The sequence below is a fragment of the Streptomyces purpurascens genome, from assembly GCF_045040895.1.
Taxonomy (GTDB): domain Bacteria; phylum Actinomycetota; class Actinomycetes; order Streptomycetales; family Streptomycetaceae; genus Streptomyces; species Streptomyces purpurascens.
The window spans coordinates 8,936,883-9,052,225 of record NZ_CP108341.1; the positions used below are offsets into that span (position 1 = coordinate 8,936,883).

71 protein-coding genes and 2 pseudogenes (2 of these 73 cut by a window edge) are annotated in these 115,343 nt (G+C 70.5%); 41 read left to right on the forward strand and 32 right to left on the reverse strand.

All coding sequences use genetic code 11. From position 1 onward, the window contains the following. The 13 genes from OHU35_RS40555 to OHU35_RS40615 all read left to right on the forward strand — a co-directional run. Nucleotides 1-324, forward strand: the 3' portion of a protein-coding gene (locus OHU35_RS40555; RefSeq protein ID WP_359891695.1) for a DUF6086 family protein. It extends 120 nt beyond the left edge of the window; 324 of the gene's 444 nt are visible here — the last part of the coding sequence; the start codon falls outside the window, past its left edge; the stop codon is at nucleotides 322-324. A gap of 352 nt (nucleotides 325-676) precedes the next feature. Further along, nucleotides 677-8,167, forward strand: a complete 7,491-nt coding sequence (locus OHU35_RS40560; protein ID WP_189727431.1) for a non-ribosomal peptide synthetase/type I polyketide synthase — start codon at nucleotides 677-679, stop codon at nucleotides 8,165-8,167. Nucleotides 8,168-8,172: 5 nt separating this feature from the next. Continuing rightward, entirely contained in the window at nucleotides 8,173-9,420 is a 1,248-nt protein-coding gene (locus OHU35_RS40565; RefSeq protein WP_189727430.1) for an MFS transporter, read from the forward strand. Then, a complete protein-coding gene (locus OHU35_RS40570) occupies nucleotides 9,417-12,920 on the forward strand; it encodes a non-ribosomal peptide synthetase (protein ID WP_189727429.1) in 3,504 nt (1,167 codons plus the stop codon). The genes OHU35_RS40565 and OHU35_RS40570 overlap by 4 nt, the downstream gene beginning before the upstream one ends. Further along, entirely contained in the window at nucleotides 12,913-15,624 is a 2,712-nt protein-coding gene (locus tag OHU35_RS40575) for a type I polyketide synthase (protein ID WP_189727428.1), read from the forward strand. The genes OHU35_RS40570 and OHU35_RS40575 overlap by 8 nt, the downstream gene beginning before the upstream one ends. Then, the gene (locus tag OHU35_RS40580) at nucleotides 15,621-17,711 is read left to right on the forward strand and encodes an amino acid adenylation domain-containing protein (protein WP_189727427.1); all 2,091 of its coding nucleotides are present in this window, start codon (nucleotides 15,621-15,623) and stop codon (nucleotides 17,709-17,711) included. The genes OHU35_RS40575 and OHU35_RS40580 overlap by 4 nt, the downstream gene beginning before the upstream one ends. Next, complete coding sequence (locus OHU35_RS40585; RefSeq protein WP_189727426.1) at nucleotides 17,708-18,490, forward strand: thioesterase II family protein; 783 nt, start codon at nucleotides 17,708-17,710, stop codon at nucleotides 18,488-18,490. Before OHU35_RS40580 ends, OHU35_RS40585 begins: the two co-directional genes overlap by 4 nt. A gap of 16 nt (nucleotides 18,491-18,506) precedes the next feature. After that, complete coding sequence (locus tag OHU35_RS40590; protein ID WP_189727425.1) at nucleotides 18,507-22,220, forward strand: non-ribosomal peptide synthetase; 3,714 nt, start codon at nucleotides 18,507-18,509, stop codon at nucleotides 22,218-22,220. Nucleotides 22,221-22,281: 61 nt separating this feature from the next. Then, nucleotides 22,282-23,487, forward strand: a complete 1,206-nt coding sequence (locus OHU35_RS40595; RefSeq protein ID WP_189727424.1) for an acyl-CoA/acyl-ACP dehydrogenase — start codon at nucleotides 22,282-22,284, stop codon at nucleotides 23,485-23,487. Between the two features lie 90 nt (nucleotides 23,488-23,577). Then, the gene (locus OHU35_RS40600; RefSeq protein WP_405508982.1) at nucleotides 23,578-24,666 is read left to right on the forward strand and encodes a serine hydrolase domain-containing protein; all 1,089 of its coding nucleotides are present in this window, start codon (nucleotides 23,578-23,580) and stop codon (nucleotides 24,664-24,666) included. Nucleotides 24,667-24,840: 174 nt separating this feature from the next. Further along, nucleotides 24,841-25,608 carry a bifunctional 2-polyprenyl-6-hydroxyphenol methylase/3-demethylubiquinol 3-O-methyltransferase UbiG gene (locus tag OHU35_RS40605; protein ID WP_189727423.1) on the forward strand — a complete coding sequence of 256 codons (768 nt, stop codon included), beginning with the start codon at nucleotides 24,841-24,843 and terminating at the stop codon, nucleotides 25,606-25,608. Nucleotides 25,609-25,644: 36 nt separating this feature from the next. Next, nucleotides 25,645-25,998: an antibiotic biosynthesis monooxygenase gene (locus OHU35_RS40610; RefSeq protein WP_189727422.1), complete on the forward strand. Its 354-nt coding sequence runs from the start codon at nucleotides 25,645-25,647 to the stop codon at nucleotides 25,996-25,998. A gap of 158 nt (nucleotides 25,999-26,156) precedes the next feature. Next, nucleotides 26,157-26,330 (forward strand): CsbD family protein, encoded by a 174-nt coding sequence (locus tag OHU35_RS40615; protein WP_184586600.1) that lies wholly within the window; start codon nucleotides 26,157-26,159, stop codon nucleotides 26,328-26,330. Nucleotides 26,331-26,363: 33 nt separating this feature from the next. On the opposite strand, the gene OHU35_RS40620 is transcribed toward OHU35_RS40615, so the two are convergent. The 5 genes from OHU35_RS40620 to OHU35_RS40640 all read right to left on the reverse strand — a co-directional run bounded on the left by OHU35_RS40620 (nucleotide 26,364) and on the right by OHU35_RS40640 (nucleotide 30,249). Continuing rightward, nucleotides 26,364-26,849: a S26 family signal peptidase gene (locus OHU35_RS40620; RefSeq protein WP_189727421.1), complete on the reverse strand. Its 486-nt coding sequence runs from the start codon at nucleotides 26,847-26,849 to the stop codon at nucleotides 26,364-26,366. Next, nucleotides 26,849-28,756, reverse strand: coding sequence for an ABC transporter ATP-binding protein (locus OHU35_RS40625; RefSeq protein ID WP_189727420.1), 1,908 nt, complete (start codon nucleotides 28,754-28,756; stop codon nucleotides 26,849-26,851). Before OHU35_RS40625 ends, OHU35_RS40620 begins: the two co-directional genes overlap by 1 nt. Further along, nucleotides 28,753-29,376, reverse strand: coding sequence for a hypothetical protein (locus OHU35_RS40630; protein ID WP_189727419.1), 624 nt, complete (start codon nucleotides 29,374-29,376; stop codon nucleotides 28,753-28,755). The genes OHU35_RS40625 and OHU35_RS40630 overlap by 4 nt, the downstream gene beginning before the upstream one ends. Nucleotides 29,377-29,385: 9 nt before the next feature. Beyond that, on the reverse strand, nucleotides 29,386-29,949 hold the full coding sequence (locus OHU35_RS40635; RefSeq protein WP_189727418.1) for a MauE/DoxX family redox-associated membrane protein: 564 nt from the start codon (nucleotides 29,947-29,949) through the stop codon (nucleotides 29,386-29,388). Between the two features lie 108 nt (nucleotides 29,950-30,057). Next, nucleotides 30,058-30,249: a hypothetical protein gene (locus OHU35_RS40640; protein WP_189727417.1), complete on the reverse strand. Its 192-nt coding sequence runs from the start codon at nucleotides 30,247-30,249 to the stop codon at nucleotides 30,058-30,060. A gap of 292 nt (nucleotides 30,250-30,541) precedes the next feature. Here OHU35_RS40640 and OHU35_RS40645 point away from each other — a divergent pair, with 292 nt between their 5' ends. Continuing rightward, nucleotides 30,542-31,735 carry an XRE family transcriptional regulator gene (locus OHU35_RS40645; RefSeq protein ID WP_189727416.1) on the forward strand — a complete coding sequence of 398 codons (1,194 nt, stop codon included), beginning with the start codon at nucleotides 30,542-30,544 and terminating at the stop codon, nucleotides 31,733-31,735. Nucleotides 31,736-31,744: 9 nt separating this feature from the next. On the opposite strand, the gene OHU35_RS40650 is transcribed toward OHU35_RS40645, so the two are convergent. From OHU35_RS40650 to OHU35_RS40665, 4 genes are read right to left on the reverse strand one after another with little or no spacing between them, the layout of a single operon-like run. Continuing rightward, entirely contained in the window at nucleotides 31,745-32,758 is a 1,014-nt protein-coding gene (locus OHU35_RS40650; protein ID WP_189727415.1) for an ABC transporter ATP-binding protein, read from the reverse strand. Next, nucleotides 32,751-34,796: a dipeptide/oligopeptide/nickel ABC transporter permease/ATP-binding protein gene (locus tag OHU35_RS40655; protein ID WP_229873188.1), complete on the reverse strand. Its 2,046-nt coding sequence runs from the start codon at nucleotides 34,794-34,796 to the stop codon at nucleotides 32,751-32,753. Before OHU35_RS40655 ends, OHU35_RS40650 begins: the two co-directional genes overlap by 8 nt. Nucleotides 34,797-34,810: 14 nt before the next feature. Next, on the reverse strand, nucleotides 34,811-35,737 hold the full coding sequence (locus OHU35_RS40660; protein WP_189727414.1) for an ABC transporter permease: 927 nt from the start codon (nucleotides 35,735-35,737) through the stop codon (nucleotides 34,811-34,813). A gap of 13 nt (nucleotides 35,738-35,750) precedes the next feature. Beyond that, the gene (locus OHU35_RS40665) at nucleotides 35,751-37,292 is read right to left on the reverse strand and encodes an ABC transporter substrate-binding protein (RefSeq protein ID WP_189727413.1); all 1,542 of its coding nucleotides are present in this window, start codon (nucleotides 37,290-37,292) and stop codon (nucleotides 35,751-35,753) included. 217 nt (nucleotides 37,293-37,509) lie between these two features. On the opposite strand from OHU35_RS40665, the gene OHU35_RS40670 reads away from it, so the two are divergent. Beyond that, nucleotides 37,510-40,671 (forward strand): RICIN domain-containing protein, encoded by a 3,162-nt coding sequence (locus tag OHU35_RS40670; RefSeq protein ID WP_189727412.1) that lies wholly within the window; start codon nucleotides 37,510-37,512, stop codon nucleotides 40,669-40,671. Between the two features lie 54 nt (nucleotides 40,672-40,725). Here the strand turns inward: OHU35_RS40670 and OHU35_RS40675 are convergent, their stop codons facing one another. Then, nucleotides 40,726-42,171 carry a glyceraldehyde-3-phosphate dehydrogenase gene (locus tag OHU35_RS40675; RefSeq protein WP_189727411.1) on the reverse strand — a complete coding sequence of 482 codons (1,446 nt, stop codon included), beginning with the start codon at nucleotides 42,169-42,171 and terminating at the stop codon, nucleotides 40,726-40,728. Nucleotides 42,172-42,317: 146 nt separating this feature from the next. Here OHU35_RS40675 and OHU35_RS40680 point away from each other — a divergent pair, with 146 nt between their 5' ends. Beyond that, nucleotides 42,318-43,202, forward strand: a complete 885-nt coding sequence (locus tag OHU35_RS40680) for a hypothetical protein (RefSeq protein WP_405508989.1) — start codon at nucleotides 42,318-42,320, stop codon at nucleotides 43,200-43,202. 13 nt (nucleotides 43,203-43,215) lie between these two features. Here OHU35_RS40680 and OHU35_RS40685 read toward each other — a convergent pair whose 3' ends face one another. Both OHU35_RS40685 and OHU35_RS40690 read right to left on the reverse strand, forming a co-directional pair. Then, nucleotides 43,216-45,309 carry a 3-hydroxybutyrate oligomer hydrolase family protein gene (locus tag OHU35_RS40685; protein ID WP_405508991.1) on the reverse strand — a complete coding sequence of 698 codons (2,094 nt, stop codon included), beginning with the start codon at nucleotides 45,307-45,309 and terminating at the stop codon, nucleotides 43,216-43,218. A 12-nt stretch (nucleotides 45,310-45,321) separates the two neighbouring features. Continuing rightward, nucleotides 45,322-46,659: a CitMHS family transporter gene (locus OHU35_RS40690; RefSeq protein WP_405508992.1), complete on the reverse strand. Its 1,338-nt coding sequence runs from the start codon at nucleotides 46,657-46,659 to the stop codon at nucleotides 45,322-45,324. A 165-nt stretch (nucleotides 46,660-46,824) separates the two neighbouring features. Between OHU35_RS40690 and OHU35_RS40695 the strand changes: the two genes are divergently transcribed. The 6 genes from OHU35_RS40695 (at nucleotide 46,825) to OHU35_RS40720 (ending at nucleotide 53,823) form a co-directional block, all read left to right on the forward strand. Beyond that, nucleotides 46,825-47,748 carry a LysR family transcriptional regulator gene (locus tag OHU35_RS40695; RefSeq protein WP_189727407.1) on the forward strand — a complete coding sequence of 308 codons (924 nt, stop codon included), beginning with the start codon at nucleotides 46,825-46,827 and terminating at the stop codon, nucleotides 47,746-47,748. Between the two features lie 119 nt (nucleotides 47,749-47,867). Then, nucleotides 47,868-49,088: a CaiB/BaiF CoA transferase family protein gene (locus OHU35_RS40700; protein WP_405508994.1), complete on the forward strand. Its 1,221-nt coding sequence runs from the start codon at nucleotides 47,868-47,870 to the stop codon at nucleotides 49,086-49,088. Beyond that, nucleotides 49,078-50,007: an HpcH/HpaI aldolase/citrate lyase family protein gene (locus tag OHU35_RS40705; RefSeq protein WP_405508995.1), complete on the forward strand. Its 930-nt coding sequence runs from the start codon at nucleotides 49,078-49,080 to the stop codon at nucleotides 50,005-50,007. Before OHU35_RS40700 ends, OHU35_RS40705 begins: the two co-directional genes overlap by 11 nt. Nucleotides 50,008-50,159: 152 nt before the next feature. Further along, nucleotides 50,160-50,597 (forward strand): Fur family transcriptional regulator, encoded by a 438-nt coding sequence (locus tag OHU35_RS40710; RefSeq protein ID WP_189727404.1) that lies wholly within the window; start codon nucleotides 50,160-50,162, stop codon nucleotides 50,595-50,597. A 51-nt stretch (nucleotides 50,598-50,648) separates the two neighbouring features. Then, complete coding sequence (katG, locus tag OHU35_RS40715) at nucleotides 50,649-52,874, forward strand: catalase/peroxidase HPI (protein WP_189727403.1); 2,226 nt, start codon at nucleotides 50,649-50,651, stop codon at nucleotides 52,872-52,874. Nucleotides 52,875-53,049: 175 nt separating this feature from the next. Beyond that, nucleotides 53,050-53,823, forward strand: a complete 774-nt coding sequence (locus OHU35_RS40720; protein WP_405508998.1) for a carbonic anhydrase — start codon at nucleotides 53,050-53,052, stop codon at nucleotides 53,821-53,823. A gap of 46 nt (nucleotides 53,824-53,869) precedes the next feature. Here OHU35_RS40720 and OHU35_RS40725 read toward each other — a convergent pair whose 3' ends face one another. Together OHU35_RS40725 and OHU35_RS40730 are read right to left on the reverse strand one after the other, a co-directional pair. Then, complete coding sequence (locus OHU35_RS40725) at nucleotides 53,870-55,267, reverse strand: Tat pathway signal sequence domain protein (RefSeq protein ID WP_405509000.1); 1,398 nt, start codon at nucleotides 55,265-55,267, stop codon at nucleotides 53,870-53,872. Nucleotides 55,268-55,382: 115 nt separating this feature from the next. Next, the gene (locus OHU35_RS40730) at nucleotides 55,383-57,101 is read right to left on the reverse strand and encodes a VanW family protein (protein ID WP_405509002.1); all 1,719 of its coding nucleotides are present in this window, start codon (nucleotides 57,099-57,101) and stop codon (nucleotides 55,383-55,385) included. Nucleotides 57,102-57,320: 219 nt separating this feature from the next. On the opposite strand from OHU35_RS40730, the gene OHU35_RS40735 reads away from it, so the two are divergent. The 3 genes from OHU35_RS40735 (at nucleotide 57,321) to OHU35_RS40745 (ending at nucleotide 60,239) form a co-directional block, all read left to right on the forward strand. Continuing rightward, nucleotides 57,321-58,583 (forward strand): glycosyltransferase family 4 protein, encoded by a 1,263-nt coding sequence (locus OHU35_RS40735; RefSeq protein WP_405509003.1) that lies wholly within the window; start codon nucleotides 57,321-57,323, stop codon nucleotides 58,581-58,583. Continuing rightward, nucleotides 58,583-59,392 (forward strand): transferase, encoded by an 810-nt coding sequence (locus tag OHU35_RS40740; protein ID WP_405509423.1) that lies wholly within the window; start codon nucleotides 58,583-58,585, stop codon nucleotides 59,390-59,392. Before OHU35_RS40735 ends, OHU35_RS40740 begins: the two co-directional genes overlap by 1 nt. Before the next feature lie 187 nt (nucleotides 59,393-59,579). Beyond that, nucleotides 59,580-60,239: a YceI family protein gene (locus tag OHU35_RS40745; protein ID WP_189727398.1), complete on the forward strand. Its 660-nt coding sequence runs from the start codon at nucleotides 59,580-59,582 to the stop codon at nucleotides 60,237-60,239. A gap of 140 nt (nucleotides 60,240-60,379) precedes the next feature. On the opposite strand, the gene OHU35_RS40750 is transcribed toward OHU35_RS40745, so the two are convergent. The 3 genes from OHU35_RS40750 to OHU35_RS40760 form a co-directional block, all read right to left on the reverse strand. Then, nucleotides 60,380-61,390, reverse strand: coding sequence for an MASE1 domain-containing protein (locus OHU35_RS40750; protein ID WP_405509005.1), 1,011 nt, complete (start codon nucleotides 61,388-61,390; stop codon nucleotides 60,380-60,382). A gap of 50 nt (nucleotides 61,391-61,440) precedes the next feature. Beyond that, on the reverse strand, nucleotides 61,441-62,271 hold the full coding sequence (locus tag OHU35_RS40755; RefSeq protein WP_189727396.1) for a PP2C family protein-serine/threonine phosphatase: 831 nt from the start codon (nucleotides 62,269-62,271) through the stop codon (nucleotides 61,441-61,443). A 104-nt stretch (nucleotides 62,272-62,375) separates the two neighbouring features. After that, nucleotides 62,376-63,197 (reverse strand): DUF817 domain-containing protein, encoded by an 822-nt coding sequence (locus OHU35_RS40760; protein ID WP_405509008.1) that lies wholly within the window; start codon nucleotides 63,195-63,197, stop codon nucleotides 62,376-62,378. Between the two features lie 103 nt (nucleotides 63,198-63,300). On the opposite strand from OHU35_RS40760, the gene OHU35_RS40765 reads away from it, so the two are divergent. Next, nucleotides 63,301-63,906: a DUF998 domain-containing protein gene (locus tag OHU35_RS40765; protein ID WP_189727394.1), complete on the forward strand. Its 606-nt coding sequence runs from the start codon at nucleotides 63,301-63,303 to the stop codon at nucleotides 63,904-63,906. 52 nt (nucleotides 63,907-63,958) lie between these two features. Here OHU35_RS40765 and OHU35_RS40770 read toward each other — a convergent pair whose 3' ends face one another. Next, entirely contained in the window at nucleotides 63,959-64,495 is a 537-nt protein-coding gene (locus OHU35_RS40770) for a cupin domain-containing protein (RefSeq protein WP_405509010.1), read from the reverse strand. A gap of 117 nt (nucleotides 64,496-64,612) precedes the next feature. Between OHU35_RS40770 and OHU35_RS40775 the strand changes: the two genes are divergently transcribed. After that, complete coding sequence (locus tag OHU35_RS40775) at nucleotides 64,613-65,254, forward strand: pyridoxal-phosphate dependent enzyme (RefSeq protein WP_405509011.1); 642 nt, start codon at nucleotides 64,613-64,615, stop codon at nucleotides 65,252-65,254. Nucleotides 65,255-65,334: 80 nt separating this feature from the next. Here OHU35_RS40775 and OHU35_RS40780 read toward each other — a convergent pair whose 3' ends face one another. Further along, complete coding sequence (locus tag OHU35_RS40780) at nucleotides 65,335-65,943, reverse strand: pyridoxamine 5'-phosphate oxidase family protein (RefSeq protein ID WP_229873187.1); 609 nt, start codon at nucleotides 65,941-65,943, stop codon at nucleotides 65,335-65,337. A gap of 337 nt (nucleotides 65,944-66,280) precedes the next feature. Here OHU35_RS40780 and OHU35_RS40785 point away from each other — a divergent pair, with 337 nt between their 5' ends. Beyond that, nucleotides 66,281-66,631 (forward strand): transglycosylase family protein, encoded by a 351-nt coding sequence (locus tag OHU35_RS40785; protein ID WP_189727390.1) that lies wholly within the window; start codon nucleotides 66,281-66,283, stop codon nucleotides 66,629-66,631. 43 nt (nucleotides 66,632-66,674) lie between these two features. On the opposite strand, the gene OHU35_RS40790 is transcribed toward OHU35_RS40785, so the two are convergent. Together OHU35_RS40790 and OHU35_RS40795 are read right to left on the reverse strand one after the other, a co-directional pair. Beyond that, nucleotides 66,675-67,211, reverse strand: coding sequence for a GNAT family N-acetyltransferase (locus OHU35_RS40790; RefSeq protein ID WP_405509013.1), 537 nt, complete (start codon nucleotides 67,209-67,211; stop codon nucleotides 66,675-66,677). A 60-nt stretch (nucleotides 67,212-67,271) separates the two neighbouring features. Next, nucleotides 67,272-69,131: a SpoIIE family protein phosphatase gene (locus tag OHU35_RS40795; RefSeq protein ID WP_405509014.1), complete on the reverse strand. Its 1,860-nt coding sequence runs from the start codon at nucleotides 69,129-69,131 to the stop codon at nucleotides 67,272-67,274. Nucleotides 69,132-69,448: 317 nt separating this feature from the next. On the opposite strand from OHU35_RS40795, the gene OHU35_RS40800 reads away from it, so the two are divergent. From OHU35_RS40800 to OHU35_RS40820, 5 genes and pseudogenes are all read left to right on the forward strand, one after another. Next, nucleotides 69,449-73,624, forward strand: a complete 4,176-nt coding sequence (locus OHU35_RS40800; protein ID WP_405509016.1) for a HAMP domain-containing protein — start codon at nucleotides 69,449-69,451, stop codon at nucleotides 73,622-73,624. After that, nucleotides 73,621-74,214, forward strand: a complete 594-nt coding sequence (locus tag OHU35_RS40805) for a two-component system response regulator (protein WP_189727386.1) — start codon at nucleotides 73,621-73,623, stop codon at nucleotides 74,212-74,214. Before OHU35_RS40800 ends, OHU35_RS40805 begins: the two co-directional genes overlap by 4 nt. A gap of 20 nt (nucleotides 74,215-74,234) precedes the next feature. Continuing rightward, nucleotides 74,235-74,624: pseudogene (locus tag OHU35_RS40810) on the forward strand (transcriptional regulator); the annotation flags it as partial. A gap of 34 nt (nucleotides 74,625-74,658) precedes the next feature. Further along, nucleotides 74,659-75,114 carry a telomere-protecting terminal protein Tpg gene (gene tpg, locus OHU35_RS40815; RefSeq protein ID WP_405509018.1) on the forward strand — a complete coding sequence of 152 codons (456 nt, stop codon included), beginning with the start codon at nucleotides 74,659-74,661 and terminating at the stop codon, nucleotides 75,112-75,114. A gap of 37 nt (nucleotides 75,115-75,151) precedes the next feature. Beyond that, a complete protein-coding gene (locus OHU35_RS40820) occupies nucleotides 75,152-75,907 on the forward strand; it encodes a VOC family protein (RefSeq protein ID WP_405509020.1) in 756 nt (251 codons plus the stop codon). A 122-nt stretch (nucleotides 75,908-76,029) separates the two neighbouring features. Here OHU35_RS40820 and OHU35_RS40825 read toward each other — a convergent pair whose 3' ends face one another. Then, the gene (locus OHU35_RS40825; protein ID WP_405509022.1) at nucleotides 76,030-77,202 is read right to left on the reverse strand and encodes an epoxide hydrolase family protein; all 1,173 of its coding nucleotides are present in this window, start codon (nucleotides 77,200-77,202) and stop codon (nucleotides 76,030-76,032) included. Nucleotides 77,203-77,305: 103 nt separating this feature from the next. Here OHU35_RS40825 and OHU35_RS40830 point away from each other — a divergent pair, with 103 nt between their 5' ends. Next, nucleotides 77,306-77,881: a CGNR zinc finger domain-containing protein gene (locus OHU35_RS40830; RefSeq protein ID WP_405509024.1), complete on the forward strand. Its 576-nt coding sequence runs from the start codon at nucleotides 77,306-77,308 to the stop codon at nucleotides 77,879-77,881. Between the two features lie 29 nt (nucleotides 77,882-77,910). Here OHU35_RS40830 and OHU35_RS40835 read toward each other — a convergent pair whose 3' ends face one another. The 6 genes from OHU35_RS40835 to OHU35_RS40860 form a co-directional block, all read right to left on the reverse strand. Then, the gene (locus tag OHU35_RS40835) at nucleotides 77,911-78,321 is read right to left on the reverse strand and encodes a DUF6924 domain-containing protein (protein WP_405509026.1); all 411 of its coding nucleotides are present in this window, start codon (nucleotides 78,319-78,321) and stop codon (nucleotides 77,911-77,913) included. Nucleotides 78,322-78,483: 162 nt separating this feature from the next. Then, nucleotides 78,484-79,605 carry an FAD-dependent oxidoreductase gene (locus OHU35_RS40840; protein ID WP_405509028.1) on the reverse strand — a complete coding sequence of 374 codons (1,122 nt, stop codon included), beginning with the start codon at nucleotides 79,603-79,605 and terminating at the stop codon, nucleotides 78,484-78,486. Between the two features lie 317 nt (nucleotides 79,606-79,922). After that, nucleotides 79,923-80,156, reverse strand: coding sequence for an MbtH family protein (locus OHU35_RS40845; protein ID WP_359891588.1), 234 nt, complete (start codon nucleotides 80,154-80,156; stop codon nucleotides 79,923-79,925). Between the two features lie 54 nt (nucleotides 80,157-80,210). After that, nucleotides 80,211-89,138: an amino acid adenylation domain-containing protein gene (locus tag OHU35_RS40850; RefSeq protein ID WP_405509030.1), complete on the reverse strand. Its 8,928-nt coding sequence runs from the start codon at nucleotides 89,136-89,138 to the stop codon at nucleotides 80,211-80,213. Further along, the gene (locus OHU35_RS40855; protein WP_405509032.1) at nucleotides 89,135-105,013 is read right to left on the reverse strand and encodes an amino acid adenylation domain-containing protein; all 15,879 of its coding nucleotides are present in this window, start codon (nucleotides 105,011-105,013) and stop codon (nucleotides 89,135-89,137) included. Before OHU35_RS40855 ends, OHU35_RS40850 begins: the two co-directional genes overlap by 4 nt. A gap of 751 nt (nucleotides 105,014-105,764) precedes the next feature. Continuing rightward, the gene (locus OHU35_RS40860; protein ID WP_405509034.1) at nucleotides 105,765-106,628 is read right to left on the reverse strand and encodes an NAD-dependent epimerase/dehydratase family protein; all 864 of its coding nucleotides are present in this window, start codon (nucleotides 106,626-106,628) and stop codon (nucleotides 105,765-105,767) included. 541 nt (nucleotides 106,629-107,169) lie between these two features. Here OHU35_RS40860 and OHU35_RS40865 point away from each other — a divergent pair. After that, a complete protein-coding gene (locus OHU35_RS40865; protein WP_405509036.1) occupies nucleotides 107,170-107,889 on the forward strand; it encodes a restriction endonuclease in 720 nt (239 codons plus the stop codon). A 238-nt stretch (nucleotides 107,890-108,127) separates the two neighbouring features. On the opposite strand, the gene OHU35_RS40870 is transcribed toward OHU35_RS40865, so the two are convergent. Further along, entirely contained in the window at nucleotides 108,128-108,919 is a 792-nt protein-coding gene (locus tag OHU35_RS40870; protein ID WP_189730146.1) for a phytanoyl-CoA dioxygenase family protein, read from the reverse strand. A 140-nt stretch (nucleotides 108,920-109,059) separates the two neighbouring features. Here OHU35_RS40870 and OHU35_RS40875 point away from each other — a divergent pair. After that, a pseudogene (locus OHU35_RS40875) lies at nucleotides 109,060-109,181 on the forward strand (HNH endonuclease); the annotation flags it as partial. 148 nt (nucleotides 109,182-109,329) lie between these two features. Here the strand turns inward: OHU35_RS40875 and OHU35_RS40880 are convergent. Next, nucleotides 109,330-110,196 carry an alpha/beta fold hydrolase gene (locus OHU35_RS40880; RefSeq protein WP_405509039.1) on the reverse strand — a complete coding sequence of 289 codons (867 nt, stop codon included), beginning with the start codon at nucleotides 110,194-110,196 and terminating at the stop codon, nucleotides 109,330-109,332. 106 nt (nucleotides 110,197-110,302) lie between these two features. Between OHU35_RS40880 and OHU35_RS40885 the strand changes: the two genes are divergently transcribed. Together OHU35_RS40885 and OHU35_RS40890 are read left to right on the forward strand one after the other, a co-directional pair. Next, nucleotides 110,303-110,782 (forward strand): CGNR zinc finger domain-containing protein, encoded by a 480-nt coding sequence (locus tag OHU35_RS40885; protein WP_359895848.1) that lies wholly within the window; start codon nucleotides 110,303-110,305, stop codon nucleotides 110,780-110,782. A 596-nt stretch (nucleotides 110,783-111,378) separates the two neighbouring features. Then, nucleotides 111,379-111,915 (forward strand): HIT family protein, encoded by a 537-nt coding sequence (locus tag OHU35_RS40890; RefSeq protein ID WP_405509040.1) that lies wholly within the window; start codon nucleotides 111,379-111,381, stop codon nucleotides 111,913-111,915. Here OHU35_RS40890 and OHU35_RS40895 read toward each other — a convergent pair. Continuing rightward, nucleotides 111,850-112,410, reverse strand: a complete 561-nt coding sequence (locus OHU35_RS40895; protein WP_189730141.1) for a TetR/AcrR family transcriptional regulator — start codon at nucleotides 112,408-112,410, stop codon at nucleotides 111,850-111,852. The two genes, OHU35_RS40890 and OHU35_RS40895, sit on opposite strands and share 66 nt — an antisense overlap. A gap of 95 nt (nucleotides 112,411-112,505) precedes the next feature. Between OHU35_RS40895 and OHU35_RS40900 the strand changes: the two genes are divergently transcribed. Both OHU35_RS40900 and OHU35_RS40905 read left to right on the forward strand, forming a co-directional pair. Next, nucleotides 112,506-113,249 carry an SDR family oxidoreductase gene (locus OHU35_RS40900; RefSeq protein ID WP_405509042.1) on the forward strand — a complete coding sequence of 248 codons (744 nt, stop codon included), beginning with the start codon at nucleotides 112,506-112,508 and terminating at the stop codon, nucleotides 113,247-113,249. A 133-nt stretch (nucleotides 113,250-113,382) separates the two neighbouring features. Continuing rightward, nucleotides 113,383-113,874, forward strand: a complete 492-nt coding sequence (locus tag OHU35_RS40905) for a DUF2975 domain-containing protein (RefSeq protein ID WP_189730137.1) — start codon at nucleotides 113,383-113,385, stop codon at nucleotides 113,872-113,874. Between the two features lie 191 nt (nucleotides 113,875-114,065). Here the strand turns inward: OHU35_RS40905 and OHU35_RS40910 are convergent, their stop codons facing one another. Next, complete coding sequence (locus OHU35_RS40910) at nucleotides 114,066-114,278, reverse strand: hypothetical protein (protein WP_359895844.1); 213 nt, start codon at nucleotides 114,276-114,278, stop codon at nucleotides 114,066-114,068. A 447-nt stretch (nucleotides 114,279-114,725) separates the two neighbouring features. Here OHU35_RS40910 and OHU35_RS40915 point away from each other — a divergent pair, with 447 nt between their 5' ends. Continuing rightward, nucleotides 114,726-115,343, forward strand: partial view of a DUF475 domain-containing protein gene (locus OHU35_RS40915; RefSeq protein WP_405509044.1) — the 5' portion only. Its footprint extends 477 nt past the window's final position; only the first 618 of its 1,095 coding nucleotides appear in the window; its start codon is at nucleotides 114,726-114,728; its stop codon lies beyond the right edge, outside the window.

Genomic DNA, 115,343 nt, shown 5'->3' on the forward strand with positions numbered 1-115,343 from the left:
GGTCACAAACATTGGGGCGACCCGGACACACTCGAGGTCGATCCGGCCGTGTACGCGGAGTTCGCGCGCGGCTTGGTCGCCTGGCACTGCCGGACGGGACACTCCGTGATCCTCGCACTCTCCGAGGGGTTCGTGGCGACGGCGGTCGCGCTTGCGCGGCGTGCCGGAATCGAGGTGGAGACACCGAGTCCAGGGCTCGGCCATATGTCTGGTGGTGTCCAGCCCGACGTGCAGGTTCCCTGCAACCCTCGGACCGCGTCAGCCGCTGTCTTCACCGCGTTGGACACCCGGGCGCGGGAGATGGACCGCTGGATGTCCCGCTGAGACGGTGTGTCCAGGGTCACCCCTCGCCGACCCGACAACCTGGACCGGCTCGCAGCCGCCTTCACGGGCTGCCCATGGTCGCTGCAGTACGTGAGAAGTGACGCCTCCTCAGTGGTCGCCTGCCTCGGGCTCGCCATCAACTCGTTTACTGCCTGCGGCACTGCGCCCACCACTGCCAGGACACCTCGCCCGTGCCCACCCGAGATGTGAAAGCTGGTGCTGGAGTGACCTGTGATGCGTGTCATATCGAACGTGGGTGCAGATTGCATCGAGTCGGGGCACGTAGCTTGCAGGCAACGACGATCTTGAGTCCACGGGGGACATGATGACCGCGTCAGCCAGTACGGGACCGATGACGTTCGCCCAGGAGCGGCTGTATGTCAGCAGTGAGGCGGAGGGGCATGACGTCTACCTGGTGACCGTGGCGATGCTCATCGACGGTGACCTCGACGTCGAGGCACTGCGCCGGGCCGTCCAGGAGGTGACGGCTCGTCATGACTCGCTGCGGGCCACCTTCGTCTTCGAGGGCGGTGCGCTGGTCCAGCGGATCCCGGACCGATCGGCCGGGCCTTCGTGGACGGTCACCGAGGCCGATCCGGCCGCCGAGCGGTCGGATGCGGTGCGGGAGTTGGCCGGTCGGCTGAGCGCGCCGCCGTTCGATCTGGCGGCCGGTCCGCTGGTCCGTTGGGGGCTGACCCGGATCGGCCCGGGGGAGTTCGGGCTGGTCATGGTGGCCCATCACATCGTGTGCGACGGCTGGTCGCTGGGTGTGATCTTCCGCGACCTCGAGACCGCGTACGCGGCACGCGTGACGAACCGTGGAGAGCGGCTCTTCGACGCCGAGGCACCCAGTCCGCTCGTCTGGGCGGAGCGCGAGCGCGCGTTATGGGCGGAGGGTGACGCCTCGTCGGCCGATCTCGACTTCTGGCGCGGTCACCTGGCCGGGATGAGACCTCTGGCCCTGCCGACCGACCTGCCGCGCCCGGCGGTTCCCAGCGGTGCCGGCGGATCCCTGCTGGTGCCCCTCGACGAGGAGTTGGTCACCCGGCTGCGCGACACCGCACAGCGGGCGGGCGCCACCGTCTTCATGGCCTTCGCCGCGATCTACGCGACCGTCCTGGGCCGGTACGCCGGCCAGGACGACGTGGTGATCAGCAGCCCCGTCGCGGGCCGGAACTCCGAGGAGGAGCAGTCCCTCGTCGGATGCCAGATCAACATGGTCCCGCTGCGCCTGGACGTCTCCGGCCGTCCGGGCTTCACCGACCTGCTGCGCCGGACCCGAAGCGCCGTACTCCCGGCCATGGCACGGCAGAACGTGCCCGTCGATGTGCTGGTCCGGGAACTGGGCCTGCGCGGGGCCGCCGGACGATCGCCGCTCATGCAGTGCTCGCTGGCCGTACAGAACTTCGACGCGGCACTGCCGGAGCTCGCCGGAGTGACGGTCACCGAAGTCGAGGTGCACAGCGACAGGGCGAAGTGGGACGTGGCCCTGACCGTCGATCTCTCGGGTGAGTACCCCTCCCTGCGGCTCGAGTACGACGCCGACATCCTGCTCGCGCCCAGTGCCGAGACCCTGGTGCGCCACCTGCTGTCGGCACTGCGGCACGCGGTGGAGTCGCCCGACGAGCCGCCCCGGATGGTGGACGCCGAGGAGGCCGACTACCTCACCCTCGGGGTGAACCCGACGCCGGCCGCGGCCGAGACCGAGAGCGTGCTCGCCCGGTTCCGGCGAGCACGCACGGCCCACCCCGACCACCCGGCGGTGACCGACGGGACGACCACGCTGACCTACGCGGAACTCGACGGCCACGCCGACCGGGTGTGCCGAGAGCTGCGCAGCGCCGGAGTGGCACCGGGCGCGCGGGTGGGCGTCTGCGGACAGCGGAGCCCCTGGAGCGTGGTCGCGATGCTGGCCGCGTGGAAGGCCGGGGCGACGTACGTACCGCTGGACCCCGCAGGCCCGAGCGAGCGCCTGCGGTCGATCACGGCGCGAGCGGGGATCGGCCTGGTCCTGGCCGACCGGGCGAGTCGACCGGTGCTCCAGGAGTGGCTGCCCGCTCTGGACTGCCTCGTGGTGGATACGCGGGAACACCTCGCAGCTCCCGCAGTTCCCGCAGCCCCTGCCGACGTCGTCGACACCCCGCCACTCGAGGACAGCGCCCCCGAACAGACCGCGTACGTCATCTTCACCTCCGGCTCGACCGGGGAGCCCAAGGGCGTCGAGGTGCCGCACTCCTGCCTCTCCCAGCTCTTCGCCGACCGGCCCGCCGGGCTGGAGACGGACCGGACGGATGTGTGGCTGTGCACGCACTCGTTCGCCTTCGACTTCTCGGTCTGGGAGATCTGGGGTCCGCTGACCACCGGCGGCACCTGCGCCATCGCGGGGAACGACCAGGTGCGCGACCCGGCGGCGCTTGCCGCACTGGTCGCCGAGCGCGGGGTGACGGTCCTCAGCCAGACGCCCGGCTCGCTCTACCGCCTGGCCCCGGAACTGACCGCCGCGGCCCGGCCGGACGAATCGCAACTGCGCTACATCGTGCTCGGCGGCGAGGCACTCGACTGGGACCGGCTGGCCCTGCTGCTCGGTGACAGCGGCCTCGACGCCACCGTGGTCAACATGTACGGGATCACCGAGGGGACCGTCCACGTCACCGCTCGGCCGGTCCATACCTCCGCACTCGACTCGGTGCGGACGAACTCGATCGGTGTTCCGCTCCCGCAGGCCCGCTGCTACGTGCTCGACGAGTACGGCGAGCCCGCCGGACTCGACGTGCCGGGCGAGCTCTGCATCGGAGGCGGGCACGTCGCCCGCGGCTACCTGAACGACACCGCGCAGACCGCGGAACGCTTCGCTCCCGACCCGTTCCACGCCGGCGCAACGATCTACCGCACCGGCGACCTCGCCCGCTGGCGCACCGGCGGCGAGCTCGAGTATCTGGGACGCGACGACGACCAACTGAAGGTGCGGGGCCACCGCGTGGAACCCGCGGAGGTCGAACGGGCCGTGCTGCGGCTGCCCGGACGGCGCCGCCCCTCGGCCTGCGCCGTCCTCGCCCATGACGACACCCTGGTCGCCTTCGTGGTCGTCGACGGGCCCTTGCCGGAGACCGAACTGCGCGACCACCTGCGGTCGGTGCTCCCGCCCTACCTCCGGCCGAGCCGCTTCGTCCAGCTCGACGGTATTCCGCTGACACAGAACGGGAAGGCGGACCGTGCCCGCATGCTCGGCCTGCTGTCCCGAGAGCGGCCGATCGACGAGCAGCCGATCGACGAGCAGCAGACCGACGAGCGGACAGCCGTGTCCGGGGGCGTTCCGGTTGCCTCCCAGGGGCGGGACCTCGCGGACCTCACGCGGACCGTGCTGGCGACCTGGCAGACGGTGCTCGAACAGTCCGGCATCGGGCTGGACGACAACTTCTTCGACGTGGGCGGACACAGTTTCGCCCTGCTGAAGGTCCACGAGGCACTGGGCAGGGCCGGTCTGGAGATCAGCGTCACCGATCTCTTCCACCACACCACCGTCCGAGCCTGCGCCCGGTTCCTGCACGGGAGATACGGCACCTCCCCGGCGGACGGGACAGAGCCGCTGCCGGCGGTCCGGTCCTCCGGTCGCCGGCGCCCCGTCGACGGGCGCATCGCCGTGGTCGGCATGGCGGCGCGGCTGCCCGGCACCGGCGAGGATCTGGACGCGTTCTGGCGGATGGTGGTGGCCGGTGAGCACGCCGCCGCCCGCTTCGGCGAGGAAGAGCTGCGCGCCGCGGGTGTGCCGCGGAGCAGCCGCGACGCCGCGGGCTATGTCCCGGTGCGAGCCGCTCTCGACGATGTCCGGGGATTCGACCGGAAGTTGTTCGGCTACTCGCCGCTGGAGGCGTCCCTGCTCGACCCGCAGCAGCGGATCCTGCTGGAGTGCGCCTGGCGCGCGCTGGAGGACGCCGGGTACGCCCCTGCGGGGCCTGAGGAGAACCGCACCGGTGTCTTCACCGGAATCGGCGGCAACGCCTATCTCCAGGAGGTGCTCGCCAACCCGAAGATCTCGCAGAACGCCGGGCCCCTCCAGGTGGTCATCGCCACCGACAAGGACTTCGCGTCCACCCGCATCTCCTACAAGCTCAACCTCCAGGGGCCGAGCATCACGGTCCAGACCGCGTGCTCGACGTCCCTGGTCGCCACGCACATGGCGGTGCAGAGCCTGCTGGCGTACGAAAGCGACCTCGCCCTCGCGGGCGGCTGCTCGCTCGCGCCGCCCTCCCGGCACGGCTACGTCCACGAGCCCGGCGGCATCTTCTCCTCGGACGGTCTGTGCCGGCCGTTCGACGAGCACGCCGAGGGCACCATCCCCGGTGACGGGGCGGGCGTCGTCGTACTGAAGCGGCTGGAGGACGCACTCGCCGACGGGGACGTCGTCCACGGCGTCATCCTCGGGTCCGCCGTCAACAACGACGGTGCCCGCAAGGTCGGTTACACCGCGCCCGGCCCGTCCGCCCAGGCCGGGGTCATCCGCGCCGCCCTCGAGGTGGCGGGGGTCCCGGCGGAGTCGATCGGCCTGGTGGAGGCGCACGGCACCGCCACCAGACTCGGCGACCCGGTGGAGGTCTCGGCTCTGCGCGAGGTCTTCCTCGACGAGGCGCGGGACGCGGAAAGCGCTCCGCTGTACGTCAGCGCCGTGAAGTCGAACACCGGTCATCTCGACGCCGCTGCCGGAGTGGTGGGCCTGATCAAGGCCGTACTCGCCGTACGCCACGGCACGGTGCCCCCGATCGCGAACTTCACCCGCCCCGCCGAACGGCTCGCCTCGGAGGGAACCGCACTGCGTTTCCCCGCCACGCCGCTGCCATGGCCACAGGGGCCTACGCCCCGGCGCGCGGGGATCAGCTCCTTCGGCATCGGCGGGACCAACGCCCATGTCATCGTGGAGGAACCGTCCGCCAAGGCCGCCGACAACGCCAAGTCCGCCTCGGCTCCGGCCTCCTCCACCCCCGAGCTTCTGACGCTCTCGGCCGCCGACGAGGCCGCCCTGGGCCGGGCCGTCCACCGCCTGGCCGACCATCTGGAAGCGAACCCAAGCCTCTCCCTCGCCGATGTGGCGTACACCCTCCGCGTCGGCCGGGCCCGCCTCCCCTGGCGTGCGGCGGTCGTCGCCCCGGACACCGCTCGGGCACCGGCCCTGCTGCGCCGGGCGACACTCGGCCAGGCCGGCGTCAGCGCCGGATCGGGCGCGGTGCTGATGTTCCCCGGCCAGGGCACCCAGCGACCGGGGATGGGGCGTGCCCGCTACGACGCCGACCCGGTCTACCGCTCCTGCGTCGACGAGGGACTTGAGGCCGTCGACCCCGCTCTCCGGCAGGAGGTCGCGGACACGCTGCTCGTCCGGGCGGACTCCGCGCGCGCCGACGCGCCGGACGGCTCCATGAGCACGCTGCTCGCCCAGCCCTGCCTCTTCCTGGACCAGGTCGCCACGGCACGGAGCCTGACCGCCCGGGGAGTCGAGCCGCGGGCGCTCGTCGGACACAGCCTCGGCGAACTGTCCGCGGCCTGCGTCGGCGGAGTCCTCACCCTCGCGGACGGGATGACCGCGGTGACAGCGCGGGCACGGCTGATGGAGGCCGCGCCGCCGGGTGCCATGGCGGCCGTCGTCGCACCGGCCGAGGACGTGGCGGAGCTGCTGGCCGAGGGCACGGCCCTCGGCGTCGGCGGACCCAGCGAGGAGACGGCCGGTCCGGTCATCGCGGCCCACAACGGACCGCACTCGACGGTCGTCTCCGGCCCGGCCGAGAGCGTGACCGCCTTCACGGACCGCTGCCGGGCGGCCGGACTGACCACCGTACGGCTGCGCACCTCGCGCGCGTTCCACTCGCCGAGCATGGCCGCCGCCGCGGCCGACTTCGCCGGCGTGATGGCCGGACTCGGCCTCAACGCCCCCCGGACACCGCTGTTCTCGGGCGCGACGGGACGCCGGCTCGGCGACTCCGAGGCCGTCGACCCGCGGTTCTGGGCCTCGCAGATCCGCCTGCCCGTGCGCTTCTCCGACGCGGTCCGCGCCCTCTCGGACGACCTCTCGCCCGCCGTCTGGTGGGAAACGGGAGCGGGCTCCACGCTGCAGGGGCTCGTGAGCGACATCCTGCGGGACCGCAAGCCGCTGCTCGCCGGGTTCGACCGGCCACGGCACGGCGGGTCCCTCGCCTCGGGGCTGGAAGCCGTCGGGGAGCTGTGGCGCCGGGGGCTCGGCGAGCTGTGGCGGGACGAGGGCGAGAGCGTCCGGAGGGTGTCGCTCCCGACGTACTCCTTCACCCGGGAGCGGTGCTGGATCGAGCCGGAGGCCACCGTGCCCGCCCCGCGCGAGTCACACGTTTCGCAGGACATAGAGATCGACGAACCAAGCGACGTGAAGGAAGTGGAGGCGGCCGTGAGCGACGTGACGGGGGACACCGACTCGGTGCTGAGCGCCCTGTGGTGCGAGGTGCTGGGCGTCGATGCGGTGAGCCCCGAGGACGACTTCTTCGACCAGGGAGGGCACTCGCTCGCCGCGCTGCGGCTGAGCGCCCGCATACGCGATGCCCTGGGGCTGGAGATCAGCCTGGACTCGTTCTTCGACGAGTCGACCTTCGGCGGGCTGGCCGGGGTCGTGCGGGAACGGCTGGGTTCACCGGCACCGACCGCACCGCCGCGCGCGCAGACCCCGGCGGCACCTGTCACGGTCACACCGGCGCCGGTGACTGCCGCACCGGTGCCCGTGCCGACGGAGCACCGCCCGGCGGCCCCGGCCGGCGACCTCACCACCAGCGTCTACTTCTTCTCCTCCGCACAGGGCGAGCTCGGATCCGACTACGACCTGATCCTGGCCGCAGCCCGCGAGGCGGACGCGCTCGGCTACGAGGCGATCTGGACGCCGGAGCGGCACTTCCACGAGTTCGGGGCGCAGTACCCCAACCCGGCGGTGCTGAGCGCGGCGCTGGCGACGGCCACCGAGCGCATCCACATCCGGGCGGGCAGCGTCATCCCCGCGCTGCACAACCCCCTGCGCCTGATCGAGGACTGGCGGATCGTCGACCGGATCTCGGGCGGCCGGATCGGGGTGTCCTTCGCCCCCGGCTTCCACCCCAGCGACTACGTGCTGGCCCCCGACCGGTTCGCGGGCCGCCGCGACACCTTCGAGGACGACGTCCGCCGGATCCGCACGCTCTGGTCCGACGGCGTCGCACCGGACGCCGTCGACGGCACGGGCGGCAGGATCCAGGTGTCCCTGTACCCGAGGCCCGTCCAGCCGGTCCTGCCGACCTGGCTGACCGCGACCTCGAACGACGAGAGCTTCCGCCGGGCCGGCACGCTGGGCGTCAACCTCCTCACCGCCCTGCTGGAGCTGAAGACCGACGAACTCGCCGACAAGATCCGGATCTATCGCAAGGCGCGCGAGGAAGCCGGGCACGACCCCGAGACCGGCCGCGTCACCCTGATGGTCCACTGCTACGTGGGCGAGTCGGAGGACATGGTGGAAGAGGTCTGCCACGACCCCTTCCTGCGCTATCTGCGCAGTCACACCCAGCTGCTCGGCACGCTCACCGCCGCCCTGCCGGAGGAACGGATCGACCTGGACCGGGCCAGCCCGAGGGACGTCGACGCCATTCTGCGGCGCGCCTACCGGAAGTTCCGCGGCGAGCGGGCCCTGCTGGGCGATCCGGCCACGGTGCGGCAGCGGTGCGAGCTCCTGCGGGAGGCCGGAGTGAACGAGATCGGCGCCCTGGTCGACTTCGGCCTGACACAGCGCCAGGTACTGGGCAGCCTGCGGCGGCTGGCCAGGCTCCGGGACGACATGGCGGGAACCGGCACCGCGACAGCCACCCGATGAGCGGCATGTTCAGAAGGTTCCTGACCGCCACCGCCGTCTCGGACACCGCCAACGGCGTCTTCGCCGTGGCGGCGACGATCACGGCGGCCGCGGCGTCGCACTCGGCGATGGCGGTGGCCGCGGTCACGGTCGCGGCGACTCTCCCCTGGCTGATCGTCGCGGTGCCGGCCGGTGTCCTGGTGGACCGGATCGGGGCGGTCCGCGCGGTCACCCTCGCCAACCTCGGACGCTGCGTGGCCATGTTCGGCCTCGCGGGGCTGATCTGGGCCGACGTGGCGCTCGCGGTCACCGTCCCGGTGCTGGTCTTCGTGGTCTCCTGCCTCCAGACCGTGGTCGACACCGCGGCCGAGGTCGTGACGGCGAACGCGGTCGACGACGCGCGCCGCACCCGGGCGAACGGACTGCTGGCCGTGTCGACCCGGCTCTTCTACCAGTTCCTGGGACCCGCCCTGGCGGGCGTGCTGGTCGACGTCGACCATGTGCTGCCCAGCGTGCTGTCCGGCGCGGCGTGCCTGGCCGCCGCGCTGGTCGCCGCCCAGCTGCCGCGCACCGAAGCCGGAGTGCGGTCGGACTCGGGCGAAGGCTCCACCGGTTTCTGGGACGGGGCGAGGATCGTCTTCTCGCAGCCGATCCTCGCGACCATCGTCGCCGTGGGCGGTCTGACGACGATCGCCAACAGCATCTTCTTCACCCTCCTCGTGGTGTACGCGATCTCGCCGGGCCCCCTCGGACTGTCCGCCTCGCAGTACGGCTTTCTCGTCGGCGCCATCGGGGTGGGCGCGGCCGTCGGCGCCCTGATGACCCACCGGGTGGAGCGGTGGCTGGGCCGGAGCACGACCCTCACCCTCACCCGGGTGGGCTGGGCGCTGGTCTTCGCGGGCCCGCTGTTCGCCGAGGGATTCCCGCTGACAGCCGTCATGACGGTCGGCAGCGCGCTCGGCGGCATGTGGTCGGTCGAGTCGATGTCCGTACGGCAACTCACCGTCAGCCGGGCGGACCTGGGCCGCGTCAGCGGTGCCTCGCGGATGCTGACCTATGGGATGACACCGGTCGGTTCGGCGATCGGCGGCACCGTCGCGCTCGCCGTCGACGCCCAGGTCCTCTTCGCCGTGTCCACCGCCCTGACCCTGCTGACCATCATCCCGATCCGGGCCTACCTGTCCGATCGGGCGATCGAGGCGGCGACCCGAAGGCCCGAACCCGACGCCGAGAAGGTGCCGGTGTCCGACAGCGAGGGGGACAACACCCAGTGAGCACCGACGCATCGCGTCCCGCGCCGACGACCGAGGCCTGGGAGCCGCTGCTCGACGAGGCGCTGCGCCATGCCACACGTCCTCCCGGCACCTGGGCCGACGCCACCTTCGGCGAGCTGGGCGGCTCCTCGCTCCAGGCGTACCACCTGGTGGCGCTCGGCGAGCGGCGGCTCGGCCGGGCACTGGACCTGAAGCTGCTGCTGAGCGGCGCCCGGCTGGGCGACGTACTCGCCGACGCGCGGCCGGTGGCCGACCGGCCCGTCTCGGTGCCACCCCCCGGTGACCGGCCGTTGCTGCCCGGTCAGTCGCAGATGCTGACGGCTCATCTGGCGGGACGCGACGCGACGTACCGGCTGATGTTCTCCGTGGTGGCCCAGGACCTCGACACCGCGCGGGTCACCGCCGCGCTGCGGGCGTTGGCCGCACGGCACGAGTCCCTGCGGACACGGTTCGTCGCCGACGGCGACGTGTTCGCCCGGCGGGTCCTTCCGCAGTGGCGGGTCCCGCTGCGCGAGGTGGAGCTCCCGCCGGGCGTCGACAGCCTCGCCGAGCGGATGGAGGCGCTGGTCGGCCCGGCCGCCGGAAGGTTCCTGCGGCCCTTCGAACAACCGCCCTGGTGCGCGTTCATCGGCCGCTCCGCCGGTGTCGGTGACGTCCTCACCCTGGTGTTCCACCACGCGATCGTCGACGGATGGAGCATCGGCGTCCTGCTGCGCGAGTTCTCGGAGTGCTACGGCAAGGGCCGGATCGAGGACCCGAACCCCCCTGTACCGGACTCCTCGCTGTCCCGGTACCAGGCCAGGGCGGAATCGGGCCGACTCGCCGAAGACCTCGGCAGGGTCGCCGAACGGCTGGCCGGAGCGCCGAGCGACCTCCGGCTCCCTTGGGCGGCCGGGGGAGAGGACGGGCCGTTCGACCCGGACGGCAGCCGTCTGCCCTTCGTACTGCCGCCCGATGTGCGGGACGCCGTCGAGGCCGTGGCGCGGCGGGCCGGTGTACGCCGCCCGGTCGTCCTGCTGGCGGCCTGGGCCCTGGTGCTGGGGCGCCGGGCAGGCGTCGACGACCTCGTCCTCGGGATGCCCACGAGCGGGCGTTTCCGCGCGGACCAGTTCGACGCGGTCGGTCTGCTGACCCGGGTGGCACCGGTCCGGCTCCGGCTGGAGCCGGAGCTCACGGTGGACGGGTACCTCGCCCGGGCGGCCGCCGACTACGACGCCGCGATACGGGACTCGGAGGCCCCGTACGAGGACATCGTGCGCCACCTCGACGCGCGCCCGGTCCGCGGCTCCAACGCGCTGACCCCGTTCGCGTTCGCCGCGCACGACGAACTCGTCCCGGCCACCCTCGACCTCGCCGGAACACCGGCCGAGGTGGTCGAAGGGCACTGCCGTGGCGCGGTGTTCGACGCGATCCTCTACCACCGGCGCTGGGGAAGCGAACCGGCCCTCGCCCTGGAGTACTCGCACTCCCGGGTCGGACCGCAGACCGCCACCGCGCTGGCCGGCGCGCTGCTCGCGACACTGCTCGAGTTCGAGCGGACCCCGGACGCACCGCTCAGCGGGCTCACCGGACTGTCGGCCGTCGAACGAGCCCGGATCGCCACGCCGGCGCATTCCACCCCCGACACGGCGGACGGGCCCGAAGGCCTGTGGGAGCGCTTCGTGTCGACCGCCGGGAGGAGTCCCGATGCCGTCGCCGTCACCGATCCCGCCGACGGCCACACGCTGACCTACCGCCGGCTCGAACAGGCCGCCACGCGTTACGCGTCCGTCCTGCACGACGCGGGTGTCCGAGCCGGGGACCGGGTGATCATCCAGGTCGACCGCTCGGCCGCGGAGGTCGTCGCCGTACTGGCGGTCCTGCGGACGGGGGCCTGCTACGTCCCCGTGCCGCAGCAGCTGGCCGGCACCTGGCGCGACGAGGTGCTCCGCGTCACCGGGGCCACGGTGGCCGTGGCCTCCGCCGACCACTGCCGGGACTGGCCGCGGCACATGCGGCTGGTGGCACCGTGGTCCCCCGACCCGGCTCCGTACGAGGAGACCGGGGCGCTCGCGGAACCGCACCCGCGCGCCGGGGACAGCCCGGCCTACATCTCGTTCACCTCCGGGACCACGGGTACGCCCAAGGGAGTCGAGATACCTGACCGCGCGGTGATCCGCCTGGCCGCGGACACCGGCCTGCTGCGCCCGGCGGACGACGAGGACCCCGGTCGCCGACGCTCGATGCTGCGCATGGCACCCCTGGCCTTCGACGCCTCGACCCTGGAGCTCTTCCACCCGCTTCTCAACGGGGACCGGATCGCGATCCTGCCACCGGGCCCCGCCTCGCCCCGGGCGATCCGCGCCTTCCTGCGGGACGAGGAGATCACCCACGCCTGGCTGACCTCGGGGATCTTCCGTCTGGTGGCCCAGTACGACGCCGCCTCGCTCGGCTCGCTGCGCCAGCTGCTGACCGGCGGGGACGTGGTCTCACCGGACCATGTCCGGGCCGTCCTGGAGGCCTCGCCCGGACTGTGGGTCACCAACGGGTACGGCCCGACGGAGAACACGACGTTCACCACCGTCCACCATGTGACCTCGGCGGACGAGGTCGGCGACGCCGTTCCGATCGGCCGGCCCATCGAAGGCACCGGAGTTCTCGTGCTCGACGAGACGGGCCGTCCGGTCCCGCCCGGGGTCGACGGCGAGCTGTACGCCACCGGCCTGGGCCTGGCCCACGGCTATGCCGGGGACGCCGAGCGCACCGCTTCGGCCTTCGTCACCGTGCCCTGGCTCGCCGGCGAACGCGCCTACGCCACCGGGGACATCGTCCGCTGGAACGAGGCCGGAGAGCTGCTGTTCCGGGGCCGCCGCGACCGGCAGATCAAGGTCCGCGGCCATCGGGTCGAGCTCGCCGCGATCGAGTCGCACATCAGATCCTGGCCGGGTGTCGTCGACGCGGACGTGAGCGCCGTCGGCGACGACCGCACCGACCGGGCCGTCCTCGCCTCGGTCGTCGGCCCGGAGCGGTCCGCCCTGCGGCGGCTCGTGCCCTCGCTGACGGACACCTTCCCGTCGTACGCGCTGCCCGGCCTGTGGTGCCTCGTGCCGTCCCTGCCCCTGAGCCGCAACGGCAAGGTGGACACCGACGCGCTGGCGGCCCGGGCGCTGACGACCGAGCACTTCCTGGCCGAGAGCCCCGCACCGGCCGCCCCCACGGCACCGGCCGCACCCGTGCCGGGCGAGGCCCCGGCGGAACCCGCCCCGCCCTCCCCGGCGCCGTCCGAGGACGCCGTCGTGGAGCAGGTCGCCGATGTCTGGCGGCACCTTCTCGGCGGCGACGACTTCCACTACGACGAGGCGTTCTTCGACGCGGGCGGCGACTCCATGCAACTGACCGAGATGCGCAACGCGCTGCGCAAGCGATTCCCGGGAGTCCGGATCACCTCGGTCGACATCTACCGGGCCCCGACGGTCAACAAGTTGGCGGCCCGCATCAGGGAGGGCATGCGCGGTGCGTGAAGCGGAGACGGAGACGGAACCGATCGCCGTCATCGGCGTGTACGCCCGTACCCCGGGCGCGGGCGACGATCTCGACGCCTTCTGGCACATGGTGGCCGAGGGCCGGGAGGCGGTGACCGCCCTGTCCGACGCCGAGCCGGTGGCGGAAGGGGCGACGACCGCCCCGGCCGTCGGCAGCCGGTCCGACCGGGTCGCCCGGCGCGGAGTCCTCGCGGACATCGGGCAGTTCGATGCCGAAGCCTTCGGCATGCCCCCGCGGGAGGCCGAACTGACCGACCCTCAGCACCGGCTGCTGCTGGAGGCCGCGTGGGTGCTTCTGGAGCGGGCCGGGCACGGCACCGGCGGCGGGCGCGACGGCCGCGCCGGCAGTCGGGTCGGCGTCTTCGCCGGCGCGGGCCTGAACTACTACCTGCTGCGCCACATCCTCACCGATCCCTCGATCGAGCAGGCGGAGGGGCTGCTGCCCCTCGTCCTGGCGAACGACCGGGACCACCTCGCCGCCAAGATCGCCTATCGGCTCGGCCTGACCGGCCCGGCGATGACCGTGCAGACCGCCTGCTCGACCTCTCTGGTCGCCGTGCACCAGGGCGTCCGGGCGCTGCGCGGCCGGGATGCCGACCTCGTGCTGGCCGGCGGGGTGAGTGTCGAACTGCCGCAGGACGAGGGCTACTCGGTCACCTCGGGCAGCGTGCTCTCCCACAGAGGCCGCTGCCGCCCGTTCCAGACCGGCCGGGACGGCTCCGTACCGGGCAACGGTCTCGGCCTGGTCGCCCTGCGGCGGCTCGGAGACGCGCTCGCCGACAACGACACCGTCCTGGCCGTGATCCGCGGCTCGGCGGTGAACAACGACGGCGGCGACAAGGCCGGATACACCGCTCCGGGATTCGCGGGCCAGGTAGATGTGTTGCGCACGGCCTACCGGGACGCCGGAGTCGACCCCGCGACGGTCGGATACCTGGAGGGACACGGCACCGGCACCGAGGTCGGCGACGACATCGAACTCGCCGCACTCGCCGAGGTGTTCACCCGCGACGGGGAGGACGAACCGCTCCCGCTCGGCTCGGTCAAGGCCAACATCGGGAATCCGGGCGCGGCCGCCGGGGTGATCGGCCTGATCAAGACGGTGCTGGCCCTGCGCCACGGCGTCCTCCCGCCCCTGGTGGGCGCCGGTGACGATGCCGCCGCGGACGACCTGCCGGACGGCTTCGTGCTGGACCCTGCCGCCCGGCCGTGGGCCACGGAGCCGGGCGTGCCGAGACGGGCCGGGGTCAGCTCGTACGGCATGGGCGGAACCAACAGCCATGTCGTGGTCGAGGAGTACCGGCCCTCCCGGCCCGGGCCCGAGGAGGACCTGGCGGCGGCGCTGATCCCGCTCTCGGCGAGGGGAGAGGAGGGAGTGCTGCGCTATCGGGACGCCCTGGCGGCCCACGTGGCCGCCCGTCCCGGCCGGGTCGGCGATGCCGCCCGCACCTTCACCTCCGGCCGGCGCCGCTTCCCCGTACGCCTCGGCGCGGTGCTCACCCCGGACGGCCTGGCCCGCGAGTCCCTCCAGGACGCGCCCCGCCGGGCACCGAGGAAGACACCCCCGATCGTGTGGGCCTTCGGCGGCCAGGAGGCCGGCGTGCGCGGCGTACTGGCGGGTCTGTACCCCCGTTACGCCGTGGTGCGCGATCGGGTGGAGCAGGTCCTCGCCCACCTGGGCGAGGAGGACGGAACGAGGATCCGCGCCGTCCTGCTGGACGAGACCGACCGGGCGGCGCCCTCCGCCGAACTGGACCAAGTCGGCTTGTACATCACTCAGTTGGCCATGGCCGACCTCCTGGCCTTCCTCGGCGTCGCACCCGCCGCCGTACTGGGCCACGGCATCGGGGAGTACACCGCGGCCTGTCTCGCCGGCGAGTTCCCGGCGGTCGCGGGCGCCGACCTGCTGGCGAAGCCCGTCCCGGAGGGTGCCGAGAGTCTCGCCCTCAAGCCGCCGGCCCTGCCCGTCGTCTCCGCGTGCACCGGCCGGGCAGTGGATCAGCGGAAGGGCCGCGACCCCGGCTTCTGGGCCGCCGGGCCGCCGCGACCCGTGCGCTTCCCGGACGCCGCCCGCACGCTCACCGACATGGTGAAGGGCGCACTGGTCGTCGAGATCGGGCCCGGCCGGTCGCTGAGCGACCTGTTCCGCCCGCACGTCCGGGACGACGGCCTGTACGACGTGCTGCCGATGCTGCCCGCCACAGGCCTGGTGTCCTTCCTCACCCAGCTCGGCCGGCTGTGGTCGGCGGGGGCCCGGGTCGACCTGGAACGGGCCAACGGGGCCGACGGCTACTGCCGGGTGCCCCTGCCCACCTACCCGTTCGACCGGAGGCTGCACTGGATCGACGCACCCCGCCCCGGGGCGCCCGCCCCGGCCGCCCGGCAGAGCGGGAACGGCAGCCTCGCGTCGACCGAGGCGGAGGCGGAGGCCGGGACGCTGTCCCTGGTGCTCCGCGCCTGGGAGGAGACGCTCGGCCTCAGGGACATCGAGCCCGATGCCGACCTGTACATGCTCGGCGGGGATTCCTTCACCCTGGTCCGGCTGGCCGTCCGGCTCTCGCGGAGCTGCGGCCTGGAGATCCCGGCGAGGAATCTGCTCGGCGTCGACCTGACGCCCCGCGCCATGGCCGACCTGATCGACGAGATGACCAACGGGACGCAGGGGGAAGCGAGTCGACCGTGACGCAGCACGAAGTGATCGAAGCACAGCGCGTCACGGTGGAGGCCCCCGACCGGGCCTCGGCCGCCCTGGCGGCCGCCGTCGTGGCGGCGCGGGTCTGCCACACCGGGCACGTCACTGTCGAGGTCGGATCGGACACCTCCGGCGAGGGGACGAGCGTGCCCCTGGCGGACGGCGGACACCAGGCGGTGACCCGGCTCGCCGAGGCGATCGGCGAGCGGTGCCGACGGGGCACGGTCCGGCTCGACGTGCACTGTGACAGCTGCCGCGAGGGCGCGGCAGACCACCGGCCCTGCCGACTCGAACTGCCGGACAGCGGGAAGGACGGGCTGCCGACAGTCGTTCACGGGTGCGGTGGGACCTTCACCCGATGGGCGCCCGAGCGGACAAGGACCCTGCTGGAGCGGCTCGTTGCCACTCCCGAGGCCGGTCTCGACCATCTGGTGGTCGCCGGCGCGGAGGAGCGCCGGATGCTCCTGTCCCTCGGGGGAGCGCGGGTGGCCCGCCCGCCGTCCTCGCTGCACGATCTGATCGTGCGGACGGCCGAGCTCCACCCCTCACGGGTGGCCGTCACCGCCGGGGACGAGTCGCTGACCTACACGGAACTCCTCGTCCAGGCACGCGCGTTCGCGGACCGGCTCCGGGCCGAGGGCGTCCGTCGGGGCGACGTGATCGGAGTGAGCACCTGGCGCTCCGTGGAACTCCCCGGAGTACTGCTGGGCATCCTGCTGGCCGGCGGGGCGTATCTGCCGCTCAGCCCCGAGGCACCGCCCGCCCGGCTCCGGACCATGATCGAAACGGCCGGGGCGCGGATCGTCGTATGCGCCGAAGAAGCCGCGGGAAAGGTGCGGCAGGCCGCGCCGGACGTGACCTCGCTGACCCTGTCCGGCGTACGGCTGTCAGGGCCGCCCTCCGCCGGGCCGGTCCCCCGAGCGGCAGGTGAGCTCCGGGCCCGCTCGGACGACCCGGCGTACGTCCTGTTCACCTCCGGCTCGACCGGGCGCCCCAAGGGCGTCGTCGTTCCGCACGGCGCCATCGTCAACCGCCTGCTGTGGATGCAGGACCACCTCCGCCTCGACGGATCGGACATCGTCCTCCAGAAGACCCCGTTCGACTTCGACGTGTCCGTGTGGGAGTTCTTCTGGCCGCTGCTCGTCGGGGCCCGCCTCGCGATGGCCCCGCCGCTCGCGCACCTCGACCCGGAGGAGATGGCCGAGACCCTCATCCGGGAGGAGGTCACGGTCGCCCACTTCGTGCCCTGCGTCCTGGAGCAGTTCCTGCGGGAGCCGCGGGCCGGGGAGTGCACCCGGCTGCGCCGGGTGGTCTGTAGCGGTGAGGTGCTCCCGCCCGCGCTGGCGAACCGGGCGGCCTCGATGCTGGGGGCCGGTGTCCACAACCTCTACGGACCCACCGAGGCCGCGGTCGACGTGACAGCCTGGGACTGCCGCACACCCGAGCCGGGCCCCGCCGTGCCGATCGGTGGGCCGATCGACAACGTCAGCGCCTACGTGCTCACGCCGAACGGTGAACCCGCGCCCTTCGGAGCGGTCGGCGAACTCCATCTGGCCGGGGCCTGCCTCGCCTCGGGGTACGCCGGTGCTCCGGATCTCACCCGCGAGCGGTTCGTTCCCGACCCCTTCGCGACCGGGCCGGGCGCACGGATGTACCGCACGGGCGACCTCGTCCGGTGGTCCACCGCGGTGTCGTCCGCCGACGGCCGCGCGGTCCTCGACTACCACGGACGGATGGACCAGCAGATCAAGATCCACGGGGTGCGCATCGAGGCGGGGGAGGTCGAGCACGTGCTCGACCAGCACCCGAAAGTGCGGGCGAGCGCGGTCGTGAAGACCGAGGGACCCGGCGGGGACCGGCTGGTCGCCTGTCTCGTCGTCGACCCCGCCGACCCGCCAGGCCGGGCGGAGCTGCGCCGTCACGCGCTGGACCGTCTCACGCCCGCCATGGTCCCGACCCGGTTCACCGTCCTCGACCGCTTTCCGATGACCGCCAGCGGCAAGATCGACCGGTCGAGGCTGCGCGAGCTCGGTCGGCAGGGCGGCTCCGAGCCACAGCAGGAGGCGTTCCCGGCATGAACTCCGTTCTCTTCCCACTCGACCCCGGCCGCCGGCAGCAGGAGCCACCGTCCGGACTCCCGCTCGTGGTCGTGCCGCACGCGGGCGGGACCGCGCACGCCTTCCGCGGCTGGACGACACCGGCCCGGACCCGGGGGCTCGAGGTGTTCGGCACCCGCACGGTGACGCCCGCCGCGGGCTCCCCGGCTCCGAGTGTCCGGGACCGGGCCCACAGACTGGCCCAGTCCCTGGCCGAACTCGGTGAGCCCTTCGTCCTGGTGGGCCACAGCCTCGGCGGACTCATCGCCGCGGAGGCGGTCCTGCACCTGGAGCGGCACCATCCCCACGCGGTCCCGGCGCTGCTCGTCGTCTGCGCCACCAACCCGCCCCAGCTGCACCGACCGATGCCCGTGCCGAACGGAACCGAGGCGGAGGCGGTGGACTTCCTCCGCGGGGCGGGCGGCACACCGGCGGCCGTGCTCGAAGACCGCGGCATGCGTGAACTGGCCGTCGCGATGCTCCTGGGCGACCTCGCGTCGCTGCGCGGCTTCGCATGGGACGGCCGTCGTCTCACCACCCCCACCGCCGTGTACGCGGGCCGCACCGACCCGCTCGCCCCGCCCGAGTCGCTCGCCCGCTGGACGGGCGCCGCCGAGTCGGTGACGACCCGGGACTTCGACAGCGGTCACTTCTTCCCGCACGACCGGACGGCGGAGGTGCTCGACGCGATCCGGCTCGATCTCGCCGGCCGCGACGCACCCCGGGGCATCGGTCGCCCCCACCACGCCCACCGGCCCTGACCTCTGGAGCTCCGCCATGTCCCGCATCGAGACGCCGCTGTCCTTCGGCCAGCAGCGCATCTGGTTCGTCGAGCAGGTCGCGCCCGGGAACGTCGCCTACATCAACCCCGATGTCAGGATTCTGCGCGGTGCGCTCGTCGTCGACGCGCTCGGCACCGCCGTCCGGACGGTCGTCGAGCGGCACGACGCCCTGCGCACCAGGATCACCCCCGCGACCGGCGGTCAGGAGCCCATGCAGTGGGTCGATCCGCAGGCCGGACAGCCGCTGGAAGTGGTGGAGATGTCCGCCGCGGATCTGTCCACCGACGCCCTGCGGCCGGACATCGAGGCCTTCGTACGGGAAGCCGCCGGACGGCCCTTCGACCTGGCGTCCGAGTCGCCGATGCGCACCTACCTGCTGCGCTGGAGCCCCACGCTGCACGCGCTGGTCGTGATCGGGCACCACATCGCGCTGGACGGCTGGTCCCTGACCAACGTCATCGAGGAGATCGCCCTCTTCTACAACCGCGAAGTCGGCGCCACGGACCAGAAGCCCCGGGAAGTGACGGTCCAGTACCCCGAGTTCGCCGCATGGCAGCGGGAGCACCTCGACGAGGACCGGATCCGGGAGGAGACCGAGTTCTGGCGCGGCTACCTGGAGGGAGCCCCCGCCGAGATCGAGCTGCCCTGGGACCGCCCGCGTCCCGAACGCCGCGACATGACCGGCTCCATGATCAACATCATGCTGCCCGACGAGATCCACGACGCGGCCCGGCAGCTCGCCTCCACGGCACGCTGCACCCTGTACATGGTGCTCGCGGCGGCGCTGTCCGTGGTGCTCACCAGGTACTCCGACCAGCGGGACGTCGTGCTGGGCACGCCGGTCGCCGGAAGGACCCGGACGGAGTTCGAGTCCACCGTCGGACTCTTCCTGAACCTCATCTCGGTCCGGGTCCAGGTCGACGACGAGGCCTCCTTCTTGGACCTGCTCAAGTCCACCCGCAGCTCCAGCCTGAAGGCGATACAGCACCAGGAACTCCCGTTCGACCAGGTCCTCCAGGGCCTGTCGGTGCAGCGGCAGGACAACGTCTCGCCGGTCTTCCAGGTCTCGCTGTCCGTCGCCAACCTGCCCGACCTGCCCTTCGAGCTGGCCGGTCTTGAGCCCACCGAGCACATCTGGGTCGAGCTGAGCGGGGCGCGGTACGACCTGACGACCACCTTCGTGCCCGAGGCCGGCGGCCTGCGCCTGCGGCTCCAGTACGACACGGCCCGCTTCGACGAGAGCACCCTGCGCACCCTGGTCTCCCACATCGGCCAGGTCCTGCTGCAGGCCGCCGGTACACCGTCGGTGCGGGTGGCGGATCTCGACCTCGCCTCCGAGGAGGAGAAGAACCGGGTGGGCGAGTTCTCCGGGCTGGGCAGCGTCGAAGCCGCGTCCCGGCCCGTGCCGGACGTCCTCACCCGGTTCGGTCGGGCAGTGCGGGCCTCGCCCGACCGGCTTGCGGCACGATCCGCGGACGACACCCTGACCTTCCGCCAACTGGACCGGGAGGCCGACACGTTCGCCGACGCACTGGCCGCCGAGGGCATCGGCCGCGGCGATGTGGTCGCGGTCCGTCTGCCGCGCGACCTCGACTTCCTGGCCACCGTGCTCGGCGTGTGGAAGCTGGGTGCGGTCTTCCTCCCGCTCGACGCCGCACACCCCGCCCAGCGGATCGCCTTCATCCTCGACAACGCGAACGCCCGGCTGGTGGTGACCGACGAGGACACGGATGCGATGGAGGGGGTCCGCACGGTGAGCCCGGCCGGCCTGCGGGGGCGTACCGCCGAGCGGGCCGCCCGCCCGGAGGCCGAGGCCGAGATGACCGCGTACATCATGTACACCTCGGGTTCCACAGGTGATCCGAAGGGCGTGGCCGTCGCCCGCACCGCGCTCTCCGCCTTCTGCGCGGCAGCGGTCGACCTCCTCGGGTTCACCTCCGACGACGTCTCGCTGAGCCTGACCACCACGTCGTTCGACATCTCCCTGCTGGAGTACCTGGTTCCGCTGCTGGCCGGCGCGTCGGTCCACCTGCTCCCGGAGGGAGCCACCGACCCGGCGGCGGTCGGGCGGGCACTGGCGACGAATCCACCGGTGACGTACGTCGGCGGCACTCCCACTGTGTGGAAGTCCCTGCGCGAGGCGGGAGTCGAGGTAGCGGCCGGTACCAAGCTGATGCTCGGCGGTGAACCGCTGCCCGGCGAGTTCGCCGCCTATCTGGACGGGCGCGGGCTCGCGTACTGGAATTTCTACGGACCGACCGAGGCCACGGTCTACTGCACCGTCCAGAGCTCCGACGGGGGCGGGAAGGCCCACGCCGCTCCGGTCGAGACGACCTCCTGCGTCGGCGCCCCCTTCGGCCTCAACCGTGCCTACGTCCTGGACGCGTCCTACCGTCCCTGCCCGGTCAACGTACCCGGCGAGATCTTCCTGGCCGGCCCTCAGGTCGCCCAAGGCTATGTCGGGCAGCCGGAGCTCACCGCCAGCCGCTTCCCGCTCGACCGGATCGCGGCCGACGGGTACCGCCGCTATCGCACCGGGGACGCGGGGCGCTGGGACGCCCAGGGGCGGCTGCGCTTCCTGGGGCGGCTCGACACCCAGGTCAAGGTACGCGGCTTCCGGGTCGAGCTGGAGGAGATCGAGAAGCGGCTTGCGGAGTGCCCCGGCGTCGCCGACGCGGTGGTCGGCGTCGACCCGGAGACCGCCGACCGGCTGATCGCCGGCATCATCCCCGAGGGCGACGCCCTGCCCGAGGCGGCCGAACTGCGCGAGCGGCTCTCCCGGACGCTGCCCCCGTACATGATCCCGTCCCTCTACGTCAGGCTGGACGCGCTGCCGATGTCGGCCGCCGGCAAGCTCGACCGCCGCGGCCTGGCCGACACCACCCAGCCGGCGCCGGTGGCCGACCAGGACGGCGGCTCGCCCCACGAGCAGCTGATCCGTGGCGTGTTCCGGGACCTGCTGGGGCGCGACGACATCGGACGCGACTCCAACTTCTTCGAGCTGGGCGGGCATTCGCTGCTCGCGGTGCAGATGGTGCTGCGCTTCCAGGACATGTTCGGCGTCACCCTGGAGACGGCCGAGGTCTTCCGCTTCCCGACCCCGCGGACCTTCGCCGAGCGGCTCGGGCGCCCGGAGTTCGTTCCGGAGCCTTCCGTCCCGCTGCGGGCCGCGGGCGGCGAGCCGACGGTGATCTGCCTCCCGCCGGTCAGCGGCACGGCGTGGAGCTTCGTCCAGCTGTTGCCGTATCTCCCGAAGCACATGCCCGTCCACGGTGTCCTGTCGCCGGTCCTCGAGGCGGACGGGCGATCCGCCGATCCGGCCGCCGTACTGGACGAGTTCGTCTCGGCGGTGGAGGACATCGACGTGCTGGGACCGATCGTGCTGGTCGGCTGGTCCATCGGCGCGGCGCTGGCACCCGGCGTCGCGGCCGAACTCCAGGAACGCGGCCACCAGATCGAGCACGTGGTGATGTTCGACGCCGCCGACGTCGACCTCGCCGGGCCGCCGCCCCGGGTGTCCTGCGGTCTCACGCACTTCCTGGCCGCGGACCGCACCTCGGTCCTCGACGGGCGGTACTGGGAGAGCCTCTTCGAGGGCGAGACGGACACGATCGCGACCGCCGCACCGCACCTGCGCATGCTCGACCCCGACAAGCTGGCGGAATCCGGGCCGCGGCTGCGGAAGAAGCTCATGGAATTCGGTGGCTGAGCCGGCCGGGCCGAAGGCCCGTCGGCGAGCCGCTGAACAGCACCCACGTACGGAAGAGGCCATGACCGAAGACCTGGAAGGCATGAACCACACCGACAACGGGGACGGTCCGACCCTGCGCGAACGGGTCGCCGCAGCCGTGGAGGTGGCCCGCGCCCACGCCGTGGACGTGGACTCCGCGGGCCGCTTCCCGGCCGAGGCCGTCGCCGCGCTGAAGCGGCACCGGCTGCTCGCCCCCGAGCCCGTCCCCGGCCAGGGACTGTGGACCGCGCCGCAGACCGTCGCGGTGGCCCACGCGCTCGGCCAGGCATGCGCCTCCACCGCCATGATCTGGGCCATGCACCAGGGTCAGATCCAGGCGGTCGCCCGCCAGCCCAAGACCAGTACGCCGGTCCAGGAGTTCATCGACTCCGCGTGGGAGACCCAGCCACTGGTGGCAAGCCTGATGTCGGAAACCGGAGCCGCGAGCCCCCGCGAGAGCCGAGCCCACTGCCGTGAGGACCCGGACGGCAGCGGCGCCATCGTCATCGACAAGAACGTGTCGGTCTCCTCCTACCTCCAACAGGCCGACGCCGGACTGCTGGTGGCCAGGCGCTCGGCCGACGACGCGGTCACCGAGGGGGCCTTGGTGCTGGTGCACCGCGACGAACTGGTCATCTCCCCATGGCGCGACTGGCAGGCGCTCGGCATGCGGGGCACGGGCAGCGGCGGCGGCCGGGTACGGGCCCGGACGCATCGGGACCGGATCCTGGAGGAGTCGTTCAGCGAGGCCTCGGCCCGCGTCATCATGCCCCTGTCGAACCTGGGCTGGGCCGCGTGCTGGCTCGGCATCGCCGAGTCCGCGTTCGCCACCGCACAGGACGCCTTCCGGCGCCAGCAGAGCCGGACCGCACCCGACGTCCTCACGGCCAGGACGATGCGGCTGGGACGGGCGTCGGACACCATCGACGAACTCACCGAGCAGATCCACTCCCTCGCCGGCCAGTACGAGGAACTGCGGGGGACCGCGAGCGACACCATGGTGCGCCGCTCGAACGCGCTGCGCCTGACGGCCGCCGCCCGGGCCAACGAGAGCGTGCTGGACTCCTTCCAGGTCATCGGGGTGGACGCCTACCGGGAGCCGTCGGCGAGCAAATGGAGCCTGAGCCGCCAGATACGCGATGTGCTCTCCGCCCGGGTCATGATCAGCGAGGACCGGATCCGCCTCGGCAGCGGCCAACTCGCCCAGCTCCCGCGCAGAAGCAGCCTGCAGGACGCGATCGGCTGACCCGGGCGGGAACCGGACCGCTCGCTCGACATGCTGGGCGGCCGAACAGAGGACACAGGTGCCGACAGGCGGCGGAGGATGGGCGTGGACGTGGACGCGGTGACATCGCGATACGACGGAGAGGTCCTGGAGAACGGCGACCGGACCCAGGACCCTTGGGAGGGAGTGGACGCGGCGGCACTCGCGCGGGCCGTGCGCGCGCAGGCGGCGCGACCGGTGGCGGGCATCGACGACATGGCGTCGTATCTCGCCGCCCAGGTGTCCGACGCGTCGCACCGCGAGGTCATCGGCCCGCTCCTCGACGGGCAGGGAGCCGGCGGTGTCGTGGTCCGGGCGGGCACGGTCCTCGCCTCGTGGGGCGACCCCACGCGCGCCGAGATGGCCTTCAGCGCCACGAAGAGCGTGCTGTCGCTGGTGGCGGGCATCGCCCACGACGACGGGGCGCTGCGCCTGGACGAGCCGGTGTCGAAGACCGTGGACCTGCCCGAGTTCGACACCCCCCACGGGCGGGCGATCACCTGGCGCCACCTGCTGGACCAGACCAGCCAGTGGGAGGGTGAGTTGTGGTCCAAGCCGACCTGGGTGGACGCACAGAGCACCCGCGAGGGGACCGAGTCGGCTGGCGGACCTCCCGGCGCCGGCTGGGCCTACAACGACGTGCGTGTCAACCTGACCGCCCTGGCGCTCACGGTCCTGCTCCGCCGCCCCCTGCCTGATGTGCTGCGCGAGCGCGTCATGGCCCTGACCGGTGCCTCCGACGGCTGGTCCTGGCACGGCTACGACCACGCGGTGATCGCCCTCGACGGCGCCGAGGTGCCGGTGGTCTCCGGCGGCGCGCACTGGGGCGGCGGACTGTGGATCAGCGCCCTGGACCTGGCCCGCATCGGCCGGCTCTGCCTGCGGGACGGGCGGTGGGGCGGGCGTCAGGTCGTGTCGCGCCGCTGGATCGAGGAGCTGTGGACGCCCTGCCCGGTGAAGCCCGAGTACGGCCTGTCCTGGTGGCTCAACGACCACGGCACGGTATGGCCCCGGGCCCCGCGCACAGGCCGCTGCGCCCGCGGCAACGGCGGCAACCACCTGCTGTGGGTGGACCCGGCACGCGACCTGGTGATCGCCTCACGCTGGGGGAGCGAGGTGGAGCGGCTCCTGGCCGAGGTGTCGTCGGCGGTGCGGCCCTGAGCGCCTCAGCCGGGCAGACGGCCCGGGTGAGTCTCCGTGGCCGGGCGGGCTGACCTGGAACGGATCGCGCGGGAGCACGCCCTCCTCGACCAGTCGGGTCAGCCGCGCGGCGAGGAACTCGTCGATGTTACGTTCGCTCAGGGAATGTGACCCTGAGCGCCGAGGGAGCCTGCCATGCGCACCGCCCCGCACATCGCACTCGACGCGGCCGGACCCGCTGCCGTCGACGGCCGCCACATCCGGGCCCTGACCTTCCAGTCCGTACGGATGGAGTACCTGGGGCGCGTACTCGGGGAGCTGAGCCTCGCGGCGGCCGGCAGCCGGGCGCTCGTCGTCGGCAGCGGGCGCGGCCTGCTGGCCCGCGGCCTCGCCCGGCTCGGATTCGAGGCGGTCGCCGCCGATCCGTCCCCCGCCGCGACGGCCCTGGCCCTGGACGCGGACGACGGGCTGGGCGTCACCTACCTGACGACGCCCGCGGAGCAACTCGACGTCCCCGACGACTCCTTCGACCTCGTGTACTGCGCCGACACCCTCGAGATCACCGAACGGCCGGACGTCGTCCTCAGGGAGGCGGCGCGCGTGCTGCGCCCCGGCGCGGCCTTCGTCTACGACACGGTGAACCGCACCGCCGTGTCCCGCCTCGTCTACCTCGGTGCCTTCCAGGCCTTCCCGGGAACACGGATCATGCCCCGGGGCCGATACGCCGCGCACCGGCTGCGCCGCCCGGTGGAGCTTGCCGAGTCCCTCGACCGGGCGGGGCTGTCCGCGAGGGACGTCTCGGCGTTCAAGCCGCGCGACGCACGCGACCTGGTGCGCGCGACGTACGGGCGCAGGCGTGGCACGCTGACCGACGATCAGCTGCCGGAGCTCGTCGACATGGTGCTCGAGCCGGAGGGCAGCCCGGTGGTGACGTATCTGGGGTACGCGATTCGCCGGGCATGAGCCCTGCCCCCGGTGAGGCTGCCTTACAGTGACGCCATGAGCAGTCACTCCGGAGCGCCTGTCGCGCCCGTCGAGGCCTTTGAACCCCCCTATTACGTGGCTGTCTTCACTACGGTGCGAACTCAGGACCAGAGCGGCTACAGCGAGACCGCGGCACGCATGGAAGACCTGGTGAAGGGCGTCCCCGGGTTCCTGGGGATGGACCACGCGCAGACTCCTGGCGGGCTGGGCATCACCGTCGGGTACTTCCGCGACGCCGACGCCCTCACGGAGTGGCGGAACAACGCCGAGCACCGCGCGGCGCAGAAGCGCGGGCAAGCCGAGTGGTATCAGAGCTACACGCTGCATGTGGCGAAAGTGGAGCGGAGCCACGGGTTCACACGGGCGTAGGTCCCGCAGAGCCCGGCCGTCGACGCGCGTGATGACTCTGGGTGACACATCCTTACCGTTCGGGCCGATCAGTACGCCGTAGGGCACGTTTGGCCGTCCCTCCCGAGGTCACTCGGCAGGTGACCCCGAAGTCGGACCCGACTTGGAGTGAGCGAATCGTGGCTGGAGAGCAGAAGTCAAAGGCGAAGGCCGAGCAGGCCAAGGGAAAGGCCAAGGAGACGATCGGCCGTGCGGTGGGTAACGAGCGGCTGACGGCCGAGGGCCGGGCGGAGCAGTCCAAGGGAGACGCCCGGCAGGCCAAGGAGAAGACCAAGGACGTCTTCAAACACTGAGCCCGTGGGGGCCCTGCTGCGGCAGGGCCCCTTTCACGTGCCCGTCGGGAGCCCCGCGGTGCTCGTGTCACCGCGGCGGACCCGGCAGACGATCACGGCCGTGAGCCGCTCGTAGGGAATCGGCCCGGCATGCCGTGAATCCCAGCTGGTCGCGCGATGGTCGCCCAGGACGTAGACGTGCCCGGCGGGCACTCTCTCCGCCCCCGGAACCGCTTGGCCCGGAAGAGCCGCGACCCGCTTGATCATGCACGTGGGTGATGCGGAGTAGGCGGTGCGCGGGCCGGGGGCCGGCTTCAGCCTGATCGCCACCACCGTTCCGCGTCGTACCACCCGCATCAGGGACATGACGTGCACCAGGCGCACCGGCAGCCTGGCGGCCAGCAGCCGGTCCCCGTCCGCGAAGGCCGGACGCATACTGCCCCCGCTGACATCGAGCAGTACGCAGCACCTGCGCAGGACGAGGGCGAGCACCCCGACCGTCAGGACCACTGCCGCCGGACCCGCCAAGCTCATCGGCATCACGAGCACGCCCCCTCCGCCTCGGCCGGCTCGTCCCGGTAGCCGCTGGACTGAAGTGTGAACAACCGGTGGTAGGTGCCGCCGCGGGCGAGGAGCCGCCGGTGGTCGCCGAGTTCACGGACCTGCCCGTCCTCCAGGACGGCGATGACGTCGGCGTCCTTGACCGCGCCGAGCCGGTGGGAGATCAGCACGCTGGTCCGCCCGGCACGGCGTTCGCGCAGCCGGGCGTGGATCTCGTACTCGGCCGCCGGGTCGAGGCCCGAACTGGGCTCGTCCAGGATCAGCAGATCCGCGTCCGTACGCAGGAACGACCGGGCCAGGCCCATCCGTTGCCACTGTCCGCCGGACAACTGGACCCCGCTCCCGCTGCCGTCGCCCTCACCGGAGCGGAAGGTCCGGCTCAGCATGGTCGCGTAGCCGCCCGGCAGCCGGGCGAGATCCTCGTGCATGCCGGCCAGCCGCGCCGCCTCCTCGCAGCGCCGGGGTGCCTCGAGCGCGGTCAGCTCGCTGATGGCGATGTTCTCCCGGGCGGTGAGGTCGTAGCGCATCGGGTCCTGGAACGTGGCGGCGACGCGTGCGCGCAGTTCGGCCGCCGGGATGTCGCGCAGGTCGGTGCCGTCCCACAGGATGCGTCCGCGTGTGGGGTCGTAGAACCGGCACAGGAGCTTGACCAGTGTGGACTTTCCGGAGCCGTTGACGCCCGCCAGGGCGAGTGCCGTGCCGCGTTCGATACGCAGGTCCACGCCCCGCAGCACCCAGGGCAGTTCGTCCTCGTAGCGGAACCAGACGTCCTGGATCTCGATCGCCTCGCGCAGCGGGCCCGCCGGGCGGGGCCGGTGCGGAGCGGGCAGGTCGGGGCCGAGCCGGACGATGGTGACGTAGTGGTCGAACATCACCAGCGAGTGGTGCGCCTGGCCCAGTTCACCGGCCAGTCCGCCGATGCCGCTCTGCACGGCGGGGATCGCGGCCAGCAGCATGGAGACGTCGCCGACGGTCATCGCCCCGCGCGAGGCGGCCCCGACCGCCCACAGCAGACCGGCCCCGGCGAGGACGGCGGCGGCGGTCTGGAGCGCAGACTGGATGCGCAGTTCACTGCGGTCCATCCGTTCCCGCAGGACGTCGGCGGCACGGCGCTCGCTCATCATCCGGCCCCGCAGGAAGCCCCCGGCACCGTAGAGCCGGATCTCCTTGGCGGCTTCGACGCTGGTGAGCAGGGTCGCGTAGAAGATCTCCCGGCGCTCGGAAGGGCTGATGTCCCAGAACGTGCGTGCGCGTCTGCGGCTGAGTGTGATCTCCGCCCAGAGCACCGGAATGCCGGAGAGGGACACCACGGCGGCCAGGAACGGGTCGAGGACCGCGAGGGACCCGACGAACCCGGCCAGCAGCACGGCGCTGCGGGTCAGACCGGCCGCCCCTTCGACCACCTGGGACGGGGCGAGTCCCCCCGCCTGCTGAGCCAGCCGCAACTGGTCCAGGAACTCGGGGTGTTCGAACCGGCGCAGCCCGGTGAAGGTGTCGACGGCCGCGTGCAGGTCCTCGTGGGCGCGCAGGCTGGTCGCGCGCATCATCCGGGCGCGCAGATAGCCGGTGAGCTGAGGGGCTACGGCGGCCACCGTGCTGATGGCGGCCAGGGCGGCCGCCGGAGCGGCGATTCCGGCGGTGGACGTTCCCGACGCTCCCGAGGTGAGCGTGTCGAGGATGTCCTTGACCAGCCAGGTGGCCGCGACGGGCGCGGCGGCCGACACCAGGGTCACGGCGAGATGGCTCGCCAGCACCCACGGGGACGAGCGGAACGCGAGCCGGAGCGCCAGGCCCAGGGCACGGCCCAGGTCCCGGGCGCCGGGAGTGGCGGGAGCACGGCCAGGGCGGTCCGGCGTACGGGCGGCGCCGGCGGGTGTGCCGCTCATGCCGACCCGACCGGCGAGGCGGTGAGCGCCGCATTTCCCACGGCCAGCACGGTGGGCGCCGTTCCGCCAGCGGCCGCGACGGCGAACTGGGAGGGAAAGGCCGTGACGCCGAAGGCCGCGGTGCAGGGGCCGTCGGGTTCCTCCACCAGCACCCGTGTGACGGGCGCGAGTTGGCGTGCCATGGTCTCGGCCTCCGCCGTCTCGTCCGGCGTGGCACCGGGCGACACGACGACGGCGATCACCTGGCGACGACCACCCATCGTCCTGGCCTCCTCGACAAAGGCGGGCAGCTTGTTGCGGCACGGCAGGCAGCCGGTGGTGAAGAACGCCACCAGGGCCCCGTCGGCGATGTCCCGCTCGGTGAGCGGGGCGCCCTCCGCGCAGCGCGTGGCGAAGGAACCCACGGTCGCCCCCACGGGGATGCCGCCCGAGTCGGCCCCCATGGTGCTGTGGGGCCGGTCGCGGAGTCTGCGGAGGACGGCGAGGGTCAGCAACAGATCCCAGGTGCACAGGGCGGCGACAGCCACGAGGGCGACGGCCAGGTAGACCATGGTGGGCCTCTCCGGATAGGCGGAGCAGAAGACGACTTGGTGACTTGGCGACTTGGTGACTTGGCGCATCACGGTGGATCAGACGGCCTCGTGCGGGCGGGCGGCGGGTACAGGGACCTGATGCGTGGGACGCAACAACGCGACCACTTCGTCCCCGGTCACCACGACCACGGCACACACGGCGCCGATCAGCCAGGCCGCGAACCAGCCCTGCCAGGACAGGGATCCGGCGCCCGGTACCCCTGGCACGGCCAACGCGACGGCGGCGAGCAGCAGGGCGTTGCGGACGAGTTGGGCCGGTCCCGGGGCGTGATCGCCGGACGCCCCGAAGCAGCGGCACGCGACCGCGGTGCCGTCTTGCAGGGCGCGGGCGACGGCGTACGTGAAGCCGGTCAGCAGGACCGCTGCCACCCACAGCCCCGCGCTGCCCCACCCCGGCACGAGGAGCAACAGCACGGTCGCGCCCTCGAGGGCGATGATCCCGGCCGCCACCCAGACCGCCCGGAGGCGGGACACGCGCCCCAGTGCCACGACGGCGTCCGTGAACCCCGCGAACGACGCCCGGCCGCGCGCCTTGCTCACACAGGCGATCGCGAAGACCAGCGCGAGCAGGGCCTGGCATGTCATCGAAAGGAAGGTCACGGATGCTCCTCGTGAGGAAAAACCGGAGATCAGAGATCAGAGAACGGAGAACGGCGGCCGGGCCCCGCCCCCCCACCGGAGGCCCGGCCGCCTGGAACAGGGCCGTCCTTACGACGTGCAGCCGCACCGCACGAACTCGCGGCGGTTCAGATCGCACGACCAGACGCGCTGCGTGTACTGGTTGTGGGAAGAACAGGGCTGGTTGCGGATGCAGCGGTACCACCACTCGCACGCCCCGGCGGTCTCCCGCGGCAGCAGGCGGTCCAGCATCCGGTCGGCGAGAGTACGAATCGACTTCATCGGGCGATGTCCTTTCGTCGGGTGGTCCCCGTGACGCACGGGGCGGTTGATTCGGCCGGTCGGCCTCGGACGGGCTCGACCGGCAGGGCACCCAGCCTGGGCGGACGAGCATTCCGGGCACCAGGGACTTCGGCTGTCCCGGACGCGGCCGGCGCTGTCCGGGCTGCTCGCGGCCCTGTCCGGGTCCTGTCCGGCACCGCCGCGGCGGTGTCCGGAACACGAGAGTGACGGGACGGGGATTGGCAGAATTCCGGATTGTCCGTTGCCAGAGGCACGACGAGGATGGCCGGACATGGGGAGACAGCGTCCGTTGCCGCACGAGGCGCGCAGCGCCGCGGAGTTCGTGGCCTGCTTGCGATGGCTCAAGGAACAGGCCGGCCTGACCTACCGGCAGTTGGAAGCGAACGCGGAACGGCGCGGTGACGTGCTCGCGCGCAGCACCGTGGCCGACGCACTGCGCCGGGACTCGCTGCCGCGAGCCGAGGTGGTCGTCGCGTTCGTCCGCGCGTGCGGAGGAAACGAGGATCCCGCCGTCTGGCTGGAGGCCAGGGACCGGCTGGCCGCCGCCGAGCCGCCGGAAGCGGACGACGGGGCCACGCTCGTGGACGGCGGGTCGGCGCCCGCTCACAACGGGCAGACACCCTTGGACGACAGGTCGACACCCGCGCACGACGGACAGACCCCCGGGCACGACAGCTCGACGCACGCGGGCGATCACCCGGCACACGCCGCCGATGCCCCAACGCCCGGTCCGACACCCGCCTCGACCGCGGAGCACCCCACCGGGCCCCCAGCCGTGCGCCCGGTCGCCGACCCCGTCGCGGGCCGGGTCAAGAACCGACGAGTCCTGGCCGCGTGCGCCGTCGCCGCGCTCCTGCTCGCCGCCGTCGGAGCCTGGGCGCTGCTGCCCGGCGAGACGAGCGACCAGGGCACGGGAACACACGCGGCGGGTGCCGGACCACGCCTGGATCCCTCCTCGGTCCCCTCCTCGACCACCGACGTCAAAGGCCCGCCGCCGGGACCATCCCGGATCCGCCCGGCCCTGGCCCCCAAGCTGTGCGTCACCGAAGGCCACGACCGCAAGGGGCGCTACCGGAGCCAGGTCGCCGTCCAGCGCCCCTGTGCCGACGCCACACCGCCTGACCTGTCACTGGTGTCGGTCGGCAACACAGGCTCGTACTACATCCAATGGCGCCACCCGGTGTACAGCGACGGCTGTCTCACCGCGCTGGGCACCGGCCATGTCGTCGAGGGACTGCTCGAACCCTGGCCCTGGGAGAGCTGCTCGGCGGACCGCACCAGCCAGCACTTCTTCTTCGACCCCGCCGGAGGCTCCGAGGCCGACGGCTATCGGATCCACGTGGTGCAGAACGGGATGTGCCTCGGCATCAACGGCGCCGACGACCGGGCGGTGGGCGCCGAGATCGCCCAGCAGCGCTGCACGGGGGCACGGGACCAGGAGTTCCTGGTGGACGACATCGAATGACACCACCCGTCAAGCCGTGACCGCGGACGTCCCCTCGGGTGTCTCCTCCAGCGGGAAGTGGCATGCCGCACCGTGGAGCGGCGCACCGGGCGGAGGTTCGGGTACGGCTTCGGCGCACAGGTCCCGCGCCCGAGGACACCGGGTCCGGAACCGGCAACCCGACGGCGGGTCGGCAGGAGACGGGATCTCGCCGGTGAGCACGATGCGTTGCCGCCGGCGCCCGCCGCCGGCCACAGGGGAAGGGGCCGCCGACAGCAGCGCCTCCGTGTACGGGTGGCGCGGCCGCTCGTAGACCTCCTCCGTCGGGCCCGTCTCCACGATCCTGCCGAGGTACATCACGGCGACCCGGTCGGCGAGGTGCCGCACCACGGACAGGTCGTGGGAGATGAACACGTACGACAGCCCCAGCTCGTCCCGCAGGTCGCACAGGAGGTTGAGCACCTGCGCCTGTACCGACAGGTCCAGCGCGGAGACGGGTTCGTCGCAGACGATCACTTCGGGCTCCAGCGCCAGGGCCCGGGCGATGCCGATCCGCTGCCGCTGTCCTCCTGAGAACTCGTGCGGGTGGCGGGCCGCGTCCGACGCGCGCAGGCCGACCATCTCCAGCAGTTCGGCGACGCGCGCCGCCCGCCGCGCAGGGGGGACCAGGTCGCGATGGGTCAGCCAGGGCTCCCCGATGAGATCCGCCGCGCTGAGGCGGGGGTTGAGCGAACCGAACGGGTCCTGGAAGACCATCTGCACCTTCCGCCGCCAGGCGAGCAGTTCAGCGCCCGACAACGCGAACGGGTCGACGCCCTCGTACCGCACGGTGCCCGCGTCGGGACGCTCCAGCAGCAGGAGGATCCTGGCCAGCGTGGACTTGCCGCAGCCGGACTCGCCGACGAGGCCGAGGGTCTCCCCGCGCCCGAGGGCCAGGTCCACCCCGTCAATCGCCCGCAGCCGGGTGCCGCCGCGCACGGTCCGCCGGACGGTGAAGCTCTTGGCCAGGCCGGCGGCCTCCAGCAGGGTCCCGCGTTCAGGCATCGGCCAGTTCCTTCCCGAAGTGGCAGGCGGCGGCCCGGCCGGCTCCGGTGCCGGTCAGCGCCGGACGGTGGGTCACGCACCGCTCCCGGGCCAGGGGACAGCGCGTACGGAAGGCACAGCCGGCCGGCACCGCGGCCGGGTCCGGCGGGCTCCCGGGAATCGACGTCAGGCGGGAGCCCCGGTGCTGCTCGGCCGGCACCGACTCCAACAGGCCCCGGGTGTACGGGTGATGGGGCCGGCCGAACACCTCGGCCACCGGCCCGGTCTCCACCACCGTCCCCGCGTACATGACGGCGACCCGGTCCGCGTGCTCGGCGGCGAGCCCGAGGTCGTGCGTGATGAGGACGAGCGCCGTCCGCTGTTCGCCGCGCAACTCGCCGAGCAGGTCCATGATCTGCGCCTGCACGGTGACGTCCAGGGCCGTCGTGGGCTCGTCGGCGATGAGGACCTTGGGCCGCAGGGCGACCGCCGTCGCGATGAGCAGGCGCTGCCGCATGCCTCCCGAGAACTGGTGCGGATAGGCGTCCGCCCGGGAGCGGGCCTCCGGGATGCCCACGCGTTCCATCAGCTCCACCGCCCTGGCCCGCGCCGCGCGCCGGGACATGCCCTCGTGGATGCGGAACGGCTCGGCCAGCTGCGCTCCGACCGTGTGGACGGGGTTGAGCGCGCTCAGCGCGTCCTGGAAGACCATGGCCAGACCCGGGCCGGCCAGCCGGCGCCTGGCCCGCGCTCCGAGCCCGAGCAGATCCTGTCCTTCGAGCCGTACCTGCCCGCCCACCACCTGCGCGACCGGGTCGAGCAGACCGGCGACGGCGTGTGCCGTCATGCTCTTGCCGCAGCCCGACTCGCCCAGCAGCGCCAGCGTCTCGCCCGACCGCACGGCGAAGCTCACGCCGCGGACGACGGGAACCGGCCCGGCCGGAGTGTGCACGTCGACGGACAGGTCGTCCACGACCAGGACGCCGCCCGGAGACAAGCCCTCGGTGCGGTCGCTGTCCACCGGGGCGGCGGTGCCCGTGGACGGGTCGGCGGGCACCGCACCGCTCACGCTCGCCGTACGGTCGCCGACACCGGCCGCGTTCCCCGCCACCGGACCTTTGCCGTCCCCGCCCGCCGCACGCGGCCCCCGGGCACGCCGCCCGAGCCCCTGCCGCCACCGCTGACCCGGGTCGGTCGTCAGCCGGGCCCAGGAGGCCAGAACGGTCGCCGACACGGTCGTGACGACGATCGCGAGCCCCGGAAAGAGCGCGATCCACCACGCACTCTGCAACTCCTGCCGTCCCTGGGCGACCATCAACCCCCAGCTCACGTCCGGTGGTTGAATGCCGATGCCCAGAAAGCTCAGCGAGGACTCGGCCAGCATCACGAAGCAGAAGTCGAGCGCGGCCACGGTGAGCAGCGTGGGCAGCACGCTCGGCGCGACATGGCGCCGGATGGCCGCCCAGCTGCCGGTGCCGAACGTCCGGGCCGCGTCCATGAACAGCCGGCTGCGCAACTCCGCGGCCTCGGCCCGGGCGGTGCGCAGATACACGGGGATCCGGGCGACGGCCAGCACCAGCACGATGCTCGCGGCACTCGGCGAGAACACGTACAGCACGACCACGGCCAGCAGCAGCGACGGGAAACTGAGGATCACATCGGCCACTCGCAGCGACACGCTCTCGCGCCAGCCGCCGTGATAGCCCGCCCACATGCCCCACACCGAGCCGATCACCAGCGAGCACAGCACGGCGGGCACCGCCACCGCCAGGGTCGTCCCGGCCGCGGCCAGCAGCCGCGCGGCGACGGGCCGGCCGAGGGAGTCGCTGCCGAGGACGAAGGCCCAGCCGTGGTCGAGACTGAAGGGAGGCCGGCCCGGGTCACGCAGGTTCTGACGGGTCGCCAGGTCCCCGGCCAGGAGCGGCCCCAGTACGGCACTCAGCGCGACCAGGAGCAGGAGCAGGGCCGCCGCGCAGGCGAACCGGTCCCGGAGCAGCAGGGCGAACCACCGCCGCCGTACGGTCGTGCCGTCCGTCTGGGATGCGGTTTTCTGAAGCATGTCCCGTCCTTGGCTCATGCCGCCGCCCGCTGCCGTACCCGCGGGTCGAGGAGCGCGTGGCAGAGGTCGACCAGGATGTTGAGGGCGAAGATCGCCAGCGCGGTCAGGAGCACGGCCGCCTGAAGCACCGCGAAGTCTCGCTGCAGCACCGAGTCGATCATGAGCTTGCCGATACCGGGCCAGCCGAAGATCGTCTCGACGACGACCGCCCCGTTGACCAGCCCCACGGCCAGGTCCCCCGCGACGGTCAGCGCCGGTGCGGCGGCGTTGCGCAGGGCGTGCCCGAAGACCACCCGGAGTTCGGAGGCCCCCTTGCCGCGCGCCACCTTCACATACGGGGCGGACAGCGCCGAGACCATGGCGCCCCGCACGACCTGGACCAGCACACCGAACGGACGGATGAGCAGCGTGGCCACGGGCAGCACCCACGCCGCCGCGCCGCTCGTGCCGGAGGTGGGCAGCCAGCCCAGGGTGACCGCGAAGACCAGCACGCCCATGATGGCGATCCAGAAGTCGGGGACGCTGGCGGCCGTGGAGGACAGGAAGCTCGCGATCCGGTCGGTCGCCGAGTTCGGGCGGTAGGCCGCAAGACTGCCGATGACCACCGCGCCCAGGACGGCGAGCAGCATGGTCCAGCCGGCCAGCTGGAGCGTCGCGGGGAAGGCCCGCAGGACGGCCTCGCCCGCCGGCTGGGCGGTGCGCAGCGACTCACCGAAGTCGAGGTGGGCGACCTGGGCGAGATAGTCGCCGAACTGGGTGATCAGCGGGTCGTCCAGGCCGTTGCGGGCGGCGAACTCGGCCCGCATCTCGGGCGTCGCGCTCAGCGGCAGATACAGGTTGGCGGGGTCTCCGGTGAGGCGGGCCAGGAAGAAGACTCCGAGGACCACCACGAGCAGCGGGACGACACTGGAGACCGCGCGGCGGCGCAGCAAGGTCAGCACGTGATGTCCTCCCTCAGTCCGCGCGGCGCATGTCGGCGAGCCGCATCTCGTCGTTGGTGGCCGAGTCGGGCCGGTAGCGGACCTTGGGGGAGAGGGCCAGCAGTCCGGTCATGTTGGCCATGACGGCGTCCCGGACGACCTTGTCGTTCTGATGGGTGAACGCCTCCGCGAACGCCTTCTGCCGTTTCCCGCCCGAGGCGAGCTGCGCCTCCTCGATGAGCGTGTCGAGCGCGTCGGTGCCGTAGCTGCTCTGAGCGCCCTCGCTGCCGTAGATCTGTCCCATCGTGAAAGCGGCGTCGCCCGCCTGGTTGCCGTGCTGGGCCTGGAGCAGGGTGGGGCCGGTGTCGCCGGCGGGGAAGGGACGCAGCAGGTACTCCAGCCAGGCGTTGACGTCGAGCATCTTGATCTTGACCTTCAGCCCGGCCTTGATCAGCCCGTCCTGGACGACCTCCATCGCCTCGGCGGCCTTCGGGTAGATGCCGTTGCGGCCGATGAGGGTGATGGTGGTGCCGGTGCGGACTCCGTCGGCGCGGGCCTCGGCGACGAGTCCTCGGGCCCGTTCCGGGTCGTACGGCCATGGCCTGATGCGCGGGTTGTAGCCGGTGACGCCCTTCGACACCAGCTGCCCGCTGGGCCGGCCGGCGAAGACCGCGGTGACCAGCCCCTCCCGGTCGATCGCGTAGTTGACGGCCTGTCGGATCCGGAGGTCGTCCAAGGGCGGCTTCGTGGCGTCCATCCGCAGGTACGACACCTCGTTGGTGGCGAACTCGACCGCGCGGTCACCGGCCCCGTCCTCGGGGGCGAGCCCGATCGCGACGTCCGCCTCGTCGTTCGTCACCATGGCCGCGCGCACACTGCCCTCGGCGCGCCAGACGTAGGTGGCAGCGGCGAACTCGGGAGCCTTGCCCCAGTAGCCGGGGAAGCGTTTCAGCCGCAGGTGACGGCCCTGGTTCCACTCGTCGATCCGGTAGGGCCCCGTGCCGACCGGCTCGCGCACCCGGGAGTCGGGGTCGGTACTCGTCGGCACGATCTCGACGAAGGAGAGGCGCAGCGGCAGGATCGGGTCGGGCTTCGCCGTGGTGACCCGGAGCGTGGTGTCGTCGACGGGCGTGGCGGTGAGCTCGCTGTCCGTGAAGATGTAGCCGTCGACGTTGCAGTCGATGCCGGAGTCCGTGGCGCGCTCGAGGGAGAACGCGGCGGCGGCCGCCGTGAAGGGTGTCCCGTCGTGGAAGGTGACACCCTCGCGGAGGGTGAAGGTCCACGAAGTGGCCGAATCCCGGGTCCACTTGGTGGCGAGGGCGGGTTCCAGGCGTCCGGTGGACGGTTCGCGCTCGGTGAGCGCCTCCGTGATGTTGGCCCGGGTGACCCGGCCCGTCGCGGTCAGCGAGGCGTCACAGGGTTCGAGGGTCGGCGGTTCCTCGGGCAGGACGATGCGCAGGGTGTCCGGACCGCCGCCGATGGGGTCGGCACCGGCCACCGAGCAGCCGGAGACGGCGAGCAGGGCGGCGAGGGAGGCGACGATCGGACGACTGCGGGTGGTGCATAAACCGGTCACTGCGCCTCCGTGCTCGCTCACGTACACAACAGAGAACGTCGTTTAGATATGTGGACGGTAGGTGGATGGTCATTATTGGGGTGGCGAGGCGGAACGCGTCAAGGGGTGTGCGTCGGTTCCCAACTCGCCCCACCTCTTGACGTGTTGATTGCCGTCCTAAAACATTCGGGAAACTCGATTGGTTCTGCGCGGTTCTGTTCACTCCCGAAGGGATTCCATGTCCAGCAGACATCGCCTCGCCCCGGCCTTGGCGGTCGCCGTCCCCCTCGTCCTCGCCGCGGGACTCGTGACCGCGCATCCTGCCGCTGCCGCCGAACCGCCCGGCAGCGCGGTCACGGTACGGATCGACCCGTCCTACCGACAGCAGGAGTTCGAAGGGTGGGGGACGAGCCTCGTCTGGTTCGCCAACATCACGGGCCGCTACCCGGAACCCATCCGCCGGAAGCTCGCCGACATGCTGTTCGGCGAGGACGGCCTCCGTCTCAACATCGCGCGCTACAACATCGGCGGTGGCAACGCGCCCGACGTCCGCAAGGACTACATGAAGACCGGCGCGACGATGGACGGCTTCTGGAAGGCCCCGGCGGGCACCACCAGGGAGGACACCGACTGGTGGAACCCCGACGACCCCGACCACTGGGACTGGTCCGCCGACCCGGGGCAGCGCTGGTGGGTGGACCGGGTCAAGAGCAAGGTGACCAAGTGGGAGGCCTTCAGCAACTCGCCGCCCTGGTTCCAGACCGTCAGCGGCTATGTCTCGGGAGGCTTCGACGCCAACACCGACCAGATACGACCGGACCGCGTCGACGACTTCGCCACCTACCTGGTCAAGGTGACGGAGCAACTGGAGAAGAAACACCGCATCACGTTCGACACCCTCGCCCCGCTCAACGAGCCCAACACCAACTACTGGGGCACCCAGATCGGCCCCGACGGACAGCCCACCGGCGGCCGCCAGGAGGGCGCGCACGCCGGCCCGGAACTCCAGCAGAAGGTCGTACTGGCCGTGCGCCGCGCCCTCGACAAGGCGAAGACCCGCGCCACCGTCTCCGCCATGGACGAGACCAACCCGAGCACCTTCGTCCGCAACTGGAACGCCTACGACGGCTCCGCGCGTGCCGCCGTCGATCAGCTCAACGTGCACACCTACGGCACCGGCATGCGCACCAGCGCCCGCGACAGCGCCAAGGCCGCCGACCGGCCGTTCTGGATGAGCGAGGTGGAGGGCACCTGGGGGACCGGCACCGACTTCACCGGCATGGAGCCGGGGCTCGGCATCGCCACCCGGGTCGTCGAGGACATCCGTGAACTGGAGCCGTCCGCCTGGGTGTTGTGGCAGCCCGTGGAGGACTCCATCCCCCAGGCGCAGGCGGGCAAGAACTGGGGCAGCATCCACATCCCGTTCAACTGCACGGCGAAAGACACCCTGGAGAGCTGTCCGATCCGGGCCAACACCAAGTTCCACACCCTGCGCAACTTCACCCACCACATCCGCCCCGGCGACCACTTCGTGAAGGCCGACGACCCCTCCAGCGTCGCAGCCGTCCGCAAGTCCGGCCGCGGAGCGACCGTCGTGCACGTCAACAGCGGAACGGCCCCGCGCGCCGTGACCCTGGACCTCTCGCGCTTCGGGCGCGTCGCCCCCGGCGCCCAGGTGACCCCCGTCGTGACCAGCGCCGACGGCGCCCTCGTCCGCGGCACACCGGTCAAGGTGAACGGCGCCTCCGCCACGGTGACCGTGCCCGCGAAGTCGGTCACGTCCCTCCTCGTCGACGGTGTGTCGGGCACCGCCGAGGACGCCGCGCTCGTCCAGCCCGGCCACGTCTACCGCCTCCAGGGAGCCCAGAGCGGCAAGTCCCTGGCCCCGTCCGCCGAAGGCGACGGCGTCGTCGTCCGTACGGCCGACCCGGCCGCCACGTCCCAGCTGTGGTCCGTGAAGCAGCTGACCAGGGGCGACGGCAACCGTGAGCGCTACGCCCTCGTCAACGCCGCCACGGGCACGCGCCTCGCCGTGCGCGACAACGAGGCGGTACTGGAAGAGGGCGACACCCCGGCCGCGCAGTGGATCATGTCGACCACCGGGGACGGCACCTGGACCTTCGTCAACGCCGCCACGGGCCGTCTGCTCGACGTCGTCGGCCAGTCGACAACGGACGGCGCCCGCGTATCGGCCTTCCTCCCGACCTCCAACGCCAACCAGCGGTGGGCCGTCACCGACGAGACGGTGCTCCGTACCCAGCAGGCCAAGGCGTTCACCGTCCCCGGCCGCACGCCCGAACTGCCCGGGACCGTGACACCCGTCTACCGGGACGGCGCCCGGGGATCGCTCCCCGTGCAATGGACGCTGCCCTCCGAGTCACGGTGGGGCAAGGCCGGAACCGTCCGGGTGAAGGGCCGGGCCACCGACGCGCTCGGCCGGACCGTCCGGGCCGAAGCGCTCGTCACCGTGGACACCATCGCCTCGACACATCCGGCCCGCGCCAAGACCTACACCGGCGGTCGCCCCGACCTGCCCACCACGGTCACCGGCGTCGGACGCCACGGCGGAACGGCCGACCTCCCGGTCATCTGGGACGCCGCACCCGACGGCGCGTTCGACGACGCCGGGGTGGTGACCCTGCGCGGCACCGCCCAGGTCCCCGGCGGAACGACGGCAGCGGCGGCCGTACGCGTCCAGGTCACCGCACCCCGGGAGACGAACACCGCGCTCGACGAGGGTGTGACGGCCGCCGCGACGTACACCGAGAGCGGCTACTCCGCCGCGGGCCTGCACAACGGGAACACGTCCGAGAAGGCCTGGTCGAACTGGAGATCAGGCACGAAGAACCCGTCCGACACCATCACCTTCACCCTGCCCGAGGCGCGCGATCTGACCCGGGTCGTGACCCACTTCCACCGCGACGGAGCCAACCTCAGCTTCGCGGAGTCCCTCAAGGTGCAGACGCGCGGGGCCGACGGCACCTGGGCCGACGCGAGCGACGAGGTCGCAGTAGGCACCGAGGGCACACCTGTGGTCGACGTCCCGGTGCGCGCCACCAGCCCGGTGACCGGGGTCCGCGTGGCCATGACGGCACGCCCGGGCGGCTACATCACCCTCGGAGAGATCGAGCTGCGCGCCAAGGCGCCCGGGACCTCCTCGGACGCCGGGGCCGCCTCGATCGAGGTCGACGGTGTGCCGGTCGGCGGCTTCGACCCGGACCGGACGAGCTACCGCGTGACCTCCGACCGCCCGGACCGGGCGAGGATCACCGCCACGTCCCGCGACCCGTACGCGACCGTGACCGTCCGCAAGGGGGCAGAACGCGAAGCCGTCGTGACCGTGAGCAGCGAGAACGGCTCGCAGACCCGGCAGTACCGGATCGAGCTGACCCGCTCCTGACGCACGAGAACGCGGGGCGTGCCGGCCTGGCACGCCCCGCGTCGTCGGCCGGGATCAGACCGCCGGAGCCGGGTACGTCGGGTACTCCACGCCGGACACGTGCTGCACGACACGGATGACCTGGCACGAGTAGCCGAACTCGTTGTCGTACCAGAGGTAGAGGATCGCGTTGTCGCCCTCGACCTTGGTGGCGCCGGCGTCGACGATTGAGGCGTGGCGCGAGCCGATGAAGTCGCTGGAGACCGCGTCCGGGGCGCTGATGAAGTCGATCTGACGCTTCAGCGGCGAGGTCAGGGAGACGTCACGGAGGTAGTCGAGAACCTCCTGGCGGGTGGTCTCGCGCGCGAGCTGCAGATTGAGGATCGCGATGGAGACGTCCGGCACCGGCACCCGGATGGAGCTGCCGGTGATCTTCGCTTTCAGGTCGGGCAGCGCCTTGGAGACGGCGGAGGCGGCACCGGTCTCGGTGATGACCATGTTGAGCGGCGCGGAGCGGCCCCGGCGCTCGGACTTGTGGTAGTTGTCCAGCAGGTTCTGGTCGTTGGTGAACGAGTGGACGGTCTCCACGTGGCCCCGCTGGACCCCGAACTCGTCGTCCATCGCCTTCAGCGGCGGCACCAGCGCGTTCGTGGTGCACGACGCGCAGGACAGGATCTGCTCGTCCGGCTTGATCGTGTCGTGATTGACGCCGTGCACGATGTTCGGGACGTCGCCCTTGCCGGGCGCGGTCAGCACGACCTTGTCGACCCCGGGACGCAGGTGCTGCGACAGGCCCTCGCGGTCGCGCCACTTGCCGGTGTTGTCGATGAGGATGGCGTCCTTGATGCCGTACGCCGTGTAGTCGACCTCGGACGGGTCGTTCGCGTAGATGACCTTGATCTCGTTGCCGTTGGCGACGATCGTGCTGTTCGCCTCGTCGACGGTGATCGTGCCCTGGAACTGGCCGTGGATCGAGTCGCGGCGCAGCAGCGAGGCGCGCTTGACGATGTCCTGGTCACCCCCGCCGCGGACGACGATGGCCCGCAGTCGCAGACCGTTGCCCGAGCCGGACTTCTCGATGAGCAGCCGGGCCACGAGCCGGCCGATGCGGCCGAAGCCGTAGAGGACGACGTCACGCCCCTCGCGGCGCTCGATCTTGTTGGCCCCGGTGGCACCGGCGACGGCCTCGGCGGTGAACTCCGCGATCGACAGACCGCGGTCGTCCTCGCGGTACGTCGCGGCGAGCATGCCGATGTCGATCTGCGACGGACCGAGGTCGAGGGCGGCGAGAGTCTGCAGGAACGGCAGCGTCTCGGTGACGGAGAGCTCCGCACCGGCGATCTGCCGGGCGAACCGGTGGGTCTTGAGGATGCTGACCACCGACTTGTTCACCAGGGAGCGGCTGTGCAGCAGGATCGTCACGTCCCGCTCCCGGTGCAGCTTCCCGATGATCGGGATCATCGACTCCGCGATCTCCTCGCGGTTCTTCCAGTTGGTGAACGAGTCGTCGTTGACAGTCACAGATCCATCTTTCGAGCTAGGCGGCGCTCATATGTTAAACCGTCGATTTCCCAATCATGAACGGGGTGCCTCCGGAACCTCCCGCGAGCCCCGGATGGCGTGGCCTGAGACGATCGAAACGGAGCTTCCAGGCGAAAGGGACGCTCATGGAGTACGACGCCGTGGCCGACGAGCTGTACGCCCTGCGGCCGGAGGAGTTCACCGCGGCCCGCGCCTCGGCCGTCGCCGCCGCCCGTACCGCCGGTGACCGGGACCTCGCCGAGCGGATCGGCGCGCTGCGCAAGCCCAGCCTCGCGGCCTGGGTCGGCAACCTCCTGGTCCGGGCCCTCCCCGGCGAGGTCGAGCCCCTGCTCCGCCTGGGGGAGGGACTGCGGCAGGCCCACCACGACCTGGACGGCACACAGCTGCGCGAGCTGAGCAGGCAGCAGCACGCGGTCGTCCGTGCCCTGTCCGCTCAGGCCCGGCAGGTCGCCGCGGAGGCCGGCCATTCGATCGGCGACGGCACGCAGCGCGAGGTCGAGAACACCCTGCACGCCGTCCTCGCCGACCCCGAGGCCGCCCAGGCCTGGGCGAGCGGCCGGCTGGTCAAACCGCTGAGTGCCGCCGTCGGCTTTCCGGCAGTCGGGGAGCGTGCCGTCGCAGGGGGTCCCCAGGGGCAGAGTCGCCCACCCGCCGCGGCTGCCCCTTCCAGCCCGGACCGGAAGGCCGACGGGCAGCAGCGGAAGCGGGTGACCCAGGCCCGGCGCGACGCCGAGGCCGCCGAGCGGGAGCTGCGGGCGCTGCAGGACGAGGCGGCGGCCGCCGGCCGGTCAGCGGAGGAGGCGAAACAGCAGGTGGACCGCCTCGAGCGGCGGGTGGGAGAGCTCACCGAGGAACTGGAACGCATCAGGGGCGAGCACCAGCAGGCCCGCTTTGCCCAGCGGACCGCCCGGGAACAGGCGCGTACGGCCGACCGCCGCGTCCGCGAAGCGGAGCGCAAGGCCGCTACGGCCGCCGCCCAGCTCGAACGCCTGACCTCGGCGAACACCTGACAGATTGCCGTGCTCAGCCGGGCACCTGGACCGTGTCGGACCGCACGCTGATGCGATCCCCGGGCGCGGGCGACGGCGCGATGGGCGGCACATGGGCTCGGGTGAGAGCGGGCGCGTGGCCGGGTTCGCCGCCGCGGGGCACGGTCCGTACGACCTGGCTGGGCGGCAGAGGACGGTCCTCGGTGAGCCGGGCCCACATCAGGTCGAGTGCCTGCTGGAAGTAGTAGCCGAGCGGCACATAGCGGTTGTCGTAGCCGGGCGCGGTGCTGTCGCTGTGATGGGCGTGCGTGACCTCGATGTAGGACAGCGAGCTCCTGCCGTGCTCGGTACGGGAGTTGAGCCCGAGGTAGGGCCGGGAGCTGTGGTTGACCGGGACCCGGGTGTCGTCGCGGCCGTGCACGACGAGGGCGGGTTTGCCGTGCAGGTTCCCGTCGCGCCGGGTGGCGTCGAGCCCCTGGGCCACCCGCCGGGCCCACATCCGCTCCTCGGAGGTCTCGGCCCTGTCGGGGAACGCCAGCCGGTAGGCGCACAGTTCGCCGTCGAGGTTGTAGTCGAGTGCGCCGTCCGGCCCGATGGACCGCCGGTCGGCGACCGGCCCGCCGAGCGAGCCGTCGTCGATCAGCGTGCCGGGGGAGGGCGCCCGCCCGCCGCTGGTCGCGAAGGCGGCGGCGAGCTGGGAACGGGTGTAGGGGGCGGGGCGGCCGGAGGCGTCGGTGGCCGCCCAGCTGTAGTCGCACAGCGCGTCGGTCACCGACGCGCGGGCGAAGCCCATCTCGTACGAGATGGGCGTCTGCGGGTCGTAGTGCGAGGCCTGCAAGTACCCGGACCGGGCCTGGAACCCGGCCCGGACCAGTGCCTTCCGCGCCAGCACGGGCAGCCCGCGCAGCCCGGCGCGTGCGGCGTCACGCCGCGGGATCAGCCGCGGGTCGTCACCCACCAGGTCGGAACAGCGGCGCCGTGCCGCCTCCGGATCGAAGGAGGTGTAGCCCGGTGCCGAGGGCTCGGCGAGCACCGCGCACGGCTGGAGCAGCGAGGCCAGGGACGCGTACCGCACCAGCGGCAGCCCGGCGCTCGTCACCCGCTGCCCGCCCTGTTCGACGGCGAGGCCGCGCAGCGGGGCGAGGTTCAGCTGCGGCTCCGAGGCCACCACCGCGTCGATCAGGCCCGACCGGTCCTCTTCCCCGGCGGCGACGGCGGCCCCACCGCCGTTGGAGACGCCCGCCGTGATCACCGTCGTGGTCGCGGGCGTGTACCCGGCAACGGGTGCGCCCTTCCGCCAGTCGCGGTTGAGCAGGGCGAGGGCGAGTTCGACCGAGCGGAGCACGTCGCGTCCCCAGCCTGCCTGGGGGTTCTGCCGGGAGTGGGCCTGCTTGAAGGCGACCCGGTAGGGGTGGCGCGCGTCGTACCGCCGGCGGGCGGTGTCGTCGAGTCCGCTGTCGAAGGCCGCGCCGGGGCCGGTCCGCGCGCGGGAGCCGACGGTGCCGTCGGTGGCCATGACGGTGTCGGAGCGCAGGTCGTGGAAGCCCGGGCCCATGCCCTTGTCGGTGAGGGCGACCGCACAGCGGTGGTGCAGTCCCCAGGCCCCGGCGCCGCCGACGGCGTTGTACACGTTCGCCAGCCCGGTCGCCGGCGCGGCCACGACACAGGGGCGTGCCCGGTCGAGGTCCGCCGGGACCTGGACGACGAAGGTGACGCCGCGCGCGCCCGTGCCTGCGGTGACGGTGTACTCGGTGCCGGCGATCCTCCCGTCACCGGGCACTGGTCGGCCGTCGGCGCCGATGTTCGGCCCGTACAGCCGCCCCAGCCCGCCCGCGTCGCTCCCGGAGAGCCCCGCCGCGGCCCACACGGCCCACCGCCGTAGCTCGGCCGGCGTGGGACGGCCGGGGTCGGCCACCGCCGGGGGAGTGGCACGGCGCAGACCCGAGAACCCCAGCCCGGCGGTGAGCAGGTCGTCCTCGTCGCCGTCGTAGGAACGCGAGGTGACGGAACCGACGAAGGACGGCAGCGTGCTGTCGGGGACCGCCCGGGCGGTGGACGCCGGCAGGGCGGAGGCGGCGAGGGACACGGCGAACAGCAGCGGGACGAACCGCGCGGTGCGGGCAGGCATGCTGAGCCTCCGTCAGAGGGAGAGGGCGCCGGTGACGAGGGCGCCGGCGGTCATCACGAGCGTGGTGGCGAAGGCCCAGCGGAAGATGAAGCGCTGGTGCTCGCCGAGCTGGACGCCGCTCATGCCGACCAGAATGAAAGTGGAGGCGGTGAGCGGGCTGAGGGGGAAACCCGTCGTCATCTGGCCGAGGATCGCGGCCCGGGCGACCTCCGCCGGGTCGGTGCCGAAGCCGTGCGCCGTCTCGGCGAGGACGGGCAGGACACCGAAGTAGTACGCGTCCGGGGTGAAGACCAGACTCAGCGGCATGCCCGTGACGGCCACCAGCACCGGAAGATGACCGCCCAGGGAGTCCGGGATCACGGACACGAGCGCCTCGGCCATCTCGTCGATCATCCCGGTCCCGGTCAGGACTCCGGTGAGCACACCGGCCGCGAAGATCATCGTGGTGACGAGGACGACGTTCTTCGCGTGCTTGTCGAGCAGCGCCTGCTGCTGTTCCCACGTGGGGTGGTTGACCAGGAGGGCCACCGCGAACCCGAGGACGAACAGCACCGGCAGCGGCATGACCTCCAGGATCAGGGAGACGACGAGGGCGACGGTCAGCAGCAGGTTGAAGACGGTCAGCCAGAGCCGCGGAGGTTCCGTCACCCGGACGGCGCCGGGGCCGGCGCCGGGCGCGGTGGCGGTCGTGGGAACCGGCTCGTCGGCGACGGCCTCCTGGCCCGGCACAGCGATGGTGCCCAGGCGCTGCCGCTCCCGGCGGCCGATCAGCCAGGCCGCCACCAGGACCCACGCGATGCCGAGGCCCATCGCGGGCAGCACAGGCGTGAAGACGTCCGAACTCTCCAGCTTCAGCGCCGCCATGGCACGCACCGTCGGCCCGCCCCAGGGAACCATGTTCATCACGCCGGCACCCAGACAGACGACCCCGGACAGCACCAGCGGACTCATGCCCAGCTTCCGGTAGACGGGCAGCAGCGCCGAGACGGTGATGAGGAACGTCGAAGCCCCGTCGCCGTCCAGGGCCACGCACAGCGTCAGGACGGCCGTGGCGACGGTGATGCGCAGCGGATCGCCCTGCGCCGTCCGCAGCAGACCGCGGATCAGCGGATCGAACAGGCCCGCGTCCACCATGAGGCTGAAGTAGAGAACGGCGAAAGCGATCATGATGCCGGTGGGTGCCACCTTCGACAGCCCGTCGAGCACCATCCCGCCCAGCTCGCCCGCGAAGCCGCCCGCCAACGCCGCCAGCACCGGGAGCACCACCAGCGCGACCAGGACCGAGACGCGTCTGGTCATGGTGAGCAACAGGAACAGGGCGATCGTGGCGAAGCCCAGGGCTGCCTGCATGGTGACGCTCGCTTTCTCGGTGGCGGTCCCCGGCGGCGGAGAGCGGGGCGTACGGGGATAGCCGAGAGTGTCCGAGCGCCGGAAGATCCATGTCCAGCATCAAACCGGGATCTGTTCATGCGATCCGCGCATCAATCGGCCCGCACTGACGTACGCTTCCCGGCCATGGAAGCCACCTTGCGGCAGCTCTCGGCGTACGCGGCCGTCGCCCGGGAGACGAGTTTCACCGCGGCCGCCGCCCGGTTGGGCGTCTCGCAGTCGTCCCTCAGCCGCGCGGTCGCCGACCTGGAACGGCAGGTCGGCGCGCAACTCCTCGAACGCGACACCCGCAATGTGCAGTTGACCGCCGCCGGTGCGGAGGCGCTGCGCATCGCCGAGCAGATCCTGAGCGCCCACCGGGCCGGGATGAAGGAACTGGACCGCTTCCTGCTCGGCGAGTCCGGCACCGTCGCCGTCGCCACCCTGCCCTCCGTCGCCGCGGTGCTGCTCCCGCAGGTCATCTCCGGCTTCCGGCAGGACCGGCCGCGCGTGGCCGTACGCCTGCTGGACGGTCTGGAACGCGCGGTGCTGAACCGGGTCCTGTCCGGCGACGCGGACTTCGCGATCACCACGGTCGGGGTGCCCCCGGAGCGGCTGGAACACCGCCCCCTGGTCCGGGACCGCTTCGTCGCCGTCCTGCGCGAGGACCACCCGCTCGCCGAGCGCGACGAGGTCGGCTGGGCGGACCTGGCCCGCGAACCGTTCCTGGCCGTCGGGCGCGACTCGAGCGTGCGCCGGCTGACCGATGCCGCGTTCGGCCAGGTCGACGCGCACGCCGTACCCGCGGCGGAGGCCGGCAGTGTCGCCACCGTGGGCGGCCTCGTGGCCGCCGGCCTCGGCGTGAGCGCGCTGCCCGCCCTGGTCCTGCCCCTGTTGGGCACCGGGCCCTTCGTCTTCCGGCCGCTCGTCCACCCCGTGGTCGACCGGCGCCTCGACATCGCCCTGCGTGCACGGCGGACCCTCCCGTGCGTCACCGAGCGCTTCCTGGAGACGCTCGAGGACTTCCGGGCCAAGGGCAGGGAACTGCCGCCCGGGGTGTCCTGGGCCTGAGCCGTCCCGGAGGCCATTCATGCGATTTCCGCATTGATTGATGGCGTTCTTTTGCTGGACAGGCATTTCTGCGTCTCGGCAGTCTGAAGAACCAGCAGCTGAGCCGAGGGGACGCATCCGTGTCGGACAAGGACAAGCCGAACGCCACCGGGCAGGGGCAGTTGCGCGGGCTGAAGGTGGTCGAGTTCGCCCATGTGGTGGCCGGCCCGCTCGCGGGCTCGATGCTCGCCGACCAGGGCGCGGACGTCGTGCACGTCGAACCCCCGGGCGCCGGCGACGCCGCCCGGGCGATGGGGCCCCGGCGCGACGGCGTTCCCCTGTGGTTCAAGGTCGCCGGTCGCAACAAGCGCTCCGTCACCCTCGACCTGCACCACGAGGCGGCCCGTGCGGTCGCTCACCGCCTCGTCGCCTGGGCGGACGTCGTCATCGTCACCCTGCGCGCCGGGCGGCTGCGCAGCTGGGGCCTCGACTGGGAGGCCGTGCACCGGATCAACCCCCAGGCGGTCCTGCTGCAGATCTCCGGCTTCGGCGCCACCTCCAGCCAGGCCGACGCCCCCGGCTTCGGCAAGATGGGCGAGGCGCGCAGCGGCGTCGTCCACCTGACCGGTTCCCCCGACGGCCCGCCCGTCCACACCGGCTTCTCGCACGGCGACGCCGTGACCGGCCTGATGGGCGCCTACGCCGTTCTCGCCGCCCTCCACCGGCGCGACCACGACCCCGACTTCGACGGCGAGTGGATCGACCTCGCCCTGTTCGAGCCCCTCTTCCGGCTCGTCGAGTGGCAGGTCATCGTCCACGACCAGCTGGGCACGGTGCCGCAGCGCTCCGGCAACCAGCTGGCGGTCGCCCCCGCCGCCGTGATCAACACCTACCGCTCCCGCGACGCGCAGTGGATCACGGTGACCTCCGCGACCCTGCGCTCGGTGCGCAACGTGGCCCGGCTGCTGGGCCTGCCGGAGGAGGAGTTCGCCACGTCGGAGCAACAGCACGCACGACGCGGGGAGTTGGACGACGGTCTGCGGGCCTGGGTGGCGGAGCGCTCCGAGGCCGAGTGCCTGGAGGCGTTCGCCCGCGCCGAGGTCGTGGCCTCCCGGGTGTTCGACGCGGCCGACATCGCCGCCGACCCCGTCTACGCCGAGCGCGAGGACATCGTCACCGTCGCCGACCCCGACCTCGGCGAAGTACGCATGCAGGCGGTCATCCCGCACTTCCGGCAACACCCCGGCCGCATCTGGCGCACCGGCCCCGCACTCGGCCAGGACAACGACCTCGTGTACCGGGACTGGCTCGGACTGAGCGACGAGGAACTCGCGGCCCTGGAGAAGAACGATGCCGTCTGACGCCGGGACACCCACTAGCGGCGAGGCGCGCGCCACGGCCCACCTGCGCTCCCTACTCTTCGTCCCCGGCCACCGCACCGACTGGCTCCCCAAGGCCCGAGCCGCCGGCGCCGACGCCGTCATCCTCGACCTTGAGGACGCGGTACCCGCGCCCGACAAGCCGCTCGCCCGCGGCCGGGTCACCGAGGCGCTGGCGGAGGCCGCCGCGGAACCGGCAGGGGCCATGCCCCTGTTCGTCCGTATCAACCCGCTCGACGACTGGACCGCCGCCGACGAACTGCGTGCCGTCGTACGCCCCGGAACGGCCGGGATCGTCTTGCCGAAAGTTCACACCGCCGCCGACGTGCGGCTCGCCGACCGCCTGATCACCTGGTGCGAACAGGAACAGGGCCTGCCCGTCGGCGCGACGGCCCTCGTCCCCCTGCTGGAGTCGGCCCGCGCCCTCCACGACGCCTACGACATCGCCGCCGCGGCCCCCCGGGTCGCCCACGCCGGCGCGCTGACCGCACCCGGCGGCGACGTGGAGCGCGCGGTCGGCTACCGCTGGAGCCCCCAGGGCACCGAGACAGTGGCGCTGCGCTCCCGCGTGCTGCTCGACGTCCGCGCCGCCGGAGCGCCGTACCCGGTGACCGGACTGTGGACGCACATCGCGGACCTGACGGGCCTGCGCGCCTTCGCCGAGCAGAACCGCGCCCTCGGCTACGACGGCATGATGGCCATCCATCCGACCCACATCCCCGTTATCAACGAGGTCTTCGCCCCCACCCCCGAAGAACTCGACCGCTGTGCCCGCCTCGTCGCCGCCGTGGAGTCGGCCCAGCGCACCGGCACCGGCGCGCTCTCCTTCGAGGGCCAGATGGTCGACGAGGCCATGGCGGCGACGGCACGAGCGGTGCTGACACGCCACGGACACGGCTGACACCCGCCGGCGGCACCCCACGGCACAATCACTGTGACGGAGTTCACAAACCTGCGATGAGGCCCGCCACACAAGGCCTCACGAAGACGACACCAAAATTGAACCGTTCGTTTTCTTGAACCGCTCGTGTTTGTGCCGTTAGGTTGTCCGGCATGACCGCATCCCGGAACCCGACCACCGCCGAAGAGCTCCGCGGTGCCGGCCTGCGGGTGACGGCCGCCCGCGTCGCGCTGCTCGAGACCGTGCGGGACGGTGACCACCTCGGCGCCGAGGCCATCGCCTCCGAGGTCCGCGGCCGTGTGGGCCACATCTCCGTCCAAGCCGTGTACGAGGGACTCCACGCACTCACCGGGGCAGGACTCATACGCCGCCTCGACCCGCCGAACAGCCCGGCCCTCTACGAGGGACGGGTCGGCGACAACCACCACCACCTCGTCTGCCGGTCGTGCGGGGCCGTCGCCGACGTCGACTGCGCGGTCGGCCACGCTCCCTGTCTGACCGCGTCCGACGACCGCGGCTTCGCCGTCGACGAGGCCGAGGTCATCTACTGGGGCCTGTGCCCCGCCTGTTCCACCGCACGCAGTTCCTGAGCAATGTGATCCACCCGAGCACTGTGATCCACCCCCTCCGGAAGGATTTCCATGACTGAGAACCACGACGCGATCGTCACCGAACCGAAGTCGGAGGAGACGGGAGGCGGCTGCCCGGTCGCGCACGGCCGCGCCCTGCACCCGACCCAGGGTGGCGGCAACCGCCAGTGGTGGCCCGAGCGGCTCAACCTGAAGATCCTTGCCAAGAACCCCGAGGTGGCCAATCCTCTCGGTGGGGACTTCGACTACGCCGAGGCCTTCAAGAACCTCGATCTCGACGCCGTCAAACAGGACATCGCCGAGGTGCTGACCACCTCGCAGGACTGGTGGCCCGCCGACTTCGGCAACTACGGCCCGCTGATGATCCGTATGGCCTGGCACAGCGCCGGCACCTACCGCATTCATGACGGCCGCGGCGGCGCCGGCGCCGGCCAGCAGCGCTTCGCCCCGCTCAACAGCTGGCCGGACAACGGCAACCTCGACAAGGCCCGCCGTCTGCTGTGGCCGGTCAAGAAGAAGTACGGCCAGTCCATCTCCTGGGCCGACCTCCTGATCCTCACCGGCAACGTCGCCCTGGAGCAGATGGGCTTCGAGACCTTCGGCTTCGCCGGTGGCCGCGCCGACGTCTGGGAGGCCGAGGAGGACGTCTACTGGGGTCCCGAGACCACCTGGCTCGACGACAAGCGCTACACCGGCGACCGCGAGCTGGAGAACCCGCTCGGCGCCGTCCAGATGGGCCTCATCTACGTCAACCCGGAGGGCCCGAACGGCAACCCGGACCCGATCGCCGCGGCCCGCGACATCCGTGAGACGTTCGGCCGCATGGCGATGAACGACGAGGAGACCGTCGCCCTGATCGCCGGTGGCCACACCTTCGGCAAGACCCACGGTGCCGGCCCCGCCGACAACGTCGGCGCCGACCCCGAGGCCGCCTCCATGGAGGAGCAGGGCCTGGGCTGGAGGAGCACCTACGGCACGGGCAAGGGCGGGGACGCCATCACCTCCGGCCTCGAGGTCACCTGGACCACGACCCCGACCCAGTGGAGCAACGGCTTCTTCAAGAACCTCTTCGAGTTCGAGTACGAGCTCGAGCAGAGCCCGGCCGGTGCCAACCAGTGGGTCGCCAAGGACGCCCCGGAGATCGTCCCGGACGCGCACGACTCGTCGAAGAAGCACCGCCCGAAGATGCTCACCACCGACCTGTCGCTGCGTTTCGACCCGATCTACGAGCCCATCTCCCGCCGGTTCTACGAGAACCCGCAGGAGTTCGCGGACGCCTTCGCCCGCGCCTGGTTCAAGCTGACCCACCGTGACATGGGCCCGAAGTCCCTGTACCTCGGCCCGGAGGTCCCGGAGGAGACCCTGATCTGGCAGGACCCGCTGCCCGAGGCCGAGGGCGAGACCATCGGCGCCGAGGACATCGAGACGCTGAAGACCAAGCTCCTCGAGTCGGGCCTGTCCGTCTCGCAGCTGGTGTCCACCGCCTGGGCCTCGGCGTCCACCTTCCGCGGCAGCGACAAGCGCGGCGGCGCCAACGGCGCCCGCATCCGCCTGCAGCCGCAGCGCGGCTGGGAGGTCAACGAGCCCGACGAGCTCGCGCAGGTCCTGCGCGTCCTGGAAGGCATCCAGGCGGAGTTCAACTCCGGCGCCGGTGCCAAGAAGGTCTCCCTCGCCGACCTGATCGTCCTCGGTGGCTCCGCCGCCGTCGAGAAGGCCGCCAAGGAAGCCGGCTTCCAGGTGCAGGTTCCCTTCACCGCGGGCCGTGTGGACGCGACGGAGGAGCACACCGACGCCGAGTCCTTCGAGGCGCTCGAGCCGGCCGCCGACGGATTCCGCAACTACCACGGCAAGGGCAACCGCCTGCCGGCCGAGTTCCTGCTGCTCGACAGGGCGAACCTGCTCACCCTGAGCGCGCCCGAGACGACCGTCCTGGTCGGCGGCCTGCGTGTCCTGGGCGCCAACTACCAGCAGTCCCCGCTCGGTGCCTTCACCAAGACGCCCGGTTCGCTGACCAACGACTTCTTCGTCAACCTGCTCGACCTGGGCACCACGTGGAAGTCGACGTCCGAGGACCAGACCACGTTCGAGGGCCGCGACGCCGACACCGGCGAGGTCAAGTGGGCCGGCACCCGCGCCGACCTGGTCTTCGGCTCGAACTCCGAGCTGCGCGCGCTCGCCGAGGTCTACGCGAGCGACGACGCGAAGGAGAAGTTCGTGAACGACTTCGTCGCCGCGTGGGTCAAGGTCATGAACCTGGACCGGTTCGACCTGGTCTGATCACCTCCGCCTGACAGGACGTCCGGTCCCGGCCCGCAAGGGCCGGGACCGGACGTCCTGCTTTTCTCTGAGGGACCGTCAAGAACCGTTCAAGGTAAGAACATCACTTACCCAACTCTCACCATGAATCGGCAAGGATCGCTGCCGGCCCCGAACTCGGGCATACGTTCTGGCCGTGAACACAGATTCCGCTGCCCACAGAGGCGCCGGCCGTGAAGCGCACCCCTTCGCCGGTCCACGGCCGACCACCGGTGGCACCGTCCGCCGCACTCTCCTGCGCACCGCGCTGACCGGGGCCGCAGCCCTCGGCGCGGGCCTCGGCGCCGCCCGGCCGGCCACCGCCGCCCCCACCCGAGGTTCACGGCCCGGCACCCCGGCCGAGGCCCTCAAAGAGCTGGCCGCGGGCAACCGTCGCTGGCGTGCCTACCGCGAACGCCACCCGCACGAAACCCCCGCCATCCGGCGCACGTTGGCCACAGCTCAGCACCCCTTCGCGGTCGTGCTCGGCTGTATCGACTCCCGCGTCCCCCCGGAGCTGGTCTTCGACCAGGGGCTGGGGGACCTGATGACCGTCCGCACCGCCGGTGAGGTCCTGGACGAGGCCGTGCTCGGCAGCGTCGCCTACGGCGTTCTGGAACTCGGCATACCGCTGGTCGTCGTGCTCGGGCACCAGTCGTGCGGCGCCGTGCGTGCCGCCGTCGAGGCCGAGCGGTCCGGGAGCCACCTGCCCGCGCACATCCAGTACCTGGCCGACCAGATAAGTCCGGCCATAGACCACAGCAAGGAAGGCGACGCCCGCATCGACGCGACCGTCGACGCCCATGTCAGGCTCGTACGCTCCAAGCTGGAAGCGGAGCCCGACCTCGCCGCCAAGATATCCACCGGCAAGCTGGCGATCGTGGGAGCCCGCTACGAGCTGACCGACCAGACCGTCCACCACGTCAGTTGAGAAACTGCCCGGTCCGCCGCACGCGTCGGCGGACCGGGCAGCCCTGTCACGCCTCCAGCGGATTGGAGCGCGCCGCCGCCAGCAGGTACCAGGCGGTCGCCCCGGTGTGCCGGTAGGGGTAGTAGCCGAAGCCGAACCCGGTGTCCAGCGGACTGCTCGCGGACACCACCCCACAGCGCTCGGGAAGCGCCCTGCCGCCGACGGTCTGACCGCCGCCCAGCAGATCCTGGGCCTGCTCGATCGAGGCGATCAGACGCCGGGCCCGTGCCTCGTCACCACGGTCCCGCCGGTCCCGCAGGGCGAGCGCGAGGTGGGCAGTCCCCTCGAACCACACCCCGTTGCGGTCGGGCCTGGGCTGGCCCTCGGCGATCGGCGCGTCCTCGTTCGCCACGAGGCTCGCCGAACTGAAGGTGACTCCCTCGTACGACTGCCCCGCGGGCACCGCGCTGTTCCTGCGCCCGGCATGGTCCAGGACCGTCAGCTCGGCCGCGGCCCAGTCCAGCGAACGCGAGTGGCCACGGCCACCGGAGCCGAGCGCGAGATGGGTCCAGGTCTGTGTGTCCTCCGGAATCGGGGACTTGTTGACGGTCACACCGTCGTTCGTGCCGGTGTAGAAGAAGCCCCCGGACGGCTCCCACATCCTCTTCACGAACGCCTCGGCCCGCCCGCGCCGCTCCAGCCACGCCCGGTCCCCGGTGAGCCGGGCGAGCCGGCCGAAGAGACACGCCAGGTCCGTGTTGTGCTCGGTCGAGGTGAACGGCAGCTTCTGGTTCGCCCCGTCCACCCCGAACTTGTAGCCGCCCAGGGGCTCGTCGGTCCGGCCGGTGCGCTCGATCCACTCGCCGATCCGTACGGCACCGGCGAGGAAGCGGCGCGCTCGGGTACGGCGGGCGAGCGCGCTCAGCGCGATCCCCGCCCAGGCCATGTCGCCCACCGCCGTGCCGGTGAAGCCGAACTGTGTGCCGACGTTGGCGGTGCCGTCCGCCCGTACGAAGCCGTCCGGCTGCAGCGAACCGTCGTAGAAGGTGTACGGCCCGACGTTGTAGGCCTGCCGGAGCCTGCCGTCGTCGTACGCCGGGTCGTGCGACTGGGCGTACAGGAGGGCGTCACCCAACGCCGTGGCCCTGGTGAGAGCGCCCGCGGTGCGGGCCGCGAGGTGGGCCAGGATCGCCAGGGCGTTGTCGTAGGTGAACGCGGTGCTGAACAGGCCGGCCTGGTCGGTGTAGCTCTGGGTCAGGCGGATGGCGCCGTGGTCGGGATAGGCGTCCATGGCCGCGGCGAGGAAGGCCCGTCCCCGAGCCGGGGCCGATCCCCGGCCGGCGACCGCCGAACCGGCCGCCATGGCCTGCCCGGTGCCGGCCGCGGCAAGCCCCGCGGCGCTGATGCCGAGTCCGGCACCGATGAGCGAACGCCGGCTGAACGCCGGGCCTTGTCTGCCAGTCATGGATCTCCCTTGAGAGCGCTCTCAGCACTGCGCGCTCATTCTGCTGACGCCCTGAGGACGGGTCAACGCCCCGGCAGGAAAGGAGAGTTCCACGAGAAGTCGAACGGCGGGTGGTTCACTCGCACACGATCTCGTCACGCGGCGTGTAGTGCGTGCGGTACGGCTCCCGCTTCACTTCCCTGCCGTCGTTGTAGAAGACGCGCTCCACGGTGACGTCGAAGCCTTCGAGCGGCGTCTGCGGCACGCACTCCTTGTCGTCGCTCGTCTCCTTCGCCGGCTTCTTCACCTCGGTGCGCGGACCCTTGACCGACTTGATCTCGTCGTACTTGCGGGTGCCGAGGAAGGAGACGGTCACGGACGTGTCCGTGGACTCGGCCTGGATGTAGATCGCCTTGCCGGAGTCGTTGGTGAACCTCAGGTCCAGGCTGCCCCAGGCGACCGTGGCCTCGCGGCCCTCCGGGTAGCGCTCGATGTAGAAGGAGTGCGCGCCGTGCTCCACGGGCTTGACCCCGGCGAAGAACAGCGCGTTGTACATGGTCGTCGCGACGGCCGAGACGCCGCCGCCGGCCGCCTTGGTGAACTTGTCGTCGAGGATGATGATGCCCTCGACGAAACCGTTCGCCTCGGTGCGCTCGCCGACGGTCCGGTTGAAGCTCCACGTCTCGTTCGGCTTGACGAGGGAGCCGTTGATGAGTTCCACCGCCCGGCCGATGTTCTTCGTGCGGTACTCGGCCGGTTCGAAGTGGACGGTGAAGGAGGACATCTTCTCCGTCAGCCCCAGCTCCGGGGCGTTCCCCCGGGTGACCTCCGGCTGGATCTCGCGTACGGCCACCTCGCCGTCGCGGCCGGAGCCCGATCGCGTGAGCAGCGGCAGCACCGCCTTGCCCAGCGCCTTGTCGGTGACCTCCTGGCCCACCCTGGCGTCCTCGGCGACCACGACCTTGTCGCCGTCCGACCCCAGCCTGGCGTTCTCGGCGGTGGTGGTGACGTCGTCCAGCGGGCCGGCCACTGCGGGGTCGGTGCGCAGCCCCTTGGCGTCGAGCTCCGGTCTCAGCCTGCCGCCGCCGTCCGGCCGCATGGCCAGATGCTCGCCCAGCGCGTCCTGGCCGACCGTGAACCGCTTGCCGCCCGCGGTGAGCGTGACGGGCGCCGACACGGCCGGCTCCGCGAACGTACGCACCGCCCGCCTGACCTCGTCGGCGGTGACCTTCGGCCGGGTCTCACGGGCCGGCAGTGACGTGACCGCGTCGGCGTCCCCGCGCAGGAAGGACGCGCGCAGGGGACCGACCGCGGCGTTCACGTCCAGCGCGTACCCCGTGCGCGCCGCGACCTCCTCGACCCGTCCGCCGTCGAAGGAGACGGCACCGTCACGGACCTTCTGGTCGAGCCCCTTCGCCAGCTGCCCGAGGGCCGCCCGGGCCTTGTCCTCGTCGAGGCGTACGACCGGCTCGATCACGCCGCCCGAACGGAAGAAGCCGCCGAACACGCTGAACGGATCGGCACCGGTACGTGCCGCCCGGTCGACGGTCTCCGGGATGTCGAAGGAGAGCCCGGCGCGCCGCGGATCGACCGAGCCCGTGCGCTCCCCGACCTTCACGGGAAGTTCCCGCGAGCCGTCCGCGCCCAGGTGCCGCTCCAGCTTCCGCACCGCCTCGGCACGGCTCAGCCCCCCGATATCCACCCCGCGCACGGTCGTCCCGGTGTCGATCTCCCCGCCCGCGAGCATCAGCCCGGCCAGATACAGACCGCCGACCCCCACGGCCAGCGCGCCGCCGGCCAGGGCGAAGGGCGGGAGGGACGTGATGCGCGGAAGGGAGGCTATTCGGGGGCGCATGGGTCTCCTGAAGATCGATACGAGGGTGCACCCGATGACGCGACGCTGCTGCGGGCAAACACATCAAGCTATCCACAACCGGGCGGCAAACCGGTATGGCCCAGACCACTTATGTCCGAGATCACGTCAGAACCGGCGGGAACGCCCGCCCTGCCCCCTCACGGCCACAGAGTGGTAACGACGAACAACGGTCCGGTCGTTGACGCGGTCTAGGCCACCATGAAGATCTCTTTCCTGATCCACAACGCCTACGGAATCGGAGGCACGATCACCACCACGTTCAACCTGGCCGGGGCGCTCGCCGAGCGGCACGACGTCGAGATCGTCTCCGCGTTACGCCACCGCGAGCACCCCAATCTCACCCCGCACCCCCGGGTGCGGCTGCGGTCGCTGGTGGACCTGCGCAAGGAAGCGGACCATCCGCTGCACCGGAGACCGGCGCGGGTGTACCCGCCCGCCGAGTACCGCCACCAGCAGTACAGCGAGCTGACCGACCAGCGGATCGGCGAGCACCTCGAGTCGCTCGACGCCGACGTCGTCATCGGCACCCGCCCGGGCCTCAACGTGCACATCGCACGCCAGGCCCCGCAGCACGTCCTGCGCGTCGGCCAGGAGCACCTCACCCTGGACAACCACTCGCCGCGGCTGCGCACCGCGCTGCGCCGCGCCTACCGCCGCCTCGACGTCGTCACCACCGTCACGGAAGCGGACGCCGCCGCCTACCGGCGCAAGATGTGGCTGCCCGGCGTCCATGTGGAGGCCCTCCCGAACAGCGTTCCCGACCCCGCGCTGCCTCCCGCCGACGGCACCGCCAAGATCGTGATCGCCGCCGGCCGGCTGGTGCGGGTCAAGCGCTACGACCTCCTCATCGAGGCGTTCGCCCAGGTCGCCGCCGCGTTCCCGGACTGGCAGCTGCGCATCTACGGCAAGGGCGAGGAACAGCCCAGGCTGCGGCAGCTCATCGAACGCCTTGGCCTGTGGAACAACGTGTTCCTGATGGGGGCCGCCACCCCCATGGAGGCCGAATGGGCCAAGGCCTCGATCGCCGCGGCCACGTCCGACTTCGAGCCGTTCGGCATGACGATCGTCGAGGCGATGCGCTGCGGACTGCCCGTCGTCAGCACCGACTGCCCCTACGGCCCCGGCGAGATCATCAAGGACGGAGCCGACGGCCGGCTGGTGCCGGTCGGAGACCCCGACGCCCTCGCCTCGGCCCTGCTGGAACTCGTCGGCGACGACGAGCGCCGCCGCCGCATGGGCCGCACCGCCCTGGAGAACGCCCACCGCTTCGCCCCGGGCCCCGTCGTCGCACAGGCCGAACGCATCATCGACGAGGCCGTGACGGCCAGAGACACAGGCCGGCGGAGCATCGGGCAGGCCCGCCGGACGGACAGTCCGCTGACGGGACGGGGCCATGCCGCCCGCGACCTCGCCCACACCGCGGCCTACGGCGCCCTGCGCGCGATACGGAAGGGACGATGATGAGCAAGCACCACGACACCCCCCAGCGCACCGACTGCGCCATCGACACGGACGGCCGGATCACCTTCCGTCTTCCCCCGACCCCGGCCGCCCGCCCCCAGCTGCTCCTGGCGCTGCGCCCCAAGAAGGGCCGGCCCGAGACGACCCGCCACCACCTCGAGCTGGAACCCGACCCGGCCGACGGCAAGTGGCGCGCCGTGCTGGAACCGCACCATGCCCTCGACGAAGGCCGCTGGGACCTGTACCTGCTGCCGGAACCGGGCGCCGAACGACAGCGGCTGCGCCCCGGCCTGCGGGACCTGCGCGCCCTCGTGGACGGACACCTCCGCGACCGGCCCTCGCCGGTCGCCGTCCGGATCCCGTACGTCACGAAGGACGGCTTCCTCGCCCTGCGGGCATGGCTGCGCACCGCCCACGCCGAGGCCCGCAGGCTCGACGTCACCGACCGGGCCATCACGGTCGAGGCCCGCCTGCACGGCGCCCGGCTCCACGAGGACGCCACCGTGCGGCTGCGCCTGCGCGGCAGCGACACCGTACGGAGCCTCCGCCCCCGGATCGACGAGGACGGCAGGGGATTCTCCTTCACCGCCGGCCGGAAGGACCTGGCGGTCGACGGCGGGGGAGCCGGCCGGTTCTGGGACGCCTTCGTCCGGCCCACCGCCGACGCGCGGCCGATCAGGATCGGCCGGCTCCTCGACGACGTGGCGGACCGCAAGCACGTCTTTGTCTACCCGGCCATCACCGCGGACGGAACAGCCGCGCGTCCTTACTACACCGTCGACAACGACCTCGCGATCGAGATGACGTAAGCCGAATACCGACATGCCCGAAATGAAAATCCATGGAGTTTCGGGTGGTTATTTCGTCAAAGCGCCGCGACAGGCGTGTGTGGGTTTTGTGCAAAGCGGCGGCAAAAAGGTCACGCGCTCGTTCTCAACAGCCGCAAAAGGGAAGGGGACTTGCGGCAATAACCAAACTCAAGTACCTAGATGAATCATGAACCTGTTCAACCGCGTCGTGTCGTCCCGCCGGCAGGCGCCGCCCGTCCCCCCGCAGCGTCCGGCCGGCGCACCGGCATCGACTGCCGTGCTGCCGGACCCCCACCTGACGAACCTCACCGGTGAATGGGTTGTCGACCCCGCGCACAGCAGGATCGGCTTCTCCGTCCGGCACGCCATGGTGACCACCGTGCGCGGCTGTTTCCTGGAGTACGAAAGCCGGCTCTACTTCGACGCGCGTGACCCCGCCCGATCGCGGGCCGACATCACTCTGTTCACCTCCAGCGTCGACACCGGGGTGGAACAACGCGACGCCCATCTGGTCGGCCGTGACTTCCTGGACGCCGCGACCTATCCGCGTATGCGCTTCACCAGCACCGGCGTGGAACAGGCGGGGGCCGACCTCTTCCGCATGTCGGGCGAGCTCACCATCAAAGGCGTCTCACGCCCCGTCGTACTGGATCTGACCTACATCGGACACGTCACCGACCCCTTCGGATACGAAAGGGCCGGATTCGACGGCACCACCACCATCAACCGCTCCGACTGGGGGCTGACCTACAACAGCAGGCTGGCCGAGGGCGGTGCGATGGTGAGCGAGAAGGTGCGCCTGCAGCTCGACATCGCCGCCATCCGCATGGCCCCGTCGGCCGGCTGACCACTCCGGGCGCGGCCGTACGGCTCACGACACGGCGTCGGCCCGGGCCACGACCCGGAACGTGGCCGGGCCGAGCGTGAGGGCCCCGTCGCTCAGCGGCACGCACCGCACGCTGCGCGCCGGGGTCGATCGTCACGTCCTCACTCGTCCTTCCTCCGCGCGAGCCCGTCCTCCTCCGGAGGGCCCCGGCCGTCCGCCGACTCGCCCGCGGTGAGGTGCTCCAGGACCTCGACCAGTTCCTGGCACGCGCGCTCCACGGAACGCCGGGTGTGGATCTGCTCGGTGATCACGGCCGACAGGATGAGCGCCGTGAGGGCCATCGCCCCGTTGAAGGCCTGCAGCTTGAGCATCACCTCCACGCGGCTGAGCCCGTCGAACGGCCCGGCCCGGTCGGTCGCCGCCACCGTGACCATGATCGAGGCGAAGAGAGCGCACAGCATGCTGCCCGCCAGCTGGAAACGCAGAGCCGCCCAGATCAGCAGGGGATAGACGAGGAACAGCAGACTGAGCCAGCTGTGCGCGGCCAGCGGAACGACACAGCAGGCGATCAGCGCCAGGCCCGAGGCCTCCTTCCAGCGCGTCAGACGCAGGGGCGGGCGGATGCGGGCCAGCAGGAGCAGCACCGGGGTGACGATCAGCACCCCCATCGCGTCACCCACCCACCAGGCCAGCCACACGGCCCAGAAACTGGGTCCGTCGAGCTTGTCCGTGACGATCAGGAGGCCGGCGCCCACGGTCGAGCTGATCAGCATGGCGGTGAACGCCCCCAGGAACACCAGGGCGAGACCGTCCCGCAACCGCGCGAGATCGTTCCGGAATCCGGCCCGGCGCAGCAGCAGGTACCCGACGACGGGTGCCGCCGTGTTGCCCGCCAGGACGCCGAGCGCCGAGGGCGTGAGGGAGGTGATGGACAGGATGACGAAGAAGGCACCCAGGGCGATCCCCGGCCAGCAGCGCAGCCCGAAGATCAGCAGGAAGGCCACCGAGACGCCGGTGGGGGGCCAGATGGGTGTGACGACCGCGCCCTCGACGACCAGCTCCCGCAGCAGGCCCAGCTTGCCCGACACGTAATAGCAGGCGGCGACGGCCAGCGTCTGCAGAGCGAGGACGACCGGCGTACGCAGATCCTGGCTACCCACCACAGCAGCCATCAGACACCGAGGCCGTCGCGTCGGCGAGGTGAGAGCGGGGCCCTGCGGCCCTATGGCTGAGCGTCCGGCCCGTCGAGGCCGACCACCAGGACGGCGGCGTCGTCGTCGTGCCCCACACGCTCGGCGCCCTTGATCACGGCGGCCGCGAGCGCGTCCACGTCCATGCCCGCCACCGCCGCGATGCCGGCGAGCCGCGTCACCTGGTCCAGCCCCTCCTCGAGCCGCATCGACGGTCCCTCCACGACACCGTCCGTGAGCAGCACGAACACACCGCCCGTGGTGAGCTCGTACCGGGTCACCGGATACGGCGTCCCCGCCTGGACGCCGAGAGGCGGCCCGCCCTCGTCCGCGGTGAGGCCGGACTTCCCGTCGGCCGTGGCCCAGATGCAGGGCAGATGTCCCGCCCGCGCGCTCTCCAGCACCCCGGCGCACGGATCGAGCCGCATGAAGGTGCAGGTGGCGAACAGGTCCGAGCCGAGGGACAGCAGTAGATCGTTGGTCCGGGCCAGGACCTCGCCAGGCTCGCTGGTGACGGAGGCCAGGGCCCGCAGCGCGGCCCGCACCTGCCCCATGAAGGCGGCCGCCTCGATGTTGTGGCCCTGGACGTCACCGATGGACAGACCGATACGGCCGTCGCCCAGCGTGAAGGCGTCGTACCAGTCGCCGCCCACGTTGAGGCCCTGGCACGCGGGCGCGTACCGCACGGCCAGATGTAGCCGCCGGGCGACGGGCAGATCCCGCGGGAGCATGTCGCTCTGCAGCGCGAGGGCCAGCTCGACGCGGGAACGCTGCATCTCGGCCTGCGCTCGCGCCTGGGCCGTCAGATCCCCGAGCCTGGTCAGCAGCTCGTCGCCGTCGTCCGTGGTGCCGGTGCGGGACATTGATCACTCCGGCGAGGGTGGTCACGGTCGGTGACAACCCTCGGTGGAAAATCACTTAAAATACGTCCATAGGATGATACTCAGTCCAGGGCTCCGGCGACGACTCACGCTCCCCGCGCTCGCTCACCGCCCCGACCGGCCACCCCGGAGTCCGCACGCCGGCCGACCGCCGCGAGGACGAAGGTCACGCTGATCAGCAACGCCCACGCGCCGAACTTTCCCAGCCCCACGGGCTCCCATCCGTGCTGCTGATACGGATAGCGCCACGCGCCGACCAGGGTGGCCAGATTCTCCGCCACCCACAGGAAGAACCCGATCAGGACGAACGACACGGCCAGCGGCATCCGCCGACGCACGCCCCGCACCGTGAAGTGCACCGACGTCCCCATGGTGACGGCCACGAGCAGCCCGGCCAGCACCCACCGCACGTCGGGCAGCCAGTGATGGCTGAAGAAGTTGACGTAGATGGCCGCCGCCACGGCAGCGGTCGCACGCGGCCGATAGCGCACGATCTCCAGGTCGAACAGATGCCAGGCACGGCAGATGTAGCTGCCGACAGCCGCGTAGAGAAACCCGCCGTACAGCGGTACACCGGCGAACTTCAGCACAGCGGGCTCCGGGTAGCTCCAGGAGCCGAGCGACACCTTCACCAGCTCGAACGCCAGACCGATGACATGGCAGACCGCTATGACGGCGACGTCCCGCCCGTTCTCCCAGCCGCGCATCCAGAACACCAGCGTGAGCAGCACGCCGTAGACCACCAGCAAGTCGTAGCGCGCCACAGGGAGCTCGGGCAGCAGCGTGGACACGGCCACGCCGCACAGCAGGGCGATGGCGAACGCGCAGGCCCGCGTCTGTGTCCACGCGAAGTCGAGCAGCTGACGCACCGGTGCGGCCCAGGGGCCGGCGAAGCTTGAAGGGATCATGGTGCCCTTTAGGACGGCACCGCGCGACGACCGGTTGCGGTGCGAACCTCCCCACCCGCCACTCGCTGGGCGAGGAGCCGAAGATCCGCTTTACGGTGTTCTGGTGCGCTCTGTTCCGAAATGGGTACTGATGTCGTCCGGCTGCGCGCCCGTAGTGTTGATCATGGGCTGGGCGGTGTCGGCATCCCTGCAAGGTCCCTCCTACGACCCCGCCGTCCAGACGATCAGCGTCCTCGCTGCTCCCGGCGGCTCGAGCTACTGGGTGATGACGGCCGCCTTCATCACCCTGGGCATCTGCCACCTGCTCACCGCGTGGGGGCTGCGCCCGGCCGCGCCCGCGGGACGCGCGGCCCTGGCGGCCGGGGGAGTGGCGGCCTTGGCGGTGGCCCTGTTCCCGTCGCCGAGCAGCGGCGGCTCCCTCCCCCACGGTTCGGTCGCCGTCGTCGGCTTCGTCGTCCTCGCGGTCTGGCCCGTCCTGGCCGCCAGAAGGGGCCACGCCGTGCCATGGGCCCTCCGGCCCTTTCCCTCCCTGGGGGCGACCGCCGTGATGGCGCTGGGCGCGGCATGGTTCCTGGCCGAACTCCACCAGCAGGGCGCACCTGGCGCAGCTGAGCGTGCGGTGACGACGATCCAGTCGGTCTGGCCTTTCACGGTCGTCCTGTCCTGCTTCTCCTTTCCCCGCTCCGCGCGCGACGAGTACCGAGGCTGACCCCTCAGTCCCCGCACGCCTCCAGGTAGGGCGTCGGCGGCCGCTTCCCGTCTCAGCTGCGCGCGGCGAGTGCCTCGCGCCACGCCGGGCTGTCGACGTAGTGGTTGTCGAACCGCTCCGAGGAGTCCTTGATCTCCTGCGGGTCGGCCTCGCCGCGCATCACCCGGCCGAGGAGCCGCAGATAGTCGAAGCGGCCGGCGCCCGGGGTGAAGACGAACAGGACGTCGGCCGTCCTGCCGGGCGCCGCGGCGAAGGCGTGCGGGGTGTGCGGAGGCACGAGGAGGAAGTCGCCCGCCTCCAGGACGGTGATCTCCTCGCCCACCAGCACCTGAAGCGCTCCGTCGATCACGAAGAACATCTCGGACGCCTTGGTGTGCAGATGGGCGGGAGCTCCGACCGCGCCTTCGGCGAACGTCGACCGGTAGCTGGTGAGCCGCCCGCCGGTGTGGCCGGAGTCCGCGAGAAGGGTCATGACACTGCTGGGGTCACGGGTCGTCTCGGCGTCGGCGGCGCGGGTGAGGACCGGGCCGAAGTCCGCGTTCTGCGTGGTCTGCGTCGTCTGCGTGGTCTCGTTCGTCTTCGTCGTCATGACTACGACTCTATGGAGCCGATCGACCGGCTGCCGGGTGCATTTCAAGGCCATAATCATGGGTCAATTTGCCCTGGCACCCCCTCCTTCGTCGAGGCCGCAATAGGCTGCCGCGTCGTGCGGAAGACGCGCCTCGACAGCTCTCGGATCCGGGCGGCTCGCCGGGTGATCGACCCGGTGTTCCTCGACACCCCGCTGTACCGCTGCGAGGCCCTGGAACCCGATCTCGGGTGCACGGTGAGCATCACGCTCGAAACGGCGAACCCGGTCCGCAGTTTCAAGGCCTGGTCCGGTCGCGGCCGGGCGGCGGTCATCGCGCGCCACGACGGCATCCGGCTGGTCGAAGACAGCCTGGACCTCGAGACCTGCGAGGGCGCGGCGACCGTCGGCCTGGAACCGGTGGACACCGTGCCGTCGTTCGACGCCGTCCTGATCGCCCTCGGCGGCGGGGCACTGGCCACCGGTGTGGGCCAGGTGGTGAAGGCCCTGGCTCCCGGAGTCGAGGTGATCTGCGTCCAGCCGCTCGGCGCACCGGCGATGACACACTCGTGGCGCGGCCGGCGCGTCGCCGGTATGCGCATGCTCCTCGACCACGCCGGCCTCGTCGTCGAACCGTCGGCCGCGCTCGGCATCGCGGCGATCCTCAAGGACCGTGACCGCTTCGCCGGACGGCACGTGGTCACCATCGTGTGCGGCGGCAACGTCGACGTAGACGCCTATCACCGCTGGGTCGGCGCGGCTCCCACCCACAGGTCCTGACTCATCGCTCCGCGTGGCGGGGGAGAGGAGGCGGTGGGCGCCCGCCGTTCAGCGGTATCCGGGCGAAGGCCGGCCGGCGCTCAGCGGGAGGCCAGCCCCCGCTCCTGGGCCGCCGCCCCGAAGTAGTCGCCACCCTTGCGCTTGACGTCGTCGGTGCCCCAGGCCCGCTCGCCCTCGGGGGCGGAACCGTCCGCTCTGTCGGCGTTCTGCCGGAGCGGCGCTCTGACCAGCCTCGGTATGTGCTTCGAGCAGTGGATGTACGCCTCCTCGACCTCGACCTCCACCCACACGTGGGGACGGCGGCCGGGTACCGGATCAACCGGCAGGTCCGGATACCTCTGGCGCATCGTGTCGTCGGCGACCAGCCGCGCCCGGCCGTTGACATGCAGGCCGATACGGTCCTGGGCGAAGTCGATCATCAGCAGGCCGACGTGCGGGTTCTCCCGGATGTTGCCGAGCGAGGCCATGACGCCGTTCCCGCGGTACTCCGGGTATGCCAGGGCCCCTTCATGGAGCACCTGGAGAAAGCCGGGCGGGCCGGCCCGGAAGGTGCTGTCGCACTCGCCGTGGCGGTCCGCGGTCGCGAGGAAGAACATCTCCTGGCGGGCCACGAACTCCCGCATGCGTGGGTTGAGCCGGTCCAGCACCTGCTCGTCGTAGAACCGGTCGGCGCGGCCGACGGTGCCCAACTCACGTTGGATCTGGTGCTCGCCCCGACTTCCGGGCCGGTCTGCCCGCTCATCGTGGTGCAACGGTCCTCCTGACGGGGATCTCGGGTGTTCACCTGGGCGCAAGTGACTGATTCAGCCACCTGGCAGGCCGAAAAGCACCACCGGCCATGCACGAGAGAGTAGAGCACGACGAATCTCAGTCCCTCGGTGATCCGGCTCCGCGCCGAAGGCTTCGACCGGGCCCCCGGAAACCCTCACCAAATGCTTCTTTTGGCGTAGGAGTTCTTGTTCCCAGTTCGCTACTTATGTGACGAGATGCCACGGTCTGCATATGGTTTCGTCACAGAACGCTGAAATGATCAGAACGCGCGACTGTCGCCGCCGCAGGGCGAGTCCGGCCTTCGTGCTCTTCGCGGCGGCCGTGATACTCGGCGTTGCCACCAGCGCGGAGGCCCTGCCGTCCGCCCGGTTCGGGCCCGACTGGGACGCCATCGCCGCGTGCGAGTCCGGCGGGAACTGGAAGGCGAACACCGGCAACGGCCACTACGGCGGCCTGCAGTTCACCCAGTCCAGCTGGGTAGCCGCCGGAGGACGGAAGTTCGCCCCGCGCGCCGACCTGGCCACCCGCAAAGAGCAGATCACGGTGGCCAGGCGTTTGGCCGCGTTGCAGGGAATGTCCGCATGGTCCTGCGCGCGAGTGAAGTAGCCGGATTCACCGCCGATTTCTGAGTCACTCAGGACGTGGCTCGTCACATCGGGAGCGAGAGCAGGCGCACTGGCCCCGAAGGCCAGTACGCGTTGTCGCCCAGCGCGGTCACCATGGTCCGCAACGGCATGGACACCAGGCGGTTCTCGGGCTGTTCGACAAGTACGTCGTCATCGAGCGGGTTCCACCCGAGGCGCTGGTACAGCGGCACGAGGGCAGGTCTGCAGAACAGGAGCGCGTGCTGAGGCCCCATCGTGCGGGCGTGATCAAGTGCCGCTCGGACCACGAGCCGAGCCAACCCTCGGCCTTGCATGTCGGGTGCGACGGCCACTCCGCCGACGCCCAGCACTTCCGTCTCGACGTCGCCCATGGCGACGGGCAGCCGTAACAGGCCCGCGTGCGCCACAAGCCGGTCGCCGTGCCTGATGCCGAAGTGTTCCTTCTTGGGCAGCCAGGTCAGACCGGTGGCGGCAACACCGAAGGGGTCATCGCCGTCGCCGAGGATCTCGTCCTGCTCCGCCTTCGTGTAGTGGGGGAGCCGTACCACCGCTGGTGCCACAGGGAATTGCTCGTCGGACATCCCCACATGATGATCTCTTCCGCGAGGGCGGGCCAAGCAACTGCCCAGCCACTCGGCGAGTCAGTACCCACCGTGAGGGTCGCTGGTGGTGATGGTTCCCGCGCTCCTGAGTACCGGCACTGCTTCGAGCACGAGTATGGCGAGGTCGTCGTCGATGGGCTGGGTGCTGAAGTCGTGGGTGGTCTGGCGGATGCGCTCGGCGATGGCCTTGGCGCCGAGCCCTGTGCAGGTGGCGAGTATGCGCGCGAGGCCGTTGTTGTCGTCGAGTTGCTGTGTGCCGTTGCGGCGTTCGGTGACGCCGTCGGTGACACAGAGGAGTGTTTCGCCTGGCGTGAGGGTGATGGTGTCGGCGCGGTAATTGGCCTGTTCCTCGACGCCGAGGAGTATTTGGGGGCGGGCGGCGGATGTGACGGTGCCGTTTGTCGTCAGTCGTAGGGGTGGCGGGTGTCCGGCGCTGGCGATGGTGCACTGGGTGTTGCCGGTGGTGGGGTCGGGTTCGAGCTCTCCGTAGAGCAGGCTGAGCAGGCGAGGCCCTTCGTGTTCGCTGCGGGGTGCTTCGGCGGCTTCCTCGGTCATCGCGTGGTTGAGGCGGTTGAGGAGGGCTTCGACGCCGTGGCCCTCGCGTGCGAGAAGCCGTACGAGGTGGCGGGCGAGACCGGTGACGGACATGGCCTCCATGTCGTGGCCGGAGACGTCGCCGAGGAGGAAGCACCACCGGTGCCGACCCATGGGGAACAGGTCGTAGAAGTCCCCGCCGACGGTCTGGCCTTCCGCCCAGGGCTCGTAGACGATCGCCGTGTCGATGCCGGGGATGGCGGCGAGCGAGGTGGGGAGCTGCCGGCGCTGGAGCGTGCGGCTGATGGTCGCCTGGCGGGTGTAGTGGCGGGCGGTGACCACCGCCTGGGCCGTGCGGCGGGCGACGTCCTCGATGAGTCGTACGACGGTGTCGGTCAGTTCGGGCTGTCCTGCCTGGCCGATGAGGAGTGTGCCGTGGTATCGGCCGCCGGCGACGAGCGGGAAGGCCAGCGCGGAGCCGCCTGTGTTGCGGCTCGTCTCGCCTTCGGGCCAGGGCCAGGGGAGGCCGGTCGTGCTGAGTGCCGCGCTCGGGGGATCTTTCTCCAGGGACCGGCGGAGGGTGCGGATGTGCTGTTCGTCGGTGTGCCAGACGCGGGAAAGCCGTAGGCCGGCGTGGTCGGTGGTGAGCCATATGGCGCACCAGTCGGCGAGTCTGGGGACCAGGAGCTGTCCGGCGAGGGCGGCGACCATGTCCTCGTCCAGCTGTCCGGCGAGGAGTTCTCCGGCCTCGGCGAGGAACCACTGTCCTTCGCGTTCGGCCCACTGGGCTCGGTGGCCGGGGTGGCCGCGCGGCAGGGCGGGCTCGGGGGGAGGCGGCGGGCGGCGGGTGACCTCGGCCGGCAGGTCGGCGATGCGGTGCTCGGTGGTGGCGAGCGGGAGCGCCGTCGCGCACTCCACGCGGACCCATGTGGCTTTCCCGGCGCGCCGGGAGGTCACGCCCCAGGATTCGGCCAGTGCGTGCATGAGTTGCCGGCGGTAGCCGTGCACGGGGCTGTGCGGGCTTGTCGTGCCGCCGGGACGGCCGGCGGGACCGTGCTCCAGCACCTCGACCACGACACCCACCCACCCGGCCCGGGAACCGGCCTGTGCGGCCCCGTCCTCGGCCCAGGGGCCGGGTGCGTGCGGTCCCGGTCCGACCTCGAGGTGACAGGCCACTTCGAGGCCGGACCCGGCGTGTGCGGCAGCGCTGGTGACCAGTTCGCTGGCGAGCAGCACGGCATCGTCGACGGAGCGGTCGCTGATCGCCGGCGCCTCGGGGGAGTGGGGTGCGGTCCGTTCGGTGAGCACGGCGCGCACGAACTTGCGTGCCGCTGCGGCCGCGAGTTCGTTGGCGGGTACATGCATCCGTGCTGCTGTTGTTGAACGCGGACCGAAGGACCGTCCTGTCTGCGACCCCGCTTGTGGCCTCACGGCAACCCCTGCCCAGCTCACTGCGGACGAGTACAGGACGAATGTAGCCTAAATGGGGAGTGGTCATATTTTTGTGCCCGAAGAAGTGAGTTGCCATGGATTCTGTCGCTCGCTCTGAACTCGTTTCGTCTGAGCCGGAATCCGGGGAGCGGGAGCCCGGTGGACCCGGTTCCGCGGCCGCGGGCCGGTCTGCGCCCGGCCCGGGGGGCGAGTGGGTGCATGTGTCCGAGTTGCGTCCGCTGCTGGCGGCCATGAATTCTCTTTGCGACGGCGATTTCACTGTACGTATGGGTAACGTGCCCGAAGGGATTGTCGGGGAGCTGGCGGGGGCGTTCGACCAGATCACCACGCGGAACGCGCATCTGGCTTCGGAGCTGGAGCGAGTGCGCCGGGAGGTGGTCCGGCAGGGGCGGCTGGACGAGCGGCTGGCGGCGAGTCCCGGGTCGGGTGGGTGGACGACGAGTGTGGATGCGGCCAACGCGCTGCTGGAGGCACTGGCCGTCCCGATCGTGCATGCCACACGCGTCCTGGACGCGGTCGCTGACGGTGATCTGACGCAGCGCGCCGAGCTGCACGACGGCCGGCGCCAGCTGCGCGGTGATCTGCGGCGCCTGGGGCGAGGGGTGAACCGCATGGTGGAGCAGCTGTCGCTGTTCACCGGCGAGCTCACCCGGGTCTCCCGGGAGGTCGGTACCGAGGGCCGTCTCGGCGGGCGGGCCACGGTGCAGGGACTGGCCGGCGACTGGCGCTACGTGACCGAGGCCGTCAACACGATGGCGTCCCGGCTGACCGCGCAGGTGCGCGACATCGCCGTGGTGACCACGGCGGTCGCGCGCGGTGATCTGACCCGGCAGGTCACCGTGGAGGCGACCGGCGAGCTGCTGGAGCTGAAGCTGACGGTGAACACGATGGTCGACCAGCTGCGGGCGTTCGCCGACGAGGTCACCCGGGTCTCCCGCGAGGTCGGCACGGAGGGACAGCTGGGCGGCCGGGCCCAGGTGCCGGGCGTGTCCGGGGTGTGGAAGGACCTCACGGACAACGTCAACTTCATGGCGTCGAACCTGACCTCGCAGGTGCGCAACATCGCCCAGGTGACCACGGCGGTCGCCACCGGCGATCTGAGTCAGAAGATCACGGTGGACGCCAGGGGCGAGATCCTGCAGCTGAAGCTGACGGTGAACACGATGGTGGACCAGCTGTCGGCGTTCGCGGGCGAGGTCACCAGGGTCGCCCGCGAGGTGGGTACCGAGGGCCGTCTCGGCGGCCGCGCCCAGGTCCGCGGGGTGTCGGGGGTGTGGAAGGACCTCACCGAGAACGTCAACTTCATGGCGGACAATCTCACCTCGCAGGTCCGCAACATCGCCCAGGTGGCCACGGCGGTCGCCCAGGGTGATCTGGGCAAGACGATCACGGTGGAGGCCAAGGGCGAGATCCTGGAGCTCAAGTCGACGATCAACACGATGGTGGACCAGCTGTCGGCGTTCGCGGGTGAGGTCACCAGGGTCGCCCGCGAGGTGGGCACCGAGGGCAACCTGGGCGGGCAGGCGCAGGTCCGCGGGGTGTCGGGGGTGTGGGAGGAGCTGACGGACAACGTCAACTTCATGGCGTCGAACCTGACCTCGCAGGTGCGCAACATCGCGCAGGTGACGACATCGGTCGCCAACGGAGACCTGTCGAAGAAGATCACCGTCGATGCCCGCGGCGAGATCCTGCAGCTGAAGGAGACCGTGAACACCATGGTCGACCAGCTGCGGGCGTTCGCCGACGAGGTCACCCGGGTCGCCCGCGAGGTCGGCACGGAGGGCCGCCTGGGGGGCCGGGCCCAGGTCCGCGGGGCGTCGGGGGTGTGGAAGGACCTCACGGACAACGTCAACTTCATGGCCTACAACCTGACCTCGCAGGTCCGCAACATCGCCCAGGTGGCCACGGCCGTCGCCCAGGGCGATCTGTCGAAGAAGATCGACGTGGACGCGCGCGGCGAGATCCTGGAGCTGAAGACCACCATCAACACGATGGTCGACACGCTCTCCTCGTTCTCCTCGGAGGTCACCAGGGTCGCCCGGGAGGTCGGCAGCGAGGGGCAGTTGGGCGGTCAGGCGCGTGTCGAGGGCGTCTACGGAACGTGGAAACGGCTGACCACCAACGTCAACGAGCTGGCGCTGAATCTCACCACCCAGGTCCGGGCGATCGCGGAGGTGGCCAGCGCGGTCACCCAGGGCGACATGTCCCGCGCCATCACGGTCGAGGCGCAGGGCGAGGTCGCCGAGCTGAAGGACAACATCAACCTCATGGTCTCCAACCTCCGCGAGACCACCCGCGCCAAGGACTGGCTGGAGTCGAACCTGACCCGCATGGCCGGACTCATGCAGGGCCACCGCGACCTGGTGGAGGTCGCCGACCTGATCCTGCGCGAGCTGACCCCGCTGTTGAACGCACAGTTCGGGGCGTTCTTCCTGGCCGAAGCGGGGGCGCCACCCGGTGAGGGTCTGCAGTTCATCGCCGGGTACGGCACGGACCAGGCCGGCGGGGGCAGCCCGCTGCCGGGCACCGGTACCCCGGGCCGCGGGCTCATCGCACAGGCCGCGCAGGAGAAGAAGCGCATCCTCATCACGGACGTCCCGCCCGACTACATCACCATCAACTCCGGGCTCGGCACAGCCCGCCCGGCCAGCATCGTCATCCTGCCCATCATCTTCGAGGACCAGGTGCTCGGAGTGATCGAGCTGGCCTCGCTCAGCAAATTCAACGATGTGCACCTGGCCTTCATCGACCAGTTCGTCAACACGATCGGCGTCTCGACCAACACGATCATCGCCAACTCCCGTACGGAGTCGCTGCTGTCGGAGTCCCAGCGGCTCACCTCCGAGCTGCGCGAGCGGTCCGACGAACTGCAGCGCTCCAACGCCGAACTGGAGGAGAAGGCCGCACTGCTCGCGACCGCCTCGCAGTACAAGTCGGAGTTCCTGGCGAACATGTCGCACGAGCTGCGCACCCCGCTGAACTCCCTGCTGATCCTGGCCCGGCTGCTCGCCGACAACCCCGACGGACACCTGGCAGAGCAGGAGGTGCAGTTCGCGACCACCATCCACCGCTCGGGCTCGGATCTGCTCCAGCTGATCAGCGACATCCTCGACCTGTCGAAGATCGAGGCCGGGCGGATGGACGTGCGCCCCAAGACGCTCCCGCTGATCAAGCTGCTCGACTACGTCCACGCGACCTTCCGGCCGCTCACCATCGACCGCGGCCTGGGCTTCGAGATCGCGGTCGAGAAGGACGTACCGGCCGAGCTGTACTCCGACGAGCAGCGCCTTCAGCAGGTACTGCGCAACCTGCTGTCCAACGCCGTGAAGTTCACCCACGACGGCCATGTGGAGCTGCGCGTCAGCCGGGTGCTGGGCCTGCACTTCACGGAGGAGACGCTCAAGAACGCCGAAGCCGTCATCGCGTTCTCCGTGAAGGACACCGGGATCGGCATCGCCCCCGACAAGCTTCCGATGATCTTCGAGGCGTTCCAGCAGTCCGAGGGCACCACCAACCGCAAGTACGGCGGCACCGGCCTCGGCCTGTCCATCAGCCGGGAGATCGCCGGAATGCTCGGCGGCAAGATCGTCGCCGAGAGCGAGCCGGGCGTGGGCTCCCGCTTCACCCTCTACATCCCCGCCCTCCACCCCGGCGCCACCGCGGTACAGGGCCCCGCGGACCTGCGCACCGTCGGCACCGCGCCCGCCCTTCCCCCGGAGCCCGGGCCGCCGGAGGCCGCCGCCTTGGACACCTCACCCGAGCGCATGCTCGACAGCACGGAAACCCTCCAGCCCGGCACCCCGGCGCCGCACCTGCCGGAGGACCTGACGGGCAGACAGACCACCGAAGCCTCCAACGGCCGCGAGGACATCTGGCCGGCGACCACCCGGCTCAAGGAATGGCTCAGCGGCCGCCCCGGCCGCGTCCTGGCGGGCCGCCGCATCCTCATCGTCGACGACGACATCCGCAATGTCTTCGCCCTCACCCACGCACTGGGCCGTGTCGGCATCACCGTGCGGTACGCGGAGAACGGCCGTGAGGGCCTCGAGGTCCTGGAACGCGCCTCTGACGTCTCCCTGGTCCTGATGGACATCATGATGCCTGAAATGGACGGTTACGAGACCATCCGCAGCATCAGGGACACTCCCCGTCTCGCCCACCTGCCGATCATCGCGCTCACCGCCAAGGCCATGCCCCAGGACCGCGACAAAGCGATCGACAGCGGCGCCAACGACTACGTGCCGAAACCGGTCAACATCGACCGCCTGCTCTCCGCCATCTGCGACCTGCTCGACCCGCCCGACGACCGCCCGCTGCCCACACCGGACCCCGGCACCGCCGACGACCCCGAAGAGCCGCCACCCATCCCTGACACCGCCGACGATCCGCCCGAGGACGCACGATGAACACCAACCTGGCCAACCCGTGCAGCATCCTCATCGTCGACGACATGGAGGAAAACCTCATCGCCTTCGAGGCCGTACTCGGCCCGCTGCACCAGCACCTGGTCCGCGCACGCTCAGGCGAACAAGCCCTGAAAGCCATGCTGCGCCAGGAGTTCGCCGTCGTCCTCCTCGACGTCCGCATGCCCGGCATGGACGGCTTCGAGACCGCCGCCAACATCAAGCGCCTCGACCAGACCAAAGACGTCCCCATCATCCTGGTGACCGGAACGGAAGGCGGCGCCGACTACGCCTACAGGGGATACGCCATCGGCGCCGCGGACTTCATCGCCAAACCGGTCGACCCCTGGGTACTGCGCACCAAGGTCACCGTCTTCCTGGATCTGCACCGCAAGAACCGCCAGTTGGCCATGCGGGCAACCGGCACAGACACGGACCGGCTCACCGAGATCGCCCAGCAGCTCACCGAGATCAAGCTGCTGCTGCGCAACAGACCGGAAGCCGAGGCCGACACGGCAGCACTCGCCGACCGCGTCGCAGAGGTGGAGCGCGCCGTGGGGACGCTCCTCCCGGACCGCACCGGCACTGAGTAAGTACATTCAGCTTCTGCTCCTGGAAGGGCGACTTCCTCAACGAGGAGGCCTACCAGTGGGTGCGCGACGTCAACCTCCTCACCGGGGACGAGGTGTCCCTGCCCTGGGCACTCGGGCTCGACCTGAACACCGCCTTCCTCGCCTCCGCCTCCCGCCTGGTGGTCGGCCTGTCCGCCCCGGACCACTTCCGTGCCCCGGTGTTCAACCCGAAGATTCCCGGCTCCTGGCTGGTGGACCTCTCGCATGTCGAGCTGGACCCGCGTCTGCCCAGCCCGTTCACACCGTCCGGCACCCGTCCCGCCGGCCCGGCCTGGTACCAGACCCACACCGTCGCCTACGCCCAGGAACTCGGCTACAACGTCCAGCCGCTGGAGGCCCTGCGGCGGGTTCACGCGGGAGCCGCCCAAGACGCTGAAGGGTCGGATCGGCTATCTGATCCGGCAGTTGGGCAGCGCGAAGGCCGTCGCCCGGGAAATCGGTGTCACCGCCGACTCCGTCAACCGCTACCGGCGCGGCGCCCGCAAGCACCCCCGCGCCGACGTCGCCACGAAGATCGACGATGCGGTACGTGCCCGCTGGCAGCCGCAGGTACGCAAGCGCCGGCGACAGCAGGCCGCAGCCACGGGCGGGATCACGGTGGAGACGAGGGCCCGGTTCGGCTACACCGCGCCGATCGGCACGACCGACGACGGACGCTTCCGCCGCCTCACGGTGCACCTCCCACCGGAGTACGCCGGCCGCCTGTTCGACGCGCGCGACGCCGGCGCCAGCGACCAGCAGCTGCGCCAGATCATCGCCGACGGGTTCAAGGACGTGTACTTCCAGGACGGCGGTGCCCGCGCGATGGGACTGTCGGACGTCGCCATCAACGACATCGACTACCTGGATCTCGACTACTGACGCAGCAGCGAGTTGATCTCTGCATAGGATCGTCGGCATGCCCCTGCGACCTGTCAACGTGAACATGAAGGCTCTTGATGATTCTGCGGTCGGCCGATTCTGGGCGGAGGCGCTCGGCTGGGGTGTTTCCAGCGAGGGACCCGGCGTGACCAACGTTGAACCCGTCGGCGGCTACGTGTGGCCGGACCCGATCGCCGTCTGCGTCGACGTCGTCACGGTCCCGGAACCCAAGACGACGACGAAGAACCGTGCGCACCTCGATCTCGCCACCACCTCCGTGGCCCATCAGGCGGAGTTGGTCGCGCGCCTGAAGGCTCTCGGTGCGACGCCCGCCGACGTGGGCCAGGGCGACGTGCCGTGGACGGTCCTCGCCGACCCGGAGGGCAACGAGTTCTGCGTGCTGGAGCCTCGGGAGGTCTACCGGGACACCGGGCCGATCGCCGCGGTGGTGGTCGACTGCGTGGATCCGCGGGCCATGGCCCGGTTCTGGGGCGAGGCGACGGACTGGACCCTGCACGACGTGACCGACGATCACGCGGTGCTGCGCTTCGCCAAGGGCGTCGGCCCGTATCTCGAGTTCCTCCGCACACCCGGCGTGAAGACCGTGCCAGACCGCGTGCACATCGACCTGCTGCCGTACCCCGGTGACGACAAGGCAGCGGAGGTGGCCCGTCTGCGGACCCTCGGCGCCACCGACCTCGACCTCGGCCAGGGCGACGTCCCGTGGACGTGCCTGGCCGACCCGGAGGGTCACGAGTTCTGCGTCCTCGGCCGCCCTGGCACGCAGCCTTGACGACACCCCGACACGTGGGCCCTGTTGATCCGTCCGGCATGACCCAGCTGGGTCGGGCCGCGGCGTCTCAGTCGATTCGGGCGGCGAGGGCTTATGTGCAGGGGGCGGGGTCAGCTCGCTGTTCACCGATCAGCGGCCAGCAGTGCCGCGAGGCCCTCTCGCAGATCTTTGACGAAGTACTCGGGAACCTCCAGCGACGGGAAATGTCCCCCGATGCCGGGCTCCCTCCATCGGACGATCTGCCGGTATCGCTCCTGCGCCCAGGGGCGCGGACACTTCTCGACGTCGCGGGGATACATGGTGAGTGCTGACGGGACGTCGACCCGAAGTTCGGGGTCCAGTGAGTTGTGGCTTTCGTAGTAAATGCGCGCCGCCGACGCGCCGGTCCGCGTCAGCCAATACAGGGTGACGTTGTCAAGAACCCTGTCTTTGGAAATCGTCTCGAACGGGCTGTCTTCGGTGTCCGACCACTCGGCGAACTTGTCCAGGATCCAGGCGAGAAGCCCGACCGGTGAGTCGACGAGAGAGTAGCCGATGGTCTGCGGCCGGGTCGCCTGCTGCTTCGCGTACGCCGCGCGGCGGCTCCAGAAATCGCGGGTTTCCTCGGTCCACTCGCGCTCGACCGCCGTCAGCCCGTCCGTTGTCAAACCGGGCGGCCCCTCCGCGAACGTGGTGTGGATGCCGAGAACGTGCGCCGGAAACCTGCCGCCGAGAACGGTGGTGATATTGCCTCCCCAGTCGCCGCCGTGGGCCGCGAACTTGCTGTAGCCGAGCCTTCCCATCAGTTCCACCCAGGCGGCGGCGATCTTTTCGGTTCCCCACCCAGTGGTGGCCGGCCTGTCGCTGTAACCAAATCCTGGTAGCGACGGGACCACGACGTGGAACGCCGGCGCGTCTGCATCCTTCGGATCTGCCAGCTCGTCCACTACATCGACGAACCGAGCAATGCTGTCCGGCCAGCCGTGCGTCAAGAGCAGAGGAGTGGCATCTGCGCGCGCGGATCGGCGGTGCAGGAAGTGGATTCCCAGATCATCAATGGTCGTGCGGAACTGGCCGATGCGGTTGAGGCGCTCTTCGAACGACCGCCAGTCGTACCCGGTGCGCCAGTAGTTCACGACATCGACGAGGTCGGCGAGCGGAACGCCCTGTTCCCATCGGCGAGGGCCGGGCGCGGCGCGATAGACCGTCTCGGCCTCCGGTAGTCGCGCCGCGGCCAGTCGCGCCCGCAGATCGTCGAGGTCGGCGTCGGTTGCGTGGGCTTCAAATGCTTGCACGTCGCTGGTGGGACGGGGCATGAGACCTCCTGCCATCGCGGGAACCGGCTACGACCTGTCGCGAACCGGCTTTGACGGTTCTAGCAGTTCTCCGAGCCACGCCGCAACCGGCTAAGGTGGTTCCATGCGTGCTGCCTTCCCTGACTTCCGCCTCGGCACTGTGCTGGCGACCAGCTTCACGGGGACTCTGTCGGAGCGTCATGGCGAGGCCGTGGAGCGCATCCCCACGCCGCAGCGACTCGTCGACTGGCTGGCGGTCAACGGTCTCGCCGTGGACTCCTGCACCACCGCCCAGCTCGACCTCGCTCGGGAACTGAGGGAGTCGATCCACGCCGCCGCGACAGCGGCCGCGATCCAGGACGCTCTCCCCGCTGCTGCTGTCCAAGTCATCAATGACTGCAGCGCTCGGGGTCGGGCCTCGGCGATCCTGACGCCCGAGGGCAAGCGGCGATGGCGGCTCGGCCCGGCGTCCTGCGTGGAAGATGCCCTCGGCGTGATCGCCGCCGACGCGATCAGCATCATCGCAGGCGAACGAGACGGAAAACTGGCCTTGTGCGCGTCACCAACCTGCCAAGCCGCCTTCTTCGACACCAGTCAAAGTCGCACCCGCAAATGGTGTGACATGAACACGTGCGGGAATCGCCAGAAGAAAGCACGCTTCCAAGCCAACCAGCGCAAAAACCCCAGATCAGCGGAGTGATCGTTACCTCGGTACACGCCGGCGCTTACTCAAAAGCCCCGGAAGACATCGTCGCTGTCGACGGCACCGGCGAACTCCTCGAAATCCATGTTCGCGCCCGAGAGGTTGTTCTCGATGCTCCACAGCTCGGCAGCTACGACGCGCACATGACGGCCACGCTCACCCCACAGGTCTACTACGAGGAGCGGCAGTTCAGTCGACGCGACAGCCACGGCGTCCGCCAGGACAAGTAGGGGATGCCGATACCCCGGATGGATCAGTTCGAGGGCTTGGTCGGGCGTCAGGCCCTCGTAACGCCGGTCATCGACGAGCGCGACGTCGGCCAAGAAGCCGTCCTTGCTGGGCGAGGACAGTGTCGCTTGAACGGCGTCCCAGACACCGTCCGCCGAGAAGTCGGTGCGCACAACAAGGGCTTCTAAGGTGCAGGGGAGCTGCTTCATGCGCGGACAGTACCGCCACCCCGGTGAAACCATTGCGGTCACACCTACTGGGTAGACCTCGTCGCTGGGCAGAATCGACTTGTGCCCGCTTTTCGCGCGAATTCCGCCTTTATGCCGATTCGTTGCCCTTTCCGGGAACGGACGTGGGACCTGGACGGCTGCTCATTGCCCCTTCTCGGTGAACAGGTTGATCAGGCCGTGGGCTGTGTTGTCGGCGGAGTCGATCCCGAGCATCTCGTCGGTGCCGGACTCGGCGCTGCGGGGGAACATGGCCTGCTCGTACTCGGTAAGCGCCGTCTCGATGTCGTCGGGGTGCGCGGCGAGGGACGTGCCGAGTTCGGCGCCGTCGAGCATGGCCAGGTTGGCGCCCTCGCCGTTGGGAGCCGTGAGGTGGGCGGCGTCGCCGAGCAGGGTCACCCCCGGCACCCGGTCCCACCGGTGCCCGGTCGGCAGAGCGTAGAGGGGGCGCAGGACCGGCGCGACGTCGCTGTCGGTGATCAGTGCGGTGAGCTCCGGCGCCCAGCCGTCGAATTCCTGCGCGATCCGCGCGGTGGCCGTGGCGGCATCGGCGAAATCGATGGCGGCGAACCAGTCCTGCGGCTCGGACAGCCCCACGTAGGCGTGCAGAGTGTCGTCCTTCTCCCGGTGAGCGAAGATCTCCCTGCCCGGCGAAGGAGCCATCAGCATCCCGCCGCCGACCGCCTTCGCGGCGGCCGGGTGCCGGGTTCCGGCGTCGAACAGGTAGGTCTCGACAACCGATTGACCGATGTACTCGGGTGTGGCGGTGGACAGCAGCGGCCGGACCCGTGACCAAGCGCCGTCCGCGCCGACCAGCAGGCTGGTGACGACGGTGCGGCCGTCGGCGAACGTCACCTCGTGGCGACCCTCGCCGAGGGCACGGGTGCGGCTGACCTTGTGCCCCCACCGCACGGCGTCTGCCGGGAGTGAGTCGAGCAGGACCTGTCGCAGGTCGCCGCGCTGCACCTCGGGGCGTCCACCCGTGCCGTCGTCGGCTTGGTCGAGCAGGACAGTCCCGTCCCGGTCGAGGACCCGCAGCGCCTGGCGGCCCTCCAGAACGATGGCGTGGAACTCGTCCATCAGCCCGGCCGCCTTGAGTGCGAGCTGCCCGTTGTAGTCGTGGATGTCGAGCAATCCGCCCTGCGCGCGCGCCGAGGGGGAGGACTCCGCCTCGTAGACCGTGACAGGGATTCCGTGAACGTGCAGGACGCGTGCCAGCGTGAGTCCGCCGAGTCCCGCGCCGATGATCGTGACAGGGGTGTCCATGGTGGCTCTCCTTCGGGATCGGGCCGCCCGGTGAGCTCCGGCCGGCCGTCTCTGGAAAGGTGCCAGCCCCCGCCGACGAGCCACCGACATCCGACCGACAACCCCCGACAGCGCTCCGACATGGCCCCGACACCGAAGATCAGCTGGCTGTCAGGTGGACACGCCCTGTCCATCCTCGTCGCGGCCACAGGACGGTCCCTCCGAGTCCGGCGGCTTCCACGGCGACTCACGCGCCGTCTGCGTAACCGCCCTGGGGATGACGCCCCGAAGCCTCCCCGGCCGCCAACTCCAGATGGGAGCCAGCCAGGGCGGCGGGCTCAGGCGGGATCGGTCCTGGCCGCCGCCGCGTGCATCGCCTCGGCGAGGCTCTTGGGGCGCATGTCGGTCCAGTGCTGCTCGACGTACTCCAGGCAGGCGGCCCGGTCCTGGTCTTCCAGGGCGATGGACCAACCCTGGGGGACGGTCGCGAAGACCGGCCACAGCGAGTGCTGGCCCTCGTCGTTGACGAGTACATGGAAACGCCCGTTGTCGTCGTCAAAGGGATTGTTCATGTCCTGTCCTTCCTCACCTGCAACGTGTGGTTTTCTCCGCAAGGCGGCCAGCCCTCAGCCGCCAGTCGTTGATGCCGGCTCCGGCAAGAAGCCCGAGCCGACAAAATGCCGGATATATATGGCGATCAGGTCGTCGCCGACGACGGGGCACGCAATGTCGGAGCCCGTCAGACCGTGCTCGGTATTGCTCCGGTCGTAGCGTGGGCTGGCGACGCCGACCTGCAGTGCCTGTGCCAGCAGGGCTGCCGGAGTCAGCGAGGATTTCCCGTCGGCGGTGCCGAGGAGCAAGTGTTTCCAGTCCTGGTAGGACAGACTCGCCACGTCGTAACCGAACCGCCGCAGACAGTCGATCAACGCGTCGAAGCTCAGCGGCTCAGGATTCGTCACATGAAAGGTCTTGCCGTCCGACTCCGGCTGCCGGCCGAGATGCACGATGGCCCTGACCACATGGTCGACCGGCACGAGGTCGACGTCGAACCGCATCCCTTCCCGCACTGTCCGGTCGGGCGCCGCACCCAACTCGATGATCGCTCGGACCATCGTCCACAGTGCGTCCCCCGTCGTACACACGCCCGTGCCAGTGTGTCCGCTCACCCGGCTCGGCCGGTAGATCACGGTGGGAACTCCCCGCCCTCCGGCGGCCCGCACCAGTTCCTCGGCCACCCATTTGGTGGCGACGTAGCCGTTCGACGCCACATGGTCCGGGGCAACACGGCGGTCTTCCCGGACGACATCCGGAGTCCGGTCCCGCCCCACCCCGGCGGCGGAACTGGAGACGTAGTGCAGGGGCTTGACCCGCGCAGTGGCCGCCAAGCGCACGATCTCCTGCGTGCCCAGGACGTTGGCCGCCTTCAGCCTCGCGTACGAGTCGACGATGTTCACCCGCGCGCCATTGTGGTAAATGACCTCGATCCGGTCCGCCATCAGGGCGAACCGTTCCTCGGTCAGGCCGAGCAGCGGCTTCTCCAGATCTCCCGCCACGGCGACGATCCGCGCGCGCAGGGCCTCGTCCCACAGTTGGTACGCGGCCAGGCCGTTGCGCAGCCGCTCTCCTGCCTCTTCGTCGTTCGCTGCCCGCACCAGACACCACACATCGGCTTCCGTCCGGTCCAGCAGCTCGCGGAGCAGGAAGGAACCAAGAAATCCGGTGGCGCCGGTGAGCAGGATGCGCCGGGGAACAGCGTGTACCCGGGGATCCACGGGCCGGCAGCCCTCAGTCGTGATCGCCGGATCGAGCACCGCTTCGGCGCGGAAATCGATGCGGTCCGCGCTGTCCGCCAGGTCGGCCGGAGGGCGCTCGGCGGTGTCGACGGCCGCTGCCAGTCCCGCGACGGTGGGTGACTGGAAAAGGGCGCGGACCGACAACTCGGTGCCCCATACCGACCGAATCCGGTTGATCAGGCGGGTGGCGAGCAGCGAGTGCCCGCCCAGCGCGAAGAAGTCGTCGTCGATACCCACCGCCGGCAGTCGCAGTACCTCGGCGAACAAGTCCGCCAGGACTTCCTCCCGGGAGTTCCTGGGTGCGGCGCCGGTTGACGGCGTACCCGCCTCGGGCGCAGGAAGGGCGTCCCGGTCCAGCTTTCCGTTGGGGGTCAGCGGTAGGGCGTCGAGTTCGAGCACGGCGGCGGGAAGCATGTAGTCCGGCAGCAGTGCCGCCAGGTGCCGGCGCAGCTCGGGGATCCGCACCCGCTGTCCAGGCCCCGGTACCACGTACGCCACCAGACGTGTGTCGCCCGGCCGGTCCTCCCTGGCCAGCACCGCGGCCTGGCCCACGTCCTCGTGCCGGGCGACGGCCGCCTCGATCTCGCCGGGCTCAATACGGAACCCTCGCACCTTGACCTGGCGGTCCGCCCGGCCGACGTACTCCAGGTCCCCGGCGAAGTTCCACCGCACCAGGTCCCCGGTGCGGTACATCCGCGTCCCCGGGCCGCCGAACGGGTTCGCCACGAACCGCCCGGCGGTCAGCCCCGGGCGCCGCAGATAGCCGCGAGCCAACTGCGCACCGGCCAGATACAGTTCGCCCACCACACCCGGGGGAACCAGCCGCAGTCCGGCATCGAGCACGTACGTCTCGACGTTGCGGATCGGCCGTCCGATCGGTGCCGCGCCCGGCCATTCCGCTTCCTCTTCCGGCAGCGTGAACGCGGTCACCACGTGTGTCTCGGCCGGGCCGTAGTGGTTGTGCAACCGGCGCCGTACGCTCCGGTGGAAGCGGCGGACCGTTTCGCTCAAACGCAGCGCCTCACCGGCCTGGGCCATGTCCACCAACGCCGGCAACGGGTCTCCGCTTTCGACAGCCGCCTCACACAACGCCTCGATCACCAGGCTCGGCGCGAACACCTTGCCGACCTCGTGTCGCCGCAGCCACGCCACGAAGGCCGCCGCGTCACGGCGGACGCCCTCGGGAGGAATCACCAGGCACGCGCCGGACAGCAGGGTCGAGAGGATCTCCTGGACCGACACGTCGAAACTGATCGCGGTGAACTGGGCGACCCGCGCGCCGGGGCCGACCGGCATGGCCGAGGCATGCCACGCCAGCAAGTTGGCCAACGCGCCACCGGACATCATGACGCCCTTCGGATGACCTGTTGATCCCGACGTGTAGATCACATAGGCCAGTTGCTCCGGTGACAGCGGCGCCGGGCGATCCGCGTCGGTGAGGTCCCTGCCGCCCTGCTGGCCGAGGTCAAGCCGGTCGATCAGTACCGATGGGACGTCGCCGAGATCCGGCAGTCGAGGTGCGGTCACGGAGTCGGAGAGCACGTAGGAGGGCCGGGCGTCGGCCAGCATGAACGCGATCCGGTCGGCCGGATACTCCGGGTCCACCGGCAGGTACACGCCGCCCGCCTTCAGCACGGCCAGCAAGCCGACCACGAGATGCGCCGACCGCGGCAGCGCCACGGCAACGACTCGGTCAGGACCGACACCGCCCCGAAGCAGCACACGGGCCAGCTGATTCGCCCGGGCGTTCAGCTCCTCGTAGGTGATTTCGACGTCGTCGTGCAGCACCGCGACGGCGTCGGGCGCCTGTTTGGCCTGAGCCTCGAAAGCGGGCAGCGGCAGGGGCGCTGCAGAGCCGGCGTGCCTCGGGAGGAGGCGGCCACGCTCCTCGGCGGTCAGCAGATCAACGTGCCCGATGGGATGCTCGGGGTGCATGACCACCGCCTGCAGCAACAGACGCAGTCGCGTCATGAAGGCCTCGGCGGCATCCCGCTCCACCACATCCGCGCGGTACTGCAATCGCAGACGCGGGGCCCGACCGGGAACCACGGCGAGACTGAGGGGATAGTGCGTTCCGTCGGTTGCCTCGATGTCCGCCAGTCGCAAGGCAGGGGCGGTCTTCTCCAGTTCCCCGGTGCCGACCGGATAGCTTTCGAACACCGTGGTCGTGTCGAACAGCTCCCGCATCCCCGTCAGATGCTGGATCTCGGCCAGCCCCAGATGCTGGTGCTCCAGCAGGGCCGTCTGTTCGTCCTGCAGTCGGGTCAGCATGTCGGCCCAGGACTCGGTTTCGTGCCAGCGCACGCGTACGGGCAGGGTGTTGATGAACAGCCCCACCATTTCCTCGACACCGGCGACCTCCGGCGGGCGGCCGGAGACCGTGGTGCCGAAGACCACGTCGTGCCGATGGAGCAAGCGTCCCAGCAGGACTCCCCAGACCCCCTGGACGACGGTGTTGAGCGTCAACTCGTGTCGGCGAACCCACGTCATCAATGCCGAAGTCAGCGTCTCCGACAGCTCACCCGTCACCTCCGCGGGAAGAACTGTGTCGCGGACAGAACCGGCCGGAGCCACCAGTGTGGGCTCTTCTGTGCCGGTCAGTGCTGCTTGCCAGGCTTTTTTGGCCGCGTTCCGGTCCTGGGTTGCGAGCCAGGTGAGGTAGTTGCGGTAGGGGATGGGGGGTGGGAGGGCGGTGTCGTCTCCGTCTTGGGAGTAGAGGGCGAAGAGCTCGCGAAAGAGGATGGGGAGGGACCAGCCGTCGAGGAGCAGGTGGTGGTGGGTGAAGACGAGGCGGTGCTGGGTGGGGCCGGTCCGGATGAGGGTGAAGCGCAGGAGCGGGGGGCGGGCCGGGTTGAAGCGTCGGGCGCGGTCCTCGGCCAGCAGCCGGGCCAGTTCCGGCTCTTGATCGCTCCGCTCGCTCAGGTCCACTTCACGCCAGGGCAAGACCACCTCGCGCGGAATCACCTGCACCGGGCGATCCGCGTCCTCCTGCCAGAAGCCCGCCCGCAGGTTCGCATGCCGGCGCACCAAGGCTGCTGCCGCGGACCGCAGCGCCGGCACGTTGAGCTGTCCCTGGAGGGTGAGGGCCAATTGGACGGTGTAGACATCCGGCAGCTGTTGGTCGAAAGCGGAGTGGAAGAGCAAGCCCTCCTGCAGCGGTGAGAGCGGAAGGATCTCCTCAACACCTGACTCTTCCGTGCGGGACCCGGTCAGACGGTCGATCTGGTGCTGAGTCAGCGAGACGAGGGGGAGGTCCGAGGGCGTCCAGCCCCCTGCACCGGGTTCGCCGGTGTGGGTGATGAGCGCGTCGAGGGCCTTTGACCACAGGCTGGTGAGTTCATGGACGTCTGATTCGGACAGTGCCTGTTCGGTCCATGTCCAGGAGGCCACGAGCTCGGGCCCATCGGTGCCTTCGCGGGCCAGGGCGTTGATGTCGAGGTGGTGCGCCGGCCCCGGTCCCGGCAGTGCTGCGTCGGCCGGCTCGAAGAGGGCGTCGGCTTCGTCGGCGACGGCCCACTGTCCGGTGTCCGCCGCGGTGAATCGTCCCAGGTAGTTGAATCCCACCTGCGGTGCGGCCAGGTTCGACAGGCGTGTTCGGGTCTGTGGATTGAGGTAGCGGACGAGCCCGTAGCCGAGTCCGTGGTCCGGGACCGCTCGCAGTTGTTCCTTGACTGTTTTGAGTGCCTGTCCGGCGGCGGATCCTCCGGCGAGCGCCTGTTCGAGGTCGATGTCGCGGAGGTCGACCCGTACGGGGAAGAGACTGGTGAACCAGCCCACTGTGCGCGACACGTCGACACCGGCAACGAACTCGTCCCGGCCATGCCCCTCCACATCGACCAGCAGCGCCGCCCCCGTCCTTCCACGCTGATGGTTCCAGCCCATGACCGCCACGGCCAGGGCCGTCAACAGGACGTCGTTGACGCCGGCGTGGAATGCGGCCGGTACGTCCGAAAGCAACGACACCGCCCGTTCCGGTGGAATCGCCATGGTCAACGACCGTGTGGTGTCCGTCGCCTGGGGCGGTCGGTCGGCCAGCTTCACGCTCGGGCTGTCGAGAACTTGCTCCCACCACGCTGTCTCGGCGATTCGCTTCGGTTCCTGGGCTTGCTCCACCAGTAGCTCGGCCCATCGGCGGAACGATGTGTGCACGGGAGCCAGGTCCACTGGACGGTCCGCTGCGACGGCAGCCGCCGCGGAGGCCAGATCCGGCAGCAGGATCCGCCAGGACACCCCGTCCACCACGAGATGGTGCAGCACCAGCAACAACCGGCCCGGCCGGGCAGGTCCGGCATCGAACCACACCGCCTGCACCATCACCCCCTCACCAGGGGCAAGCCGCCGCACTGCGGCAGTGCCCTCTGCGGCGATCGTCGCGCGCAAGGCCGCACCTTCCAGCCCGACGATGTCCACGCGGTGGATGCACGAGCTCGCCGCGATCGTGGTGCGCGGGGCGATCTCCAACTGCCACTCGCTGCCGGGATGCCGGATCATCCTCATGCGCAGAGCGTCGTGCTGATCCAGCGCCGCCTGCATCACCGCGGTGAGGCGAGCGGCGCCGAGACCACCGGGAGCGTTCAGGAGCACCGTCTGGTGGAACTGGTCGAGTGAACCCCCACGTTCCCGTAGCCGGTGCATGATCGGGGTCATGGGCAGCCGGCCGATGCCGGCATCAGGCGCCTCACCGCCGAGTTCGCTCTCTCCGACTGCCGTCGCTGTCAGAGCCAGGGACGCAGGGGTCTTGTGCTGGAACACGTCGCGAACGGAGATGATCAGCTCGGCGGCGCGAGCCTTGGACACGAGCTGGATGGATACGACGCTGTCGCCGCCCAGTTCGAAGAAGTTGTCCTCGGCGCCCACTTGGGGGAGGCCGAGTACTTGGGCGAAGAGGTTGCAGAGGAGTTCTTCCTGGGGTGTGCGCGGGGCTCGTGTTGTCGGGGTTGTGCCGGGAGTGGGTGTCGGCAGTGCCGAGCGGTCGAGTTTTCCGTTTGCCAGCAGGGGCAGTTCGTCCAGGGGGACGAATGCCGCCGGGATCATGTAGTCGGGCAGTGTGTGCCGGATGAAGTCGCGCAGGTGTGTGGTGTCGACGGTTGTTCCGGTTGTGGGCACCACGTAGGCCACGAGGCGTTTTCCGGTGGGTTTGTGTTGCTGGGCGACGACGGCGGTTTGTGTGAGGTCGGGGTGGCGGGAGAGGGCGGCTTCGATCTCGCTGGGTTCGATCCGGTGGCCGCGGATTTTGACCTGGTCGTCGGCGCGGCCTGTGAAGGCCAGCTCTCCGTCAGGGGTCCAGCGGACCAGGTCGCCGGTGCGGTACATGCGTGAGCCGGGCGGGCCGAACGGGTCGGCCACGAATCGCTCGGCCGTCAGGCCGGGGCGGTTGACGTATCCCCTGGCCACTCCTGTCCCGGCCACGTACAGCTCGCCGACCGCACCCGGCGGCACCAACCGCAGTCCACCGTCCAGCACGTACACCCGCGTATTCCGCAGTGGCCGGCCGATGGGCACGACTCCCGGCGAAAGCGTGGCACCCGGCTCGATCCGGCGTTGCGTACAGCTGACCGTGGTCTCGGTCGGACCGTACACGTTGAACACCGTCACCGAGGGGTGTCGGCGGCGCCACTCCTCGAGAGACTCGTTCAGCAGCGCCTCACCGGCGAGCAGCAGTTCTTCCGTCGGCGAGAACTCCGCGGGCAACGAATTCAGCAACGCCAGGTGGCTCGGCGTGCCCTTGAGGAACGTGGGCCGGGCCCCCGCGAGTCCCTCGCCGGGCCGTGAGCGCTCCTCCAGCGCTTCGAGGTGAATGCAGCCACCGGTCAGGAGAGGGACGAACAAGGCCGTAACGGTCATGTCGAAGGCTGCCGAGGAGTGCAGTAGCACCTTTCCACGCGCGCTCGGATAGGCCTCACAGGCCCAGGCCAGATAGTCCGCAAGCGACCGGTGCTCCACCGCGACGCCCTTGGGCACGCCGGTGGAACCGGAGGTGTAGATGACATAGGCCGGATTGGCCGACGAGAGCGGGGCGGTGCGGTCGGTGTCACCAGGATTTGAGTCCGGATATCGGCTCATGTCACCGGCCAGAACACCGGCATCCAGAACCACCGCAGGGCGAACGTCAGCGAGCATGAGTGAAAGACGTTCGGACGGATGCGCCGGGTCCACCGGAAGATACGCCGCCCCGGCCTTGAGCACCGCAAGCAGCGCCACCAGCAGCTCGATCGACCTCGGCAGCACGACGGCGACGACGTCCTCCGGGCCGACGCCCCGCGCGATCAAATGGTGGGCGAGCCGGTTCGCCCGAGCGTTGAGTTCCCCATAGGACAGCGTGGTGTCCTCGAAGAGCACGGCCGGCTTGCCGGGTGTGCGGACCACCTGCTCCTGGAACAACACCGGCAGGCTCGCCCGCGCCGCCGGGGACGCCGTGTCGTTCCACTCCACCAGCAGCCGATGTCGTTCTTCGGCGGTCAGTACGCTGCTCTGTCCGACAAGGCACCCGGGATCGGCGATGACTGATTCCAGGAGTATGCGAAGCCGCACCGCGATGGCCTCGACCGCGTCTCGCTCCATCAGGTCCGGCCGGTACTTCAAGCGCAGATGTAGTTCACGCGCGGGTACCACCGCGAGGCTGAGCGGATAGTGCGTGCCGTCGCTCGCGTTGATGTTCCGTACCCGCAGATCGGATCCCGCCTTCTCCAAGGCCGAGGCATCCAGGGGATAGTTCTCGAACACGGTCGTGGTGTCGAACAGCTCCCGCATCCCCGTCAGATGCTGGATGTCGGCCAGCCCCAGATGCCGGTGCTCCAGCAGCTCCGACTGTTCGTCCTGCAGCCGGGTCAGCAGGTCGGCCCACGTCTCGGTTTCGTGCCAGCGCACGCGTACGGGCAGGGTGTTGATGAACAGCCCCACCATGTCTCCGATGCCTGCGACCTCCGGGCCACGACCGGAGACGACAGAGCCGAAAACCACGTCGTTCCGGCCGAGCAAACGCCCCAGCAGGACTCCCCACACTCCCTGGACAACGGTGTTGAGCGTCAGCCCGTGACCGCGCGCCGTCATCGCCAACGCCGATGTCGACTCTTCCGAGAGCGCGACGGGCAACACTTCCGGGGTCACCGAAGAGTGGGCCCGGTGGGTCGTGGCAAGCAGTGTGGGCTCTTCTGTGCCGGTCAGTGCTGCTTGCCAGGCTTTTTTGGCCGCGTTCCGGTCCTGGGTTGCGAGCCAGGTGAGGTAGTTGCGGTAGGGGATGGGGGGTGGGAGGGCGGTGTCGTCTCCGTCTTGGGAGTAGAGGGCGAAGAGCTCGCGAAAGAGGATGGGGAGTGACCAGCCGTCGAGGAGCAGGTGGTGGTGGGTGAAGACGAGGCGGTGCTGGGTGGGGCCGGTCCGGATGAGGGTGAAGCGCAGGAGCGGGGGGCGGGCCGGGTTGAAGCGTCGGGCGCGGTCCTCGGCCAGCAGCCGGGCCAGTTCCGGCTCTTGATCGCTCCGCTCGCTCAGGTCCACTTCACGCCAGGGCAAGACCACCTCGCGCGGAATCACCTGCACCGGCCGCCCTTCGGAGCGCTGCCGGAACGCCGCCCGCAGGTTCGCGTGCCGGCGAAGCAAACCTTCGGCAGCCGCGCGCAGAGCCCCGGTCTCGAGTGGACCTTCGAGGTCGAAGGTCACTTGAACGGCGTAGGCGTCAGGGGTGCGGCCGTCGTAGACCGCGTGAAAGAGCAGTCCCTCTTGGAGCGGCGAGAGCGGAAGGACGTCCTGCAGTCCCGGCTTCCTCATTCCTGGTCCCCCCACTCCGCTTCCAGCGCGTCAATCTCCGCCTGGTCCAGCGAAACCAGTGGCAGGTCCGAGGGCGTCCAACCGCCTGCTCCGGGTTGGCCGGCGTGAGTGACGAACGCGTCCAGTGCCTGGGCCCACAGCTCGGTGAGCTCGTGCACCTCCTTCTCGGACAGCTCCTGCTCGTTCCACGTCCAGGAGACCACCAGCTCGGGGCCCTCGGCACGGTCTGTGGCCAGGGCGTTGAATTCCAGGTGGTGCGCAGGTGGCAGTGCTGCGTCGGCCGGCTCGAAGAGGGCGTCGGCTTCGTCGGCGACGGCCCACTGTCCGGTGTCCGCCGCGGTGAATCGTCCCAGGTAGTTGAATCCCACCTGCGGTGCGGCCAGGTTCGACAGGCGTGTTCGGGTCTGTGGATTGAGGTAGCGGACGAGCCCGTAGCCGAGTCCGTGGTCCGGGACCGCTCGCAGTTGTTCCTTGACTGTTTTGAGTGCCTGTCCGGCGGCGGATCCTCCGGCGAGCGCCTGTTCGAGGTCGATGTCGCGGAGGTCGACCCGTACGGGGAAGAGACTGGTGAACCAGCCCACTGTGCGCGACACGTCGACACCGGCAACGAACTCGTCCCGGCCATGCCCCTCCACATCGACCAGCAGCGCCGCCCCTGTCTCGCCGCGGCGCTGCTGCCGACCCAGCACAGCAACTGCCAACGCCGTCAGCAGGACGTCGCTGACGTTCGCATGAAACGCGGCGGGTACGTCGCTCAGGAGAGCTGCCGCGCGCTCCGTGGGCACCGTCACCACCAAGGAGCGCGTCCCGCGGCCGTCCCGGGACGGCCGCTCGGCCGGCTCCGCGGTTGGACTGTCGAGAACTTGCTCCCACCACGCTGTCTCGGCGATTCGCTTCGGCTCCTGGGCTTGCTCCACCAGTAGCTCGGCCCATCGGCGGAACGATGTGTGCACGGGAGCCAGGTCCACTGGACGGTCCGCTGCGACGGCAGCCGCCGCGGAGGCCAGATCCGGCAGCAGGATCCGCCAGGACACCCCGTCCACCACGAGATGGTGCAGCACCAGCAACAACCGGCCCGGCCGGGCAGGTCCGGCATCGAACCACACCGCCTGCACCATCACCCCCTCACCAGGGGCAAGCCGCCTACGCGCCTCGCGGGCCTCGAGCGCGACCATCGGGCCCGGTACGTGCCCGTCCCCACGGCTGACGTCGATCCTCCGGATCAGGTCCGCTGCGAGCACGCACCCGCGGGGGCTGCTGTACAGCGACCATTCACCGTCGGCCGACCGCTCCAGGCGAGTCCGCAGCGCATCGTGGTGATCGATGACGGCCTGCAACGCGTCGGTCAACTGCTGCTCGGTCACCTCTGCGGGAACGTTGAGCAGTACCGTCTGGCTGAACCGGTCGAGACCGTGCTCCTGGTCCCGCTCCTGTCCCCGTAGCCAGTGCATGATCGGAGTGGCTGGTATCCGGCCGACACCCAGGTCAGAGGCGTGTGCATGCGCCTCGCTCACGGTGACGACACCGGCCAGACCGGCGGGGGTCTGGTGCTGGAAGACGTCCTTGGCGCTCATGGCCAGCCCGGCGGCGCGAGCCTTGGACACGAGCTGGATGGACATGATGCTGTCGCCGCCCAGCTCGAAGAAGTTGTCCTCGGCGCCCACCTGGGGGAGGCCGAGTACTTGGGCGAAAAGGCCGCAGAGCAATTCCTCCCGCGGCGAGCGAGGAGCACGGGTCCTTGACTTTCCGGCGAGATCGGGTGCGGGCAACGCCGCCCGATTCAGTTTCCCGTTCGGGAGCAGAGGCAGTTCGTCCAACACCACGAACACCGCCGGAACCATGTAGTCCGGCAGGGTGCGCCGAACAAAGCTCCGCAGGCCTGCGGCATCCACGGCCGACCCGGTTGTCGCCACCACGTAGGCCGCGAGACGCCTTCCGGAAGGCTCGTGCTCGTGGACGACAACCACGGCCTGCCGGAGATCGGGATGGCGGGAAAGAGCAGCTTCGATCTCTCCCAGTTCGATCCGGTGGCCCCGGACCTTGACCTGATCGTCGGCCCGGCCCACGAACGCCAGCTCCCCGTCAGGAGTCCAGCGGACCAGGTCGCCGGTGCGGTACATCCGTGAGCCGGCCGGGCCGAACGGGTCCGCCACGAAGCGCTCGGCCGTCAGGCCAGGGCGGTTGACATACCCCCTCGCCACTCCAGCTCCTGCCAGATACAGCTCGCCCACCACACCCGGCGGTACCAGCCGCAAACCGGGCTCCAGCACGTACGCCCGCACCTGGGAGATCGGAGCACCGATCAGGGGTACGGCGTCCGGATCGTCGCCCGCGTACCAGGCCGTCGCATAGACGGTGGCCTCGGTGGGGCCGTAGATGTTCGCGACGCGGCAGCCCGGCAGCGTCGTGCGGACGTCGCGGACGGTGCGGGCCGCGAGCGCTTCGCCCGCCAGGACCACCACGTCGGCCGCGACCTTGAAGTCGTGGGAGAGCAGTTGTGACAGGGCCGACGGCACGGTGCTGATCAAGGTGCCGTTCCACCTGTGGTCCTCGGGGCGCTCGGTCAGGGCGAGTACGTCGCGCACGACCTCGATGGTCCCGCCGGATGCCAGCGGGCCGAACATCTCGAAGACCGAGACGTCGAAGTTCAACGACGTCGAGGCCAGTACCCGGGACAGCTGCCCGGAGCCGAATTCGTCGACGGCCCAGCGCACCAGGTTCGCGGCGCTGCGGTGGGAGACCATCGTGCCCTTCGGCCGGCCGGTTGAGCCCGAGGTGTAGATGACGTAGGCCGGATGGTCCGCAACGGCCCGGTGGCCTTCCCCCGCTTCCAGGTCACCTGTTGCCCTACGGTCGATGTCCTCGCTCGTCCCTGTCCCGTCGAGCACGATCAGCGGTGTGTCCGTGCGGGGCAGGCCGTCGGCGACCGCGCGCGTCGTCAGCCACATCACGGGGCGGGCGTCCGACAGCATGAACGTGATCCGGTCAGCCGGGTACCCCGGGTCCACGGGTAGGTAGGCCGCTCCGGTCTTGAGCACCGCGAGCAGGGCCACCATCATCTCGGCCGAGCGGGGCACGGCGAGGCCGATCAGGTGTTCCGGTGCGGCCCCTCGGCCGATCAGATACCGAGCCAGCTGGTTGGCCCGCGCGTTCAGCTCCGCATAGGACAGTTCGAGGTTCTGGAACACCACGGCCGTCGCGTGCGGTGTGCGGGTCGCCTGAGCCTCGAACAGCTCGGACAGGGTGGCGGCGGGAACTTCCTGGCAGGGGTCGTTCCACTCCCGCAGCAGCCGGTGTCGCTCTTCGGCGGTCACCACGTCGACCTGGTCCAAGGTCTGCCCGGGGTCCGCGGCCATCGCCTCCAGCAGCAGGCGCAGCCGCGTCACCATCGGTTCGACGGAACGCCGGTCGAACAGGTCCGTGCTGTAGTCGATGCTGCATTCCAGGCCGCCCGGAGTCCCGTCGTCCGCCCGGGTTTCCCGGACATTGACGGCCAGGTCCAGCTTGGCGACGCTGACCTCGACCGGCTCGGGTGCGCAGTCGAGCCCAGGGAGCTCCGGCCAGGCCTCCGGGGTGTTCTGGAAGGCCAACATCACCTGGAACAGCGGGTGCCGGGCGAGCGACCTGTCCGGATTGAGCGACTCCACGAGCCGTTCGAACGGCACGTCCTGGTGGGCGTAGGCCGTCAGGTCGGTCTCGCGGACCCGCCTGAGCAGTTCACGGAAACTGGGGTTGCCGGACGTGTCCGTGCGCAGCACCAGCGTGTTGACGAAGAATCCGACCAGTTCGTCCAGCGCTTCGTCCGTGCGGCCGGCGATCGGGCTGCCGATGGGGATGTCCGTTCCCGCGCCCAGACGCGTCAGCAGGGCGGCAACCGCGGCTTGCACCACCATGAACAGGCTGACCTGGTGGTCCTGAGCGAGCGAGATCAGGGCGCGGTGCAGTTCCGGATGGATGCGGAACGCGACCGAGTCCCCGCGATGGCTCGCGACGGCGGGCCGGGGGCGGTCGGTCGGCAGGTGGAGCTGGTCGGGCAGTCCCTCCAGGGTGCTGCGCCAGTAGGCCAACTGCTGGGAGATGACGCTGTCCGGATCGTTCTCGCTGCCGAGTACGTCGTGCTGCCAGAGGGCGTAGTCGGCGTACTGCACCGGCAGAGGCGGCCACGACGGTGCCTGGTCCCCGCACCGCGCGGCGTATGCCACGCCGAGATCACGCGCCAGCGGTGCCAGTGACCAGCCGTCGGCCGCGATGTGATGCACGACGAGGGCCAGCACGTGGTCCTGGGCCCCCACGGCGAAGAGCCAGGCCCGGACCGGGAGCTCGCCAGCGAGGTCGAAGGGGTGGCGGGCCGCCGCGTTCAGCACTACGGCCAGGTCGTTCTCGCTGGTCTGCACGACTTCGAGCGAGGGGCGCAGCAGGGCGTCGACGGTGTCGACGACGTGCTGGCGCGGCATGCCCTGTGCCTCCGGGAACACCGTTCGCAGGCTCTCGTGGCGGCTGAGGACGTCACCCAGCGCTGTTTCGAGGGCTAGTACGTTCACTTCGCCGGACAGCCGCACGTACAGCGGGAGGTTGTACGTCGGGCTCGGTCCTTCCAACTGGTTGAGGAACCACAGCCGGCGCTGTGCGAAGGACAGGGGGACCTCTGCCGGCCGTGCCATCGAGCGCAACGGCACGCGTGCGCGCGTATGCCCGTAAAGCCGCTCGGCGAGACTCGCGACGGTAGGGGCGTCGAAAAGCGTGCGGACGACGAGTTCGACGCCCAATGCCGACCGGATCCGGCTGGTCAGCCGGGTGGCGAGGAGCGAGTGTCCGCCCAGTTCGAAGAAGTTGTCCTCGGCGCCCACTTGGGGGAGGCCGAGTACTTGGGCGAAGAGGTTGCAGAGGAGTTCTTCCTGGGGTGTGCGCGGGGCTCGTGTTGTCGGGGTTGTGCCGGGAGTGGGTGTCGGCAGTGCCGAGCGGTCGAGTTTTCCGTTTGCCAGCAGCGGCAGTTCGTCCAGGGGGACGAATGCCGCCGGGATCATGTAGTCGGGCAGTGTGTGCCGGATGAAGTCGCGCAGGTGTGTGGTGTCGACGGTTGTTCCGGTTGTGGGCACCACGTAGGCCACGAGGCGTTTTCCGGTGGGTTTGTGTTGCCGGGCGACGACGGCGGTTTGTGTGAGGTCGGGGTGGCGGGAGAGGGCGGCTTCGATCTCGCTGGGTTCGATCCGGTGGCCGCGGACTTTGACCTGGTCGTCGGCGCGGCCTGTGAAGGCCAGCTCTCCGTCAGGGGTCCAGCGGACCAGGTCGCCGGTGCGGTACATGCGTGAGCCGGGCGGGCCGAACGGGTCGGCCACGAATCGCTCGGCCGTCAGGCCGGGGCGGTTTACATATCCCCTGGCTACTCCTGTCCCGGCCACGTACAGTTCGCCGACCGCACCCGGCGGCACCAGCCGCAGACCACCGTCCAGCACGTACACCCGCGTATTGGCGATCGGAGCGCCGATGGGTGCTGCCGACGGCCATTCCGAGGCGTGCTCCGGCAGGTGATGCGCGGTCACGACATGCGTTTCGGTGGGCCCGTAGTGGTTGTGCAGCCGCCGCGTCTCCTCATGGAAGAACTGGCGCACAGCGTCCGTGAGAGTCAGTGCTTCGCCGGCCTGTGCGATGTGCCGCAGCGCAGGGAGCCGCCGGCCTTGTTCGACGGCTGCCGCGCACACCGCGTCCACGACCAGGTTCGGGGCGAACAGCTCATTGATCTCGTGCCGCTCCAGCCAGCGGACGAGCTCGTCGGCGTCGCGGCGGACGTCTTCGGCGGTGACCACCAACGAACGACCGGATGTCAGCGCGCCGAGGATTTCCTGTACGGACACGTCGAAGCTGATGGTCGTGAACTGTGCCGTACGACCGCTCTCGCCTTCGCCGATCGGGATAGCTGTCGCTTGCCACGTGAGCAGGTTCATCAGCCCGCGGCAGGACATGGCGACGCCCTTGGGCCTTCCTGTGGAACCCGAGGTGTAGATCACGTAGGCCAGGTGGTGCGGCGAGAGGGGGCAGATGCGGTCGGCGTCAGACAGGTCGGTGCCCGGCCGGCTGCCCACGAGGGACCTGGTGTGTTCGTGGTCGAGCACCATGCGCGGCACAGCGGCGGCAACCTTGGCCTCGACCGTGGATGCCGTCAGCACCAGCGCCGCCCCTGCGTCCTCGAGGAGGAAGGAGATGCGCTCGGCCGGGTGCTCCGGATCCAGCGGCAGGTAGGCCGCCCCCGCCTTGAGCACCGCGACTATCGCCACCAGCAGTTCGCCGGGCTCGGGCAGCAGAAGGGCGACGATCTTCTCGGGGCCGATTCCCCGTCGGACCAGCTCCCGCGCAAGCCGGTTGGCTCGCGCGTTGAGTTCCGCATAGGACACCACGGTGTCGGGATGGGCGGTCAGCCCGGTGTCCTGCGGGGACGACCGTACGGTGGCCGGGAGGACCAACGCGGTCTTCTCCGGAGTTCGAGCGGCCTGCGCCTGCAGCAACTCCGGCAGGCTCACGGGCGGTACGGGCTGGGCCGTGTCGTTCCATTCGACCAGGAGCCGGTGTCGCTCCTCGGCGGTCAGGACGTCGCTCTGCCCGAGGGGCCGTCCGGGATCGGCGGCCACAGCTTCGAACAGCTGGTTGAGTCGTGCCGCGATCGTCTCGGCCGCGTCCGGCGTGAACAGGTCCGGCCGGTAGCCGAGCGTGAAGCGCAGGCTCTTGCCCGGGAACGCGATGAGGGTCAGCGGGTAGTGCGTCGCGTCATGGGCGGTCAGGCCGGTCACTTCGACGTCCGCCAGGGCCGCCTGAACGGCATCGGTGTCGAGGGGGTAGTTCTCGAACACCGTGGTGGTGTCGAACAGCTCGCGCATCCCCGCGATGTGCTGGATCTCGGCCAGTCCCAGGTGCTGATGCTGCAGCAGCTTCGACTGTTCGTCCTGCAGCCGCGCCAGCATGTCCGACCACGACTCGGATTCGTCCCAGCGCACGCGTACGGGCAAGGTGTTGATGAACAGACCCACCATGGTCTCGACGCCGGAGATCTCCGGAGTGCGACCGGAGACGGTGGCTCCGAAGACCACGTCGTGCCGGTTCAGCGCACGCCCCAGCAGAACTCCCCAGACGCCCTGGACCAGGGTGTTGAGCGTCAGTCCGTGACCGCGCGCCACCTCCGTCAGCGCCGAGGTCACCCCCTCCGACAGTTCCCACGCGATCTCCTCGGGAGGTGTCACCGTGCTGCCGGCGCCCGCCGGGGCCAGCAACGTCGCCTCCTCCACCCCCGCCAGCGCCTCCCGCCAGGCTTCCTCGGCCGCGCCCCGGTCCTGACTCGCCAGCCAGGCCAGGTAGTTCCGGTACGGCACGACGGCCGGCAGCCCGGTGTCGTCCCCGCGCTGGGAGTAGAGAGTGAACAGTTCCTGGACGAGGTTGGGCAGCGACCACCCGTCGATCAGGAGGTGGTGGCTCAGGAACACCAGGCAGTACCGCTCGGAGGCGAGCCGGATCAGAGTGAAGCGCAGCAACGGCGGGCGAGCCGGATCGAATCGCCTGGTCCGGTCCTCGTCCACCACCCGGGCCAGCTCCTGCTCCTTGTCCTGCTCCTGCTCCGGTGTCTGCTCCTGGCCGTCACCGCCGGTCAGATCCACCTCACGCCACGGCAACTCCGCCTCGCGCGGGATCACCTGCAGCAACTGGTCCGCGCCCTGCTGCCAGAATCCCGCCCGCAGGTTCGGGTGCCGGTGCAGCAGCGTCGCCACCGCGGCCCGCAGCGCTGCGGCGTCGACACGTCCGTGGAGCTCGAAGACCAGCTGGACGGTGTAGACGTCGGGCGTCTGCCGGTCGAAGAGCGAGTGGAAGAGCAGTCCCTCCTGGAGCGGCGAGGACGGAAGAACCTCCTGCAGATCCGACGGCTCACCCCACACCTCCGCCAGCCGTTCGCGCTGGTTCTGCGTCAGGGTGATCAGCGGCAGCCCGGGGGCCGTTCCGCCTTCCTCGACGTCGGTTGCGGTGGCGGCCCCGGCCAGGGCCGCCACGGTCTGGTGCAGGAACACGTCGCGAGGGGTGATGGCCAGGCCTGCTTCGCGTGCCCGGGACACCAGCTGAATGGACACGATGCTGTCGCCGCCGAGAGCGAAGAAATTGTCGTCGGCGCCGACCTCTGTCACGCCCAGCAGCTCGGCGAACAGGTCGCACAGGAGCCGTTCCCGCGGTGTATGCGGCGGGCGCCCCCCGGGCGCGCGAGTCACCTCGGGCGCGGGGAGTCCCGCGCGGTCCAGCTTGCCGCTGGGCAGCAAGGGCAGCTCTTCCAGCAGCACGAATGCGGCCGGGACCATGTAGTCCGGCAACAGGCCCTGCGCGTGTTCCCGTAGCCTCGCGGCATCCAGAACGGAACCGGCCACCGGTACCACGTAGGCCACGAGCCGCTGCCCGGACGGCCCGTCCTCCCGGAGTGTCACCGAGGCCCGGGCCACACCGGGATGCTGCGTCAGCACCGCCTCGATCTCACCGGGCTCGATGCGGAAGCCCCGGACCTTCACCTGGTCGTCCGTCCGGCCCAGGAACTCCAGCGTTCCGTCCTCATGGCGGCGTGCCAGGTCCCCCGTGCGGTACATGCGCGAACCCGCCGGACCGAAAGGATCGGCCACGAACCGCAGCGCCGTCGTTCCGGGCCGGTTCACGTACCCCCGGGCCAGTCCCCGTCCCGTCAGGTACAGCTCACCCACCACACCCGGCGGAACCAGCTGCAGGGCATCGTCCAGCACATGGACCCGTGTGTTCCAGATCGGCGTGCCGATGGACACCGTGCCGGCGAAGTCCGGCGGGCAGGCCCAGGCAGTGACGTCGACCGCGGCCTCGGTCGGTCCGTAGAGGTTGTACAGCGGCGCGGCCAGCGTGTGCTGGAACCGCGTGATCAGTTCGGGCGGCAGTGCCTCACCACTGCAGAACACCCGGCGCAGCGTCCGGCAGTCCTTCGCGGTCGGCGTTTCCAGAAAGGCGCGCAGCATCGACGGAACGAAATGGACAGTGGTCACTCGTGCGGTACGGATCAGGTCGGCAAGACCGACGGGGTCCTTGTGGCCCTCGGGCTGCGCCACCACCAGGGTCGCCCCTTCGAGCAGGGGCCAGAAGAACTCCCAGACCGAGACGTCGAAAGTGAAGGGCGTCTTCTGCAGGACGCGGTCGGTCGCGTCGAGGCGGTACTCGGCCTGCATCCAGTGGAGCCGGTTCACGATCGCGCTGTGCGGGACCGCGACGCCCTTGGGCTTTCCGGTGGAGCCGGAGGTGTAGATGACATAGGCCGGGTGGAGCGGGGCGGGCCTGCCCGTACGGGCAGGGTCGGTGTTCGGGAAGGCGTCCAAGGCGCCTGTCGCGTCGAGCTCGTCCAGTGCTGAGCCATGCGCGTGCGGCGGCAGTACGGGCTCGCCCCCGGCGGCGGTCAGGACGGCCACTGGTCGCGCGTCCTCGAGCATGAACACGGTCCGCTCGGCAGGCTGGGCCGGGTCGACGGGCAGGTAGGCGGCGCCGGTCTTGAGCACCGCCAACAGCGCCACGACCAGCTCTGTCGAACGCGGCAGGGCGACGGCCACGACGCGTTCGGGGCCGGCGCCCCGTGCGATCAGGAAGTGCGCGAGCCTGTTCGCCCGGGCATTGAGCTCCGCGTAGGTCAGCTCGATGCCCTCGAAGACCAGAGCAAGGGCCTGCGGGCTGTGTGCGGCCCGCGTCTCGAACAGGGTCGGCAGGTCGGACTCCGGCACCGGACGCGCGGTGTCGTTCCACTTCACCAGCAGGTGCTCGCGCTCCTCCTGGCTGCTGATCTCGATCCGGCTGATCGGCTGGTCGGGGTCGGCCACCACGGCTTCCAGGAGCCGTTGGTACCTGCTGACGAGGGCCCGCACGGAGGGAGCGTCGAACAGGTCGGTGCTGTACTCGACGAGGCCGTCGATGCCGAGGATGACGCTGCTTCCGGTGCCGTCTCCGGCTCGGCGCTCGGTGAGCTCGATGGTCAGGTCGAACTTGGTCGTACCGGTCCGTACACCCTCGGCCTCGGCCCGCAGACCCGGGAGCTCGAGATCGGGCTCGGCGGTGTTGTGGAAGGCCAGCGTGACCTGGAAGAGCGGGTGATAGGAGAGCGAGCGTGCGGGCCGCAGGTCTTCCACCAGGCGTTCGAACGGCAGGTCCTGATGGGCGTAGGCGGCCAGGTCGGTCTCCCGGACCCGCTCCAGCAGTTCCCGGAAACTCGGGTTCCCGGAGGTGTCGGTGCGCAGCACCAAGGTGTTGACGAAGAACCCGATGAGGTTGTCCAGGCTCTCGTCCGTGCGCCCGGCGATCGGGGAGCCGATCGGGATGTCCGTGCCCGCACCCAGTCGGGTCAGCAGGGCGGCCAAGGCCGCTTGCGCAACCATGAAGACGCTTGCCTGGTTCCGCTGCGCGAGGTCGACGAGCCCGCGGTGCAGCTCTGCGCCGAGCGTGAAGCTGTGGTTGGCGCCTCGGTGGCTGGCCACCGCCGGGCGCGGGCGGTCGGTGGGCAGTTCAAGGCGGTCGGGGAGTCCTGCCAGGGCATTCCGCCAGTACGAGAGCTGCTGCGATGCCAGGCCGGCCGCGTCGTCTTCCCCCGCCTTCCCCTCCGCGCTGCTGTCGGCTCCTTCACCTCCATCGGCTCCTTCGTCACCGAGGAGCTCGCGCTGCCACAGCGTGTAGTCGGCATACTGCACCGGCAGCGGCGACCACGCGGGTGCGGTGCCGGTGACCCGGGCGCGATAGGCGGTGCTCAGATCCCTGGCCAGGGGCGTCAGCGACCATCCGTCACCTGTGATGTGGTGCATGACGAGGACGAGCATGTGTTCCCGCGGACCGAGGGTGAACAGCGTGGCACGCAGCAGCAGCTCGGAGGCCAGGTCGAACTCGTACCGGACTGCTTCGGCGATCCTCTCCGCCAGCTTCACCTCGTCGGCCGCCGCCACCTCGGAGACCCGCAGCACCGGAAGCGCGGCTGCGGCATCGAGGACCAGTTGGTACGGCCGCCCGGAGTGCTCGGGGAACGTGGTGCGCAGGCTCTCGTGCCGGGCTACCACGTCGGCCAGTGCCGCGGTGAGGGCATGTCGGTCCACGTCGCCCGACAGCCGCACGGCCAGTGGAATGTTGTACGTCGCGCTGGGGCCCTCCAGCCGGTGCAGGAACCACAGCCGACGCTGAGCGAAGGACAAGGGAATCTCTTCGGGCCGGGCCACGGGGCGCAGCGCAGGCCGGGCCGGTCGTGCCGTGGTCAGCCGCTCGGCGAGGCCGGCGACGGTCGGTGTCTCGAAGAGCCGGCGGACCGAGAGCTCGACGCCGAGTTCCGACCTGACCCTGCTGGTCAGGCGGGTGGCCAGCAGGGAGTGCCCGCCGAGGTCGAAGAAGCTGTCGTCGATGCCCACGGCGGACAGACCGAGGATGTCCGCGAACAGTCCGCACAGAAGCTCTTCCTGGGCGGTCCGCGGGGCACGACCGGTCGACGCCGCACCGAAGTCCGGAGCGGGCAGGGCCGCGCGGTCGAGCTTGCCGTTGACGGTCAACGGCAGGCGGTCGAGCACGACGACGGCGGCCGGCTGCATGTAGTCCGGCAGCCGGTCCCGCAGGTACGAGCGCAGATCGGTGACCAGTGCGCCGGTCCGTCGGCCGGCGTCGGGGTCGTTCGTGTAGGCCGAGAGCTCCCTGTGCTCAGTGGCGGGGGATGAATAGGCGTCCACGGGCGTGGTGGACGCGATCCGCGCGGAGTCGGCGAAGACGATGTCGAGGCTGCCTGGGTCTTCGGCATTCGACCAGGTCACGGCCACCCAGTAGCCGAGTTCCGTGCCGAGTTCGTGGAAGGCTTCGGGGTCGGGGCCCTCGGTGTCGCCGGGGTCGCTCGGGAGCTGGTCGGTCTCGAGGCTCTCGTGGAAGTCGCCGTCGTCGTCCAGCCTGCGCATCGTGGCGAGCTCGCCGGACAGGCGGGCGTTGGGCACTCCGGTGAGCCGCAGCGTTCCGGGGTGCCGGGCGGACAACTGCTCGCGCAGCTCCCGCAGTCCGTCGACATCCTGTCCCCAGCGCAGGCGTTGCGCCTCGCTCAGCGCGAGGGGCGCCTCGGGCTGTTTGCGGAGGACCACGTCATAGCGGTGCCGGGTGAGCTCATTGTGGTGCTGACCGCGTTTGACGCGGAGATCGACACGCAGCTCGACGCCATCGGCGGCGATGGTGCGTGGCAGCGCCGTGAAGAACTCCGGGTCGATCAGCAGTTCCTTGTCCCGGGCCATGTTCTGCTCGACGGCGCGGCGGATGTGGGCCGCGTCCTTGGCGAGGGCGCGGGAGCGAACCTCGACGGCGGTGTGGAAGCACCGCTGGAGGCGAAGGTTGCGGATGTCGCCGACGAAAACGGCCCCGCCGGGGACCACGACTTCCACGGCTTTGCGCAGTACTTCGACCAGATAGCGGGCGTTGGGGAAGTACTGCACCACCGAATTGATGATCACGGTGTCGAAGAACCCGGTCGGCACGCTGTCGAAGTCGTGTGCCGGCTGGTGCCGCAGCGTCACTCGACCGGCCAACTCGGGGGCGCGGTCGACCTGTGCCCGCAAAGCATCGACGGCCGAGGCGGAGAAATCGGTCGCCCAGTACTCCTCGCACCGCGGGGCGATCGGTCCCAGAAGCAACCCGGTGCCAACGCCGATCTCCAGCACGCGTCGCGGCCGCAGCGAAAGGATCCGCTCGACCGTGGCAGCACGCCATTCCCGCATTTCCGTCAGGGGGATGGGCTGCCCGTCGTAGCTGCTGTTCCACCCGGTGAAGTTCGACCCGGCCGGCTGTGCGGCGGCGTCTTCGTAGAGCGAGTCGTAGATCGACTGCCATTCCCCGACCTGCTGTGCTTCGGCGACTGCCTGGGCAGGCGCCGCTGCCTGTGTCCCTTCCCGTGCCTCGATGTCCGCCTCGGAACGCGTCTGCGTCCACATCGGTTCGCTGTCCGCCGGTCCGGCTGTTGCCACCGGCACCGCGTAGGCGACGAGACGCTGGTCTCCCGGCCGGTGTTCATGGGCGACGACAGCGGCCTGGGCGAGGCCGGGGTGCTGGGACAGCACGGCCTCGACCTCACCCGGCTCGATCCGGAAACCCCGGATCTTCGCCTGGTCGTCGGCCCGGCCCACGAAATCAAGGACCCCGTCGGAACGCCTCCGGGCCAGATCACCCGTGCGGTACATACGGGAGCCCGCCGGGCCGAAGGGATCGGCGACGAACCGCTCTGCGGTCAGGGCCGGCCGGCCGAAGTAACCGCGTGCCAGACCGGCCCCTGCGATGTAGAGCTCGCCCACCACACCGACCGGAAGCGGCCGCAGGCCACTGTCGAGCACGTACAGCCGCATGCCGTCCATGGCACGGCCGATGGGCACGCTCCGCGACACGCGGTCCGGCGCCCGTGTGGGGTGGTGCGCGGCGAAGGTGGTGGTCTCGGTGGGGCCGTAACCGTTGACGACCACGGTCTGCGGGCAGTGATCCAGCACCCGTCGGACTGCCGCGGCCGGGACGACATCGCCTCCCGTCCACACGGCCCGGACGCCGGCGAAGCTGCCGGGGGACTCTTCTGCCATCACCTGGAAGAGGCCCGCGGTCAGCCACAGGCCCGTGATGCTTCCGCCGGCGACGAGGCGCGCGAGAGTCCAGGTGTCCAGCTCACCGGGCGGTGCCACGACGATCTGGCCGCCGTTGAGCAGAGGAACCCACATCTCGTACGTCGACGCGTCGAACGCATGCGGAGAATGCAGAAGTACCCGCTCATGGTCACCGCCGCGCCAGCACCGGTCGGAAGCAAGGCTCAGTACGTCCCGGTGGGTTACGGCCACGCCCTTCGGCGCACCGAGCGACCCGGAGGTGTACATGATGTACGCCAGCTGGTCCGGGTGACCGTCCACGGCGGGATCGCTGTCGTCCTCGTCGGCGAGGAGCCGATCGTCGTCGACGACGATGACCCGTGCGTCATGCGGGAATGCGTGGTTCTCTGCGGCCCGGGCCACCTGGGTGGCCCGGTCGGTGAGCAACACCTTGGCCTCGGTCTCGGCCATGATGGCCTGTTTCCGTGCGGCCGGGTAGCTGTGGTGCAGCGGCACATGGACGCCGCCGGTCTTCAGGACCGCCAGGATGGCCACCACCAGGTCGGCCGAACGCCGGAGCTGAAAGGCCACCCGGGCTTCGGGTCCCACCCCTGCGTCGATCAGCCGGTGTGCGAGGCGGTTGGCCCGGGCGTCCAGTTCCCGGTAAGTCAGTTCCTCGTCGTCCGACCGGACGGCCGGTGCGTCCGGGGTGCGGGCCACTTGCTCGGCGAACCGGTGCTGGATGGTGCCTGTGCCTGTGCCTGTGCCTGTGCCTGTGCCGGTGGCGGTGGCGGTGGCGCCGGCCGCGGGCCTCGTGTTCGTCGTGTCGTTCCATGCCGCGAGCTGATGGTGCTCCTGCGGTGAGAGCAACTCCATCGCGCCGACCGGCTGGTCGGCGTCGGCCTCCAGGATCCGCAGGAAGCGCTGGTGGTGAGCTGCGAGCTCATCATCTCCGTACAGTGCGGGGTTGGCGTCGAAATCGATCCGCGGCCCTTGTTCCTTCGCCCGCTGATAAACGGTGATCGACAGGTCTTCCACCTGGCCTGCCGAAAGGGTGTGGGATGTCGCGGGGGAGTCACCGAAGCGAAGGCCGTAATCGAAGGGCATGATATTGACGACCGGGCCGAACAGTTTCCGGTCGTCGCGGAACAGATCCAGATCCCGGCGTAGGTCCTCGTACCGGTAGCGCTGGTGCCGGAGTACGGAAAAGACTTCCTGCGACGCCTGCTGAACGAGGTCGGAGAATACGGTATCCGGCCGCACTTCCAGGCGTAGTGGCAGCACGTTCGACACCATTCCCGGTATCTTCCGGGAAAGGGCCGTGTCGCGGCCCGTGACGCCGAGGCCGACCGTGACGTCGCGTGCGCCTGTCATGCGATGCAGATAGGCGGCCGTGGAGGCGACGACGACCGAGGGCCAGGTCGTCCGCGCGCCACGAGCCACTGCCCGCAACCGGTCCATGCCCGACACGGGAAGCCGGGCCGTCGCCCGCCGCACGCTGTGGGACGTGGGGGAGAACCTGCCGGCGAGGGCCGCCGGTTCGGGCAGATCGGCGAATCGTCCGGTCCAGTACTCACGGTCCTGAGTGAACTGGTGGGACGCCCGGTACGTGCGTTCTTCCTCCAGGAGAAGACGCAAGGGACCGAATGTCTCGTCATCGACCGGCAGGCCGCCTGACAGCGCGTTGTAGATGTCGCAGAGCCGTCGGATGACGAGGGCTGCTCCGAAGCCGTCCATGACGATGTGGTGGACACGCTGGTACCAGAAGAACCTGTCGGGGGCCGCTGTGAACAGGGCGCAGGTGTAGAGCGGGGCGGAGGCCAGGTCGAGCGGTCGGGTCAGGTCGGTCTCCATCCAGGCCAGGGCGGCTCGGCGTGGATCCGGCTCCGCGCTGACGTCGATGAGCGGTACGGTCAGGTCGGCCGGCGGGGTGACGATCTGCCAGGGCCCGGTGCTGTCGGTGACAAAGCGGACCTGAAGAGCTTCCGCTTCCGCGATGGCTCGCCGGGCTGATTCCTGCAGCAACGCAGTGTTCACCGGACCGTGGATTTCCAGGTATTCCCCGAGAATGTAGGTCGGGTTCTCCGGGGCCAGCTGCTGGGCATACCAGATGCCGGTCTGAGCTGCCGATAAAGGAAGACGGGCGTCCCGAGAATTGAACATGTTCTCCCCGTGGGGTCCGGTGACCGATGCAGCCGACATCGGTGGGCCTGATGGGCGCGAATCACCAGAGGTGACGAGGCGGGATGAGAATCCTGCAGGGTGTCGCGCCGAGGGAATGGTCATTTCCGGCCCAGGCCGATCTGCCGATTGTTGAGGGTGAGACGGGATGGTGTCAACGGGCCAACATCGGCCAACACTCGGGGCGTCAAACGCCCTTGGAGTTGACCGTCAACGGCCACGGAAGCGACCGGTTTCGTGCCCGGTACGCAGTCAGAATGGAGCGACTCGCCGAAGGCAGGCCATTACGCGGCCACGGTCGCGCGGTGTGCGCGTCTGGGTTCTTCCTGCGCCGACCCCCTGGAAGAAGTCCCGCGCCCAGGACACCCGCGGCATGCCGCCCGGTCCACCAACGCCGGCTCACAGAGCACCATCGCTGCTTCCCTTCAGCCCTCTCACTGGCACAGCTGTTCCAGAGGACCACAGCAGCGGGACGGGTCGCTCCTGACATCTATCAGGGTGCGCCGGGTGTGAGGTGTGGTGTGCCGGGTTCGCGGGCACGTCCCCCGGCCGCCCGGGCAACCGGTCCGCGCGCCGCCTCCCCTCGGAGTGCGCCGAAGAGCGTGTTGTCGGCCCTACGCATGACCGTGCGGCGGCCCTCGCCGCCACGCTCTACGCCTGCACACTGCTGCACCCGTTCGCGGCCGCCCTTGTCCGCGCCGCAGCCCGGTCGGTCTGGTCGCCGAAGCGACCGTGTGCGGGCTGCTCCAGACCATGGCCCGGGGAGACAACCTCGTCCTCGAACCTGCGAAGCGCACCGGCCGGGCTGAGGGATGGGCGTCCCCGGCCTTCTCCACCAGTGAAGGGAGGGGGGTGGTCAGCCGGCCGTGCGGGCCTCGGCCATCAAAGCCGTCACCCCGTGACGGGGACGGTAGCCGAGTACCGCGCGCGCCCGCGCCGACACGTACACCCGGTCGATCGACGTCGGCAACGCCCATCCGTGCCGACCGAACCCAGCTGCTACCTCAGGGGCCCGCCGCGTGATGAGCGCGGCCGGATCGTGCCGCAACTGCCCACGGTCCTCGACCCGCCACGGATACGGACCGGCGATGTTCAGCACCCCGGCCGCCTCGTGGGGGCCCAGGACGGCGAGCAGGTGAGCCTCTGTCACATCGGCTATGTCCACACCCCGGTAGAGCCGGTGCCGGGCCTGGACCGCCGGCGGTTCGGGGAAACACCGGGCGATGCGCAGACACACCGTGCTCATCGCGCCCGCCGCGGAGAGCACCAGGTCCTCGGCCGCGAGTTTCGTCTCGTCGTAGATATCGCGCGGCCGGCAGGCGACGTCCTCGGTGACCCAGACCGCCTCGTCCACCGGCTCCAGCGCGTACCCGTACACCGAGGTCGAGCTGGTGTAGACGAAACGGCGCACCCCCGCGGCCGACGACGCGTCCAGCAGGTCCCGGGTCGCCCCGACGTTGATCTCACGGAACTCCTCGTCCGGGCGTACACCGACGTGAGGCGCGTGCAGGGCCGCTGTGTGGACGACCGCCTCGGCCCCGGACAGTGCGCGGCTCCACGCCGCAGGGTCGCGCAGGTCCGCCACCACGGACGTGTCGGGCGACGGCAGTCGATCGACACCGACGACCGAGCATCCCGCAGCCCTGAGGGTGCGCGCGATCGCCGAGCCGACCAATCCCGCGGCCCCGGTCACCACGACATGCCTCGACTGCTGCGACATGAACACCCTCCCTGGGCGAGCTGGACGGCACGGCACACCGCCTTGAGCGTAAAACCTTCTGGTGGCTGGGATCTGGGAGCTGGGGCCCGTTCGGTCCCACGGAGACGGTGATGGTCGCGCTGCTGGGGGCGGCAGACGTCCTGTTCCGGCCTTCCTTGATCACCGCGTGTGGTGCAGTGCTGACCGGTTGTCAGTGCCTGCTGTCACCATGGGCGGTCCTGGTCATTCGCTTCGAGGGGGAGGCTTGTATGCCTTGGGTACGGGACTACGTGCGCTCTGATGGGACGCCGGTGAGGGGGCACTCGCGGTGGGCCCCGGGCGCCAGACGGGAGATGACAGTCTTGGCCTTGTTCGCGTTAGCCGTCATGGCGTTGGGCAACGGCAGCGGCAACGTGTCGGCGGGGCGTGGAGGTGCGGCTCCGCGGTCGCAGTCGACGGTGGAGTATCCGATCCGGTTCGACGACGCCCCGCCGTCACGGATTCAACAGCCGCGGCCCACGGTGTCGTACCCGGTCCGGTTCCCGGAGACGGAGGGGAACCGGTGACGCGTCGGCGGCCGGCGACGCGTCGGCGTACGCGGCGCACAAGCAAGCGGCGGCAGCAGCGGGATGCTCAGCTGATCGCGTTTGCTGTGGTGGCGACGGCGGCCATCGGCCTGGTGGTGATGGTGGTCAACTGGCTGCTGTCCCACTGGTGGGTGCTCCTGGTCGCCCTGGTGCTCGCCGTGCTCGCGGGCGTCGGCTTGCTCTGCAAACGGCAGCAGCAGGCCCGCTGGGATGCCGTCCGTGCGCAAGGTCTGCGCTACGGGCTGCCCGACCTGGACGTGCTGCATCACGCCAAGTTCGAGGAGGCGATACGGGACCTGATGCGCCGGGACGGCTGCCGGGACGCCCAGCGGGTCGGCGGGGGCGGCGACCTGGGCGCGGACGTGAAGGCCACGGACCCGCTCGGGCGGCGCTGGGTGATCCAGTGCAAGCACCGCCGCCACGGCGTCCGAGGATCGGCGGTGGGCACGCCGGATCTGCAGGTCCTCAACGGGACGGCCCGGCCGGTGCACGGGGCGGACGTCGCAGTGATCGTGACGAACGGCCGGGTGACTGCGCCGGCGGTGGACTTCGCCAAGCAACAGCGGCTGCACGTGGTGGACCGCCAGACGCTGGCTGTGTGGGCGTCGGGCTCACGGCCACTGTGGGAGTTGCTACGGGCCGTTCCACCCCCCAGGCGGCCAACGTCACCTTCCCACCCGTCCTCGTCGGCGTAGGTACGGAGCGGCAGCCGCGCGCCGGCCGCGGAATCGCGCAGTTCCTCGAGGCAGCGGGCCGGCGGCACGCGCAGCGTCGGCGGCGTCGCGAGGAAGCACTCCCGGCATCGGTCGAGCCAACGGGGGCCGTGGTCCGGCTCGTGGATCACACCGCTGGTGCGGGACGACTGGCCCGGAGGGAGGCCGAGGCGACGCCCAGTTTGCGGGCGGCCTCCTCGGAGTGAAGATTGAGCGTTTCTCAGCGAAGGCTGGTGACCGGAGGGCCCTGTCCCAGGCCCCGACGGATCGCGGTCTCCACGGGTGAGTACGCGCCGTCGGCCCGCTCCAGTTCGTACGGCGCGGCCGGCATCAGCGGCGGCTGGGCCATGAAGCGCGGTCGCACCCCATGGTGCGGTTGCGCCGCGTGCACCAGGAACGGATGGCACAGGAAGACGTCGCCCGGGGATCCGGTGGCGAGGGCGAGTGGCCGGTGGTCGGACGCCGTCACCAGATCGGGCGTGAGGGTCAGCCCGCTCGCCCCGTCCTCCCCGTACTTCTCCAACACCTTTGGCGCGTCGAGGTGTGAGCCGACTCGGATCCGGGTCGGGGCGTCCTCCTCACCGACCTCGCTGAACAGGAACAGCATCAGCAGCGCCCGGCCCCGGGAGCGCAGATTTGTGAAGTACCAGCTCTCGCCCTCCGGTAGATAGCTCCCCTCGATGTGCCAGCCCGCGTCGCCCGGTTCCTCCTCGTGCGGGAAGCGCAGCGGGAAGGTGCCCAGCGAGTAGCGCGGCTCCCAGCGTCCCGCGCCGACGAGCAGGTCGTACGCGCGGTGCAGGGCCGGGGAGTTGGGTGCGGCGGCAAACGGCCCCTGCGCCATGCCGGCCACCCAGCGCACGGGCTGCGTCCAGGTCGCTTGATCGTCCGGGTCGCAGCCCGTCTCTCGCCACAGCAGCCGCGCGCAGTCCGCGGCCACGCGCGGCGCGACAGCGCCCTCCAACTTCACGAAGCCGTCGTGGAGGAAGCGGGATACCAAGGTCGTGTCATCCATGCCCCCAGCGTGCGGCGACGTAGGTCCCGCTCACCCGACATTCCCCGTACCGCCTTTGTCGGGTGTTCACCGAGCCGCTTCTGCCGATCAAGGAAGCGGAGAACGGGTGCGCTGGCCCATGCGGACGACCGGGATGCCTTCGTCACTGGAACGCCGGCGCCAACCCGTCCGACGGCTGTAACACGGGCGCCGAGGTCCTGATCTCCGAGGCCGTCGCCCCCCTGTGGTCGGCCCTGACTGCCGTCTGACGGGTGGGAGCTGGGGCATGTTCGGGCGGAGGTTCCTGAACCCCGGCGAACCCGGGCGGGGGTGAGCTTCCCGAGCCCAGCCGGCCTTTCCGAGGGGCGGAGGAGATCCGCGGCCAGTGGCCGGGCGAGGCGGAGCTGGAAGATCAGTCGCGAGACACCCGCTCAGCCCAGCACCCGCCCAAGGAAGCCGCGCAGGTAACCCGCGACGACGTCCAGGTGGCTCTCCAGCAGGAAGTGACCGCCGTTGACCAGGTGCACCTCCGCGTCCTTTGCGTCGCGGGCGAAGGCCCGCGCGCCGGCCGGGCCGAAGATTTCGTCGTTGCGGCCCCAGACGGCGAGCACCGGCACCTCGCTGGTGCGCAGGAATTCGTGCAGCAGCGGGTAGAGCGGACGATTGTTCTGATAGTCGCGGAACAGTGCCAGCTGGACCTCGTCGTTGCCCTCGCGGGAGACGAGAGCGAAGTCGTGCTCCCAGGTGTCCGGGCTGACCAGGCTCGGGTCGGGCACGCCGTGCACGTACTGCCAGCGGATGGCGTCGACGCTCAGCGCGGCGCGGACGGCTGGTTCGGTGTCGGGACCGGGGTTCGCCCCGTAGGCCCAGACGTCGGTCCAGAACGACTCGACGAAACCGTCCTCGTAGCCGTTGCCGTTCTGGGTGACGAGGGCGGAGATCCGTTCGGGGTGCTTGAGCGCGAGGCGCCATCCGATGGGGGCGCCGTAGTCCTGGACGTAGAGGGCGTAGCGGTCCAGGCCCAGTTGGTCGAGCAGTCCGGAGGTGAGTTCGGCGAGGGCGTCGAAGGTGTAGGTGAACTCCCCTACGCGGGGGGCGTCGGAGTGGCCGAAGCCGAGGTGGTCCGGCGCGATGACGTGGTAGTCGTCGGCCAGCAGCGGGATCAGCTCGCGGAACATGAACGAGCTGGTCGGGTAGCCGTGCAGCAGGACGATCGCGGGGGCGTCGGCGGGGCCGGCTTCGCGGTAGAAGATCTCGTAGCCGTCGACGGTGGCGGTCCGGTGGTGTATCGAGCTCATGTCTAACCCCTTTGAGTCTTTGATCCGGTTAGCCACTCGTCATGCAAGCACGGCATGGACTAACCTGTCAAATGACTCGATCTGGTTAGAGGGAGAGCGGTACCCGATGGACACGCTGCTGGACCTGCTCAACAGCAGGCCACTGGTCAACGGCGAGGAACAGGACGCGCTCGGCGACCCGGCCGGAGGTAGACGCTGGGCGCGGGAGCACGGCGGCGACGGCAGCCTCGCGGAACTGGCGCTGCTGCGCGAGGCGCGGGACATCCTGCGGGACGTAGTGCGCGGAGAATGCTCGCCCGCCGCGTTGAGCCCGCTGCTCGAAGGGGTCCACCAGATCCCGGAGATCACTTCGGATGGTCTTCAGTGGACAGTCAAGACTCCGCCGCACACCCGGCTGGCCGTCGAGGTGGTTCTCGCCTGGGCCGCCACCGAGGAGCAGCTGCCCGGTCGGCTACGCCCCTGCGCCAACGACGAGTGCCAGTTGTTCCTGCTCGACCGCAGCCGCGCCAACCGCGCCCGCTGGTGCTCGATGGCTGTCTGCGGCAACCGCGAAAAGGCACGCCGCCACTACAAACGCACCCGCTGAGCTTGGTCTTGGCCGGCGCCGCTGGCGGGTGTGTGTGGGACGGGCAGGCCGTTAACGAGCGCCTCGCTGCGCAGCCCCACCCACACGCCCGCGGCCATCAGCTCCGACGTGCAGCTCTGCCCACTCCAGCCGGGTCACCTGTCCCGGTGGCGTCGACTCGCCTGCGAGTGGGTATCCGACGCCTGCGTCGGATATTCCTCACCGGCTGCGTACGCAGATAAGAGGTCCTGACAAAGGGATCGAACGTGCCGGTGCGATTGCCTTGTTCAGGTACTGCTCAGCATCATGGCCCACAGACTCAACAGTCCGAGCGACGGTCCAATAGACGTCAATCGCCAACGATCGTAAATCGATCTTTTTTGGGCCGCTCCCAGAGATGCTGGGAGCCAAAAAACAATGTCAGCATGGAGTTTCAAGCCACACATCCGATGCCTGGATGAACTCGACGACTGGTTAGCCGGGGTTGAGGCGAAGAGGACGAGCGGCGGATCGGGGCGAGGGAGAGTTGCCAGATCCGGGGTGAAAGTCGCTCGCGCCTGGGTGCCGCTTCTGATGTTGTGAGCGGCACGAGGTACTCGGGACTCGAGGGGCGGGCTGTGACGGACGACGGATGCATCTTTTGTGCAATAGCGAGAGGTCAGGCGGACGCCAGCATCGTCCACGAAGACGAATCGGTGATCGCTTTCATGGATCTCCAGCCGGTCACCCCAGGCCACTTGCTGGTCATCCCCAAGGCACATGCGGTGGGCCTGGAGGATCTCCAGGAGGACGCCGGCGTGCAGGTCTGGAAAGTTGCGCATCAGCTTGGACGCGCACTGCGCCGATCAAGCTTGCGATGCGAGGGCGTCAACCTGTTCCTTGCGGACGGGGAAGCAGCCTTCCAGGAGGTTTTCCACGTTCATCTGCATGTCTTTCCCCGCTTCGCAGGTGACCCATTTCGTATCGATGCTGACTGGCGCGTCGCGGAACGAGACCAACTCGACAAGATGGCTGCTGCCGTCCGTGGCGGCCTCGCAGCTCTCGACGCCGGGCAACCTACGAACGCCGATTCCCGGGGCCGCTGGCCCTCACCGGCCCGTGTCCTCTCGGCGAAGGCCGTCGAGGATGACGTTCATCAGGGGCCGGGCCGTTGATTCCCATTCATCCCGGTCCAGTCGGCCGAGGTAGGCGATGAGCAGGAGGACCCCGTGGGCGTCCACGTCTGTGCGAATGGAACCGGCTGTTTTCCCGGCGTCCAGCAGGTGACCGAGGGCGCCTTCGATGGGGTTGTGGCTGTGGGCGACAAGGTCCTGCCACGCCACCGGCTCGAGTGCCGCCAGGACGCCGTACTTGATCTCGGCGTAGTCGATCACCCGGTAGAGCCAGTGACGCAGGGCTTCCACGGGCTCGTGTTCCGCCAGAAGAGCGGAGGCGGCGGTCACGAGTTCTTCGACGTCGCGCCGGTAGACCTCGGCGAGGAGCGCTTCGCGGTTGGGGAAGTTCCGGTAGAGCGTTCCCTGTCCCACGCCGGCGCGCTTGGCGATCTCGTTGAGGTGGACGTGGCGGGACTCGGCGAGGGCCGCGCGGGCGGCCTCGAGGATTCGGATCCGGTTCTGCACGGCATCCGGGCGGCGTGCTGGCGCGCTCATGGGTCTCTCCTGATGTTCCGCCTCTGGCAAGTGGACACGTGTCCGGTAGGGTGAATCACGCACCGGACACGTGTCCACTTTACTTGGAGGCAGTCGTGCTTTCTCTCGACGGCAAGATCGTCGCTATCACCGGAGCGAGTGGCGGCATCGGCGAAGCCACGGCCCGTCTGCTCGCCCGGCGCGGCGCCGCGGTCGTCCTCGCGGCGCGCCGCAGCGAGCGCATCGACGCCATAGCACGGAACATCCGGGAGGAGGGGGGCCGTGCTGCGGCGTGCGTCGTCGACGTCACCAAGGCCGAGGACCTGCAGCGCCTGCTCTCCATCGCCGTCGACCAGTACGGCCGTCTTGATGTGCTGGTGAACAACGCAGGCATCGCTCCGATCAGCCCGCTGGCCGACCTCGACACCGAAGGCTGGTCGGCCATGATCGATGTCAACCTGCGCGGCATGCTCAACGGCGTCGCCGCCGCGCTGCCCGTCTTCCGTGAGCAGGGGTCGGGCCACCTGGTCAGCATCGTCTCCGTGGCCGGCCTGTCGTCTGTGTCCCCCTCGATGGCCGTCTACGCCGCGACCAAGAACGCGGTGCGCACGGTCCACGAGGGGCTGCGTGCGGAGTCCGCCGACGGGGCGGTGCGTACGACAGCCATCTCGCCGGGATACGTCCGCACCGATCTCGCCGACTCCATGGCGGACCCGCACATCCGCGAGCAGACACGCAAGAACATGGACGCGATGGGCATCCCTCCGGCGGCGGTCGCCCGCGCGGTGGCCTTCGCCATCGAGCAGCCCGGCGACGTCGAGATCGGCGAGATCAACGTTCGCCCCACCGTCCAGGCGTGAGATCTGCTGTCACCGGTCTGGTGAGACGGCCGTCAGTCGCTTGCGCAACACCATGCCCACTCTCCGGCCCAGCTCTTGTTTTGCCTATCGAGTTTCGATAGATTCCCATCGCAACTCGATGGAGGGATGGGTCGTGGGAAAGCTGACAGTCCGTGCGCTGCGTGCCGTGCTCGCGGTGTTGCTCGTCGGCACCGTGTTCGTGCAGGCGCTCATGGTGTGGGCGTTGGTCAGTGGGAGTGACCCGGAGGACGGGTCGCTCCCACTGACCCCGTTGCGTGTGATCACGATCCTGGGCATGGTGTCGGTCCAGGTCGCCCTGGTCTGCGTATGGCGGCTGGTGACGATGGTGCGACGCGGAACCGTGTTCTCCTACGCCGCCTTCCGGTACGTGGACGTCGTGATCGGCGCGATCGTGGCGGCTGCCCTCGTGTGGTTCGCGGTCACGGGCCTCAATGCGCCGGGCCAGCGGGACGACCCGGGCGTCACCGTCATCATGGGCGGGGTTGGCGTGGCCATCCTGGGGGTCGCGCTCATCGTGCTCGTGCTGCGGATGCTGCTCGCCCAAGCCGTCGCACGCGACGCCGAAGCGGCGCAGATGCAGGTCGAGTTGGACGAGGTGATCTGAGTCGGTCGCCGTGGAGTTCGACGTGATGCTGGACGCGCTGTTCGCCGCCGTCACCGTGTACGGGCTCGCACCCGAGGCGGTGGTTATCGGCAGGCCGCCGTCGTGGGGAGCCTGTTGTCACGGCACAGCTCGTTCTGGGCACCTACCGGTGCCGGGAGATCCCGGAGGCGACTGCCCGTGCGGCCCCGGCGTCACCCGCCCCATCGCATACGGACCCAGGTGACTGGGCCGACGATGCCGTCGTAGTAGCCGCAGTAGTACTGGACGCCCATGTCGGCCCGCGCCAACGCCTCGTGGACGTGGTGAGAGCAGGGCAACGCCGGGCCGCTGTTCGGAACCTCCGCCGCAGACCAGGTGACCGGACCGGAGGTGCGGCGGTAAGAGGACCAAGGTGTGTCAAGCACCGCGACCGCGCCTCAAGTTGGCGGGCGAGCAACGCGTCCGTGAAGGCGAAGCGGTTCTCCCGCGAGGGGATTTCGTTCCACTGTTCGCGAATCCGTGACGCCTGCCTACCCCTGGACGCGCCGGCCTCAGCAGTGCTCGCTGCCTGCGGCGGGGGCGGTGGGGCTGGCCTGGGCTTCGTCGGCGCCGTGCTTGACCACGTCGCAGGTGTGCTGGAACTCGTCGGTGAGCCGGGTGGCCCGTTGGCACGGCTCTGCGTTACACCCTCACCGTCGACCAGGCCGGCCTCGTCGAATACAACCTCCGCAACGCAGGGCTACGGCTGAACTCCCGTGGGGACGACGGCGGTTGAGTGGCGCCCTCTACGTAGGATGGTCCCACTTGCCTAGGTCAATGATTCGTCCAGGTACGGCGCGGGGGAGCCCCCGTACTAAACGATTGGGTAGCCAGTGCTTCTGAAAACGTTCGGCTGGTCGTTCGCGGTCACCGCGCTCGGCCTGGTCGCGGCGGTGTTCTACGGGGGGTGGACCGGCTTCGGGATCGTGGCGATCCTGTCCATCCTGGAGATCTCGGTGTCCTTCGACAACGCCGTGGTCAACGCCGGGATTTTGAAGAAGATGAATGCCTTCTGGCAGAAGATCTTCCTCACCATCGGCGTCCTGATCGCGGTCTTCGGCATGCGCCTGGTCTTCCCGGTCGTGATCGTCGCCGTCAGCGCCAAGATCGGCCCGATCGAAGCGGTACGGCTCGCGCTCGACGACAAGGACAAGTACCAGCAGCTGGTGACCGACGCCCACCCGTCGATCGCCGCCTTCGGCGGCATGTTCCTGTTGATGATCTTCCTCGACTTCATCTTCGAGGACCGGGACATCAAGTGGCTCGGCTGGCTGGAGCGCCCGCTCGCCAAGCTCGGCAAGGTCGACATGCTCTCCGTCTGCGTCGCGCTCATCGTGCTGCTCGTCTCCGCGATGACCTTCGCCACCAACGCCCACCAGCACGGCGGCATCCATGCGGACAAGGCGGAGACCGTTCTGATCGCCGGCATCGCGGGCTTGATCACCTACCTG

Bases quoted from the DNA above. Each gene is read 5' to 3' on its own strand.
- OHU35_RS40560 (WP_189727431.1), top strand. From the start codon at position 677: ATGACGTTCGCCCAGGAGCGGCTGTATGTCAGCAGTGAGGCGGAGGGG.
- OHU35_RS40565 (WP_189727430.1), top strand. From the start codon at position 8,173: ATGTTCAGAAGGTTCCTGACCGCCACCGCCGTCTCGGACACCGCCAAC.
- OHU35_RS40585 (WP_189727426.1), top strand. From the start codon at position 17,708: ATGAACTCCGTTCTCTTCCCACTCGACCCCGGCCGCCGGCAGCAGGAG.
- OHU35_RS40590 (WP_189727425.1), top strand. From the start codon at position 18,507: ATGTCCCGCATCGAGACGCCGCTGTCCTTCGGCCAGCAGCGCATCTGG.
- OHU35_RS40595 (WP_189727424.1), top strand. From the start codon at position 22,282: ATGACCGAAGACCTGGAAGGCATGAACCACACCGACAACGGGGACGGT.
- OHU35_RS40605 (WP_189727423.1), top strand. From the start codon at position 24,841: ATGCGCACCGCCCCGCACATCGCACTCGACGCGGCCGGACCCGCTGCC.
- OHU35_RS40610 (WP_189727422.1), top strand. From the start codon at position 25,645: ATGAGCAGTCACTCCGGAGCGCCTGTCGCGCCCGTCGAGGCCTTTGAA.
- OHU35_RS40620 (WP_189727421.1), bottom strand. From the start codon at position 26,849: ATGCCGATGAGCTTGGCGGGTCCGGCGGCAGTGGTCCTGACGGTCGGG.
- OHU35_RS40625 (WP_189727420.1), bottom strand. From the start codon at position 28,756: ATGAGCGGCACACCCGCCGGCGCCGCCCGTACGCCGGACCGCCCTGGC.
- OHU35_RS40630 (WP_189727419.1), bottom strand. From the start codon at position 29,376: ATGCGCCAAGTCACCAAGTCGCCAAGTCACCAAGTCGTCTTCTGCTCC.
- OHU35_RS40640 (WP_189727417.1), bottom strand. From the start codon at position 30,249: ATGAAGTCGATTCGTACTCTCGCCGACCGGATGCTGGACCGCCTGCTG.
- OHU35_RS40645 (WP_189727416.1), top strand. From the start codon at position 30,542: ATGGGGAGACAGCGTCCGTTGCCGCACGAGGCGCGCAGCGCCGCGGAG.
- OHU35_RS40650 (WP_189727415.1), bottom strand. From the start codon at position 32,758: ATGCCTGAACGCGGGACCCTGCTGGAGGCCGCCGGCCTGGCCAAGAGC.
- OHU35_RS40655 (WP_229873188.1), bottom strand. From the start codon at position 34,796: ATGCTTCAGAAAACCGCATCCCAGACGGACGGCACGACCGTACGGCGG.
- OHU35_RS40670 (WP_189727412.1), top strand. From the start codon at position 37,510: ATGTCCAGCAGACATCGCCTCGCCCCGGCCTTGGCGGTCGCCGTCCCC.
- OHU35_RS40680 (WP_405508989.1), top strand. From the start codon at position 42,318: ATGGAGTACGACGCCGTGGCCGACGAGCTGTACGCCCTGCGGCCGGAG.
- OHU35_RS40685 (WP_405508991.1), bottom strand. From the start codon at position 45,309: ATGCCTGCCCGCACCGCGCGGTTCGTCCCGCTGCTGTTCGCCGTGTCC.
- OHU35_RS40690 (WP_405508992.1), bottom strand. From the start codon at position 46,659: ATGCAGGCAGCCCTGGGCTTCGCCACGATCGCCCTGTTCCTGTTGCTC.
- OHU35_RS40695 (WP_189727407.1), top strand. From the start codon at position 46,825: ATGGAAGCCACCTTGCGGCAGCTCTCGGCGTACGCGGCCGTCGCCCGG.
- OHU35_RS40705 (WP_405508995.1), top strand. From the start codon at position 49,078: ATGCCGTCTGACGCCGGGACACCCACTAGCGGCGAGGCGCGCGCCACG.
- OHU35_RS40710 (WP_189727404.1), top strand. From the start codon at position 50,160: ATGACCGCATCCCGGAACCCGACCACCGCCGAAGAGCTCCGCGGTGCC.
- katG (WP_189727403.1), top strand. From the start codon at position 50,649: ATGACTGAGAACCACGACGCGATCGTCACCGAACCGAAGTCGGAGGAG.
- OHU35_RS40725 (WP_405509000.1), bottom strand. From the start codon at position 55,267: ATGACTGGCAGACAAGGCCCGGCGTTCAGCCGGCGTTCGCTCATCGGT.
- OHU35_RS40730 (WP_405509002.1), bottom strand. From the start codon at position 57,101: ATGCGCCCCCGAATAGCCTCCCTTCCGCGCATCACGTCCCTCCCGCCC.
- OHU35_RS40735 (WP_405509003.1), top strand. From the start codon at position 57,321: ATGAAGATCTCTTTCCTGATCCACAACGCCTACGGAATCGGAGGCACG.
- OHU35_RS40740 (WP_405509423.1), top strand. From the start codon at position 58,583: ATGAGCAAGCACCACGACACCCCCCAGCGCACCGACTGCGCCATCGAC.
- OHU35_RS40745 (WP_189727398.1), top strand. From the start codon at position 59,580: ATGAACCTGTTCAACCGCGTCGTGTCGTCCCGCCGGCAGGCGCCGCCC.
- OHU35_RS40750 (WP_405509005.1), bottom strand. From the start codon at position 61,390: ATGGCTGCTGTGGTGGGTAGCCAGGATCTGCGTACGCCGGTCGTCCTC.
- OHU35_RS40755 (WP_189727396.1), bottom strand. From the start codon at position 62,271: ATGTCCCGCACCGGCACCACGGACGACGGCGACGAGCTGCTGACCAGG.
- OHU35_RS40760 (WP_405509008.1), bottom strand. From the start codon at position 63,197: ATGATCCCTTCAAGCTTCGCCGGCCCCTGGGCCGCACCGGTGCGTCAG.
- OHU35_RS40770 (WP_405509010.1), bottom strand. From the start codon at position 64,495: ATGACGACGAAGACGAACGAGACCACGCAGACGACGCAGACCACGCAG.
- OHU35_RS40785 (WP_189727390.1), top strand. From the start codon at position 66,281: ATGATCAGAACGCGCGACTGTCGCCGCCGCAGGGCGAGTCCGGCCTTC.
- OHU35_RS40790 (WP_405509013.1), bottom strand. From the start codon at position 67,211: ATGTCCGACGAGCAATTCCCTGTGGCACCAGCGGTGGTACGGCTCCCC.
- OHU35_RS40795 (WP_405509014.1), bottom strand. From the start codon at position 69,131: ATGCATGTACCCGCCAACGAACTCGCGGCCGCAGCGGCACGCAAGTTC.
- OHU35_RS40800 (WP_405509016.1), top strand. From the start codon at position 69,449: ATGAATTCTCTTTGCGACGGCGATTTCACTGTACGTATGGGTAACGTG.
- OHU35_RS40805 (WP_189727386.1), top strand. From the start codon at position 73,621: ATGAACACCAACCTGGCCAACCCGTGCAGCATCCTCATCGTCGACGAC.
- OHU35_RS40820 (WP_405509020.1), top strand. From the start codon at position 75,152: ATGCCCCTGCGACCTGTCAACGTGAACATGAAGGCTCTTGATGATTCT.
- OHU35_RS40825 (WP_405509022.1), bottom strand. From the start codon at position 77,202: ATGCCCCGTCCCACCAGCGACGTGCAAGCATTTGAAGCCCACGCAACC.
- OHU35_RS40830 (WP_405509024.1), top strand. From the start codon at position 77,306: ATGCGTGCTGCCTTCCCTGACTTCCGCCTCGGCACTGTGCTGGCGACC.
- OHU35_RS40835 (WP_405509026.1), bottom strand. From the start codon at position 78,321: ATGAAGCAGCTCCCCTGCACCTTAGAAGCCCTTGTTGTGCGCACCGAC.
- OHU35_RS40840 (WP_405509028.1), bottom strand. From the start codon at position 79,605: ATGGACACCCCTGTCACGATCATCGGCGCGGGACTCGGCGGACTCACG.
- OHU35_RS40845 (WP_359891588.1), bottom strand. From the start codon at position 80,156: ATGAACAATCCCTTTGACGACGACAACGGGCGTTTCCATGTACTCGTC.
- OHU35_RS40850 (WP_405509030.1), bottom strand. From the start codon at position 89,138: ATGAGGAAGCCGGGACTGCAGGACGTCCTTCCGCTCTCGCCGCTCCAA.
- OHU35_RS40855 (WP_405509032.1), bottom strand. From the start codon at position 105,013: ATGACCATTCCCTCGGCGCGACACCCTGCAGGATTCTCATCCCGCCTC.
- OHU35_RS40860 (WP_405509034.1), bottom strand. From the start codon at position 106,628: ATGTCGCAGCAGTCGAGGCATGTCGTGGTGACCGGGGCCGCGGGATTG.
- OHU35_RS40870 (WP_189730146.1), bottom strand. From the start codon at position 108,919: ATGGATGACACGACCTTGGTATCCCGCTTCCTCCACGACGGCTTCGTG.
- OHU35_RS40880 (WP_405509039.1), bottom strand. From the start codon at position 110,196: ATGAGCTCGATACACCACCGGACCGCCACCGTCGACGGCTACGAGATC.
- OHU35_RS40885 (WP_359895848.1), top strand. From the start codon at position 110,303: ATGGACACGCTGCTGGACCTGCTCAACAGCAGGCCACTGGTCAACGGC.
- OHU35_RS40895 (WP_189730141.1), bottom strand. From the start codon at position 112,410: ATGAGCGCGCCAGCACGCCGCCCGGATGCCGTGCAGAACCGGATCCGA.